This window comes from Demequina sp. NBRC 110055, assembly GCF_002090135.1.
Classification (GTDB): domain Bacteria; phylum Actinomycetota; class Actinomycetes; order Actinomycetales; family Demequinaceae; genus Demequina.
This window is the reverse complement of sequence record NZ_BBRL01000010.1, coordinates 1-115343: the sequence shown is the minus strand read 5'-3', so window position 1 is coordinate 115343 and position 115343 is coordinate 1. Positions and strand designations below refer to the sequence as shown.

General features: G+C 68.0%; 109 protein-coding genes and 8 tRNA genes (1 of these 117 running past the window's edge). 87 read left to right on the top strand and 30 right to left on the bottom strand.

The genetic code is table 11. The annotated features are described in order from the left end of the window. Positions 1-41, bottom strand: partial view of a LysM peptidoglycan-binding domain-containing protein gene (locus B7K24_RS11780; RefSeq protein ID WP_234986696.1) — the 5' portion only. The gene continues 1183 nt to the left of window position 1, outside the view; the window shows 41 of its 1224 coding nt (coding positions 1-41); its start codon is at positions 39-41; its stop codon lies beyond the left edge, outside the window. A 126-nt stretch (positions 42-167) separates the two neighbouring features. Between B7K24_RS11780 and B7K24_RS11775 the strand changes: the two genes are divergently transcribed. Next, positions 168-518 carry an Rv2175c family DNA-binding protein gene (locus tag B7K24_RS11775; RefSeq protein ID WP_084130529.1) on the top strand — a complete coding sequence of 117 codons (351 nt, stop codon included), beginning with the start codon at positions 168-170 and terminating at the stop codon, positions 516-518. A 6-nt stretch (positions 519-524) separates the two neighbouring features. On the opposite strand, the gene B7K24_RS11770 is transcribed toward B7K24_RS11775, so the two are convergent. Beyond that, positions 525-1598 carry a polyprenyl synthetase family protein gene (locus tag B7K24_RS11770; protein WP_084130528.1) on the bottom strand — a complete coding sequence of 358 codons (1074 nt, stop codon included), beginning with the start codon at positions 1596-1598 and terminating at the stop codon, positions 525-527. Positions 1599-1704: 106 nt separating this feature from the next. Here B7K24_RS11770 and B7K24_RS11765 point away from each other — a divergent pair, with 106 nt between their 5' ends. From B7K24_RS11765 to B7K24_RS11750, 4 genes are all read left to right on the top strand, one after another. After that, complete coding sequence (locus B7K24_RS11765) at positions 1705-2745, top strand: DUF4192 domain-containing protein (RefSeq protein ID WP_084130527.1); 1041 nt, start codon at positions 1705-1707, stop codon at positions 2743-2745. Positions 2746-2878: 133 nt separating this feature from the next. After that, positions 2879-4264, top strand: coding sequence for an RNA polymerase sigma factor (locus B7K24_RS11760; protein ID WP_200808343.1), 1386 nt, complete (start codon positions 2879-2881; stop codon positions 4262-4264). Positions 4265-4392: 128 nt separating this feature from the next. After that, positions 4393-4767 (top strand): hypothetical protein, encoded by a 375-nt coding sequence (locus B7K24_RS11755; RefSeq protein ID WP_084130525.1) that lies wholly within the window; start codon positions 4393-4395, stop codon positions 4765-4767. Position 4768: 1 nt separating this feature from the next. Continuing rightward, the gene (locus tag B7K24_RS11750) at positions 4769-5263 is read left to right on the top strand and encodes a GNAT family N-acetyltransferase (protein ID WP_084130524.1); all 495 of its coding nucleotides are present in this window, start codon (positions 4769-4771) and stop codon (positions 5261-5263) included. Here the strand turns inward: B7K24_RS11750 and B7K24_RS11745 are convergent. Next, complete coding sequence (locus B7K24_RS11745; protein WP_200808342.1) at positions 5260-6117, bottom strand: tryptophan-rich sensory protein; 858 nt, start codon at positions 6115-6117, stop codon at positions 5260-5262. The two genes, B7K24_RS11750 and B7K24_RS11745, sit on opposite strands and share 4 nt — an antisense overlap. Positions 6118-6245: 128 nt before the next feature. Between B7K24_RS11745 and B7K24_RS11740 the strand changes: the two genes are divergently transcribed. The 6 genes from B7K24_RS11740 (at position 6246) to B7K24_RS11715 (ending at position 14638) form a co-directional block, all read left to right on the top strand. Next, positions 6246-8345: a type IIA DNA topoisomerase subunit B gene (locus tag B7K24_RS11740; RefSeq protein WP_144268288.1), complete on the top strand. Its 2100-nt coding sequence runs from the start codon at positions 6246-6248 to the stop codon at positions 8343-8345. Positions 8346-8412: 67 nt separating this feature from the next. Then, positions 8413-8763: a hypothetical protein gene (locus B7K24_RS11735; protein WP_084130522.1), complete on the top strand. Its 351-nt coding sequence runs from the start codon at positions 8413-8415 to the stop codon at positions 8761-8763. A gap of 163 nt (positions 8764-8926) precedes the next feature. Beyond that, positions 8927-9688 (top strand): hypothetical protein, encoded by a 762-nt coding sequence (locus B7K24_RS11730; RefSeq protein ID WP_084130521.1) that lies wholly within the window; start codon positions 8927-8929, stop codon positions 9686-9688. 78 nt (positions 9689-9766) lie between these two features. Then, entirely contained in the window at positions 9767-10453 is a 687-nt protein-coding gene (locus B7K24_RS11725) for a class F sortase (protein WP_084130520.1), read from the top strand. Between the two features lie 90 nt (positions 10454-10543). After that, complete coding sequence (locus tag B7K24_RS11720; RefSeq protein ID WP_159449239.1) at positions 10544-11860, top strand: threonine/serine exporter ThrE family protein; 1317 nt, start codon at positions 10544-10546, stop codon at positions 11858-11860. A gap of 108 nt (positions 11861-11968) precedes the next feature. Further along, a complete protein-coding gene (locus B7K24_RS11715; RefSeq protein WP_144268287.1) occupies positions 11969-14638 on the top strand; it encodes a phosphoenolpyruvate carboxylase in 2670 nt (889 codons plus the stop codon). 87 nt (positions 14639-14725) lie between these two features. Here the strand turns inward: B7K24_RS11715 and B7K24_RS11710 are convergent, their stop codons facing one another. Next, a complete protein-coding gene (locus tag B7K24_RS11710) occupies positions 14726-17182 on the bottom strand; it encodes a DNA topoisomerase (ATP-hydrolyzing) subunit A (protein ID WP_084130518.1) in 2457 nt (818 codons plus the stop codon). Between the two features lie 121 nt (positions 17183-17303). On the opposite strand from B7K24_RS11710, the gene B7K24_RS11705 reads away from it, so the two are divergent. From B7K24_RS11705 to B7K24_RS11695, 3 genes are read left to right on the top strand one after another with little or no spacing between them, the layout of a single operon-like run. Beyond that, a complete protein-coding gene (locus B7K24_RS11705; protein WP_234986695.1) occupies positions 17304-17870 on the top strand; it encodes a DUF5998 family protein in 567 nt (188 codons plus the stop codon). Beyond that, positions 17867-19039 carry an alkaline phosphatase family protein gene (locus tag B7K24_RS11700; protein WP_084130516.1) on the top strand — a complete coding sequence of 391 codons (1173 nt, stop codon included), beginning with the start codon at positions 17867-17869 and terminating at the stop codon, positions 19037-19039. Before B7K24_RS11705 ends, B7K24_RS11700 begins: the two co-directional genes overlap by 4 nt. Next, positions 19036-19620, top strand: a complete 585-nt coding sequence (locus tag B7K24_RS11695; RefSeq protein ID WP_084130515.1) for an alpha/beta hydrolase — start codon at positions 19036-19038, stop codon at positions 19618-19620. Before B7K24_RS11700 ends, B7K24_RS11695 begins: the two co-directional genes overlap by 4 nt. A gap of 9 nt (positions 19621-19629) precedes the next feature. On the opposite strand, the gene sepH is transcribed toward B7K24_RS11695, so the two are convergent. Beyond that, positions 19630-20667 (bottom strand): septation protein SepH, encoded by a 1038-nt coding sequence (gene sepH / locus B7K24_RS11690; RefSeq protein WP_084130514.1) that lies wholly within the window; start codon positions 20665-20667, stop codon positions 19630-19632. 101 nt (positions 20668-20768) lie between these two features. On the opposite strand from sepH, the gene B7K24_RS11685 reads away from it, so the two are divergent. The 6 genes from B7K24_RS11685 to B7K24_RS11660 all read left to right on the top strand — a co-directional run bounded on the left by B7K24_RS11685 (position 20769) and on the right by B7K24_RS11660 (position 24116). Continuing rightward, a complete protein-coding gene (locus B7K24_RS11685; protein ID WP_084130513.1) occupies positions 20769-21593 on the top strand; it encodes an inositol monophosphatase family protein in 825 nt (274 codons plus the stop codon). A gap of 111 nt (positions 21594-21704) precedes the next feature. Continuing rightward, the gene (locus B7K24_RS11680; RefSeq protein ID WP_084101273.1) at positions 21705-22004 is read left to right on the top strand and encodes a DUF4193 domain-containing protein; all 300 of its coding nucleotides are present in this window, start codon (positions 21705-21707) and stop codon (positions 22002-22004) included. Positions 22005-22017: 13 nt separating this feature from the next. Further along, positions 22018-22467 (top strand): dUTP diphosphatase, encoded by a 450-nt coding sequence (gene dut / locus B7K24_RS11675; RefSeq protein WP_084130512.1) that lies wholly within the window; start codon positions 22018-22020, stop codon positions 22465-22467. Next, a complete protein-coding gene (locus B7K24_RS11670) occupies positions 22460-23128 on the top strand; it encodes a DUF3710 domain-containing protein (RefSeq protein ID WP_084130511.1) in 669 nt (222 codons plus the stop codon). The genes dut and B7K24_RS11670 overlap by 8 nt, the downstream gene beginning before the upstream one ends. After that, positions 23125-23403: an OB-fold nucleic acid binding domain-containing protein gene (locus tag B7K24_RS11665; RefSeq protein ID WP_084130510.1), complete on the top strand. Its 279-nt coding sequence runs from the start codon at positions 23125-23127 to the stop codon at positions 23401-23403. The genes B7K24_RS11670 and B7K24_RS11665 overlap by 4 nt, the downstream gene beginning before the upstream one ends. Next, positions 23400-24116: a DUF3159 domain-containing protein gene (locus B7K24_RS11660; RefSeq protein ID WP_084130509.1), complete on the top strand. Its 717-nt coding sequence runs from the start codon at positions 23400-23402 to the stop codon at positions 24114-24116. The genes B7K24_RS11665 and B7K24_RS11660 overlap by 4 nt, the downstream gene beginning before the upstream one ends. On the opposite strand, the gene B7K24_RS11655 is transcribed toward B7K24_RS11660, so the two are convergent. Continuing rightward, on the bottom strand, positions 24034-24720 hold the full coding sequence (locus B7K24_RS11655; protein ID WP_084130508.1) for a TrkA family potassium uptake protein: 687 nt from the start codon (positions 24718-24720) through the stop codon (positions 24034-24036). The genes B7K24_RS11660 and B7K24_RS11655 overlap by 83 nt on opposite strands. Next, positions 24717-25382: a TrkA family potassium uptake protein gene (locus B7K24_RS11650; RefSeq protein ID WP_144268285.1), complete on the bottom strand. Its 666-nt coding sequence runs from the start codon at positions 25380-25382 to the stop codon at positions 24717-24719. Before B7K24_RS11650 ends, B7K24_RS11655 begins: the two co-directional genes overlap by 4 nt. 42 nt (positions 25383-25424) lie before the next feature. On the opposite strand from B7K24_RS11650, the gene B7K24_RS11645 reads away from it, so the two are divergent. The 4 genes from B7K24_RS11645 to dxs all read left to right on the top strand — a co-directional run bounded on the left by B7K24_RS11645 (position 25425) and on the right by dxs (position 33434). After that, positions 25425-27320: an APC family permease gene (locus tag B7K24_RS11645; protein ID WP_144268284.1), complete on the top strand. Its 1896-nt coding sequence runs from the start codon at positions 25425-25427 to the stop codon at positions 27318-27320. After that, positions 27317-28513 carry a class I SAM-dependent RNA methyltransferase gene (locus B7K24_RS11640; RefSeq protein ID WP_234986694.1) on the top strand — a complete coding sequence of 399 codons (1197 nt, stop codon included), beginning with the start codon at positions 27317-27319 and terminating at the stop codon, positions 28511-28513. The genes B7K24_RS11645 and B7K24_RS11640 overlap by 4 nt, the downstream gene beginning before the upstream one ends. Positions 28514-28586: 73 nt before the next feature. After that, on the top strand, positions 28587-31397 hold the full coding sequence (acnA, locus tag B7K24_RS11635) for an aconitate hydratase AcnA (protein ID WP_084130505.1): 2811 nt from the start codon (positions 28587-28589) through the stop codon (positions 31395-31397). A gap of 168 nt (positions 31398-31565) precedes the next feature. Further along, the gene (gene dxs, locus B7K24_RS11630; protein WP_234986693.1) at positions 31566-33434 is read left to right on the top strand and encodes a 1-deoxy-D-xylulose-5-phosphate synthase; all 1869 of its coding nucleotides are present in this window, start codon (positions 31566-31568) and stop codon (positions 33432-33434) included. 212 nt (positions 33435-33646) lie between these two features. On the opposite strand, the gene B7K24_RS11625 is transcribed toward dxs, so the two are convergent. Together B7K24_RS11625 and B7K24_RS11620 are read right to left on the bottom strand one after the other, a co-directional pair. After that, positions 33647-34903, bottom strand: a complete 1257-nt coding sequence (locus B7K24_RS11625; protein ID WP_084130503.1) for an HRDC domain-containing protein — start codon at positions 34901-34903, stop codon at positions 33647-33649. Then, the gene (locus tag B7K24_RS11620; RefSeq protein WP_084130502.1) at positions 34900-35460 is read right to left on the bottom strand and encodes a DUF3000 domain-containing protein; all 561 of its coding nucleotides are present in this window, start codon (positions 35458-35460) and stop codon (positions 34900-34902) included. The genes B7K24_RS11625 and B7K24_RS11620 overlap by 4 nt, the downstream gene beginning before the upstream one ends. 65 nt (positions 35461-35525) lie before the next feature. On the opposite strand from B7K24_RS11620, the gene gndA reads away from it, so the two are divergent. The 3 genes from gndA to B7K24_RS11605 all read left to right on the top strand — a co-directional run bounded on the left by gndA (position 35526) and on the right by B7K24_RS11605 (position 38327). Next, on the top strand, positions 35526-37010 hold the full coding sequence (gndA, locus tag B7K24_RS11615; protein ID WP_255372788.1) for an NADP-dependent phosphogluconate dehydrogenase: 1485 nt from the start codon (positions 35526-35528) through the stop codon (positions 37008-37010). An 89-nt stretch (positions 37011-37099) separates the two neighbouring features. After that, a complete protein-coding gene (zapE, locus tag B7K24_RS11610) occupies positions 37100-38077 on the top strand; it encodes a cell division protein ZapE (RefSeq protein WP_084130500.1) in 978 nt (325 codons plus the stop codon). A 64-nt stretch (positions 38078-38141) separates the two neighbouring features. Further along, positions 38142-38327, top strand: coding sequence for a hypothetical protein (locus B7K24_RS11605; RefSeq protein ID WP_084130499.1), 186 nt, complete (start codon positions 38142-38144; stop codon positions 38325-38327). On the opposite strand, the gene treZ is transcribed toward B7K24_RS11605, so the two are convergent. From treZ to B7K24_RS11590, 3 genes are all read right to left on the bottom strand, one after another. Then, positions 38324-40057: a malto-oligosyltrehalose trehalohydrolase gene (gene treZ / locus B7K24_RS11600; protein ID WP_084130498.1), complete on the bottom strand. Its 1734-nt coding sequence runs from the start codon at positions 40055-40057 to the stop codon at positions 38324-38326. The two genes, B7K24_RS11605 and treZ, sit on opposite strands and share 4 nt — an antisense overlap. After that, positions 40054-42573, bottom strand: a complete 2520-nt coding sequence (treY, locus tag B7K24_RS11595; RefSeq protein WP_084130497.1) for a malto-oligosyltrehalose synthase — start codon at positions 42571-42573, stop codon at positions 40054-40056. The genes treZ and treY overlap by 4 nt, the downstream gene beginning before the upstream one ends. 146 nt (positions 42574-42719) lie before the next feature. Then, positions 42720-43151: an organic hydroperoxide resistance protein gene (locus tag B7K24_RS11590; protein WP_084130496.1), complete on the bottom strand. Its 432-nt coding sequence runs from the start codon at positions 43149-43151 to the stop codon at positions 42720-42722. A gap of 117 nt (positions 43152-43268) precedes the next feature. On the opposite strand from B7K24_RS11590, the gene B7K24_RS11585 reads away from it, so the two are divergent. The 4 genes from B7K24_RS11585 to fucO all read left to right on the top strand — a co-directional run bounded on the left by B7K24_RS11585 (position 43269) and on the right by fucO (position 46676). Next, positions 43269-43811: a TetR/AcrR family transcriptional regulator gene (locus B7K24_RS11585; RefSeq protein ID WP_159449238.1), complete on the top strand. Its 543-nt coding sequence runs from the start codon at positions 43269-43271 to the stop codon at positions 43809-43811. Between the two features lie 42 nt (positions 43812-43853). After that, positions 43854-44450: a DUF1684 domain-containing protein gene (locus B7K24_RS11580; RefSeq protein WP_084130600.1), complete on the top strand. Its 597-nt coding sequence runs from the start codon at positions 43854-43856 to the stop codon at positions 44448-44450. A gap of 16 nt (positions 44451-44466) precedes the next feature. Continuing rightward, on the top strand, positions 44467-45450 hold the full coding sequence (locus tag B7K24_RS11575; protein ID WP_084130495.1) for an endonuclease/exonuclease/phosphatase family protein: 984 nt from the start codon (positions 44467-44469) through the stop codon (positions 45448-45450). Between the two features lie 71 nt (positions 45451-45521). Next, positions 45522-46676, top strand: coding sequence for a lactaldehyde reductase (gene fucO / locus B7K24_RS11570; RefSeq protein ID WP_084130494.1), 1155 nt, complete (start codon positions 45522-45524; stop codon positions 46674-46676). Positions 46677-46700: 24 nt separating this feature from the next. Here fucO and B7K24_RS11565 read toward each other — a convergent pair whose 3' ends face one another. The 7 genes from B7K24_RS11565 to B7K24_RS11535 all read right to left on the bottom strand — a co-directional run bounded on the left by B7K24_RS11565 (position 46701) and on the right by B7K24_RS11535 (position 47772). Further along, entirely contained in the window at positions 46701-46967 is a 267-nt protein-coding gene (locus B7K24_RS11565; protein ID WP_084130493.1) for a PLDc N-terminal domain-containing protein, read from the bottom strand. Between the two features lie 64 nt (positions 46968-47031). Then, positions 47032-47106 (bottom strand) — tRNA-Val (locus B7K24_RS11560). A 5-nt stretch (positions 47107-47111) separates the two neighbouring features. Then, a tRNA-Cys gene (locus tag B7K24_RS11555) sits at positions 47112-47182 on the bottom strand. Positions 47183-47205: 23 nt separating this feature from the next. Beyond that, a tRNA-Gly gene (locus B7K24_RS11550) sits at positions 47206-47278 on the bottom strand. A gap of 241 nt (positions 47279-47519) precedes the next feature. Then, positions 47520-47594: transfer RNA gene (locus B7K24_RS11545), tRNA-Val, on the bottom strand. A gap of 1 nt (position 47595) precedes the next feature. Then, positions 47596-47666, bottom strand: a tRNA-Cys gene (locus tag B7K24_RS11540). Positions 47667-47699: 33 nt separating this feature from the next. Next, positions 47700-47772: transfer RNA gene (locus B7K24_RS11535), tRNA-Gly, on the bottom strand. Between the two features lie 94 nt (positions 47773-47866). On the opposite strand from B7K24_RS11535, the gene B7K24_RS11530 reads away from it, so the two are divergent. The 3 genes from B7K24_RS11530 (at position 47867) to B7K24_RS11520 (ending at position 49926) form a co-directional block, all read left to right on the top strand. After that, positions 47867-48958, top strand: a complete 1092-nt coding sequence (locus tag B7K24_RS11530; protein ID WP_084130492.1) for a chorismate-binding protein — start codon at positions 47867-47869, stop codon at positions 48956-48958. Next, positions 48955-49827, top strand: a complete 873-nt coding sequence (locus B7K24_RS11525) for an aminotransferase class IV (protein ID WP_084130491.1) — start codon at positions 48955-48957, stop codon at positions 49825-49827. The genes B7K24_RS11530 and B7K24_RS11525 overlap by 4 nt, the downstream gene beginning before the upstream one ends. A 24-nt stretch (positions 49828-49851) precedes the next feature. Next, positions 49852-49926 (top strand) — tRNA-Val (locus B7K24_RS11520). 21 nt (positions 49927-49947) lie between these two features. On the opposite strand, the gene B7K24_RS11515 is transcribed toward B7K24_RS11520, so the two are convergent. Both B7K24_RS11515 and B7K24_RS11510 read right to left on the bottom strand, forming a co-directional pair. Beyond that, positions 49948-50451, bottom strand: a complete 504-nt coding sequence (locus B7K24_RS11515) for a tyrosine-type recombinase/integrase (protein WP_159449237.1) — start codon at positions 50449-50451, stop codon at positions 49948-49950. Between the two features lie 244 nt (positions 50452-50695). Beyond that, complete coding sequence (locus B7K24_RS11510; RefSeq protein ID WP_084130489.1) at positions 50696-51127, bottom strand: hypothetical protein; 432 nt, start codon at positions 51125-51127, stop codon at positions 50696-50698. A gap of 260 nt (positions 51128-51387) precedes the next feature. Here B7K24_RS11510 and B7K24_RS11505 point away from each other — a divergent pair, with 260 nt between their 5' ends. The 24 genes from B7K24_RS11505 (at position 51388) to B7K24_RS11395 (ending at position 75135) form a co-directional block, all read left to right on the top strand. Then, positions 51388-51855: a hypothetical protein gene (locus tag B7K24_RS11505; RefSeq protein ID WP_144268282.1), complete on the top strand. Its 468-nt coding sequence runs from the start codon at positions 51388-51390 to the stop codon at positions 51853-51855. A gap of 21 nt (positions 51856-51876) precedes the next feature. Further along, the gene (locus B7K24_RS11500) at positions 51877-52308 is read left to right on the top strand and encodes a hypothetical protein (protein WP_144268281.1); all 432 of its coding nucleotides are present in this window, start codon (positions 51877-51879) and stop codon (positions 52306-52308) included. A 74-nt stretch (positions 52309-52382) separates the two neighbouring features. Continuing rightward, a tRNA-OTHER gene (locus B7K24_RS13490) sits at positions 52383-52507 on the top strand. Positions 52508-52833: 326 nt separating this feature from the next. Continuing rightward, on the top strand, positions 52834-55149 hold the full coding sequence (locus B7K24_RS11495; RefSeq protein ID WP_084130486.1) for a DUF4062 domain-containing protein: 2316 nt from the start codon (positions 52834-52836) through the stop codon (positions 55147-55149). A gap of 246 nt (positions 55150-55395) precedes the next feature. Next, complete coding sequence (locus B7K24_RS11490) at positions 55396-55989, top strand: thymidine kinase (protein ID WP_084130485.1); 594 nt, start codon at positions 55396-55398, stop codon at positions 55987-55989. A gap of 65 nt (positions 55990-56054) precedes the next feature. Then, the gene (locus B7K24_RS11485; protein ID WP_084130484.1) at positions 56055-57245 is read left to right on the top strand and encodes a phosphotransferase; all 1191 of its coding nucleotides are present in this window, start codon (positions 56055-56057) and stop codon (positions 57243-57245) included. 127 nt (positions 57246-57372) lie between these two features. Continuing rightward, positions 57373-59367 (top strand): threonine--tRNA ligase, encoded by a 1995-nt coding sequence (gene thrS / locus B7K24_RS11480; RefSeq protein WP_373994169.1) that lies wholly within the window; start codon positions 57373-57375, stop codon positions 59365-59367. A gap of 3 nt (positions 59368-59370) precedes the next feature. Further along, positions 59371-59922, top strand: coding sequence for an HIT domain-containing protein (locus B7K24_RS11475; RefSeq protein ID WP_307182512.1), 552 nt, complete (start codon positions 59371-59373; stop codon positions 59920-59922). Continuing rightward, on the top strand, positions 59922-60551 hold the full coding sequence (pgsA, locus tag B7K24_RS11470; protein ID WP_084130482.1) for a phosphatidylinositol phosphate synthase: 630 nt from the start codon (positions 59922-59924) through the stop codon (positions 60549-60551). The genes B7K24_RS11475 and pgsA overlap by 1 nt, the downstream gene beginning before the upstream one ends. Continuing rightward, the gene (locus B7K24_RS11465; protein ID WP_084130481.1) at positions 60548-61447 is read left to right on the top strand and encodes a phosphatidylinositol mannoside acyltransferase; all 900 of its coding nucleotides are present in this window, start codon (positions 60548-60550) and stop codon (positions 61445-61447) included. The genes pgsA and B7K24_RS11465 overlap by 4 nt, the downstream gene beginning before the upstream one ends. After that, positions 61444-62574 (top strand): glycosyltransferase family 4 protein, encoded by a 1131-nt coding sequence (locus B7K24_RS11460; RefSeq protein WP_144268280.1) that lies wholly within the window; start codon positions 61444-61446, stop codon positions 62572-62574. Before B7K24_RS11465 ends, B7K24_RS11460 begins: the two co-directional genes overlap by 4 nt. A 48-nt stretch (positions 62575-62622) precedes the next feature. Continuing rightward, the gene (gene pdxS / locus B7K24_RS11455; protein WP_084130479.1) at positions 62623-63531 is read left to right on the top strand and encodes a pyridoxal 5'-phosphate synthase lyase subunit PdxS; all 909 of its coding nucleotides are present in this window, start codon (positions 62623-62625) and stop codon (positions 63529-63531) included. Positions 63532-63539: 8 nt separating this feature from the next. After that, a complete protein-coding gene (locus tag B7K24_RS11450) occupies positions 63540-64115 on the top strand; it encodes an NUDIX hydrolase (protein WP_234986691.1) in 576 nt (191 codons plus the stop codon). Beyond that, positions 64112-64696, top strand: coding sequence for a pyridoxal 5'-phosphate synthase glutaminase subunit PdxT (gene pdxT / locus B7K24_RS11445; protein WP_144268279.1), 585 nt, complete (start codon positions 64112-64114; stop codon positions 64694-64696). The genes B7K24_RS11450 and pdxT overlap by 4 nt, the downstream gene beginning before the upstream one ends. A 28-nt stretch (positions 64697-64724) precedes the next feature. Further along, complete coding sequence (locus tag B7K24_RS11440) at positions 64725-65225, top strand: tetratricopeptide repeat protein (protein WP_234986690.1); 501 nt, start codon at positions 64725-64727, stop codon at positions 65223-65225. A 37-nt stretch (positions 65226-65262) separates the two neighbouring features. After that, positions 65263-65898: a hypothetical protein gene (locus B7K24_RS11435; protein WP_084130476.1), complete on the top strand. Its 636-nt coding sequence runs from the start codon at positions 65263-65265 to the stop codon at positions 65896-65898. Further along, on the top strand, positions 65891-66280 hold the full coding sequence (locus B7K24_RS11430; protein WP_084130475.1) for a hypothetical protein: 390 nt from the start codon (positions 65891-65893) through the stop codon (positions 66278-66280). The genes B7K24_RS11435 and B7K24_RS11430 overlap by 8 nt, the downstream gene beginning before the upstream one ends. Positions 66281-66357: 77 nt before the next feature. Further along, positions 66358-67110 (top strand): YebC/PmpR family DNA-binding transcriptional regulator, encoded by a 753-nt coding sequence (locus B7K24_RS11425; protein ID WP_084130474.1) that lies wholly within the window; start codon positions 66358-66360, stop codon positions 67108-67110. Positions 67111-67129: 19 nt separating this feature from the next. Then, positions 67130-67684: a crossover junction endodeoxyribonuclease RuvC gene (gene ruvC / locus B7K24_RS11420; RefSeq protein ID WP_084130473.1), complete on the top strand. Its 555-nt coding sequence runs from the start codon at positions 67130-67132 to the stop codon at positions 67682-67684. 95 nt (positions 67685-67779) lie between these two features. Continuing rightward, positions 67780-68391, top strand: a complete 612-nt coding sequence (gene ruvA, locus B7K24_RS11415) for a Holliday junction branch migration protein RuvA (protein ID WP_084130472.1) — start codon at positions 67780-67782, stop codon at positions 68389-68391. After that, positions 68384-69436, top strand: a complete 1053-nt coding sequence (gene ruvB / locus B7K24_RS11410; protein WP_084130471.1) for a Holliday junction branch migration DNA helicase RuvB — start codon at positions 68384-68386, stop codon at positions 69434-69436. Before ruvA ends, ruvB begins: the two co-directional genes overlap by 8 nt. A gap of 117 nt (positions 69437-69553) precedes the next feature. Further along, complete coding sequence (secD, locus tag B7K24_RS11405) at positions 69554-71641, top strand: protein translocase subunit SecD (RefSeq protein WP_144268278.1); 2088 nt, start codon at positions 69554-69556, stop codon at positions 71639-71641. Between the two features lie 2 nt (positions 71642-71643). Then, complete coding sequence (gene secF / locus B7K24_RS11400) at positions 71644-72717, top strand: protein translocase subunit SecF (RefSeq protein WP_084130470.1); 1074 nt, start codon at positions 71644-71646, stop codon at positions 72715-72717. A 168-nt stretch (positions 72718-72885) separates the two neighbouring features. Further along, positions 72886-75135 (top strand): bifunctional (p)ppGpp synthetase/guanosine-3',5'-bis(diphosphate) 3'-pyrophosphohydrolase, encoded by a 2250-nt coding sequence (locus B7K24_RS11395; protein ID WP_084130469.1) that lies wholly within the window; start codon positions 72886-72888, stop codon positions 75133-75135. Here B7K24_RS11395 and B7K24_RS11390 read toward each other — a convergent pair. From B7K24_RS11390 to B7K24_RS11375, 4 genes are all read right to left on the bottom strand, one after another. Beyond that, complete coding sequence (locus B7K24_RS11390; RefSeq protein WP_144268277.1) at positions 75110-75751, bottom strand: hypothetical protein; 642 nt, start codon at positions 75749-75751, stop codon at positions 75110-75112. The two genes, B7K24_RS11395 and B7K24_RS11390, sit on opposite strands and share 26 nt — an antisense overlap. Before the next feature lie 202 nt (positions 75752-75953). Further along, positions 75954-76601 (bottom strand): sulfotransferase family 2 domain-containing protein, encoded by a 648-nt coding sequence (locus B7K24_RS11385; protein WP_084130467.1) that lies wholly within the window; start codon positions 76599-76601, stop codon positions 75954-75956. A 157-nt stretch (positions 76602-76758) separates the two neighbouring features. Continuing rightward, positions 76759-78117 carry a DUF349 domain-containing protein gene (locus B7K24_RS11380; RefSeq protein ID WP_084130466.1) on the bottom strand — a complete coding sequence of 453 codons (1359 nt, stop codon included), beginning with the start codon at positions 78115-78117 and terminating at the stop codon, positions 76759-76761. Next, complete coding sequence (locus tag B7K24_RS11375; protein WP_084130465.1) at positions 78114-78911, bottom strand: peptidylprolyl isomerase; 798 nt, start codon at positions 78909-78911, stop codon at positions 78114-78116. Before B7K24_RS11375 ends, B7K24_RS11380 begins: the two co-directional genes overlap by 4 nt. A gap of 132 nt (positions 78912-79043) precedes the next feature. Here B7K24_RS11375 and hisS point away from each other — a divergent pair, with 132 nt between their 5' ends. Further along, complete coding sequence (hisS, locus tag B7K24_RS11370) at positions 79044-80408, top strand: histidine--tRNA ligase (protein ID WP_084130596.1); 1365 nt, start codon at positions 79044-79046, stop codon at positions 80406-80408. A 120-nt stretch (positions 80409-80528) separates the two neighbouring features. Continuing rightward, positions 80529-82307, top strand: a complete 1779-nt coding sequence (gene aspS, locus B7K24_RS11365; protein ID WP_084130464.1) for an aspartate--tRNA ligase — start codon at positions 80529-80531, stop codon at positions 82305-82307. Positions 82308-82367: 60 nt separating this feature from the next. Here the strand turns inward: aspS and B7K24_RS11360 are convergent, their stop codons facing one another. Beyond that, on the bottom strand, positions 82368-83426 hold the full coding sequence (locus tag B7K24_RS11360) for an EamA family transporter (protein WP_084130463.1): 1059 nt from the start codon (positions 83424-83426) through the stop codon (positions 82368-82370). Positions 83427-83498: 72 nt separating this feature from the next. Here B7K24_RS11360 and B7K24_RS11355 point away from each other — a divergent pair, with 72 nt between their 5' ends. Beyond that, positions 83499-84437: a LysR family transcriptional regulator gene (locus B7K24_RS11355; RefSeq protein WP_084130462.1), complete on the top strand. Its 939-nt coding sequence runs from the start codon at positions 83499-83501 to the stop codon at positions 84435-84437. Positions 84438-84442: 5 nt separating this feature from the next. Then, positions 84443-85633 carry an S-layer homology domain-containing protein gene (locus B7K24_RS11350; protein WP_084130461.1) on the top strand — a complete coding sequence of 397 codons (1191 nt, stop codon included), beginning with the start codon at positions 84443-84445 and terminating at the stop codon, positions 85631-85633. Between the two features lie 12 nt (positions 85634-85645). On the opposite strand, the gene B7K24_RS11345 is transcribed toward B7K24_RS11350, so the two are convergent. Together B7K24_RS11345 and B7K24_RS11340 are read right to left on the bottom strand one after the other, a co-directional pair. After that, complete coding sequence (locus B7K24_RS11345) at positions 85646-86971, bottom strand: MFS transporter (RefSeq protein WP_084130460.1); 1326 nt, start codon at positions 86969-86971, stop codon at positions 85646-85648. Next, complete coding sequence (locus B7K24_RS11340; RefSeq protein ID WP_084130459.1) at positions 86968-87597, bottom strand: transcriptional regulator; 630 nt, start codon at positions 87595-87597, stop codon at positions 86968-86970. The genes B7K24_RS11345 and B7K24_RS11340 overlap by 4 nt, the downstream gene beginning before the upstream one ends. A 245-nt stretch (positions 87598-87842) precedes the next feature. Between B7K24_RS11340 and B7K24_RS11335 the strand changes: the two genes are divergently transcribed. Continuing rightward, on the top strand, positions 87843-89198 hold the full coding sequence (locus tag B7K24_RS11335) for a replication-associated recombination protein A (protein WP_084130458.1): 1356 nt from the start codon (positions 87843-87845) through the stop codon (positions 89196-89198). Positions 89199-89236: 38 nt separating this feature from the next. Here the strand turns inward: B7K24_RS11335 and B7K24_RS11330 are convergent, their stop codons facing one another. Continuing rightward, positions 89237-90706, bottom strand: a complete 1470-nt coding sequence (locus B7K24_RS11330) for an HNH endonuclease signature motif containing protein (RefSeq protein ID WP_084130457.1) — start codon at positions 90704-90706, stop codon at positions 89237-89239. A 224-nt stretch (positions 90707-90930) separates the two neighbouring features. On the opposite strand from B7K24_RS11330, the gene B7K24_RS11325 reads away from it, so the two are divergent. The 20 genes from B7K24_RS11325 to aroB all read left to right on the top strand — a co-directional run bounded on the left by B7K24_RS11325 (position 90931) and on the right by aroB (position 111513). Further along, positions 90931-91317 carry a hypothetical protein gene (locus B7K24_RS11325; RefSeq protein ID WP_084130456.1) on the top strand — a complete coding sequence of 129 codons (387 nt, stop codon included), beginning with the start codon at positions 90931-90933 and terminating at the stop codon, positions 91315-91317. 175 nt (positions 91318-91492) lie between these two features. Continuing rightward, positions 91493-92119 (top strand): 30S ribosomal protein S4, encoded by a 627-nt coding sequence (gene rpsD, locus B7K24_RS11320; protein ID WP_084101383.1) that lies wholly within the window; start codon positions 91493-91495, stop codon positions 92117-92119. A 197-nt stretch (positions 92120-92316) separates the two neighbouring features. Beyond that, entirely contained in the window at positions 92317-94977 is a 2661-nt protein-coding gene (gene alaS, locus B7K24_RS11315; RefSeq protein WP_084130455.1) for an alanine--tRNA ligase, read from the top strand. 7 nt (positions 94978-94984) lie between these two features. Beyond that, positions 94985-95464, top strand: coding sequence for a Holliday junction resolvase RuvX (gene ruvX, locus B7K24_RS11310; RefSeq protein WP_084130454.1), 480 nt, complete (start codon positions 94985-94987; stop codon positions 95462-95464). Then, a complete protein-coding gene (gene mltG / locus B7K24_RS11305) occupies positions 95457-96602 on the top strand; it encodes an endolytic transglycosylase MltG (RefSeq protein WP_144268275.1) in 1146 nt (381 codons plus the stop codon). The genes ruvX and mltG overlap by 8 nt, the downstream gene beginning before the upstream one ends. A gap of 4 nt (positions 96603-96606) precedes the next feature. After that, positions 96607-97437 (top strand): shikimate dehydrogenase, encoded by an 831-nt coding sequence (locus B7K24_RS11300; protein ID WP_084130452.1) that lies wholly within the window; start codon positions 96607-96609, stop codon positions 97435-97437. Positions 97438-97534: 97 nt separating this feature from the next. Then, entirely contained in the window at positions 97535-99202 is a 1668-nt protein-coding gene (locus B7K24_RS11295) for a GspE/PulE family protein (protein WP_084130451.1), read from the top strand. 288 nt (positions 99203-99490) lie between these two features. Next, positions 99491-100648 carry a type IV pilus twitching motility protein PilT gene (locus B7K24_RS11290; RefSeq protein ID WP_373994168.1) on the top strand — a complete coding sequence of 386 codons (1158 nt, stop codon included), beginning with the start codon at positions 99491-99493 and terminating at the stop codon, positions 100646-100648. A 16-nt stretch (positions 100649-100664) separates the two neighbouring features. After that, on the top strand, positions 100665-101894 hold the full coding sequence (locus tag B7K24_RS11285; protein WP_084130449.1) for a type II secretion system F family protein: 1230 nt from the start codon (positions 100665-100667) through the stop codon (positions 101892-101894). An 88-nt stretch (positions 101895-101982) separates the two neighbouring features. After that, a complete protein-coding gene (locus B7K24_RS13750) occupies positions 101983-102399 on the top strand; it encodes a prepilin-type N-terminal cleavage/methylation domain-containing protein (protein WP_084130448.1) in 417 nt (138 codons plus the stop codon). Positions 102400-102479: 80 nt separating this feature from the next. Next, positions 102480-102962 (top strand): type II secretion system protein, encoded by a 483-nt coding sequence (locus B7K24_RS11275; protein WP_084130447.1) that lies wholly within the window; start codon positions 102480-102482, stop codon positions 102960-102962. 4 nt (positions 102963-102966) lie between these two features. Continuing rightward, on the top strand, positions 102967-103524 hold the full coding sequence (locus B7K24_RS11270) for a type II secretion system protein J (RefSeq protein ID WP_084130446.1): 558 nt from the start codon (positions 102967-102969) through the stop codon (positions 103522-103524). A 38-nt stretch (positions 103525-103562) separates the two neighbouring features. Then, on the top strand, positions 103563-105158 hold the full coding sequence (locus tag B7K24_RS13335; protein ID WP_144268274.1) for a hypothetical protein: 1596 nt from the start codon (positions 103563-103565) through the stop codon (positions 105156-105158). A gap of 2 nt (positions 105159-105160) precedes the next feature. Continuing rightward, positions 105161-105952 (top strand): A24 family peptidase, encoded by a 792-nt coding sequence (locus tag B7K24_RS11265; RefSeq protein WP_084130445.1) that lies wholly within the window; start codon positions 105161-105163, stop codon positions 105950-105952. Positions 105953-106030: 78 nt separating this feature from the next. Further along, the gene (pilM, locus tag B7K24_RS11260; RefSeq protein ID WP_159449234.1) at positions 106031-107074 is read left to right on the top strand and encodes a type IV pilus assembly protein PilM; all 1044 of its coding nucleotides are present in this window, start codon (positions 106031-106033) and stop codon (positions 107072-107074) included. Then, positions 107071-107829 carry a hypothetical protein gene (locus B7K24_RS11255; RefSeq protein WP_144268273.1) on the top strand — a complete coding sequence of 253 codons (759 nt, stop codon included), beginning with the start codon at positions 107071-107073 and terminating at the stop codon, positions 107827-107829. The genes pilM and B7K24_RS11255 overlap by 4 nt, the downstream gene beginning before the upstream one ends. Next, complete coding sequence (locus B7K24_RS11250; RefSeq protein ID WP_084130442.1) at positions 107829-108647, top strand: hypothetical protein; 819 nt, start codon at positions 107829-107831, stop codon at positions 108645-108647. Before B7K24_RS11255 ends, B7K24_RS11250 begins: the two co-directional genes overlap by 1 nt. A gap of 75 nt (positions 108648-108722) precedes the next feature. Further along, a complete protein-coding gene (aroC, locus tag B7K24_RS11245) occupies positions 108723-109907 on the top strand; it encodes a chorismate synthase (RefSeq protein ID WP_084130441.1) in 1185 nt (394 codons plus the stop codon). After that, a complete protein-coding gene (locus B7K24_RS11240) occupies positions 109907-110428 on the top strand; it encodes a shikimate kinase (protein WP_084130440.1) in 522 nt (173 codons plus the stop codon). The genes aroC and B7K24_RS11240 overlap by 1 nt, the downstream gene beginning before the upstream one ends. Further along, positions 110425-111513 carry a 3-dehydroquinate synthase gene (aroB, locus tag B7K24_RS11235; RefSeq protein ID WP_084130439.1) on the top strand — a complete coding sequence of 363 codons (1089 nt, stop codon included), beginning with the start codon at positions 110425-110427 and terminating at the stop codon, positions 111511-111513. Before B7K24_RS11240 ends, aroB begins: the two co-directional genes overlap by 4 nt. Here the strand turns inward: aroB and B7K24_RS13680 are convergent. Further along, positions 111510-113372 carry a hypothetical protein gene (locus B7K24_RS13680; protein ID WP_144268272.1) on the bottom strand — a complete coding sequence of 621 codons (1863 nt, stop codon included), beginning with the start codon at positions 113370-113372 and terminating at the stop codon, positions 111510-111512. The two genes, aroB and B7K24_RS13680, sit on opposite strands and share 4 nt — an antisense overlap. A gap of 54 nt (positions 113373-113426) precedes the next feature. Here B7K24_RS13680 and B7K24_RS11225 point away from each other — a divergent pair, with 54 nt between their 5' ends. From B7K24_RS11225 to B7K24_RS11210, 4 genes are all read left to right on the top strand, one after another. Further along, entirely contained in the window at positions 113427-113870 is a 444-nt protein-coding gene (locus tag B7K24_RS11225) for a type II 3-dehydroquinate dehydratase (RefSeq protein ID WP_084130437.1), read from the top strand. 99 nt (positions 113871-113969) lie between these two features. Further along, positions 113970-114533, top strand: coding sequence for an elongation factor P (gene efp, locus B7K24_RS11220; RefSeq protein WP_084130436.1), 564 nt, complete (start codon positions 113970-113972; stop codon positions 114531-114533). Further along, positions 114533-114985 carry a transcription antitermination factor NusB gene (nusB, locus tag B7K24_RS11215; protein ID WP_084130435.1) on the top strand — a complete coding sequence of 151 codons (453 nt, stop codon included), beginning with the start codon at positions 114533-114535 and terminating at the stop codon, positions 114983-114985. The genes efp and nusB overlap by 1 nt, the downstream gene beginning before the upstream one ends. 9 nt (positions 114986-114994) lie before the next feature. Further along, a complete protein-coding gene (locus tag B7K24_RS11210) occupies positions 114995-115264 on the top strand; it encodes a YrhK family protein (protein ID WP_084130434.1) in 270 nt (89 codons plus the stop codon). Positions 115265-115343 lie beyond the last annotated feature (79 nt).

Genomic DNA, 115343 nt, shown 5'->3' with positions numbered 1-115343 from the left:
GCCGCTCCGGCCGCGCGCTTCAGATGGTCTTGGCGTCCCACGATCGCTCCTCCTGAGGCAGATGTGCCCCATGTGACTGTTGTGACAAAAGTGACTGTAGTTGACGGTGGGACCATCGGCAAGGAGTTCGCGCATCCGAGCGGCGCGGCGTTCTATACGCTGTAGGGGTGAGTGACGAGACGACCTGGCTGCCCGTTCCCGACTTCGCCGACGCCCTGGGCGTCAGCGCCTCGGATGTGCGAGACATGATTCGCTCCGGCGGCCTCGTGGCGGTGCGCCGAGGCGACAACGACGCGTGGCACCTGTTGGGCGACTTCATTGAAGAGTCCGACGGGCGGGCGCGCGTGCTGCCCACACTGGCGGGAACGCTCACGCTGCTGCGCGACAACGGCTTCACGGATGAAGAGATCGTGGAATGGCTCACGACGTTCCACGAGGAACTCAGCGCAACCCCGTTGAACGCACTGCGCGAGGGCAAGCGAGCACCCGTACGCCGCGTCGCTCAGACCCTGCTGTAGCGGCCCCTACGCGGCGCGGTCGACCAGCGCCGTCACGAGGTCGTTCAGAACGGCGGCGCCGGCATCGTCGAGGTCGCAGTCGGACAGCAAGCGGCGGGCCTCATCGGTGAGCGCGGCGATGCGCGCCTCGACCGCGGTCGTCGCGCCGGTCGCGACGACCGCGGCGACCCCCCGCTCCACCGCGGCGTCACTGGCATCTCGGTCGCCCATGACGGCGGCGATCGCGGCGCGCGTGTCCTCGTCGCCATGGCGCCAGGCGTGCCACACCAGGATGGTGCGCTTGCCCTCCCTGAGGTCATCGCCGGCGGGCTTGCCAGTCGTGGCGGGCGCGCCCACCAGGCCCAGCACGTCATCGCGCAACTGGAATGCGACGCCCAAGCGGCGTCCGATGGCACGCATGGCCTCGACCGCGTCGGGGTTGGCACCCGCGACGGCCGCGCCGAGTGCCAGGGGATACTCGGCCGAATAGGAGGCGGTCTTGGCGCGCATCACGGCCACGATCTCGTCCTCTTGATCCGCGAGGTGCTCGAGCGGCTGTGCCGCGGCACGCATGTCGGCGTACTGGCCCGCCGTGACAAGGTCGGCCATGTCGGAGAAGAGTCCCGAGAGCAGTGCGGGGTCGACGTCTGCCTGGGCGCACGCTGCACCGACGGCACGCTGGCATGCCATGAGAGCGAGATCGCCGGACAGCACTGCACCCGCAGCGCCGAAGTCGTCGGCAGGGCCTGCCCAACCGCGTGAGCGGTGAAGAGACTCAATCATGCGGTGCGCGGCCGGGCCGCCGCGCCTCGTGTCGGAGTCGTCGAGGACGTCGTCGTGAAGGAGAGCCGCCGTCTGGAACAGCTCGAGAGCGGCCGCGAGGGCGACGGCAGCGTCGCCCGCCTCGCCGCCGTGGGCACGATGAGAGGCGAGCAGCAGGAGCGCGCGCAGTCGCTTGCCCCCGGCGGCGTAGCGCTCGAGCGGTTCCAGAATCTCCGTGGCGCTGGGCACGGCCTCCACCACTGGGCGGGACACGGCGGCGAGGGTAGCGGCGATCTGAGCATCGGTGCGGTGACGCCAGAGGTCAAGAGAGGAACTCACCGGGTCAGCCTACGGCCCCGTCCCCACCGCTCCCTCAGCCGGCGTCCTGTCCACAGCCGGTGGTGCGCCGCGGCGCCGAAGCGTCACCTCGGCACAGCCTGGGCGCATGAACTCCACCACCATTCACGGCCCCGGCGAACTGATCGCCTCCCTCCCGGTCCTCCTCGGAGCGGCACCGCGCGACGCCGTCATCGTCATCGGTACCGGGCACGCCGACGAGCTCCTCACCGCGGTCAGCATCCCCCGCGTCGATCTATGCGTCCCCGAGCTGTCGCCCGAGACCGCGCCCACGCTCGCGCGTGACCTCGTCGATGCGGGCGTGCTGCGAGCGGCCGTGGTCAGCTGGAGTGACCTCGAGCCGGGCTCGGCCTGCCCGGCCCTTAGTGAACTGCTGCCGGTCCTCGAATGCGCGGGGGTCGACGTCATGGCCTGGGTCACGGATGGCGCCACCTATTGGGGCGAGGAGTGCGGCGATGTGGGGTGCTGCCCACCACACGGGCGTCCCGTGCCGACGCGGCCCGTTGTCGTCGAGCGGCGCGCGCGGGCCCTCGCTCGTCACACGCCGACCTCGCGACCAGCGGTGCCGTCGGAGACCAAGAAACGCGCCGCGCGCGCCGCTGACAGGTGGCGTCGCCACCAGGAGATGGAACGCGACGAGTGGTGTCAGCGGGCATGGGGCTTTGTGCAGGCCAGCATGGCCACCGATGTCTCCGCACCGCAATGGGGCAAGGCCATCGCATCGCTGGACGATGTCCGTGTGCGCGACGCGCTGATCGTGCGGTGGCTGGGTGCCTCGCCCACTGTGGTGCGCGACGTCCTCCAGGGGCGCCAGAGCCGCGCCGTGCACCGCGTCATGGACGGCGCGCTACGGCCAGGCTCGACCGCGGTCCCGGACGACGACGTGATCGATGCGGCACGCCAGTGGTGCGTCGAGGCCACCGCTCACGCCCGCCGGCGCGACAGGGCGCCGCTGTATGCGCTCGCGGCGGTCCTCGCATGGTGGCAGGCGGACCTCGTCACGTCCCGCGAGTGCGCGCACGAGGCTCTCGCATGCGATCCTGGTTACACCTTGGCGATGTTGCTGAGAGAGATGTGCGAGATGGGACTGGGGCCGGGCTGGCAGCGCGAGCTCCCCGATGACTGGTGAACGGCGCGCGAGGAGCGTCAAAATCGCGGGTGTCAGGGGAACGTATCACCGTGGATCGTCGTTATAATTGAATGGATTTGCGCGAGGCGCTCACCGTCTTCGACAGTTCCCCGGTCCTATGCAGAGGAGCGCGATGACGTCCCTTCCCGCTGAAGGACCGGACGAGCAAGGCGCTCGCCCGCGCAAGCCCACCACGACGACCACGTCAGCATCTGCTGTTCGCACCGCGACATCGCAGACGCCCTCCCGACGTAAGGAGAAGGCCACGACTACCGCAGCCACGTCCACCGCCCGCAAGAACGCGAAGGCGTCGACAGCGAAGGCCAGCACCGAGGCCACCGGCACGGAGGAGACCGAGGAGGCCACGGCCACCAAGGCTCCCGCCAAGAAGGCACCCGCTCGCCGCACCGCCGCGAAGAAGGCTCCCGCCAAGAAGGCCGCGGCGAAGGACGAGCCCGAGGACGAGCCCACGGTCGACGCAGACGCCGAGGACGCCGACGGCGACGCCAAGGGCGACGCAGGCAAGGACGAGCCGGAGGACGAGTCACGCGGCTTCGTGCTCGGCAACGCCGAGGATGACGCCCCGGTCCAGCAGGTGATGACGGCCGGCGCCACCGCCGACCCCGTCAAGGACTACCTCAAGCAGATCGGAAAGGTCGCGCTCCTCAACGCCGAGCAGGAGGTCGACCTTGCCAAGCGCATCGAGGCCGGCCTGTTCGCCGAGGAGAAGCTCTCGAGCGGCGAGAAGATCGCCCCGAAGATGCGCACCGAGCTCGAGTGGATCGCGAACGACGGCCGTCACGCGAAGAACCACCTGCTCGAGGCGAACCTTCGTCTGGTCGTGTCGCTCGCCAAGCGCTACACCGGCCGCGGCATGCTCTTCCTCGACCTCATCCAGGAGGGAAACCTGGGCCTCATCCGTGCGGTCGAGAAGTTCGACTACACCAAGGGCTACAAGTTCTCCACCTACGCCACGTGGTGGATCCGTCAGGCCATCACCCGCGCCATGGCCGACCAGGCACGCACCATTCGTATCCCCGTGCACATGGTCGAGGTCATCAACAAGCTCGCCCGCGTACAGCGCCAGATGCTCCAGGACCTGGGCCGCGAGCCCACCCCCGAGGAGTTGGCCGCCGAGCTGGACATGACCCCCGAAAAGGTCGTGGAGGTCCAGAAGTACGGCCGCGAGCCCATCTCGCTTCACACCCCGCTCGGCGAGGACGGTGACAGCGAGTTCGGTGACCTCATCGAGGACTCCGAGGCCGTTGTCCCGGCCGACGCCGTGGGCTTCACGCTCCTCCAGGAGGAACTGAGCAAGGTCATGGACACCCTGTCCGAGCGCGAGGCCGGCGTGGTCGGCATGCGCTTCGGTCTCACCGACGGTCAGCCCAAGACGCTCGACGAGATCGGCCGCGTCTTCGGCGTGACCCGCGAGCGCATCCGCCAGATCGAGTCCAAGACGATGTCGAAGCTGCGTCACCCGTCGCGCTCCCAGGTGCTGCGCGACTACCTGGACTAAGCCCCAACCACGCACAACAGAGGCGCCTCACCCGCACGGGTGAGGCGCCTCTGTCGTCGTGTGCCGTGCCGGGCCGCGGTGAGGTCGCGATAGCATCGACGCCGAACCTTAGGGGAGGAACCCACGTCATGGACGTCCTGCGTTACGCACTGCTGATCCTGCACTTCATCGGACTCGCCGCCATCCTCGGCCCGTTCCTCGACCAGCTGCGAGCCTCCGCCAAGCGCATCACTCAGACCATGGTCTGGGGTGCACGCGCCCAGGTCCTCACCGGGATCTTGCTGGTGGGCGTGGCGGAGATGAACGACGTCGACGTCGACCACGCCAAGATCGGCGTGAAGCTGGCGGTCGCGCTCGCCATCGCTGGCCTCGCCGAGGTGGGTGGCAAGAAGACCCGCGCGGCACTCGCAGGCGACGGTGACCTCGCGCCGGTGCGCACCTTCTGGTGGCTGGTGGGAGCGCTGACGGTGGTGAACATCATCGTCGCCGTCTCCTGGCGCTGACATGGCGCTCACTCGGGAGGCCACCCCGGCTGATGCGGCCGAGATCGTCCACCTGGGCGCGCTCATGTATAAGGCGGTCGGCGCGAAGCCCACACCGACCTGGGCCGTCGATGCGACGCGGCTGGTCCGTGATCGCCTGGGCAAGGACCTCATCGGCATCGTGATCGACGCCCCCGAGGGCGGGCTGGCCTGCTGCGGCCTGGTCAACATTGCGCCCCGCCTGCCGAAGCCCGGCGCCAACGCCCACCACATGGGCTACATCCAGTGGGTGTCGACCGCGCCGCAACATCAGCGCAAGGGCTACGGGCGCGCCGTCATGGAGGCACTCCTGCGCGAGACCGACGCGCGCGGCATCGAGGTGGTCGAGTTGCACGCCACCCCCATGGGCAAGCCCTTGTACGAGGACCTCGAGTTCTGGGTGAAGTCCGACAACATCGCGATGATGACCGTGCGTGGCCGCGCCGACGTGCCCGACACCAGGGGCGAAGGACTCTAGGCGACGTCGTCCGTCATGGGGTCGTCGTCGAGGGGGCCGATGCGGTGGTCGCGCCGGAAGTCGTAGGCGGCGTACGGAGCGGCGAAGGCCACGGCCGCCGCAAGGCCAGCGGCCCACATCACCGCGAGGTCGTGGGGCTCGCCCTCCGCGCGTCCGGCCGCGATCCAGCCCAGTCCCCAGGCCATCGCGAGGCCGGTAGCGATGGCCAGCACGGGAGTCCAGCGCAGGCGCAACGCGATGACGACGGAGAGGACGCCCACTGCGGCAAGGGCGGCCACGGCCCACACGGTCCCCGCTGACGCATCGACACCCAGGCCCTGGCGTCCCGCGGCAGTCACATTCGCGACCGTGGCGACCGCCGACCACCCGAGGTAGAGCCCGACGGTGATCTCGGTGGCGGCGAGGTCGAGCGGGTTCGCGGCGGGAACCTCCGTCAGCCGTGCGGCGACGACCCCGAGGACCGCTACCAGCGCGGCGATCACCACGACCGACAGCCACAGCCATCCGGCCTGAACGACGGTGATCCAGACGGCATTGAGGACCATCGAGGCGAGCACCCACCAGGCGACGGCGCGCATGCGCGGGTCGCTCGCGCGCGTCGGCAGCAATTGGACCACGGCGAAGAGCAGCAACGCGGCGTAGATCGCCGACCAGACGGAGAAGGCGGGGGAGTCGGGGGCCACCAGGGTGGCATCGGCCGCAAGTGCACCGCCGGCGGCGTCCTGGATCGGTGTGCCGCCGAACGCGCCGGAACCCCAGGCGGCCCCGAGCATCGCGATGATGGCACCGACCGCGACGGTCCATTGGCGCACCCGGTCGGCGGCGGTGGTCGTGGGCGTCTCGGTGGTCGTCATGAGTCCTCCTTGGTGACCACAACGCGGGGCGCGCCGTGAGTAGTCCCGGCCACCGCATCGGCCCGGCGAACGGCATCGCGCGGTGCGCCTGTACGACCGTGTCGGCGGCGGCGTCTACCCTTGTCGCCGTGGCAGCATCCGACTATTCCGCACGACACCTATCCGTCCTCGAGGGTCTCGAGGCGGTGCGCAAGCGTCCCGGCATGTACATCGGCACCACCGACTCGCGGGGCCTCATGCACTGCCTGTGGGAGGTCATCGACAACTCGGTCGACGAGGCGCTGGGCGGGTTCGGTGACACCATCGAGGTCATCCTGTATCCCGATGACTCGGTCGAGGTGCGTGACCAGGGCCGCGGCATCCCCGTGGATGTGGAGCCCAAGACCGGTCTGACGGGCCTCGAGGTCGTGATGACCAAGCTGCACGCGGGCGGAAAGTTCGGCGGCTCGTCGTACGCCGCTTCCGGCGGCCTTCACGGCGTCGGTGCCTCCGTGGTTAATGCGCTCAGCGAGCGCCTCGACGTGTGGGTCGATCGCGGCGGTAAGACACACCACATGGCGTTCCGGCGGGGCGAGCCCGGCCAGTGGGCCGACGGCCCCGGCCACCCGACCCCGGATTCCGCGTTTTCGCCGTTCCTGACGGGCTCCGAGATCGACATCACCGGCAAGGTCGCCAAGGGCCGTACCGGCACCCGTACCCGCTACTGGGCGGACCGCCAGATCTTCAACAAGAACGCCACGTTCTCCTACGAGGACCTGCTGACCCGTGCGCGCCAGACCGCGTTCCTGGTGCCGGGACTCACGCTCACCATCCGCGATGAGCGCAACCCCGACGATCCCCACCAGGAGTCGTTCCGCTACGACGGCGGTGCGAAGGACTTCGTCGACTTCGTCGCGACCGATGCCGGCATCACCGACACATGGGAGCTGCAGGGGACCGGCTCATACAAGGAAACCGTCCCGGTGCTGAAGCCCGACGGTGCCCTGGTGTCCGAGGAGGTCGAACGCGAGTGCGTGGTCGACATCGCGCTGCGCTGGGGTGTGGGCTACGAGACCGAGGTGCGATCCTTCGTCAACATCATCTCGACGCCCAAGGGCGGCACCCACCAGGCAGGTTTCGAGGCCGGCCTGACCAAGGTCATGCGCAAGGTCATCGAAACCAACGCGCGTCGCCTGAAGCTCACGGGCAAGGACGGCGCCGAGCGCATCGAGAAGGACGACATCATGGCGGGCCTGACCGCCATCGTCACCGTGCGTATCCCCGAACCGCAGTTCGAGGGCCAGACCAAGGAGGTGCTGGGCACGACCCCCGTGCGCGCCATCGTCTCCAAGGTCGTCGAGACCGAACTGGGTGCGCTCCTCACCAGTCCCAAGCGAGACGCGAAGCAGCAGGCCAACTCGGTGCTCGAAAAGATCGTGGCGGAGATGCGCGCCCGTGTGGCCGCCCGTAAGCAAAAGGAGATCTCGCGACGCAAGAACGCGCTCGAGACGTCCTCGCTGCCGGCCAAGCTCGCGGATTGCCGCTCCAACGACATCGAACAGTCCGAACTGTTCATCGTCGAGGGTGACTCGGCGCTCGGCACGGCCAAGCTGGCGCGCCGCTCAGACTTCCAGGCGCTATTCCCCATCCGCGGCAAGATCCTCAATGTGCAGAAGGCGTCCGTGACGGACATGCTGCACAACGCCGAATGCGCTGCGATCATCCAGGTACTCGGAGCAGGATCGGGTCGCACGTTCGACCTCGAGGCCGCCCGTTACGGCAAGATCATTCTGATGACGGACGCCGACGTGGACGGCGCCCACATCCGCACCCTCCTCCTGACGCTGTTCTTCCGGTACATGCGCCCGCTCATTGACGCCGGCCGCGTGTATGCGGCCGTGCCACCGCTGCACCGCATCGAGGTCAAGGGCTCGCCGCGCCGCGAGAAGGAGTACATCTACACGTACTCCGAGAAAGAACTCGCGTCGACGCTCGCGGACCTGCGTCGCAAGGGCCGCAAGTACAACGAGGACATCCAGCGTTACAAGGGTCTGGGCGAAATGGACGCTGACCAGCTCGCGGAGACCACCATGGACCCCGAGCACCGCACCCTGCGCCGCGTGACGGCCGATGACGCGGAGGCCGCCGAGCGTGTGTTCGAGCTGCTCATGGGCAACGACGTGGGACCGCGCCGCGACTTCATCATCGCCGGAGCGGCCAAACTCGACCTCGCGCAGATCGACGCGTAGTTCGCGGCCGAGCCGTGCGGCGCTGTCGCCGATGCGGGTTGCGGCGGGGCATGCGAGGGTAGTGAGCATGACGTCACCGGCATACCTCGACCGCAATGCTGGACTGCCCGACATGGGTGCGTCGGGGCGCGGGCCGCGCCGCATGGGCGCCGCCGACGTCGACGCGGTGATGGCCTGCGAAGATGCCGAGGCCCTGGCCGAGATGAAGGCCTACGCGCGCTCGTACTTTGCGATGAGCGGCCTGATCGTGATGGCGACTGGTGGTGCGGTCGCCGCGTCACTCACCGGCCGGGCGCGGTGGGTCGGCGCGAGCACCGCCGTGGCGGTGCTCGCGGGACTGGGCGTCATCGAGGCGCGCCGGAGCGCCCGCCAGTGGGAGGCCGTCGTGGACGCGAGGCTGGCGACACTGCCCGCATAACGGCCGTTCATCAGGGACGTTATTGGCGGGCTCACCCATCCGCCTCCCAGATGCCGCCGAAGGACTTGGTGGAGAGACCTTGCGGCTCCGTCGACAGGGACGTTGGCGCGGGCTTTCCGTGAAGAGCAGGCAGAGTGCCTGGTCGCAACGGAAGGAGCACGACATGCGTATTCTTCGATCCACCCTGGTGGCGGCGGGTGCCGCCACGATGATGGGCCTCGGCGCCACGGGCGCCGCCGCCGCGGACGGCTACAACGCGACCCTGGACGAGATCAACGATTCGGGCGCCGAGTCCACCGCCATGGTGACGGTCGACGGCACCACGGTGCGCGTCGAAATCTCGGGCACGGGTTTTGCCCCCAATGCCCCGCACGCGCAGCACCTGCACGGCGCGAGTGACGCCGACTTTACGTGCCCGACGCCGGCGGACGTTGAGGAGCTCGACGAGGACGGCGACGGCATGCTCAACACCGCGGAGGCTGCCGTGATGTACGGCGGTGTCATGGTCGCCTTGACCACCGAGGGCGATACGTCGGGCGACTCGGCGCTCGCCGTCGACCGTTTCCCCGTCGCGGATGCCGACGGCAACCTCGAGTACAGCCGCACGTTCGAGGTGTCGCAGGAGGTCGCGGACTCGTTGAGCAACCTCCACCTTGTCCAGCACGGCATCGACCTCGACGGATCGGGCGAGTACGACGGTGACGCCGTGTCGTCCCTGGACGACTCGCTGCCGCTCGAGGCAACGATCCCGGCGACCTGTGGCGCGTTCGGCGAGTCGCAGTCTGCGGCCCCCATCGGCGGTGTGCAGACCGGTGACGCCGCGGCAGACACCACCACGGCCATCGCCGCCGGTGGCGCCGCCATCCTGGCGGGAGCCGTCGGCGCTGGCGTGCTGATCAGCGGCCGACGCCGCGCACAGCGCTAAGAACGCGTGCCGTGGTGGGGCGGGAGCGTCTCGCCCCACCACGGCCCCCGGACCGCCGTCACCGACAGAGAGGTCACGATGACTCCCCTCCGACTCCTCACGGGCACTGCCGTGCTCGCTATCGCAGCCTCCCTCGGCTGGGTGGCTGTCGACGCGTGGCGCGTCGACGTGCCGCCTCCGGTCAGCGCCGACGAGACCACGCCTGAGGCGCGCGCGGACGCGTCGGCCTCACCCGACACCGTGCCTTCAGTGGAGGTCACGAGGGCGCCAGAGGGGCCCTCGCCCACGCCAGACGTTCCGGGCGTCGAGGCCGTCCCCGGAGTGCCGGCTCGCCTCCTTGTGCCCGCGATTGGCGTCGACACGTCGCTCGAGCAGTTGGGGCTGCAGGAGGACGGGGCCTTGGCGACTCCCGTCGACACCGACCTGGCCGGGTGGTTCTCGGGAGGTCCGCGACCGGGTGCAGTCGGTCCTGCGGTGATCGCGGGACATGTGTCCTGGAGAGGCGACCCCTCCGTGTTCTTCCGGCTCGGTGACATCGCCCGCGGCGATCAGATCACCGTCGTCAGTGACGAGGGGCAGGACGTGACCTTCGAGGTCTCGCGCGTGGAGCAGCACCCCAAGGACGACTTTCCGACGGTGGCCGTCTACGCGAACACGGATCAGCCCGAACTACGCTTGATCACGTGCGGCGGAGATTTCGACCGCGCGACCGGGCACTTTGTCGACAACGTCATCGTCTTTGCTCGCATGGTCGACGCCGCCTGACCGACGCGAAGCATCCCGCACGCCCGCACGTCGTGCCCCCTGGGACTTCAACCCTGGGACCCGCGCGCGGCGCCTGCCACAATGGCTGGCGTGAGCCAGGAGCGAGAGCCCGTCGAGGAGACCCAGGTGCGCTCGGTCGATGAGATCGAGGAGTCCTTCGAGCCCGTCACGCTCATTGAACAGTCGCGCGTCACCCTGCGGGTCGGCCGCATGATGCTCGCGTCCGGCACCGCCAGCTACCGCGTTAAGCAGGCGATGGCCGCGGTCTCTGGTGCGCTCGGCGTGCATTCTCACACCAACCACGTCTCCCTCACAGAGATCTCGGCGACGTCGCACCGCGGACGCATCTTCCGTACCGAGGTCACGGAGAACCGCTCGTTTGCAGTCAACGTCGACAGACTCGCGCACCTCGACCGCCTGCGGCGCACCCTTCCCGAGCGCACCACGCCGGCGGAGGTGCACCGCGCGCTCGACGAGATCGAGGGCAGGGGAGCCCTGTATCCCGGCATCGTCAACGGCGCCGTCGCTGGCGTCGCGTGTGCGGCCTTCGCCGTCCTCAACGGCGCCGTGCCGTGGGAGGTGCTGGTCGTCTTCCTTGCCGCGCTGCTGGGCCAGACCACCCGGCGCCTGCTCGCGCACCGCCGCTTCAACGGCTTCGGGGTGACCATGGTCGCCGCCGCCGTCGCCACCGGACCGTACGCCGCCGGAGTGGCGCTGGCAGGAGCGATCGCCGGGGATGGTGCCGGCGTCACGCTGCACGCCGCGGGCTACATCTCGTCCGTGTTGTTCCTGTTGCCGGGCTTCGCGCTCGTCACGGGCGCGCTGGACATGGCAAAGAACGACCTCCAGTCCGGCATCCAACGCATCGCTTACGGGACCATGATCGTGCTTGCTGCCGGGGTGAGCGTGTGGGCCGTGTCGCAACTGACGGTCCTCGAGACCGCGCCGCGCTCGGTGGAGCACGGTTCGCTCGCGGTCTCTGTAGCACTGTGGGCCATTCCGTCATTCTTCGGTGTGCTGGGTTTCGCGCTGATGTTCAACAGCCCGTGGCGCCTTGCGGTGACGGCCGCGCTGATTGGCGCCCTGGCCAACACGGGGCGACTGTGGGCGATCGACGGGGGAGCAGAGACTCAGATCGCTACCGCCCTCGCATGCCTGCTGGTGGGCTGCCTCGCCGCCTGGATGGCGCGCGGGGGGAGGTTCCCCGTCATCACCCTGTCGGTGCCGGCGGTGCTCGTCATGATCCCCGGGGTCCCGGCCCACGAGGCCTTGGTGAATCTGAACTCGGGAGACTACGCGGCGGCCACGGCGGGCATCCTTGAGGTGAGCCTGGTGATGCTGTCGATCATGGTGGGGCTGGTGGGCGCCAAGTTGGTCACGGACCGCGAGTGGGCCTTCGGCGCGTAGCTCGCATGCGAAGGCACGCCCGGATGCCCCCCGCCACGGGCCTGGTAGAGACCAAGGTCTACCCACGAAATTGTAAAACCCGGGGTGGGTGGCGCTAGTCTCGCCCTTGTGACTGAGAACTCGTTGACCCCGGCAGAGCGCACTCATGCGCGCCACGACGTTCCCGATCCGCTTCGCGATGACGTCCGGCTCCTCGGCGGCCTCCTGGGCCGCGTGCTTCAGGAGTCCGGGGGTGAGGAACTCCTCGCCGACGTCGAGAAGCTGCGCGAACTGACCATCCGTGCCCACGATCTGGCGGGCGAGGACGGCCACGCCGCACTCGAGGAGGCGGAGGCGCTTGTCGCTAGCTTCTCGCTCGAGCGGGCCGAGCAGGTGGCGCGCGCGTTTACGTGCTACTTCCACCTCGCGAACCTTGCCGAGGAGCATCACCGCGTGCGCGTGGTGCGCCAGCGCCGCGCATCCGCACTGACCGAGGATGACACACTGTCGGCGGCGTTCGCGCAGTTGGCCGATGAGGTGGGCCGCGACGAGGCGTTGCGACGCGTTCAGGCGATGGAGTTCCGCCCCGTCCTCACCGCACACCCCACCGAGGCTCGTCGCCGTGCCGTGTCCGGCGCGATCCGCCGCATCTCCGCACTGCTCGACGGCCGCGACAGCGACGATGTGGGTGGCACCACGGGCGCCGAGAACGAGCGCGCCCTGCTCGCCGAGATCGACGGGCTGTGGCGCACGTCGCTCATCCGCGCCCAGAAACCCACGGTGCTCGACGAGGTGCGCTCGGCGCTCGCGGTGGTGGAGTCGACCATGTTCGACACCTTCCCGCGCGTGTACCGCCGCCTCGACGACTATCTGTTGGGCGAGGATGCGGGCCGCACCGAGCCGCTCGCTCGCCCGTTCGTGTCCCTCGGGTCCTGGATCGGCGGCGACCGCGACGGCAACCCGAACGTGACGTCCGAGATCACTCGCTCCGCCGCGGCGCTGGCAGCCGAGCACGCGCTGACGGCGCTGCAGAAGTCTTCGCTCACGGTGGCACGCACGCTCACCCTCGACGACTCGACGACGCCCGCGTCCGACGCGCTGCTGGCCCTGCGTCAGCGGCAGTCCCAGCTGGACGGCGCGCTCAGCGCCGAGGCGGACAACGAGTCGCCCCACGAGCCGCACCGGGCCGCCATGTTGTTCGTCGCCTCCCGCGTGGCCGCGACGCTGGCGCGTAACGCCGATCTCCAGTACGCGCACCCCGAGGCGCTCGTCGACGACCTCATCGTGGTGCAGGAGTCGCTCGTGGCCGCCGGCGCGAGCCGGGCCGCCTACGGCCAGCTTCAGCAGCTGATCTGGCAGGTAAAGACCTTCGGCTTCCACCTGGCCGAGCTTGAGGTGCGCCAGCACTCGCAGGTCCACGAGGCCGCATTGGCCGACATCGCCGCCAACGGCGTTCACGGCGACCTGGAGCCGCGCACCCGCGAGGTCCTCGACACGTTCCGCGCCATCGGCGCCGTCCAGCAGCGCTACGGCATCCGTGCCGCGCGCCGCTACATCGTGTCCTTTACCCAGGCGCCCGAGCACCTGGCCGCGGTCTACGAGCTCGCTGCGCACGCCTTCGGCGACGGCGACGCCCCCGTCATCGACGCCATTCCGCTGTTCGAGACCTTCGATGACCTCGAGAATTCGGTCGACATCCTCGAGGCGATCCTTGACAACCCCATCGTCCAGAAGCGCCTGCAGGAGAACGGCCGCAGGGTCGAGGTCATGCTGGGCTATTCGGACTCGTCCAAGGATGTGGGCCCCGTCTCCGCGACGCTCGCGCTGCACTCCGCGCAGCAGCGCATCGCGGAGTGGGCCGAGCGCCACGACATTGTCCTGACGCTGTTCCACGGCCGCGGCGGCGCGCTGGGCCGTGGCGGCGGCCCCGCCAACCGCGCGGTGATGGCGCAGCCCGCCGGCTCGGTGGATGGCCGCTTCAAGCTCACCGAGCAGGGCGAGGTCATCCTCGCCCGCTACGGGGATCCCACCATCGCCGAGCGCCACATCGAGGAGGTCGCGGCAGCCACGCTGCTGCAGGCCTCGCCGAGCGTGGAGAAGCGCAACACCGAGGCCACGGCGGCGTTCACCGAGCTCGCCTCGCGCCTGGACGAGACGTCGCGCCACCGCTTCCACGAGCTCGTTAAGGCCGAGGGCTTCCCGCAGTGGTTCGCTCAGGTCACTCCCCTCGAGGAGTTGGGCCTGCTGCCCATCGGATCCCGCCCCGCCAAGCGTGGCCTGTCGGTCAACTCGCTCGACGACCTGCGTGCGATCCCGTGGGTGTTCTCGTGGAGCCAGGCACGTATCAACCTTGCTGGGTGGTACGGCCTGGGCACCGCGTTGGCCGAGTACGGCGACCTCGCCGAGCTGCGCCGCGCGTATGCCGAATGGCCCCTGTTCACCACGCTGCTTGACAATATCGAGATGTCGCTAGCGAAGACCGACGAGTTGCTCGCTCGCCGCTACCTGGCGCTGGGAGACCGCGACGACCTCGCGCAGATGGTGCTCGACGAGATGGCACTCACACGCGAGTGGGTGCTCAACGTCACGGGCTCGGACCGCCCGCTGGCCAAGCGCCGCGTACTCGGCCGCGCCGTGCAGCTGCGTGCGCCGTACGTCGATGCGTTGTCGCTCATTCAGGTGCGCGCGCTCGGGGCGCTCCGCGGTGGGCTCGACGACGATGCGACGGTGGACGCCGTCCGCAAGGTGCTGCTGCTGACCGTCAACGGAGTATCCGCCGGAGTTCAGAACACCGGGTGAGCGTGCGCCCGGCGCGTCACCGCATCAGGGCCCGCTACCTGGGAAACCAGGTGGCGGGCCCTCGTGCGTGGTGCTGCGGTGGTGCGCCTAGCCGAGGCCGAGCACCGGCGTCGCGAGCGCGCTTCCGGAGCCGTCACGGCGTCCGTGCTCCTCGGGCAGCGCGACCTCCTGGCCCGCGCCCGACGTGGCGCGTGCGGGGGCGGCGCCCACCCAGGCGATCTGGAGCGAGTCCTCGCCCTTGAGGAAGCGGTGCGCGCGCACGCCGCCCGTGGCGCGTCCCTTGGCCGGGTACTCGCTGAACGGCGTGACCTTGGCCGAACCGGGGACGGTGCCCGGTAGCGCCGTCGAGGAGCCGGAGACGGTCACCACCACGGCGTCGTGCGCGTGGCGCACGACGCCGAAGAAGATCACCTTGACGCCCGCGTCGAGGTTGATGCCCGCCACACCGCCGCCGGTGCGGCCCTGTGCGCGTACCTTGTCGGCCGCGAAGCGCAGCAGCGCCGCCTGGTCGGACACGAACACCACCTCGGCGCTGTCGGGCGCAGAGGCGGCGCCCACCACGCGGTCGCCGTCCTTGAGGGAAATGACCTCCCAGGCGTCCTTGTTGGGGGCCGGCTCCGGCTTGACACGCTTGACGATCCCATCGGCCGTACCGAGAGCCAGCGGCACGTCGGAGTCGAGGGACACGAGGGCGAGCGGTTCCTCGCCCTTGTCGAGCATCAGGTGCTCGGACAGGGGAGAGCCGCCGCCAAGCGACGGCGGCTCGCTGGTGGGCGCGATCGCGGACAGCTCCATCATGGACAGGCGCAGGATGCGTCCGGCGGAGGTGACGACGCCGATGTCCGCGCGGGTGCTGGTGTGCAGCACGGAACGCAGCACGTCGTGGGCGCTGCGGCGACCCTCCCGTGCGGGAGCCTCATCATCCGTGGTGCGCGCCACCAGGCCGGTGGTCGACAGCAGCGCGTAGCATGGGGTGTCCTCGATCTCGAGGGACGGGGCGGCGGCGCGGCCAGCACGTCCTGCGCCCGCACCCGCCGCTCCCGGAGCCGCAGCCGCGGACGTGACCGCTCCGGCCTCGGCCAGCAAGATCGTGCGTCGCGGCGTGCCGTGCTCGGCCGCGGCGGCGTCCATCTCGGCGCCCACGACGGCCCGCAGGGCGCGGTCGGACGCGAGGATCTCTTCCAGCTCCGCGATCTCGGCGAGCAGCTGGGCCTTCTCGTTTTCGAGCTCGAGCCGCGAGAACTTGGTGAGGCGGCGCAGGCGCAGCTCGAGGATGTATTCGGCCTGGATCTCTGACAGGTCGAAGGCCGTCATGAGGCGTTCGCGGGCCTCGGCGGTGTCTTCGGAGGAACGAATGATCTGGATGACATCGTCGATGTCGAGGATCGCGATGAGCAGGCCATCGACGAGGTGCAGGCGGTCGCGCCGCGCTCCCAGCCGGTGCTCCGAACGGCGCCTGGTGACGTCCAGGCGGTGACCCACCCACACCTGCAGCATCTCCTTGAGGCCCATGGTGCGCGGCTGGCCCTCGACGAGCGCCACGTTGTTCATGGAGAAGGACTCCTCGAGCGGCGTGAGCTTGTACAGGCGCTCCAGCACGGCATCGGGGTTGAAGCCGTTCTTGATCTCGATGACGAGGCGCAGGCCGTGGTGGCGGTCCGTGAGGTCGGTGACGGCGGTCACCCCCTGCAACTTCTTCGCGGAGACGGCGTCCTTGATCTTCTCGATCACGCGCTCGGGGCCCACCAGGTAGGGCAGCTCGGTGACGACGATGCCCTGGCGGCGTGCGGTGACCTTCTCGATGCGCGTGGTGGCGCGCGTGATGAACTTTCCGCGGCCCGTCTCGTAGGCCTCACGGACGCCGTCGAGGCCCACGATCTTGCCGCCACCCGGAAGGTCAGGCCCGGGCACAAAACGCATCAGCTCGTCGAGCCCCGCGGAGGGGTTGTCGAGCAGGTGACGCGCGGCGGAAATCACCTCAATGAGATTGTGGGGCGCCATGTTGGTCGCCATGCCGACGGCGATGCCGGAGGCGCCATTGACCAGCAGGTTGGGCAGCGCGGCGGGCAACACCTCGGGTTGGGTGAGCTTGTTGTCGTAGTTGGGGACGCGGTCCACGACGTTCTCGTCGAGGTCGGCGATCATCGCCATCGACGCCTTCGCCAGGCGCGCCTCGGTGTAACGCGCCGCGGCGGGACCGTCGTCGAGCGAGCCGAAGTTGCCGTGGCCGTCGACCAGCGGAAGGCGCAGCGAGAAGGACTGGGCCATCCTCACCAGGGCGTCGTAGATGGCGCTGTCACCGTGCGGGTGGTACTTACCCATCACCTCGCCGACCACGCGCGACGACTTCACGTGCCCTCGGTCGGGGCGCAGGCCCATGTCGCCCATCGCGTAGATGATGCGCCGCTGCACGGGCTTCAGCCCGTCGCGCGCATCCGGGAGGGCGCGCGAATAGATCACCGAGTACGCGTACTCGAGGAACGAGGTCTCCATCTCAGAGCTGACGTCGATGTCGACAATCTGGCTCTCGGGCGCGATGGCCATGGGTCTCCTGATCTCACGGGGGCTGTGACTGCCGGATATTGTCTCGCACCCCACCGACGCCGGAGCACAGGGCACGCGGGCCGGTGGCCACACCCGCGCCCAAGGTGGAACAATGGCCCCCATGTCTCACACGCTCGACCAGGCCGTCGCCGTCGCCGGGTACTACCCGGCCCTCGCCACCTCCGTCCTTCGCCGGGCGATTGGCGACGAGACGGTGCAGGCGCACTTCGTGCACGCCGAGACCACGTTTGACGACCGCGAGGTGCGCCGCCACATGACGGTGTTGGTCCTCACGGACTCGCGGCTGCTGCGCATGCACATCGACGACGGCGCGGGACACTCCGCCGAGGGCGCGCACGAGGCGTCGGCCACCATCGAGACGGCCATGCTGACCGCCGTCACACACACCGCCATGACCCACGTGGTCCATCACCCGGAGCACTTTGCCGACGGCGACGCTCCCAGCGAGTTGGTGTTGGCGGTCGGCTGGGGCGTGCACTCGCGTGTGGAGCTCGAGCCCGCGTCGTGCGGCGACGAGAACTGCGACGCCGACCACGGGTACACCGGCGGCATCACGGGTGACGACACGCTGGTGCGTGCCAGCGCGATTGCGGACGGCGAGGAGACGGTCCGCGCGCTCGAGGACTTCGCCGACGCGCTACAGCGCGCGCTCGGCCGGCGCGGGTGAGCCTCGCCGCCCGTCTCGCCGCGGCGGGCCTTGGGCTGCCCGACTACGGGCGCCGTGACCTCGGCGCCGTCCTGTCCGGTGCGTTGGCGAGCGTGGGGGCGGCCGATGCCGTCGCCGGCAGGGACGCGAAGGCCGACCAGGCGCGGTTGGGCGTGGGCAACTACCGCCACGTCGTCGTGGTCCTCCTCGATGGGCTCGGGAAGCTCCAGTTCGCGCCGTGGCAGGGGCATACGCCGTTCCTCCGCTCGATCTCGCGCAAGGCCCTGACCTCGGGCTATCCCTCCACCACGGCATCGTCCCTCGCCCTGCTCGGCACGGGTCGCCCGGCGGGCCAGACCGGGATGCTGGGCTACACCGTGCGCAACCCGCGCACCGGAGGGCTCGCCAATCTCGTGTCGTGGCACGGTGCCTACGACGCCCACGAGTGGCAGCCGTATCCCAGCCTGCTCGAGGCCGGCGCGGCGGCGGGCATTCATGTGACGGCCATCGGCAAGCAACGGTTCGCGGGCTCCGGGTTGACGCTCGCCGCGCTGCGCGGCGGCACCTTCGTGGGGGCCGAGGGCATCGATGCACGCGTCGAGGCCGCACTACGCGCCGCGAAGCGCCCCGGCGTGACGTACCTGTACTGGGCGGAGATCGACAAGGCCGGCCACCACCACGGTTGGGGCTCCGACGCGTGGCTCGCCGAACTCGAGGAGGCCGAGCGAGGACTGCGCCGGCTTGCCCAGTCACTGCCACGCGGCACGGCGATGGTGGCCACGGCCGACCACGGGATGGTCAACGTGGCCGGCGCGCCTCGCTGGGACGTCGCCACGGACCGGGTCCTCGGCGCCGGGGTGGCGATGGTGGCGGGGGAGCCACGCGCTCTCCACGTCCACCTCAGCGATGCCGGTGAGGCCGATGCCGTGGCGGCCCGGTGGTCGGAGCACCTGGGTGAGGCGGCGGTGGTCGCCACCCGTGACGAGGCGCGCGCGGCGGGGTTGTTTGGCGCGATGGACCCGCACGTCGACGAGCGCGTGGGAGATCTCGTGGTGGCCATGGCTGGCCGGGCAACAGTCGTGGACTCCCGCACCCAATCCCCGGCCTCGCTCGAACTTCTCGGCGTTCACGGCTCCCTCACACCCGAGGAGCTCCAGGTGCCGCTGTTCGTCGCGGAGGGCGGCGCATGAGCGCGGTCACCTGGGGCCCCGCGACGGCTCAGGCATCACTGGTCATCGTCCCCGGCCTGGGCGACTCAGGCCCTGCCCATTGGCAGACGCTGTGGCAGGAGGCCCACCCGCGGGCCGTCCGCACGGCGCCCACGAGTTGGGACTCCCCCGAGGTCGATGACTGGATCGCTGCGGTCGAGGCCGCCGTGGCGGCGGGCGAGGCCTCCGCGGGCGCACCGGTGCGCCTCGTCGCGCACTCGCTGGGCACCTACGCCGCCGCATGGTGGCTTGCCGCGCACCCCGGCCGTGTGCACGGTGCGCTCCTCGTGGCACCGCCCGATCCCGGCCGCCCCGATGCTCCCGCCGCGATCCGGGCCTTCCATCGCGACGCGATGCCGCGCGTGGATGTGCCGGCGATCGCCGTCGCGAGCATCGACGACCCGTACGGATCCGTCGATCACGCGCGCTGGTACGCGGACCAGGTGGGCGCCGCGCTCGTGGTCGCGGGCGCCTTCGGGCACCTCAACGACCGCTCAGGCTTGGGCACGTGGGCGGCGGGCCGTGCGCTCCTCGAGGAGCTTGCGACTCCCGCCGCTGACTAGCGCGCCGTCTCAGTCGTTCTTCGCGCCGAAGACGATCTCGTCCCAACTGGGCACCGACGAACGGCCACGCTTGGTGGACTTGCGCTCGGGGGCAGGAGACTCCGACGCCTCGGGCGCACTTGTCGCGCTCGGAGCGGACTGTCCGGAGGATGCCCCGGCGCCGCGGCGAGCCGAGCCGGCCGGGTGCCCCATCGATCCCGCCGGGGGTGACGAGAAGCCCACATCGGCCTGGCGCTGACGCTGCACCGCGGGTCCGAAGCCCTCGAAACCGCCGTCGTCGTCGTGGTCGTCGAGGTCCTCGGGTTCGACCGAATCGCGGGTACCGCGGCGCGTGTCCAGGTCCTCAAGCAGGAGCTCGGTCTGGTTCGGCTCGGTCTCGAGCGGCGCGGGCATCGCGGGACGCACCTGATCCAGCGGCGCGGCGTCGTCCTTGACCTCCTTGACGGCACTCAGGTGGCGCTTGGGGATCGGCACGTCGAGCAGCTCGGTTTCGGTCAGCCAGCGGGACTCGTCGTCGAGGGCGGTCACGGCGCGCGCCGAGTGATCAAAAGACCACTGGGCGCGCACATTGCGGCCATCGACGCGGTAGTCGGCGGCGACCATCCACGGCTCGTCGACCTCGCGCCATGCATCCCACGCCACGCCCTCGGGGTCCACACCGCGACCCGCGAGACGGTCCGTGACAAGGTCACCGAGCACGGGGGAGTCGCTTTCGCGCCCAATGCGCGTGCCGCGCGCGAGATCGGCGATGTAGGAACGCTCGGCGAGCACCGGGCCCTCGTAGCGCTCGAGCAGGGCGTAGGGCTGTCCCGTCAACTCCGCGAGCTCGGCGGCGTTGAGGCCGCCGCGAATGCGCTGCTGAATCTGCTTGGGGCTCATCGGGGCGGGGCCCTCCGGAGCCTCATCCTCGGCACGCCGCGGGCGCACAGTCGCCACCGCTCGGCGCAGCTCGTCGGTGAGCTCAAGCTCGAACTGCTCGCCGGACTCCGTGGCGAGCACGAGGTGCTCGCCGTCGTCTCCCGGTCGCACGAAGGAAAGTCGCGTCATGCGATCAGGGTGCCACGCGGGCGGGACAAATGCCGCTCGCGCCACGCGCGTGGCGGCAATCGCCGCGGCCGGGCCCACGCGCGTGCGGCAGGATGGCTGGCATGACCTCTCCCCGTGACCTCATGGACGTCGCGCGCGACCTCGCCGAACAGGCCGGCACGCTCATTCGTGACGGCCGGGCACAGGCCCAGGTGGCCGCCACCAAATCCTCTGATGTCGACATCGTCACCCAGATGGATCTCGCCTCCGAGGACCTGCTGCGGGAACGGATCGCCCAGTGGCGTCCCGGCGACGGAATCTTGGGGGAGGAGGGGGACGATGTCGCGAGCGACACGGGCATCACCTGGGTGCTGGACCCCATCGACGGCACCGTCAACTACCTGTATGGCATCCCGTATTACGGCGTGTCCGTCGCGGCGGTGAGCGGAAATCCCACCACCCACGAGTGGCGACTCGAAGCGGCCGCGATTGCCGACGCGACCGGCGAGTTGTGGTCCGCAGCAAGGGGTGAGGGCGCCTTCCGAGGCGACGCACGCATCGGCCGCCGTCAGGCCACGACGCTCGACGGGACGCTGCTCGCCACCGGCTTTCAGTACGTGGCCGAGCGTCGCGCCCGCCAAGGCGACATCGTCGCCGCCATGCTGCCGCGGGTGCGAGACATCCGTCGCCAGGGCGCGGGCGCCATCGACCTGTGTCACGTGGCCGCCGGCACCGTGGACGCGTATTACGAGCACGGACTCAAGGCGTGGGACATCGCGGCGGGCACACTGATCGCCCAGGAAGCGGGCCTCACCGTCGCGGGTGTGGACGGCGCGCCGGCCGACGAGGGGCTCGTCATTGCCGCCCATCCCGACCTGTGGCCCACGCTCCACGACGCTCTCATGGAGGCCGGGGCGCGTGCGCTGGCCGCCGACTCGCGCGCCTAGGGTCGCGCTCGCTGCGTTTTTGGGGCACAATGCCTGCGCCCGAGGGAACAAAACGCCCCCGCGCAGCATTGTGTACACGCATGTTGCACACTCGAAGGGAAGAACTGCCTGATGGCAACTGATTACGACGCTCCCCGCAAGACCGATGACGAGATCTCGGCCGACTCGATCGAGGAGCTGAAGGCCCGCCGCAACGACAAGTCGTCCGGCGTGGTTGACGAGGACGAGACGGAGGCGGCCGAAGGCTTCGAGCTGCCCGGCGCCGACCTTTCCGGTGAGGAGCTCTCCGTGCGCGTCCTTCCTGCTCAGCAGGATGAATTCACGTGCATGTCGTGCTTCCTGGTCCACCACCGCAGCCAGCTGGCTGAGATGCGTGGCGACCAGCCGATCTGCTCGGAGTGCGCGGCCTAAGCGGCCGTTGACGATGGCTTCGCTCGACGTACTGGTCACCACGACCGGCCCCGACGTCCCGCTCCCGCGGTACTCGCATCCAGGCGATGCGGGTGCCGACATCATCACGCGAGTCGACGTGGATTTGGGCCCCGGCGAGCGAGCCACCGTCCCCACGGGCCTCGCGATTGCGTTGCCCGACGGCTACGCCGCGTTTGTGCACCCGCGCTCGGGCCTCGCCGCACGCCACGGCATCACCGTGGTCAACGCACCTGGCACGGTCGACGCGGGCTACCGCGGCGAGATCCAGGTGACACTGCTGAATACCGATGCGACCGAGCCGGTGTCGTTGAAGGCCGGCGACAGGATCGCGCAACTGGTGATCCAGCGCGTCGAGAAGGCCGCGTTTGTGCAGGTAGAGAAGCTCCCGGGCTCTCACCGCGGCGAAGGTGGCTTCGGATCGACGGGAGTGCGGGATGTCTGAGCCGACGCCCGACGCCACGCCCGACTCGACGCCAACACCCTTGGCCGACCCGCTCGCGGACCTGGACGTCCTCGACGGGCCCTGGTCCTTGGCCGATGCCCCCGCCGAGGCCCGCTTCGTCAACTTCGGTGCCCTGCGCATCGGCGCCATCGACGGCCTGCAGATGCGTCCCGAGTTCGACGCGAAGACCCGTCAGTGCGGTGCCGTGTCGGTGCGCTCCGGCGACGTCCAGGTACAGCTCCAGGTGATCGCCGCCCCGCGCGGTGCCAGCCGGTGGACGGACCTGCGCCCACGCATGGCCGAGCAGCTTCGCGCCCAGGGCTCGCAGGTCTCGGTCGACGAGGGACGCTACGGCCCGGAGCTCGCCGTCCTGCGCCCCCACAAGCGTCCCGACGGCGCCGTCATCGCCATCCCCATGCGCGTGCAGGGCGTGGACGGTGACAGGTGGCTACTGAAGGTCACCAGCATCGGCCCCAGCGTCCACCAGGAATCCACCAGGGCCCGCGTCGACGCGCTCATTTCCCGCTGTGCGGTGGCGCGCGGCGAGGGAGCCGCGGTCCCCGGCTCGGTGCTGATGCTGACCCCGCCTGCTGGCGCGCCCACGCCGGGCGCACCGGGCCAAGCGTCGCCGCGAGGCGGCGATACGGAAGGCGGCCAGTGAGCGTCGCCCCCGCCCATCAGCGGATCGCCGACGCGGCGGCCCGAGAGGTCGTCACCGTCGCCGGGCGCATCGCGTCGCTGCAGGTGGAGCCGCACGACGCGGCACCCAAACTGACCGCGAGACTCGACGACGGCAGCGGCCGCATCGACGCCGTGTTCATGGGCCGGCGCGCGATCCCCGGGATCGAGGCCGGCGCCCAGATCACCGTCAGCGGGCGCGTCTCGGACGCCGAGGCGACGCCGCGCATCTACAACCCCCAGTACTGGCTCGCATGAGCGACGACGGCGCACCCCACGAGCCCGCGCGGCCCGAGGACACCCCCGCCCGCACGGCCCCGACCGGCGGCCTTGGCAAGGTGCTCGACGCCGAGGACTTCTCCCTGGCCGATGCGGTGGGCGGCTGGCGCGGTTTCGCCGAGGCCGCCGCACCGGGCGTGGTGTTCGTCGCCGCCTACCTGATCGACGGCACCATGCGCGTGCCCGTCATCGCGGCCGTGGCCACCATGGTCGTGTTGGTCATCGTCCGGCTGATCCAACGCTCGTCGATCCAGCAGGCTCTGTCGGGCGCGGTCGGCGTCGGCATCGGCGCCATCTGGGCGTGGCGCACCGGGGAGCCGAGCGACTACTTCGCCGGCGGATTGCTGCTGAATGCCGCCTACCTGGTGGGACTCATCATCTCGATGGTGGTGCGCTGGCCCGTGGTCGGCATCGTCGCGGGGCTGCTGCGAGGCGAGGGCACCGGATGGCGTCAGGTCCCCCGTGAGATGAAGGCGATGCAGATCGCCACCGCCCTCTTGGCCGCCATGTTTGCGCTGCGCCTGGCGGTCCAGGCGCCGCTGTACTTCGCCGACCAGGTGGCCGCGCTCGGCACGGCCCGCTTGGTGATGGGTGTGCCGCTGTTCGCGCTTACTCTGTGGGCGGTGTGGCTCGTGGTGCAGAGCGCAAGACCGGCGTCAGAGACTCCGGATCCGCCTCAGCCGACACAATAAACAGCAGCTCGTCGTAGGCCTCGAGCGTGTCCGCGGGGCTGGGGGCGATGGTCCGGTCGCCGCGCACGATGCACGACAGCACGATCTCCTGCGGCCACTCGATGGAGCGCACGGTCGCGCCCACGACGGGGGAGTCCGCGGGCAGCGTCACCTCCATGATCGAGGCGCCCGACTGGTGGAACGTGAAGACCTTGACGAGGTCGCCCACGGCGACGGCTTCTTCGACCATGGCCGTCATGATCCGCGGGGTCGACACGGCGACGTCCACGCCCCACTGAGCGTCATACATCCACTCGTTGCGAGGATTGTTGACGCGAGCCACGGTACGAGGCACGCCGAACTCGGTTTTGGCGAGGAACGACACCACGAGGTTCGCCTTGTCGTCGCCGGTCGCGGCGACCACGACGTCCATGGTCTCGGTGCCGGCCTCGCGCAGCGCGGCCATCTCACAGGCGTCGGCGAGCATCCACTCGGCCTCGGCCACTTGCGCGACACGCATGGCGGCAGGGGAGGCGTCCATGAGGAGCACCTCGTGGCCGTGCTCGAGCAGGTCGCGCGCGATGGACCGGCCCACGGAACCCGCGCCGGCGATGAGTACCCTCACGACTGTCCTCCCGGTCCGCGCGACACCGTACGTTCGACAAAGTTCCGTTCGGACTCGGGGATGGCGAACCACACCTCGTCGTCCACCTGCACCACCGTGCTGGGCTCGGGTAGCACGGCCTTGCCGAAGCGCACCAGGTAGGCCACGCGGGCGTGTAGCGCGGACTGGAGCGCGTCGACCGTGGTGCCCACCCAGCCGTCGTGGAGCGACAGCCGGCGCACGGACACCCCGGCCGTCTCGTCGGTGTAGCCCTCGTCCGAGCCACCGGGCAGCAGTCGGGACACGATCTGCGCGCTGGTCCACGGCACGGGAGCCACGGTCGGGATGCCCAGGCGGCGGTAGACCTCCGCGCGCCCGGGGTCCGCGATGCGCGCCACGACGTTGTCCACCCCATAGGTTTCGCGTACCACGCGCGCGGCCAGGATGTTCGAGTTGTCGCCGGAGGACACGGCCGCGAATCCGTAGGCATCCTCGACGCCGGCGGAGACCAGGGTCTCGCGGTCGAAGCCGATGCCCGTGATGCGCTGGCCCTGGAAATCGGCGGGTAGTCGACGGAACGCGTCGCCGACGCGGTCGATCACTGCCACGGAGTGGCCTCGCGACTCGAACTGGCCGGCCAACGCCGCGCCGGTGCGCCCGCAGCCCATGATGACGATGTGCACGGGAACCCACGCTATACCCACCCGCCCCTAGGATGGTGCGACGTGACAGGAGTTGGGGATCGTCTGCGGCGCCTCGTGTTCGGGGCGCCCGTCGCGACCGATGCCGCGGTGCCGGTGACGCTGCGTTCGCGCCTGGCGCTTCCCGTGTTTGGTGCCGGCATCCTGTCCGCTGTTGCGTATGCGCCCGATGCGGTCGTGGATGCCTTGCGTCGCGGCAGCCAGCAAGGCGCGATTCCCTTCATGGCGGTCGGCGTCGTCGCGATCATGCTCTTGCTCGCCTTCGCGTACCGCTCGAACATCAGGGCCCGCCCGGACGACCTGGGCGACTACGGGCTGGTGCGTGACGTCCTCGGACGGGGCGCGGGTGTGGTCACCGGCGCGGCCGTGCTGGTCGACTATCTGTTCACGGTTGCCGTGTCCGTGGCGGCGATCACGCAGTTGATCGCGTTCATGATCCCCGAACTCCAGCCGTACGACTCGCTGCTGGGTGTCGTCTTGGTGGGGCTCATCACCATCGTCGCCCTCCGCGTGGTGCGTGAGCGCGCGCGAGTGCTGCTCGCCGTCTGGTTCGGCTTCCTCGTCGTCATCGCGGCCATGCTCGCCTTGGGCCTCGCGCGCCAGCACACCGTCGGCGCACCCATCGCCCCCAACGCCCCCGAGACGTGGTCGATCTGGTTTGCGTACGCCGGCGCCATCGCCTCGGGCGCTGTCATGGTGACCGGGATCGAGCACCTCGCCTCGTCGGCCCCCAACCATGAGCAGCCGCGCGCGAAGCGGGCGGGCCGCACGCTCCTGCTGGCGGTGATCGCCTCGGCCCTCGCGTTCCTGGTCGTCGCGATCCTGTCGTGGCTGTACCGGATCACGGGCTGGTCCAAGGGGCCCATCCTGCTACAGGTCGCGCAGGAGGTCTTCGGCAACCCCATCGCCGTGTGGATCATGGCCCTGTTCGCGGGCGGCATCCTCTACGTCGCGGTGATGTCCGTCTTCCGGCGCTTCTCGTCCCTGGGCGCCATCCTCGCGCGCGACGCCTATCTGCCGCGCCAGCTCTCCCAGCGCAACGACCGCCTGGTGCTGCGCGGCGGCATCCTCATCATTGCCGGGTTCTCCGCCGTCGGCGTGGTGCTGGCGGGCGCCGAGGTCGAGACCCTCATCCACATGTACGTGGTGGGCGTGTTCGCCGCGATCGTGATGAGCCAGGTCGCGATGGTGCGCTGGACTGGCGCCAAGCTGGGGCTCGCGACGGACCCCAACGAGCGCCTGCGCCTGCAGGGCCGGCGCGTGCTCCACGCCGTGGCGGCCGGCGTCGCCGCGCTCGTGTGGATCGTCGTGGCCGTCTTCAACTTCGTCAACGGCGCGTGGATCGCGATCGCGCTCATCGCCATCCTCATCGTGCTGATGCACTCGGTGAACAAGCACTATGCGGCGGTGCGGGCCGATGTGCGGCTGCAGCGCTCCGACCTGGACGTGGCGCTGCCGAGTGCCACCCATGGCGTCGTCCTGGTCAACCAACTGCACCGCCCGGCCATCCGCGCCCTCGCGTATGCGAAGGCGGCGCGGCACTCGTCGCTCGAGGCCGTGGCCGTGCAGACCGAGCGCGAGGGCACCCAGGAGCTCCAGCACATGTGGGGCAAGATCGACTCGGGCGTGCCGCTCGTGATTCTCGACTCGCCCTACCGGGACCTCGTCGCCCCCGTGCTCGACCACATCCAGGGCCTGCACCGCGCCAACCCCCGCGAGGTCGTCGTCGTCTACGTTCCCGAGTACATCGTGGGCCGCTGGTGGGAGCGCTTCCTTCACAACCGCGCGACCACGCGTCTGCGCCAGCAGCTGCTGGGAAAGAAGGGCGTGGTCGTCGCCGCGGTGCCGTGGCACCTCGAGTCCGCGCGCGAGGCGGTCGCGGTGGAAGAGCCGCCGGAGCCAGGGGAGCAGCTGCCGTGACCACTCTTGACCTCACCGTCGGCGCGCCCGCGCACGGCGGCCACTGCGTGGCCAGGCACGAGGGCCGCGTGGTCTTTGTGCGTCACGCCTTGCCCGGCGAGCGGGTGCGTGCACGCCTGACGGAATCGGGTGCCGACGCCAAGCTGTGGCGCGCCGATGCCGTCGAGATCCTCGAGGCGTCCGACGACCGCGTGGACTCGCCGTGGCCCGAGGCGGGACCGGGCGGCATCGGCGGTGCGGAGCTCGGCCACGTCGCCCTCGCGGCCCAACGCGAGTGGAAACTCGCCGTGTTGCGCGAGTCCTTCAAACGCTTCGCCGGGCGCCCCTTCGAGGGCGCGGTCCGCGCACTGGACGGCGACGACGAGGCCGGCGGCCTGCACTATCGGACCCGCGTGAGCGCTTCGGCCGATGCCGAGGGCAAGGCCGCGATGCACGCTCACCGGGGCGACACCCTCCACGCGCTGACGGCGATGCCGCTGGCCGTCCCGGACGTGGAGCACGCGCTCTTGAGCCACCGATTCCCCGCCGGCGCGCGGGTGAGCGTGGCCCAGGGGACGGACGGCACCGTTCGCATCGTCGTCGACGGCACGCCCTGGAAGGCTGGCAAGAAGGACACCCGTCCGCACGCGCCTCGCACCTTGCGCGAATCGGTGACGGTCGCGGGTCACACCTACGACTTCAAGGTCGACGCCGACGGCTTCTGGCAGGTCCACCGCGGCGCGCCCGCGACGCTCGTGGGCGAGGTCCTCGCTCGCGTCGGCGACGCCGCATCGGTGGCGGATCTCTACGCCGGTGCGGGTCTCTTCAGCCTGCCCCTGGCCGCGACCGGTCGTGCCGTCACGTCGGTCGAGACGGACCGAGGCGCCTCGCGCTCGGCCCGGCGCAACCTGCACGCCTACCCGCAGGCGAGCATCGTCCAAGGCGACGTGCGTCGCACGCTCGAGTCCGGCATCGGCCGTCCCGACGCCGCCGTGATCGACCCGCCGCGTTCGGGGGCGGGGCGGCGCACCCTCGACGCGCTGGTCGCGACCGGAACACCGCGCATCGTCTATGTCGCGTGTGACCCTGTGGCGCTCGCGCGAGACACGGCACTCTTGGCCGAGCGCGGCTACGACCTCGTCGATGCCCAGGCATTCGACCTGTTCCCCATGACGCATCACGTCGAAACGGTGGCGACCTTTACCTCCCGTTGACCGGCTCAAGGGTCGGGGATGTCCGTCGTGGCCGATAGGATGGCCGCGGACACGAACCATAGGAGGTTGCTGCATGAGCGAGAACACGCTGGGATCCAAGGCCACGCTGGACGTGGACGGAAAGTCCTACGAGATCTACCGGCTCGGGGCGGTCCCCGGTCTGGAGAAGCTTCCGTTCTCGCTCAAGGTCCTCGCAGAGGCGCTGCTGCGCACCGAGGACGGCGCCAACATCACCGCCGACCACGTGAACGCGCTGGCCGCGTGGGACCCGCAGGCCGAGCCCGACACGGAGATCCAGTTCACCCCCGCGCGCGTGGTGATGCAGGACTTCACCGGCGTCCCCTGCGTCGTCGACCTCGCCACCATGCGCGAGGCCGTCGCGGAGCTCGGCGGCGACCCCTCCGTCATCAACCCCCTCGCGCCCGCCGAGATGGTCATCGACCACTCCGTCGTCATCGACGTGTTCGGCCGCAAGGACGCGCTCGAGCGCAACACCGACCTCGAGTACGAGCGCAACCGTGAGCGCTACCAGTTCCTGCGCTGGGGCCAGACGGCCTTCGACAACTTCAAGGTGGTGCCCCCGGGCACCGGCATCGTGCACCAGGTCAACCTCGAGTACCTGGCCCGTGGCGTGATGACCAAGGACGTCGAGGGCGCCACGCAGGCGTACCCCGACTCGTGCGTCGGCACCGACTCGCACACCACCATGATCAACGGCCTGGGCGTGCTCGGCTGGGGCGTGGGCGGCATCGAGGCCGAGGCGGCCATGCTGGGCCAGCCCGTGTCCATGCTCATCCCGCGTGTGGTGGGCTTCAAGCTCACCGGCGCGATCCCCGCCGGCGCGACCGCCACCGACGTGGTGCTCACCATCACGCAGATGCTGCGCGAGCACGGCGTGGTCGGCAAGTTCGTCGAGTTCTACGGCGAGGGAGTGGGCGCGGTGCCGCTGGCCAACCGCGCCACCATCGGCAACATGTCGCCCGAGTTCGGCTCGACCGCCGCGATCTTCCCGATCGACGGCGTCACCATCGACTACCTGAAGCTCACCGGTCGCTCCGAGGACCAGGTCAAGCTGGTCGAGGCGTACTGCAAGGAGCAGGGCATGTGGCACGACCCCTCCGCCGAGGGCTACGTCGAGCCGGTGTTCTCCGAGTACCTTGAGCTGGACCTGTCGACGGTCGTGCCCTCGATCGCCGGTCCCAAGCGCCCCCAGGACCGCATCGAGCTGACCGACGCGAAGGCGTCGTTTGGGCAGTCGATCCTGAACTATGCCGAGCACGAGGAACTGCACGGCCTCGACGAGTCCGTGGAAGAGACCTTCCCCGCGTCGGACCCCATCGCGGCCGAGGCACACGCGGGCGACGCGCCTGCACCTCGCGAGTCCAGCGCCGACATTCGCAAGCGCCGCCCGCACAAGCACGTGCCGCTGACCCTCGCTGACGGCACCGAGACCGCCCTCGACCACGGCGCCGTGGTGATCGCGTCGATCACGTCGTGCACCAACACGTCGAACCCGTCAGTCATGCTCGCCGCCGCGCTGCTGGCGCGCAACGCGAACCAGAAGGGTCTGAACGTCAAGCCGTGGGTCAAGACCTCGATGGCGCCTGGCTCGCAGGTCGTCACCGACTACTACGAGAAGGCCGGCCTGTGGCCCGACCTCGAGGCGCTCGGCTACCACCTGGTGGGCTACGGCTGCACCACGTGCATCGGTAACTCGGGCCCGCTGCCCGAGGAGGTCTCGCAGGCGGTCAACGATAACGACCTCGCCGTCGTCTCGGTCCTGTCGGGTAACCGCAACTTCGAGGGTCGCATCAACCCGGACGTGAAGATGAACTACCTCGCGTCGCCGCCGCTCGTCATCGCCTACGCGTTGGCCGGCACCATGGACCACGACTTCGAGACCGACCCGCTGGGCCAGGACACCGACGGCAACGACGTGTTCCTGCGCGACATCTGGCCCTCGGCCGCCGAGGTCGAGGAGATCGTCGGCTCGTCGATCACCGAGGACATGTTCGCCAAGGACTACGCCGACGTGTTCGCCGGTGACGCGCGCTGGCAGCAGCTGCCCACGCCCGACGGCAAGACCTTCGAGTGGGCCGATGATTCGACCTACGTGCGCAAGCCCCCGTATTTCGAGGGCATGGGCGCCCAGCCCGAGCCCGTCGAGGACATCACGGGTGCGCGTGTGCTGGCGCTGCTGGGCGACTCGGTCACGACCGACCACATCTCGCCCGCAGGCGCGATCAAGCCCGACAGCCCCGCGGGCGTCTACCTCGCCGAGCACGGCGTCGAGCGCCGCGACTTCAACTCCTACGGCTCGCGCCGCGGCAACCACGAGGTGATGATCCGTGGCACGTTCGCGAACATCCGCCTGAAGAACCTGTTGCTCGACGGCGTCGAGGGCGGCTTCACGTACAACTTCATGAAGGGCGAGCAGGACACCATCTACGACGCCGCGCAGGACTATGCGGCCGGCGGCACGCCCCTGGTGGTCCTCGGTGGCAAGGAGTACGGCTCCGGCTCGTCGCGCGACTGGGCGGCCAAGGGCACGCGCCTGCTGGGTGTGCGCGCGGTCATCACCGAGAGCTTCGAGCGCATCCACCGCTCGAACCTCATCGGTATGGGCGTGCTACCGCTGCAGTTCCCGGCAGGTCAGTCCGCCGCGTCGCTGGGCCTCGACGGCACCGAGACCTTCGACATTCCCGGTGTGTCCGCGTTCTCGAACGGCGAGCACCCCAAGGCGCTGACGGTGACGGCCACCAAGGCGGACGGCTCGGTGGTCGAGTTCGACGCGGTCGTGCGCGTCGACACGCCCGGTGAGGCCGACTACTTCCGCAACGGCGGCATCCTGCAGTACGTGCTGCGTTCGCTCGTGAGCGCGTAAGCACGCCCGTGCGGGTCTCGCCCGCGTCGACCCGCGCGTCCGTTCACCCCATCAGGTGAGCGGGCGCGCGGTCGCATGTGGGCCGCGCGGCCCGGTGCCACGTACAGTGGTCGCTTATCGTCAACCGTTCCCGCCGCACGGCGGGTGAGTCAATGTCAGGAGAACCGCGTGCTGGAGCGCATCGAGTCACCCCGTGACCTCGACGGGCTGACCTCGGAGGAACTCACCGAGCTCGCCCAGGAGATTCGGGATTACCTCGTGGCGTCCGTGTCGCTCACCGGCGGCCACCTTGGCCCCAACCTGGGCGTCGTCGAGCTCACGTTGGGCCTGCACCGGGTCTTCGAGTCGCCGCACGACTCGATCGTGTTCGACACCGGCCACCAGTCGTACGTCCACAAGCTCCTCACGGGCCGGCGCGACTTCTCCGCGCTGCGCACCCGTGACGGGCTCGCGGGCTACCCCCAGCGCTCCGAGTCCGAACACGACATCGTCGAGAACTCGCATGCCTCGACCGCCGTGTCGTGGGCCGCGGGCATCGCGCGCGGCCACACCCTGCGCGGCGAGGATGACCGGACCACGGTCGCGGTGATCGGCGACGGCGCCCTCACCGGCGGCATGGCCTGGGAGGCGCTGAACTCCGTGGCCGCCTCGCGCGACAGGGTCGTCATCGTGGTCAACGACAACGGCCGCTCCTATGCGCCCACGATCGGCGGCCTCGCCCGCCGCCTCGACGGCATTCGCACCGATCCCCGTTACGAGCAGTTCCTCGGCTGGGGCAAGCGCACCTTCGAGGGCCGCGGTCCGTGGCGCAACTTCACCTACCAGACCGTCATGCACGGCAAGCGGGCCGTGAAGGGCCTGATCGCGGAGCCGGGGATGTTCGACGACCTCGGGCTCAAGTACGTGGGCCCCGTCGACGGTCACGACCTCGAGCAGGTCGAGGGAGCGCTGGCGCACGCGAAGGCGTTCGGCGGCCCCGTCATCGTGCATGTCCTCACCGAGAAGGGGCGCGGCTACACGCCCGCCGAGGAGGACGTGGCCGACCGCTTCCACGCGGTGGGGCGGATCCACCCCGAGACGGGTCTGCCCGTCAAGCCCTCGCGATTCGGGTGGACCAAGGTGTTCGCCGAGGAGATCCTCGATGTCGCGCGCGAGCGCGACGACGTGGTCGCGCTGACGGCCGCAATGCTTGCGCCCGTGGGCCTGCAGCCGCTCGCCGACGCCTTCCCTGACCGCGTGATCGACGTCGGCATCGCCGAACAACACGCGGTGACCTCTGCGGCAGGCCTCGCCTTCGCGGGCATGCACCCCGTGGTCGCCGTGTATGCGACGTTCCTCAACCGCGCCTTCGACCAGGTGCTCATGGACGTCGCACTGCACGGCGCAGGCGTGACGTTCATGCTGGACCGTGCCGGCATCACCGGTGACGACGGCCCCAGCCACAACGGCATGTGGGACATGGCGCTGCTCAGGCACGTGCCCGGGCTGCGCATCGCGGCGCCGCGCGACGCCGCCACGCTGCGCCGCGCCTTCCGCGACGCCATCGACGTCGATGACGCCCCCACCGTGGTGCGCTACCCCAAGGGTCCCGTGGGCGACGACCTGCCCGCGGTCCGCGCCGTGGAAGACATCGACGTGCTGTCGGAAGCGGGCGTGAGCGACGGCGCGGCACCGCGCGTGGTGGTGCTCGGGCTTGGCTCGATGGCGCCGACCGCAGTCGACACGGCCGCCAAGCTGGCCGCCGATGGCCTGTCGGTGATCGCCGCCACCGCGACGTGGGTGCATCCGGTGCCCGACGGGCTCGAGGAACTCACCGCGGGCGCCGAACTGATCGTGACGATCGAAGACGGCCTCGTCGATGCCGGCCTCGGCCAGGAATGGGCCGAGTACGCGCGCCTGACCGGCGGCACCGCCACCTGGATCCACCACGGCGTGCCCCGCGAGTTCCTCGCTCACGCGTCGCGCGATCAGATCGTGGAGCAGGTGGGCCTGGACGCCTCCGCCATCGCCGACGGAGTCATCGCGGCCCTCGACTGACCCGGCCCGTCAGACAGTCTGAACCGGAATGAGAGGCGGCGCGCCGCGGTGCCCATCGGTTTGGCCCACGCCTGAGGCTGGTGAGGCCTGTGTGACAGGTGGGACTCGCTCACCTGTCACACCCTGCACATCTGTCACACCCGTGGGCCACACCGATGGGGCGGCGGCTCGACCCACTGCGTCTCGTTGACACGGACCGTGGTGCGAGGTCGCTATTCGCCCGCGCGAGCCGCCTCCGCGAAGGCCTCCGCGAGCACGGGCGCCGTGAGGTCGATCTGCCATGGCCGTGCGTCGCGCGACGCCAGCAGAGCGCGGATCTCTTCCTCGCCGCCGCCGCGGTGCTCCCAGCACGCGCGACGCATGGCGTCGGGCTGTAGGAGGTTCTCGACGGGCATCTCGAGCTTCTCGGCGAGCGCGAGCAGGCGGGGGCGGGCGAGATCGAGCCGCGCGGCGGCCTCGGGGCGCTTGTCCTTCCAGATCCGCGGCTGCGGGGGACCGTCCCCGCGCGGCCCGCGCTTGGCGGGAAGTTCCGCCTCGGGAAGGGCCAGCGCCTTTTCGATGGCCGGGAACCACCGGGGTGCGGCGCGCTTGGTGCCGCGGGACTGCCACTCGCGCACCTGCAGCAATGCCGCGAGGGTCGTGGGCTTGGCCTGTGCGGCGGCCGTGATGGCGGCGTCGCGCAGTACGCGGCCCGGAGAGATGTCGCGTCGTTGTGCGACCTTGTCGCGCTCCTCCCACAGGGAGCGAACGATGGCGAGGCCGCGCTGGTCGCGGATCTGGTGCGAGCCGGAGGTGCGGCGCCACGGTTCCACGCGCGGCGGCGGCGGGGGAGCGAGGCGCACCGCCTCGAACTCCTGGCGCGCATACTCGAGCTTGCCGGCCTCCTCGAGGTGGGCGTACATGCCGTTGCGCAGGTCGATCAGCATCTCGACGTCGAGCGCGGCGTAGACCAGCCAGTCGTAGGGCAGCGGCCGGGTGGACCAGTCCTGCGCCGAGTGCTCCTTGGCCAGCGCCAACCCCAGCTCGCGCTCCACGACCGCGGCGAGGCCCACCTTGGGCCATCCCAGCAGTCGGGCGGCGAGCTCGGTGTCGAACACGGATGCGGGTGTGAGTCCCAGGTCGCGCATGCCCGGCAGGTCCTGGCTTGCGGCGTGGAAGATCCACTCGGCGTCGCCGAAGGCCTCATTGAGAATCGACAGGTCCGGCAGTGCGTCCGTGTCGATCAGGGCGATGCCGGCGCCTTCGCGCTTGAACTGTGCGAGGTAGGTCGCCTGCCCGTACCGAAAACCCGAGGCGCGTTCGGCATCGGCCGCAATCGGGCCGGTGCCCGCGGCAAAGGCCGCCGCCATCCGCTCCAGGCCCTCGACGGTCGCGATGACCTGGGGGACACCTCCGGCGGGTTCGGTCAGGGGGGTGGCCGATGCTGCGGTCGCCTCGGCGGCGGAAGCATCGGTAGGGGCGTCGCTCATGCGTGGCGTCCCGGCAGCATCGTGACTCCTTCAGGAAGATCAGGTACGCCCGCGCAGGAGGCGAGCAGGTCGGTCCAGGCTCTCAGGTGTGGCTCCATGTCGGTGTCCTCGGGGGTCCACGAGACGCGCACTTCGACGTGGACCTCGTCGTCGCGCTCGGCGAGATCGCCGAAGGACCGGTTGGTCACCTTGGTGACCGTGCCGCCGCTGGCGTGATGTGGGACGCCCTCGAGCGACTCCTGCAGCCACGACCACGCGACCTCCGCCCACATGTCGTCGGCGCCGATCTCCGGCTCCACCTCGGCCTTGACCATCGCGACGATGCGGTAGGTACCGTCCCAGGCGTCGTGCCCCGCGGGATCGTGCAGGAGCACGAACCGTCCTGTGGCGTGCAGCTCGTCGGAGTCGAGCTCCCCGGTGATCGCGACGGCGTACGGCGCGATGCGGGAGGGGGCGGGCGCCTCGGCGAGTGTCACGTCGGCACGGGTGTGGGCGGACGCGAGCGACGTCAACGCGGCACGGAAGTCCGGCGGCGCCTGCTCGAAGTCCTGGGCCATACGGTTGAGCCTAGGCGTGGCGCCTACCGTGGCCCCGGTTCGCCACGCGACGCGAGCGCACTAGGCTGGAGCGCGGTACAGACCACCTTCCCCGGACACGAACAGGACGGAACATGGCTCAGGCCCAGATCGGTGTGACAGGACTCGCGGTGATGGGGCGCAACCTTGCGCGCAACTTCGCCCGCAACGGCTTCACGGTGGCGGTGCACAACCGTTCGCCTCAGAAGATGCACTCGCTCATTGAGGAGCACGGCTCCGAGGGTGAGTTCATCGGCTGCGAGACGCTCGAGGACTTCGTCGAGGCCCTCGCGAAGCCCCGCACCGTCGTCATCATGGTGCAGGCCGGTGGCCCCACCGACGCCGTCATCGACGCGCTCACGCCGCTGCTCGAAGAGGGCGACATCATCGTCGACGCGGGCAACGCTCACTTCCCCGACACCCGCCGTCGCGAGGCAGCGCTCAAGGAGAAGGGCCTGCACTTCGTCGGCGCAGGCGTCTCCGGTGGTGAGGAGGGCGCGCTGCTGGGCCCCTCGATCATGCCCGGCGGACCCGCCGAGTCCTATGCGACCCTCGGCCCCATCCTCGAGAAGATCGCCGCGAAGGCCGAGGACGGCACCCCGTGCTGCGTGCACGTCGGTCCCGACGGCGCCGGCCACTTCGTCAAGATGGTGCACAACGGCATCGAGTACGCCGACATGCAGCTCATCGGCGAGGCGTACCACCTGCTGCGCGCGGGCCTGAACCTCACGCCCGCCGAGATCGGCGACATCTTCGCCGAGTGGAACACCGGTGACCTCGACTCGTTCCTGATCGACGTCACCGCAAACGTCCTCAAGCAGGTCGACGCCAAGACCGGCAAGCCGCTCGTGGATGTCATCGTGGACGAGGCGGGCCAGAAGGGCACCGGCCGCTGGACCGTGCAGTCCGCCCTGGACCTCGGCGCCCCGGTCACCGGCATTGCCGAGGCCACGTTCGCCCGTGCGATCTCCTCGCAGACCGCGCAGCGCGAGGCCGCCCGCGGCGTGCTCGTTGGCAACGCCGGCGACTTCCACATCAAGGACCGCAAGGGCTTCATCGAGGACGTGCGCCTCGCCCTGTACGCGTCCAAGGTGGTCGCCTACGCCCAGGGCTTCGACCAGATCCAGGCCGCCTCCGAGGAGTACGGCTGGGACATCAAGCGCGGCGAGATGGCCAAGATCTGGCGTGAGGGATGCATTATCCGCGCCCGCTTCCTCGACCGCATCACCGAGGCCTACGAGCGCAACGACTCGCTCGCGTCGCTGCTGGTGGATGACTACTTCGCCGGCGCCATCGCGAACGGGGTGGGCGCCTGGCGCCGCGTGGTCTCCCAGGCCGCGCTTGCCGGCGTGCCCGCGCCCGCCTTCGGCTCGTCGCTGTCGTACTACGACTCGCTGCGCGCCGAGCGCCTGCCTGCGGCCCTGATCCAGGGCCAGCGTGACTTCTTCGGCGCCCACACCTACAAGCGCGTGGATGCCGACGGCACCTTCCACACGCTGTGGGGCGGCGACCGCACCGAGGTCGAGGCCTAAGCCACGCCACTCACACGCCCCGGTCGCCCTCACGGGTGGCCGGGGCGTCGTGCTGTCTGCGCCGTGTGCGGCTCACTAGGGTGTGACCCATGACCGCCCGCCTCGTCGGACGGAGGCCCCATGTCGAGCCCGACGCTCTGATCGCCGCCCTCGTCCCCCCGCCACATTTCGCCGCCGCCACCTTCGACTCCTATCTACCCGACCCCGAGTACCCCAGCCAGCGCGAGGCCGTCGACGCCGCGCGTTCGTTCGCCAAGGGCATCGGCCGACGCGGGCTCCTTCGCCGCTCAAGCGCGGGCAAGGGCATCTACCTGGACGGCGGCTTCGGCGTCGGCAAGACCCACCTACTGGCGTCGCTCGCCCGCGAGGTGGGCGATCGGGCCGCGTTCGGCACCTTCGTCGAATACACCCAACTCGTGGGTGCCCTGGGCTTCCAGGGCACGCGCCGCGCGCTGCAGGAGTTTGCGCTCGTGTGTATCGACGAGTTCGAACTCGACGACCCCGGCGACACGGTCCTCATGGCCCGGCTCATGCGGGAGTTGGCCGATGCCGGGGTAGCGTTGGCTGCGACATCCAACACCCTGCCCGGCTCGCTCGGCCAGGGGCGCTTCGCCGCCGACGATTTCCAGCGGGAGATCCAGGCCGTCTCGAGCGTGTTCGAGGTCATCACCATTGACGGACCCGACTATCGCGGGCGCGGCGACCTCACCTTCCCTCCGCCGGCCAAGGTCGAGGACGTGATCGCTGCGGGAAGGCCGGACGGAGCCGCCTGCGAGGACTGGGCGGCGCTGATGGAGGACCTCACCCATGTGCACCCCAGCCGCTTCGGCGCATACGTGGACGGGCTCGAGGTGCTGGGCCTGCGCGGCGTCGCGCCGCTGACCGACCAGGCTCAGGCGCTGCGCCTCGTCGCGCTCGTCGACCGCCTGTACGACCGCGACGTGCGCATCGTCGCCTCCGGACACTCGCTCGGGGAGGTCTTTACCAAGGACATGCTGCGCGGCGGCTACCGCAAGAAGTACTACCGCGCCCTCAGCCGCATGCTCGCGATGGTCGCGGGGGAGTAGAGCCAGCGCGCGCCGACGCCCTCCGACTGCTACAACAGGCAGTAGCGACCATGAGGGGGACACCATGACCAGCACCAATAACGGCGGTGCCGCGGCCGGCGGCGGCTTCTACTTCCTCGGCATGATCGGTTCGGCCGTGTACTTCTGGAACGTCGCCGACGGGTTCTGGGAGCACGTGGGCGCGCTCCTGCAGGCGCTGGTGTGGCCAGCGTTCCTCATCTACGACGTGTTCGTCGCCCTGAACGCTTAACGCTGCGCCACAAGCGCGACGGCGTCGCCGGCGAGCTCGAACCCGCCGTCCAACGGCGTGACACTGCCGAAGGACCCCACCAGCTCTCCACCGTCGGTGACGACGGCCGATGCGTCGGTCAGGTTGGCATGGACCGTCACGGGGCCACTCAGCGTGAGGACTCGCGGGGAGGACTCGCTCGCCCCGGCGGGGTGCGCGGCCCACGCCTCGCGCGGTTCCACCCGTGCGCGCAGCGCCATCAGCGTCGCGACCCAGTCGCGCAGCGCGTGGTGGTGTGCGCTGTCGGCGCCCACGCCGTCACCCAACTTGGAGCGCAGGAAGGTGGTGCGGTCCTGAGGATCGGGGACGTGCACCTCACCGCCGTACAACTGCTCCCAGCCATGGCCACCGAATTCGCTCATGCGACCCTCGGACACCGCCGTACCCAGCGGCTCGTCATGGTCGGTGAAGAACATGAAGGGCCTGGTCTCGCCGTACTCCTCGCCCATAAACAGCATGGGCGTGAAGGGCGACAGTAGCACCGCCGCGAGCGACGCGGCCTGCGCGCCGGGCGTGAGGTGCGTGGACGGTCGGTCGCCGATGGCCCGGTTGCCCACCTGATCATGGTTCGACGCGAACGCGATGAAGCGGCGACGGTCCACGTCCGCAGCGACGGGCTTGCCCCACTCGCGCCCACGGAACGGAGAATGCGTGCCGTTGTGCCAGAACACCTCTCGATAGACCTTGTCGAGCGTCTCGAGCGACCCGAAGTCGACGTAGTAGCCGTGGCGCTCGCCGGTCAGGTAGGCGTGTAGCGCGTGGTGGATGTCGTCGTTCCACTGCGCCGTCATCCCGAACCCACCCTCCGCCGTAGGCGTCACCATGCGCGCGTCGTTGAGGTCGGACTCGGCGACGAGGGATAGCGGGCGGCCGAGGCGATCGCTGAGGGCGGCGGTCTCGTCGCTCAGCTGCGCGAGGACGTGTCGGTCGGAGTCGTCCGCCAGCTCGTGCACGGCATCCAGCCTGAGGCAATCGATGTGGAAGTCCTCGAACCAGCGCAGGGCGTTGTCGCAGATGTAGCGGCGCATGCCGTCGGCCTCGGGCTGATCGAGGTTGACGGCCCAGCCCCACGGGGTGTGGTGAGCGTCGGTAAAGTACGGGCCGAACTTGGACAGATAGTTGCCGTCGGGGCCGAGGTGGTTATAGACGACGTCGAGGCACACCGCGACTCCTGCGCGATGCGCGGCGTCGACGAAGCGTTGGAGCGCCGCGGGCCCGCCGTAAGCCTCGTGCACCGCGTACAGCGATACGCCGTCGTAACCCCAGCCGTGTCGCCCGGGGAAGGGCGCGAGCGGCATGAGTTCCACGACGTCGACGCCCACCGAACGCAGCGCCGGCAGCTGTGCGGCGGCCGCGTCGAGCGTGCCTTGAGGCGTGAAGGCGCCCACGTGGAGTTCGTAGAAGACCTTGCCGAGCACGTCGACGCCTGACCACTCGCCGTCGTTCCACGCAAAACGCGCGGTGTCATAGATGCGCGACAGGCCGTGGACGCCGCCGGGCTGGCGTGCCGAGCGCGGGTCGGGCCACGGGCCCTCGCCGTCCACGATGTAGCCGTAATCGGTGCCGGGAGGCAGGTCGGGACCCGACCACCAGCCATCGGCGCCCCTGGTCATTGCGGTGACCTCGGCATCGGCCGAGCCCACGACGAGCCCCACGGAGTCCACATGGGGTGCCCACACGCGCGCCATCATGCGTCCTCCCTGACGAGCAGCGCGACGGGACGCGCCCCGAGGAGAGCCTGCAACTCGACCGTGCCGCCGTCGAAGGCGTGGCGGCTCAGCACGTCGCGCCAGCGGCCCTCGGGCAGCGTCACGGTGTGCTCGCGCCAGCCGCCGAGTTTCTCGAGGTCCAGCCCGAGCCGAGTGGCCGCGGTGATGACCTGCGCGGACTCGCCGTCGGTGCGGGCGTAGACCACGGCGTGGCCCGAGGAGGACGGCAGGGGCACGTAGCCGCAGTCGTCCCCGGTGAAGGCCTCAGGATGTTCCCGCCTGGTCTGCAGGGCGCGCGCGGTCACCAGCAGCTTTTCCTCGGCCAGGGTGCGCGGCTTCGCGCCGGTCGTGACGCGCTCGAGCATCTCGGCCAGCGCGTCGTAGTCGACGGGGCGGCGGTTGTCGGGGTCGACGAGGGACGGCGCGAGGGTCTCGGTGCCCTGGTAGGTGTCCGGAACCCCGGGCATCGTGAGCTGGATGAGCTTCATCGACAGGATGTGTGCACGGACGCCCGCGGCGGCGGACTCGTGCCACTCGGTCAGGAGTGAGCGCACGGCGTGGTCGGCGTGTGTGGCCTGCGCGAACCACAACACGGAGCTTTCGTAGGACTCGTCGATCGAGGTCCACGTCGTGTGGGTCTTGGCCTCGCGCATCGCCTTGATGAGGTAGCCCTCGAGGCGGTCCCACTCCATGAACGAGTGCTCGTCGGACGTTCCGGCGAGGGTCTGCCACCACAGGTTCTCGGTGCGGCCATCGAGAAGGGAGGGACGCATCTCCTCGGTGGCGGCCTGCAGTCGGGTGACGAGCGCGTCCCACTCGTCGGCGGCCTCTGACAGCACCGACAGGCGTGCGCGGACGTCCTCGGAACGCTTGGTGTCGTGGGTGGTGAGGCCGGTCATGCCGTGCGGGTATTGGATCTGCTGCTCGTCGGCCCACGCGTGGAAGTTGGCCGGCGGGAGGGCGAAGCGGGAGGCGGGCGATCCCACCTCGCACAGCGGCAACAAGTGTGTCCAGCGGTAGTACGCGGTGTCCTCGATGCCCTTAGCCATGACGGCGCCGCAGGCTTGCTGGAAGCGGGTGATGAGCTCGCGTCGGTTGGCGTCGTCGGTGCGGCCGGCGGAGCCCACCTCGGCGCCCTTGAGAAGGTCGACGACGACCTCGAGCGTCTCGTGGCGCTCGGCGTCGAGCTGGGCGCGCGCGAGCTCCGCGGCATGGTCGATGGCCTCGAGCGACGCGGGCTTGGGTGGCACGCCCGCGACGACGTAGGCGCGGTAGCGGTCGAACGTGATCAGCAGCGTGCGCAGGCAGTCGTACAGCGCCCGCCAGGTGTGGTCGCGCAAGCGTACGTCCGTGGTGCAGATGGTGTGGGCGATGGTCGCGAGGCGGTGCACCTCGCTCGACAGCGACTCCTTGACGATCTCGCGCTTGGCCTCGTTGATCATGGCCGGCAGCGTCCCCATCGCGTCGCCCGTGAGGCGGTGCAGCGTGGCGGCCAGGGGAGAGGAGCCGGCGGGGTCGCGTAGCAGCGCCCCCACGCGCCATGCGCCGTCGTAGCCGGTGGTGCCCGCGGTCTTCCACGAGGTGGGCAGGCGCTCCTCATCCTCGAGGATCTTCTCGACGACCACCCAGGCGCCGTCGGTGGCGTCGGAGAGGCGTTGCAGGTAGCCGGCGGGGTCGGCGAGGCCGTCGGGGTGGTCGATGCGCAGGCCCTGCAGCGTGTTGTCCTTGATGAGGTCGACAATCACGCGGTGGGTCGCGTCGAACACGTCGGGGTCCTCGACCCGCACGGCCACGAGCGAACCGACGTCGAAGAAGCGCCGGTAGTTCAGCTCCTCGTTGGCGACGCGCCAGTAGGCGAGGCGGTAGTGCTGCTGGTCGACGAGCATCGCCATGGGTAGGTTCTCGGTGCCGGGGCGTACGGGGAACACGTGCTCGTAGTAGCGCAGCACGGGCACTTCGCCGGCGTCCTCGAAGCCCGGGACGACCATCGTGTCGAGCGTGAGTTCGCCGTTGGCGAGCACCGTGCCGATGCGCTGGCCGAGCACGGGCATCAGCACCGGGTCGCCGCCGGACCAGTCGACGTCGAACCAGTGGGCGTGGTCCGACTCCTCGCCCTCGGCGAGCACGGACCACAGCGCCTTGTTGAAGTACGCGGGGGTGGGGACGGCCATGTGGTTGGGCACCACGTCGGCGATGAGGCCGATGCCGTGTTCGCCGGCCTTCCACGCGAGGTCGCGCAGGCCCTCGATGCCGCCGAGAACCGGCGAGATGCGGGAGTGGTCCACCACGTCATAGAAATGCGTGGAGCCGGGCGCGGCGTCCAGGAGGGGGGAGAGGTAGAGGTGAGTGACGCCCAGGGCGGAGAAGTAGTCCAACCTGGCGGCGGCATCGGCGAACGTGAAGGACTCGCTTAATTGCAGGCGGTATGTGGAGATCGGTACCGCCGCCTCGGCCCTGTGTCCCAGGCGGCGGGTCGTTTCGTGACTGATCTCAGACATGCAACTGTGGCCCTTTCCAACGCTTGTGGTCATCCTCCCAGATAAGCGTGTCGGGGGTGTTTCTCATTCCTGAGGCACGCAGAAAGCCCGGCCGATGCCGTGGGGCAGCGGCCGGACCGGTCCGGATGTGAGGCGGCCCGGCGGGGCTACGCCGCGGTGACCTCGAGCGTGACCTCGATGTTGCCGCGGGTCGCGTTGGAGTAGGGGCAGACCTCGTGTGCGGCCTCGGCGAGCTGCCGCGCGGTCGCCTCGTCGAGACCTTCGGTGCGAATCTGCAGCGTCACGGCGAGGCCGAACCCACCCTTGAGGCCGACGGGGCCAATGCCCACCTTGGCTGTCACCTGAGAATCGGTCAGGGGCGCCTTGGCCTTCTTGGCGGTCATCTGGAACGCCGAGTTGAAGCACGCGGAGAAGCCGGCGGCAAAGAGCTGCTCGGGGTTGGTCTTGGTCTGCTTGCCGAAGGGCTTCGGCGTGGCGAGCTCGAACTCGACCAGGCCGTCGTCGGTCGCGACGTGGCCGTTGCGGCCGTCACCCGTCGCGGTGGCGGTGGCGGTGTAGAAGACCTTGGGCTTGTCCATGGAATGACTCCTTGTGCGGTGGCGTTCGAAAAGTAGAGGTACTAGTACGTCTACATGGACGACAACCCACCCATGCATGGGATGATTCCCCGCAATCGAAGTTTTCTTGGAGGAGCGATGGCGAGCACACGCGGACAGGCACGCGAGGCGATCCTTGCCGCGGCATCGGCCCTCTTTACCGCCCACGGGATCCGCGCCGTGAGCGCCGACCGGATCTTGGCTGAGGCGGGCGTCTCCAAGGTCACCTTCTATCGACACTTTCCCTCGAAGGACGAGCTGGTAGTGGCGTACCTCGAGGCGGAACTGGAGCGCGTCCAAGGCCTTGGTCGTTCCGCGACGGGGGAGCCGCGCGCGATCGCCGCGATCTTCGAGAATGAGATGTGTCGGCCCGGCTTTCGCGGGTGCCCCTTCATCAACGCCGCCGCCGAATACCCCGACCCCGATCACCCCGTGCGCGCGGTGGTGGCGCGCTTTCGCGGCTGGATGATCGACGCGATCGCCGCGTGGGCGCGTGACAGGGGAGCGCAGGCGCCCGACGAGGTGGCACGCCAGGTCATGATGCTGCGCGACGGTGCCCTCGTCGATGGCTACGTGACCGGCAACCCGCGTCGCGCCGCCGACGAGCTGGCTGCCGGCATCGAGGCGTTGGTCGCCGCGTAGGGGTCGCACCCGTGCATGCCGTGCGTCGCGTACGGTCGTGACATGGACTACTCCTGGCACATTCTCGATTGGCGCCGACAGGTGGCGGACATCTACGCCGAGGTGCGGGCCACCCCCGACCCCGTCGCGGCGCATGCGCGCTGGGCCGAGCGGCGTGCGGCCCTCCTCGCCACCCACCCCGCCACGCCGGTGCCCGAGGCGCACCGCGAGTCCTTCACTCCCGTCATGGCGGCGTACGACTCGGCATGGCGCTTTGAGGTCGCGGTCGAGCCGGCCGAGCCGGAACGGCGCGAGGTTCCCACCGCGACCGATGGCGTGGTGCCGTTCGAGCGCATCGGACGCGTCACGCTCGGCGACGTCGGCAGCCTCGACGTGTGGTGGCTTGACTCCTATGGCGGCGGCGTCTTCGTGCCGCTCAAGGATCCCGCACCCGACTCCTATGGCGGCGGCCGCTACCTGCTCGACACCGTGAAGGGCGCGGACCTGGGCGGCGGCACCGACGGACTCGTGATCGATCTGAATTTTACCTTCCAGCCGTCGTGCGCCTACTCGAGCGACTGGGTGTGCCCGCTGCCGGGGCCCGGCAATCGCCTCGACGTCCCGGTCGAGGTGGGGGAGCGCTACGTCGCGCTCGACTGACGCGCCTAGGAGGCCGATGCGTCGGCCGCCGTGGCGTCGCGTCGTCGTGGTCATGGGCTGGCTCGTACTGATGGGCGTGGGTGGCGTGTGGGTGGCACGGGCGCTGTCATGGGAGGCGGGCCCGCTCGCGGTCCTGATCGCGCTGACGCCATGGCTCGTGTCAGTTCTCCTGGTGCCGCTCGTGCTGGGCCTCGCGGCGCGTTCGTGGCCGCTGGTGGCAGGGGTGGTGGCGATGACGGTCTGGGGAGCCGTGACGCAGCTCCCGCTCGTGACCGCCGAGCCCGCGGCACTCACGGACGAGGCCGACGTCACGGTGGCGTCCGTTAACGCGACGTTCGGCGGTGTGTCGCCAGACGAGGTCGTCGCGTTGGTCCGCGAACGCGGCGTGGATATCTTGGCGGTGCAGGAACTGACGCAGGATGCGGTGGCGGCGCTCGAACGAGCAGGCCTTGGCGAGGCCCTCCCGCACGCATTCACCGCGTCCGCCGAGGGGTTCGCAGGTATCGGCCTCTGGAGCGCGTGGGCGCTCACCGACGCCGCGGAGGTCCCAGGTACGACCGCTCATACGGTGAGGGTGGGGCTCGAGGGTCCGTCGGGACCCCTCACCGTGGTCGCTGTGCATCCCGCGGCGCCAGGACTCTGGCAGCACAGGCTCTGGGACGAGGATATGGCCACACTCGAGGGCCTTCTCGGCACCATGACCGGGGACGTCATCGCGGTGGGCGACTTCAACGCGACGCGCGACCACGCCGCGCTGAGGCGCCTCGAAGGCTTGGGGTACGCGGGCGCCGCCGACCAGGCGGGGGCAGGGTGGACGTTCACGTTCCCTGAGGGCCGTGGCGGCTTCCCCATGGTCGCGATCGACCACGTGCTCACGCGAGCCGAGGGGTGGGCGGCATCGTCCGTCGATACCGTCGCGCTGACCGGGGCGGACCACCGCGCCCTGGTAGTGGACATCGTGGCGGGACCTGCGTCCCTGGCAACTGCAGGGAGCGGTTGAAACTATTCAGGTGAGCGGGGTCAACGTGGCCCCCACGACGCGAGGGCGCGTCCCTCGGAAGGAGTCTCACCATGGTCCAGCGCATGATCTGGAATCAGACGGCCTACTTCGGAGCCGGGGCGATCTCAGTCATCCCCGACGAGCTCACCCGCCGCGGATTTACGAAGGCGTTCGTCGTCACGGACGCGGTGCTGGTCGAGACAGCCGTGACCACCAAGGTGACCGCGCTGCTCGACGAGGCAGGCATCGCCTTCGAGGTCTATCAGGACGTGGTCCCCAACCCGCCCATCGAGAACGTCCAGGCGGGCGTGGCAGCGTTCCGCGACAGCGGCGCCGACGTCCTCATCGCCGTCGGCGGGGGCTCGCCACAGGACACGTGCAAGGCGATCGGCATCGTGGTCGCCAACCCCGAGTTTGCGGACGTGCGCTCGCTCGAGGGCGTGGCCGACACGACAAACCCCTCGGTGCCCATCATTGCCGTGCCCACGACCGCAGGCACCGCCTCGGAGACCACCATCAACTACGTCATCACCGACACCGAGCGCGGGCGCAAGTTCGTGTGCGTCGACCCGCATGACATCCCGATCATGGCCGTCGTGGACTCGGAGATGATGGCGACGGCGCCGCGGGCGCTCAAGGTAGCGACCGGGCTCGACGCGCTCACGCATGCGATCGAGGGCTACGTCACCCAAGGGGCATGGGAGCTCTCGGACCTGTTCCACCTGAAGGCGATCCAGGTCATTGCAGGCGCCCTGCGTGCCGCCGCCGATGGCGACCCCGAGGCGATGGACCGTATGGCCCTCGCCCAGTACATCGCCGGCATGGGCTACTCCAACGTGGGACTGGGCGCGGTCCACGCCATGGCTCACCCGCTGGGCGCGCTGTTCCACGCCCCGCACGGCGTCGCCAACGGCGTCCTGCTGGCGCCCGTGATGGCATTCAACGCCGAAGCCACGGGGGAGAAGTACCGCGACATTGCCGCGGCCTTCGGCGTCGAGGGTGCGGCCACCATGGAGCTGGCCGATGCGCGGCGCGCCGCGGTCGAGGCCGTCGCCTCGCTCACCCGCGACCTCGGCAACCCCACGACCATCTCGGGCCTGGGTGCCACGGCCGAGGATGTGCCCGTTCTCGCCCAGGCGGCGTTCGACGACGTGTGCGCCGGCGGCAACCCGCGCGAGGCGAGCGTCGAGGACTTCGTGGAGTTGTACGCAAGCCTGCTTGACTGACGCAGGGGCGACCGCCGTGCCCGCTCAGCGCAGGGGTGGTGCCTCGGGATAGAGGCGTTCCATCTCGCGCTGGGCGGGGCCTCTGCCGGCGACGAACCACACGACGGCGCCAATCCCCGGCAGGCACAGCACCAGGAGGAGCCACAGGGCAAGGGCGGCACCGCTAAGCACGCGCGTGTGGCGGGCGACCGAGATGGCCGCGCTCAGTGTGGCGACGAGGATCGCCGCTGCGATGACCGACCACACCACGTCGTATGCGGTGGGGATCAGAGGATTCGCGTCGAGCGGCATGCGCCCACCGTACCGTCAGCGGGAACGAGAAGAGCCGCCCCGGTGTCTCGGGGCGGCTCTCGTGTGGTGGGCGATACTGGGATCGAACCAGTGACCTCTTCCGTGTCAGGGAAGCGCGCTACCGCTGCGCCAATCGCCCGTGCGAGGTGGGTACGGGATTCGAACCCGTGTATACGGCTTTGCAGGCCGCTGCCTCGCCTCTCGGCCAACCCACCATGGTGCCGACCTCGATCTTGCGAGCGGACGACGGGACTCGAACCCGCGACCCTCACCTTGGCAAGGTGATGCTCTACCAACTGAGCCACGTCCGCGCGGACCGAAACTGAACGTTTCGGGCCGTGGAAAACTGTAGCGCATCCCGGGCGCTTCGGTGACCACCGCATCGGCCGCGTGTCGTGCCCCCAGACGGTGTGAACCGGATGAGGCACCGCCATGCCGACCCCCGTCGCGTGAAATGGACGGGTCACCGGCGTGTCGGCATCGAAACCGGTTCAAAGCGCCGGGGGGAGGGGCCGGGCATGAAGAAAGCCGCCCCCGAAGGGACGGCTTGTCTGGTGGGCGATACTGGGATCGAACCAGTGACCTCTTCCGTGTCAGGGAAGCGCGCTACCGCTGCGCCAATCGCCCGAGGTGGGTACGGGATTCGAACCCGTGTATACGGCTTTGCAGGCCGCTGCCTCGCCTCTCGGCCAACCCACCGTGGTCGCCGAAAACATCGGCTACGAACCTACGAGCGGACGACGGGACTCGAACCCGCGACCCTCACCTTGGCAAGGTGATGCTCTACCAACTGAGCCACGTCCGCGTTGTCAGGGCGTGCCCTGACAAGACGTAAACACTAGCCCATGGGTTGACCCGATGCCAAATCGCCTCCCGCGCCAGCCACTAGCGTTGATGCCGTGAACGAGGAGCACAGCGGCGGGCGCGGCGAGGCCGCATTTCGGGGCGTCCGGGCGCGCCATGTGCTCGAGCACATCGACGTCCTCAGTGACGGCCACCGCCTTGCCGAGGGCGGCTTCTGGGTGCTCGTCGGCACCTTCGAGGGCCGGATCTCTGCGTGGCGCATGGGGGACGTGACGTGGTCCGATGCGGCGCCCGAGCCCACGGGCCGAGCGTGGTTTGGACCGGCGGCCGATGCCTGGGTCACCTCACTCGACGAGGTCGCCTACCGATCGGCGGTCGAGCGCATTCGCGGCGACATCCGTGAGGGCGAGGTGTATCAAGCGAATCTCTGTCGCGTGCTCGCGACGCCCATGCCGGCGGGGCCTGACGGTCCGGACGCGGTGGCGCTAAGCGAGCGCCTGGCGCTCGGCAATCCGGCGAGGTTCGCGTCACGCATCACGATTCCCTGGTCGGCCGATGCGCCGGGTGCCTGGGTCGTGTCAGCCTCACCCGAGCTGTACCTCGCCATCGACGGCAACCGCGTGTCGAGCGCCCCGATCAAAGGCACCGCGGCGCCAGGGGAGCCGATGCTCGCCAAGGACGAGGCCGAGAACGTCATGATCACGGACCTGGTGCGCAACGACCTGTCGCACGTGGCCGTGCCCGGTTCCGTCGCGGTGACCGAGTTCCTGGGGCTTCACGAGCACCCTGGGTTGACTCACCTCGAGTCGACCGTGGCGGCGACGCTCGCGCCCGACTACGACTGGACCGCATCGCTGTGGCCCGCGCTGCTCGGCGGGACCTTCCCGCCCGGGTCGGTCTCGGGCGCGCCCAAGTCCAGCGCCCTGAGGATCATCGCACGCGAGGAGCGCGCACCGCGCGGGCCGTACTGCGGAGCGCTCGGCTGGGTGGACGCGGACTCGAGAAGAGCGGAACTCGCGGTGGGCATCCGCACCTTCTGGTGGGATCGGGCCGACGGCGGGACGTTGCGCTTCGGCACGGGGGCAGGCATCACGTGGGGCTCGGACCCCGGCGCCGAGTGGCGCGAAACGGAATTAAAGGCCAGGCGCTTGATTGCCCTGGCATCCACCGCAAGGATGGCGGGATGACAATCGTGGTGTGGGCTGGGGGGAGCCTTCGCGATCCCGACGAGGCCGTCGCGACGTCGCTCGATCACGGGCTGACCGTGGGCGACGGAATCTTCGAGACGATGACGGTGCGCGACGGGCGTGTGTTCGCGCCCACCCGCCACCTCGCCCGCCTCGCGTATGGCGCGGACCGGATGGGCCTGACCGGCGTCGACACGGACGTGTTGCGCGGCGCCATCGACGAGGTGATGGAGGCGGGCAGGGGAGCCGTGACCCGGTTGAGGATCACGGTGACGTCGGGACCGGGGCCGATGGGATCGGCCCGCGGCGACGGGCCCCTCACCACCGTGGTGGTGGGCATCGACGCCGCGAAGCCGCGTGTGTGTCACGCGGTGCGCGCGCCCTGGCGGCGCAACGAGCGTGGTGCCCTCACCGGGGTCAAGTCCACCTCGTACGCCGAGAACGCCGTCATGGTCGCGTATGCGCGGGACAAGGGCGGCGACGAGGCCATCGTCGCCAACACGCAGGGCCACCTCTGTGAGGGCACGGCGACCAACGTCTTCCTCGAGCGCGGCGGCGAAATCGTGACGCCGCCACTCGCGTCGGGCTGCCTCGCGGGCATCACCCGAGGCTTGGCGCTGGAGTGGGGCGCGATGGCCGGCCTGCCCGTACGTGCCACGGCGCCGGGCGAGCTCACGATGAGCGTGCTCGACGAGGTCATCGCGGGAGAGGCGCACCTCGCCGTGACGTCCTCGACGCGCGGGGTGCAGCACGTGTCCACGCTCGACGGTCACGAGCTCGCGTCGGGGCCGCTCCTGCGAAAACTCGCCTCACAATTCGAGTTGCGGGCCGAGGCCGAGCCCGATCCTGGTCTTCCGCGCCGCAAATAGGCGCTATATTGGTTCCTGCTCGCAGGGCGATTGGCGCAGGGGTAGCGCGCTTCCTTCACACGGAAGAGGTCACTGGTTCGATCCCAGTATCGCCCACCAGGGAAAGCCCTGGTATCACTCCTAGCGGAGAGGTGCCGGGGCTTTCGTCGTCTCCGACGAGGCCTCCGAGTTGTGCACCTGCTGTGCACGAGGGGTGCGAGGTACCAGGCTGGATGTCTTCGCGGCTGCCTCGCGGGACGCGTCGCCGATGAGGTGGGAGTATAGGTCCGACGTGATGCCGATGCTCGCGTGGCCCAGGCGCTTGGACACCGCGCCGATGGGTACATCGGGCTCCAACACTTGACTTGCGTGCTCGTGCCCGAGGCTGTGGAACGCGATCTGAGGCACCTTCGCCTTCACCTGCATCTTCCAGGACAGTCGGTACACGTAGTCAGGTGACAGCGCGCGGCCGTCCTCCATCGTGAACGCGCGCCCCGACTTGCGCCAGGCTTCAGCGGCCATCTCCCGCTCCTGCTCCTGCGACAGACGCCACGCCAAGAGTGCGGCCACCGTGGAGTCGTCCAGGTCGATGACTCGCAGGCCGGAGTCCGTCTTGGGAATGGACTCCACCACTTGCCCGTCCACCATCACCAGCGTGCGCCGGAAAGCTTCGGTGCGTCCCGTGAGGTCGATGTCCGATCACGTCAGGCCCGCGCCCTCCCCGCGACGTAGCCCGGTGAACATCGCCACCACGAACAGTTTCCCCAGGCGATGCCGGGAAGCCACGTCCAGGAATAGGCCCGCCTCCTCCGGGGATCAGAACTCCCGGCGCTTGCGCTTGGACTTGGGCAGCGCAAGCCGCTCCGCCGGGTTGACCACGATCAACTGGTCATCCGCGGCCGCCGCGAGGACCCCCGTGGAGCACCTGACCGATGCCCTTCAGCGTCTCCAGGCCCCGAGCCAGGCCATCCAGGAACCCCTTCACGTCCCGGCGTGTGAGGTCCGTGACGTTCATCGCTGCCAGACTTGGCGGCATCAGGTCCTTGTCGATGACGCGCTTGTACCTGGACACCGTTGACGGCTGGATCCAATCGCGCTTCACCTTCATGCCTAGCCACTCGCGTTTGGGGTCCGCGAGCTTCACGGCTGACGGCTGCACGAACGTGCCTGTGTCGTGGGACCCCTTGGCGGCCGCGTGGGCGCGCTGGGCCTCCCGCTTGGTCGGGAAGTTGCCCTTACGGACCTGGAGGCCTTTGCCGAACGCGTCGACCCCCCTAGACAGGTAGAAACCCCGCCTGCCTTGCTTGGGGTCCTTGAACACCCCCGGGCACGCCCGCGCGCTGGGCCACTGTGGGCCGGTCCGTCACAGGTTGCCGTATCGGTTCCCCTCAGGGTTGCGGCAACTGCATCCCTACGGACACAGGCGCCCGAACGGGCCATCCCCGGGACACGTCCCGCACGGCTCCTACACCTGGCGGGGCGTTGCGGTGACAACGCATGCGCACCGCCCTGAGTGCACAAGAGTCGCGCTGATAGCCTTCTCAGCAATGAGACGGGGGAGTCTCGATTGAGGGGATTGCTTTGAAGAAGATGACTTTGGCGATGCTGGTGCTCGCTTCGACTTTGCTGGTGGGTTGCGCGAGCGAGTCCACCAGCGGAGAGGAGTCTGCCGCACTCGCGAGTTTCCGGGCCGAGATGAGCGCCGAGGCTGAGGCTCAGGACGCCGAGATCGCGCAGTTGGAGCGTGCCGGGTTCACAAACCTGAATACCTCCGGGACCGTGTACTCGAAGTTCCTAGACCAGGGCGACGCCAACTACACCGACTGTGGGTATTCGCGCGGTGTGTGTTCGGTCATCGAGGTGGTCGCCATCAACGGCTGTTCAAGTCTGTACGTCGAGGCCAATATTGAGAACTCCAACGGCGTTGTCATCGACTGGGCCAACGACAGCGTTCAGAATCTCGGTGCCGGTGACCATGCCGTGATGCACTTCACGTCGTTTGAGAGCGGCGCTGCACGAATACAGATGTCCGAGGTGAATTGCCGCTAGCAGGCACGACGGAGTGTGATCGTGATTCCCGAGGCATCGCCGACGATTATTCAAACGCTGCTGTTCGTCCTCGGCGGGTTGTTGATCTTCGAAGCCGGAGAGCGTGCTCACCGCACTTCGGTGGCGTTCAAAGACGCTGCCGCAACACGGAAGCAATTACGGACCCAGCACACGCACGAATCGATGGACCAGTACAACGCGGACTACGACCGAGTGCAGGCAGGAGAACTTACGTCCGACGAGCGCTCAAGGCGGTTCAAGGAAGCGCGCGAAGCGGCGGACGCGAAATGGGCTGCGGCACTCTCGGAAGCGGGTCTGACAGATACTTACGACGACCATGCAGATGGCCCCATCGGTTTCTGGGAAGCCGTCGTGGACGACCGGCGGACTCGCTCGTATGCAACTCTTGGCCTTGTTGTGACCGTTGGGTCATCAGTGTGGGCGCTCGCATAGCGCGTAAGTGCGAGGGGTTTTGCACCTGGTTGTGCATTCTCCCTGGAATGTCACGGGATTGACTGGTGCCGACGGGGCGAAGGTTTCGGTAAATCACGCATACCATGCGACTCACCGGCACTCATTCGGGCCACTCGGAGCCTACCCCTTGGAATTTACTCGGAAGATGTCACTGGTTCGATCCCAGTATCGCCCACCAAGGCGTTCTGTGGTCAAGGCCCTCAATCGGGAAACTGACCTGGGCCCGTCGTATTTCGCCGGAACATTCGTGGAACCCCGGGCAGGTGGCGAAGTCCGTTCCGTCCCTGGGGCGGAGTTCGGACGGTGGAGTTGCGCCCCGATGGAATTTGGCCTCACATCTCGGTGGACAATCGCAGCAGCACACATGGCCGTATAGGTCGGCGATTATGACGGGTCGACTGCCGCGAACCTTCGCCCGGCGTCGGCGCGAGTGCTACCTAGTTCAGCCGATCATCGCTATTCTGCGTCGCATGCGTGCATCGTCGCTGGTCCGGGGGTAGTTGCATGGCAAAGAAGGAGCTGCGAGTCTTCGTCGCTAGTCCGGGCGGGCTAGACGACGCGCGCGGAGCCGTCGAGGATGTGGCTGGGCGTCTCAACTCCAGTCTGGGCGATCGTTTGAACGTGTTCATCGGAGTGCGGAAGTTTGAGCAGATGGTCGCGCGTGGCGGCAGGCCGCAGAGCCAAATTAACCCTTGGGTGGACGACTGCGATGTGCTAATTGCGATAGTTCACCGTCGGATGGGCTCGCCTAGTGGGCGCGAAGACCATTCGGGCTTTTCAGAGGAGTTTGATCGCGCCATCAGTCGCTTTGTGGAGACTGGGAGCCCGGTAGTTTCGCTCCACTTCAAGGACGTTGAGCCGGAGCACGTGGCTGACCCAGGCCCAGATCTCGCAAAGGTGCTTGAGTTCCGGAAGCACATAGAGCGTGAACATGTGGGCCTTCACCAGCGCTTCGGTTCGATCGATGCCTTCAAGGTAAATGTCCAACAGCTACTTGTTGAGGAGATGCACCGCGCTGCTGACGGGGCTTACAACGAGGCAACCAAGCCAACGGGTAACAGTGTTGCGACGACAAGCGCGCCTGCGGTAGCTGAACCGGGGCAAGAGCATGACGACTTCGGCATGGCGCGCTTGCTCCGCACCTTCGCCAACGTGATCTCGACGGGGCAAGTCGATGATCTTCTTGATGTCGATCGACTGGCCCTGTTCGCCATCGCGCTTGCACAAGAGCCATCGGCTCCGCAAACGCACGTGGTCAATCGCCTCTTTCTGCGTCCGAACGCCTCTGAGCTCTCACCGTGGGAGTTGGATGCGTGGTTCTGGGCCTATGTTGCCGATCACGGTCGCGCGAGCGACGCGAGCGATCGCGTCATTCCCTTCGTGCTTGCGGCTGGTGCCGAAGCCGTCGAAACTCGACTTCGCAACCGCTCGATCGATTTTCTGGAGTTCGACATCGAGGGACTCCAGCGCGGTTATCTTCGCCTGCTTGCTGCGCACGTAATTCGGCCCGACGTACTGTGGTCGGGTGAAACGACTTCCAGCAACTGGGCGATTCTGGCGAAGGCAGGTCTTTCAGGTGACCTAGTTATCTACTGGGCAGTTGTGAGTCGCGCTGGAGACCTCCCCATAGCTGCGGAGCTGTCAGCGAGTGCCGACCCGCAGATCGCGAAGCTTGGCGACGCGTTGTTGTCGATAAGCGACTCCGATCGAAGCCTTGACGGATTGCTAGCGCTGGATCCACGGCTCGCGGTCAGCCGTCGCGTGCTCGCAAGGTGTGGTAGCGACCTTTTGGAGCGAGTTTCGACAGAGGTTCTTGTCGACCTCGTTGGGCGGGGCTACCAGGCGGACGATGCTCGAACGGCAGCGGTGCGTGAGATTGCCGCGCGCAGCGCTTGGACCGAGGAGCTGGTCGCCAAGGTGCTAGACGGTGGTCAAACCTACGGCCGCATCGCAAGATCCTGGAAAGACGTCGCGCGCGAGCTGTTGTTCGAGTCCTCCGATGCTCACTCTGTCTCCCTCGTTCTCGAGGCGGCGGCAGCCAAGGAAGCACCGGAGCGCCGCGAAGTCCTCGTACAGTTCGCAAGCGTGAATCCGCTCGTTCGTGGCCCCCTCATGGAGGAGCTCGGTCTGGGCACGGACGCGAGTGAGCCAGGTGAGTACTTCGCGCTTCATGCTACTGACCCTGCGTACGTCGACGAGGCGATGGCGGTACTTGCGGGAACATTCGAGCCGGTCAACCTGCGTCTGGAGCGCTTGCGGAACGCGGGCGCGGAGGAGAAGGTGATCACGTTCGTCACGGAACGTGGAGTCTTAGGCGCCTTGCACTACCTGGTTAGCGTATTTCCCACACCGCCGAAAGTGGTCCTCATGCGATTGCGCGAGCTTGCGGCGTCCTCACGCCTACACAGTTACGACGCGCTGTTGCTGCTAGAGAAGGTTGCAGCAGACTCGGACATTCCCTTGTTTATCGATACAGCGATGTGGCGTTGGCGCGACGATCCAGAGAGATTGGCGGCGCTCGTATCGCGCGCGACACTTACTCGGCTCCGCGCGCTGCTTGACCACGAGTTCCCTGATCTAGTCCTCGCGGCGTTGGTCGAGCTCGGCAAACGCGACCGCCCACCGTCCCATCGTCGCCTCACGAACTTGTTGAGACATGACGACCATCGGGTGCGGCTTGCCGCCCTAGCAATACTTGGCCCGAAAATCCCAGACAAAGCGGCATTTGTTAACGAATACGTTCACGCTGAATCCTCGTACTACTACAACGTCGTCTGCGAACTAGATCGTTTGGCGACTGGAGCCCCGGAAGTGTTTTGAGTCGGGGTCGTCGTGACGTCGCAGTCCACAAGGACTTCGACGTGCTCGGTTTCTGGAGACCGCGGGCCCCATCGGCCGCTGTCCTGAATGGGTACGAGCGAACACCGCCCTAGCTCGTGACCCCAGGCCTGTCGGAGAGATCCCGCGGGACCTTTTCCATGCCGCCGTGGGCGAGGGCGAGCTGTCACGGAGTGATGCGGCACTAGGCTTCCGGCCAGGCCTCACTCGAACAGGGGAGTAACACCGGTGGCGAAGCTGTATTTCCGCTATGGCGCGATGAACTCGGGCAAGTCGACCATGCTGCTGCAAGCGGCCTACAACTACCGTGAGCGCGCGCAGCTGCCCCTGATCGTGAAGCCGGGCGTAGACACCAAGGCCGGGGAATCGGTGAGCTCGCGCATTGGCCTCGAGAAGCCCGTCGACGTGCTGCTGGGCGCCGGCGAGTCGCTGACGGAGGCCATCGAGAAGGTGCGTCCCCTCAGCGAGGTCGACGCGATCTTCATCGACGAGGCCCAGTTCCTCGAGCCCGCCCAGGTCGACGAGGCGTTCACGCTGGCGGTCACGACCCGTGTGCCCGTGCTCGCCTACGGCCTGCGCAGCGACTTCCGCTCCCGCGCGTTTCCCGGCTCGGCCCGCCTCATGGAGCTCGCGCACTCCATCGAGGAACTGAAGACCATCTGCCGCTGCGGCTCCAAGGCCATGCTTAACGCCCGCCGCATCAACGGCGAGTTCGTGGCGCACGGCGAGCAGGTCGCGATCGACGGCCAGCAGGCCGAGTACGAGTCGCTGTGCGGGCGCTGCTACCTCGAGAAGGTCGGCCCCATCAGGCACGACGCCTGAGCGAGACACACCGGGTGAGACGCCCATATCCGGCGCGTCGGCCCCGTGGCGTGGTTCGATGAATCATGGCTACGGGGGAAGAGGCAGCAGCGGTGCTGTCGAGTGAGGACGCGGGCGCCATGCTCGCGACCGCCCTTGCCACGTCCCAGCAGAGCCTGGATTCGTGGCGCCTCGACGCGGTGCATGCCCGCCCGGGCGCCGAAACATCGGCCACCTATGACGTCGTCGCCTCGGGGGAGCGCCAGTACCTCATCGCCTCCACCATTGATCTGACAGACGACGAACGCGCCGCCGTGAAGGCCGTCCGGCTGGAGTCCGAGCTGGGCAAGGTGCACGTCTGGCGTCACCCCGCCGACCCGCGCCTGCCGGGATTGGCCGATGCCTGCGTGCCCGCCGCTCTTGCGGCGCGCCTGGCCCGCGTCGGCATCGGCGACGCGGCGGTAGAACACCTTGAGATGCTGGTGCTGCGCCCCATGCGCCGTGCCGTTTTGCGCGCCAATGTCAGCAGCCATGGCCTGAGTGGACGCATCTACGTCAAGGTGCTGCGCCCCGACGCCGCCCGGCGAGTCCTCGACAGGCACGGGGCCTGCGCACTGGCACCGCGCGCCTACGACGCCGGCGACGGCATCGTGGTCATCGAAGGCGCCGCCGGGCTGCCGCTGACCGAATACTTCTACCGGGCCGACGCGCCGCGACATGTCGACCCCCGGATCCTCGTCGACGCGCTCGATTCCATCGGCGAGGCCGCCATGCGCATGGACCGGCGCCGCAGCGCCGCCGAGTTGATCGACACCTACGCGGATGCCGCCATCACTCAGGGCGCCGATGCCGTGCGCATCGACGAGGTCCGCCGCGCCGTCCGTACGGTGACGGCCGAGCCGCCGGGCCCGCTGGTGGCGACCCATGGCGACTTTCATGCCGCCAACGTCTTCGTCGAGGCCGGCGCGAGCCCGACGGTGGCCGCGTTGATCGACCTCGACACGCTGGGTCCGGGCTATCGCGTCGACGACCTCGCGTGCATGCTCGCCCACCTTCACACGCTCCCGACCTTCGATGCGGAGGGCTATCCGGACGTGCCACAGTTCATCGAGGACGCGACGACGACGTTTGCGGGTGACGTGTCTGGCACACAACTGCGGGTGCGCGCCGCCGCGGTGCTGGTCTCGCTTATCGCGGGCGCCAGCGATGACGAGCGACGCGAGCGGTGGACTGAGATGGCCGTGCGCCTCGCCTCCCACGATCCCGCGGTCGTGTAGCCGCCGGGCCGGCCACGGCATCGGCCGTCGTGACGCGTCGCGAAGGTGCCGTGAACCCACACGGGTCGGTAGCATCGTGGGGACCGACCGCGCGCACCCGCGCGCACGACCCCCCACAAGGAGACCCCTGGTGCCCAGCCTGCATGCGACCATCGACGGCGACGAGCGAGAGCTGACCGCCGGCACGACGGGCACCGACCTTTTTGGTGAGCGCCGCGAGGTGCTCGTGATGCGCGTGAATGGCGCGCTGTGGGACCTCGCCCGCGAAGTGCCCGCCGGGGCCACCGTGGAGGCCGTCACCATCGACGAGCCCGACGGCCTCATGGTGCTGCGCCACTCGACCGCCCACGTGCTGGCGCAGGCGGTGCAGCAGGTCAACCCCGACGCGAAGTTGGGCGTGGGCCCGCCCGTCGAGAACGGCTTCTATTACGACTTTGATGTCGAGACCCCGTTCACCCCCGAGGACCTCAAGAAGCTTGAGAAGGCGATGCAGCGCATCGTCAAGGAGGGTCAGTCGTTCGTGCGCCGCGAGGTCACCCGCGATGAGGCGCTCGCCGAGCTCGCCCACGAGCCCTACAAGTGCGAGCTGCTCACGCATGACGCCGACGGCGCCGAGGGTGCGTCCGTGGAGATCGGCGAGGGCGACATCACCATCTACGACAACGTCCGCCGTAACGGCGAGCGCGCGTGGGGCGACCTGTGCCGTGGCCCGCACGTGCCCAGCACCAAGGTTCTCGCCAACGGCTGGTCGCTGATGCGCTCGGCGGCCGCGTACTGGAAGGGCAACGAGAAGAACCCGCAGCTGCAGCGCGTGTACGGCACCGCGTGGCCCACCAAGGAGGAGCTCGTCGCCTACAAGGAGCGCCTGGCCGAGGCCGAGCGCCGCGACCACCGCCGCCTGGGCTCCGAGCTCGACCTGTTCTCCTTCCCCGACGAGATCGGCTCGGGATTGGCGGTGTTCCACCCCAAGGGCGGCATCATCCGTCACGAGCTCGAGGAGTACTCACGCCACCGTCACATCGAGGAGGGCTACCAGTTCGTCTACAGCCCCCACGCGACCAAGGGCAAGCTGTTCGAGACCTCTGGTCACCTCGACTGGTACGCGGACGGCATGTACCCGCCCATGCACCTCGATGAGGAGCGCGACGCGGACGGCAACGTCACCAAGCAGGGCCAGGACTACTACCTGAAGCCCATGAACTGCCCCATGCACAACCTGATCTTCGACTCGCGTGGCCGCTCCTACCGCGAGCTGCCGCTGCGCCTGTTCGAGTTCGGCACCGTGTACCGCTATGAGAAGTCCGGCGTGGTGCACGGCATGACCCGGGCCCGCGGCTTCACCCAGGACGACGCGCACATCTACTGCACGCGCGACCAGATGAAGGACGAGCTCACCAAGACCCTCGACTTCGTGTTGGGCCTGTTGAAGGACTACGGCCTCGAGGACTTCTACCTGGAGCTGTCGACCAAGAACCCCGAGAAGTTCGTGGGCGACGACGACATCTGGGAGGAGGCGACCGAGACCCTGCGCGAGGTCGCCGAGGGATCGGGCCTCGAGCTGGTGCCCGACCCGGGCGGCGCCGCGTTCTACGGCCCCAAGATCTCGGTGCAGACCCGCGATGCCATTGGCCGGTCGTGGCAGATGTCCACCATCCAGCTGGATTTCAACCTGCCCGAGCGCTTCGAGCTCGAGTACACCGCGCCCGACAACACTCGTCAGCGTCCGGTCATGATCCACCGTGCGCTGTTCGGCTCGATCGAGCGCTTCTTCGCGATCCTCACCGAGCACTACGCGGGCGCCTTCCCGGTGTGGCTGTCGCCCGTCCAGGTGCGCGCCATCCCCGTCGCGGAGGCGTTCAACGACTACATGGCCGATGTCGTGGCACAGCTGCGAACCGCGGGCATCCGGGTCGAGCTCGACGATTCCGACGAGCGCTTCCCCAAGAAGATCCGCACCGCGTCGAAGGACAAGATCCCGTTCACGCTCATCGCGGGCGGTGAGGACGCCGAGGCCGGCGCCGTGTCGTTCCGCTTCCGCGACGGTAGCCAGGACAACGGCGTGCCGGTGGCCGATGCCGTGGCGCGGATCGTCGAGGCCGTGCGCACCAAGGCGCAGGTGTAGCCCGTGCCCGACTTCGTCGACGGCGAGCTGATGGGTGGCCAGCCTGACGGCTTCGAGCGCCTGTGGACCCCGCACCGCATGGCGTATATCGAGGACGCCAAGGACCGCCCGGAGTATGAGGGCAAGCATGACTGCCCGCTGTGCGCCAAGCTCGAGATGCCCGATCGGGACGCTCTCGTGGTCTTCCGCGGCGAGCACTGCTACGTGGTGCTGAACCTGTATCCGTACAATCCCGGCCACCTGATGGTGTGCCCCTACCGTCACGTCGGCTGGTACACCGACGCCACGGACGCCGAGCGCGACGAGATGAGCGTGCTGACGCAGAAGGCCATGCGGGTGCTGGCGTCCGTGTCCGGCACGCAGGGCTTCAACATCGGCATGAATCAGGGCGCCGTGGGCGGTGCCGGCATCGCCGAGCACCTCCACCAGCACGTGGTGCCGCGCTGGATGGGCGACTCCAACTTCCTGCCGATCATCGGCAAGACCAAGGCGCTGCCCGAGATGCTGGACGACACGTGGGCGAAGGTCTCGTCCGCGTGGGGTGAGGTGGACTGATGCTCGGATGGCTGCGCCCGTTCATGGGCAAGCTGTGGGCCGCGCCCGCGAAGGGGCTGCTACGCCTGGGCGTCCACCCCAACGCGGTGACGATCATCGGCACCATCGGTGTCGTGTTCGGCGCGTGCTTCTTCTTCCCGCGCGGCGGCATCAACCTGTTCTGGGGAGTCTTGTTCATCACGTTTTTCGTGGTGACGGACATGCTCGACGGCACCATGGCGCGCCTGTCGGGCAAGGCCAGCCGCCTGGGCGCCTACCTGGACTCCACGCTGGACCGGGTGGCCGATGCCGCCATCTTCGGCGCGCTCGTGTGGACCTTCCGTGAGACCTCGCCGTCCACGTCGATGGCCGCGCTGCTGTGCCTCACCCTGGGCTCGTTCGTCCCGTACGCACGGGCGCGGGCCGAAGGGCTGGGCATCGACGCGAAGGGCGGCATCGCGGAGCGCTCGGACCGGCTCGTGATCGGCCTGGTAGCGACCGCGTTCGTGGGGCTGGGCCTGCCGCTGTGGGTGCTGACGTGGGTGCTGTACCTGCTGGCCGCGGCCGCCGCGATCACCGTGGTGCAGCGCACCATGGTCGTGGTGCGGGAGAACCGTAAGGACCACCGCCTGGACGCCGCCACTCGATGAACGCGCTGCTGACCGCCTGGCGGGCTTCGCGCGTCCTGCCGGTGGGCGCGGTCCGTTCGCTCGCCGCCGCAGGCGCGCGCCTCGCCTGGCGCCGGCCCGGCACCGCCGTGCGGCGGTTCGAGGACAACCTGCACCGTGTCACGGGTCTCGAGGGCGACAGCCTCCGCTCGCTGTCCCGTCGGGGCCTGGAATCCGTCTCGCGTTACTACGCTGAGGCGCTCACGCTGGACCGGTTCACCGCGTCACAGGTCGAGGCCCGCGTGCGCCTCGACGGGTACGACGGGGTGCGCGAGCTGCTCGAGACGACCCCGACCGGCGCCATCGCCGTGCTATCGCACAGCGGCAACTGGGACCTCGTCGGTGCCTATGCGTCGCCGCGCATCATTCCCGTCACGGCGGTCGCGGAGGTGCTGAAGCCGCGCGAGATGTTCGATCAATTTGTCGCGATGCGCGAGGGCGTCGGCATTCAGGTGCTCGGACATGAGGGCGGCTCGACCTTCCGCGAGCTGATCCGGATCACCAAGGCACAGCGCACACTCGTGTGCCTGCTGTCCGACCGGGACATGTCCGGCTCGGGCGTCGAGGTGCAGATGTGGGGCCGCGGCGTGAAGGTCGCGCCAGGACCCGCGGCCCTCGCCCTCGCCACCGGCGCACCCATCGTCCCGGTGCATGTGTACTACGAGCGCCTGAGCGGCGCGCGGCGGCGAGCCGCAGCCTCGCCGTGGGGGGTGGTGCTGCACTTCGGTCCGGTGATCGATCCGGCGAGTGTGGCATCGGCCCCCCGCGATGCCCAGGTGAGCGAGCTCAGCCAGCGCTGGGCCTCGTGGATGGCGGACCGCATCGCGGAGCACCCCGAGGACTGGCACATGCTGCAAAGGTTCGGGTGGACCGCATGAGGATCGGCATCGTCTGCCCCTACAGCTTCGACCGCCCCGGCGGCGTGCAGCTGCACATCATGGATCTGGCGGAGATCCTCATGGAGCGCGGCCACGACGTGTCCGTCATCGCACCAGGGTCGCCCGGTGTCGCCGTGCCCGACTACGTGTCGATCGCCGGCAAGTCCATCCCCGTGCACTACAACGGCTCGGTGGCGCGCGTGAAGTTCGGGCCCATCGCGGCCGCGCGCGTACGCATCTGGCTGCGAGACGGCGACTTCGACGTGGTGCATCTGCATGAGCCGGGCACGATGTCGCTGTCGGTGATTGCCATGTGGGCGCGGCTCGGTCCCACGGTCGCGACATTCCACACGTCGAACGACCACTCGCGCATGATGCGCATCGCGAAGCCGTTCATCAAGCCCGGGTACGAGGAGCTCGACGCGCGCATTGCGGTGTCTCCCTCGGCCGACCGCACCGTCAAGGAGCACCTGGGCGTCTCCGCGACCCACATCATCCCCAACGGCGTCGACACCGAGGAGTACGTGGCAGCGGAGCCGCGCGGCGAGTGGACGGGCACGCGTAATGCCCCGACCATCGGGATCCTGGGCCGCATGGACGAGCCACGCAAGGGCCTCGAGGAGTACCTCGCCGCGATCCCGTACGTGCGAAGGAAGTACCCACGGGCGCGATTCCTCGTCGCTGGCCGGTTCTCGGACCGCGTGGCCGCGCGCGCCGCGCGCGCGGGCGCCGAGGTGGTCGGCGAGCTCGACGAGGGCATGAAGGCACGCTTCATGGCCTCCGTCGACGTGTATTGCGCGCCCAACACCGGGGGAGAGAGCTTCGGCATCGTGCTCGTTGAGGCGATGGCGGCCGGCGCCGCCGTCGTGGCGAGCGACCTGCAGGCCTTCCGCGACGTGGCGACCGACGGCGACGGCGAGCTGGGCGCGGCGCTGCACACCGTGGGTGACTCGGTCGCGCTGGCCGCGCGCATCACGGCCCTGCTGGATGATCCGCGCGGCCGCGAGGCGCTCGCCGCACGCGGACAGGCCCGCGCGTTGACCTTCGACTGGCACCAGGTCGCCCCGCGCATCGAAGAGACGTACCGTGACGCCATTAGACTGGACGCGGAACTGTTCCCGCGATGAGCGGGCAACACACCTCCCCGAAACCACGACGCGAAGGAAGCATCAGGCATGAGCGACACCGCCCCTAGCACCACCCCCCAGGTCGGCACCGATCTGGTCAAGCGCGGCATGGCCGAGATGCTCAAGGGCGGCGTCATCATGGACGTCGTCACCCCCGAGCAGGCCAAGATCGCCGAGGACGCCGGAGCCGTCGCCGTCATGGCCCTCGAGCGTGTCCCCGCGGACATCCGCGCCCAGGGCGGCGTGGCCCGCATGTCGGACCCCGACCTGGTCTCCGGCATCATCGACGCCGTCTCGATCCCCGTCATGGCGAAGGCCCGCATCGGCCACTTCGTCGAGGCGCAGGTGCTGCAGTCGCTGGGCGTGGACTACATCGACGAGTCCGAGGTCCTGACGCCGGCCGATTACGCCCACCACATCGACAAGTGGCAGTTCACTGTGCCGTTCGTGTGCGGCGCGACCAACCTGGGTGAGGCGCTGCGCCGCATCTCCGAGGGCGCGGCCATGATCCGTTCCAAGGGCGAGGCCGGCACCGGTGACGTGTCGAACGCCACGACCCACATGCGCACGCTGCGCTCCGAGATCGCGCGCCTCACGTCGCTGCCCAAGGACGAGCTGTACGTCGCGGCCAAGGAGCTCCAGGCGCCGCTGCCGCTCGTGCAGGAGGTGGCCGAGACCGGCAAGCTGCCCGTCGTGACGTTCACCGCGGGCGGCATCGCCACCCCGGCCGACGCGGCGATGATGATGCAGTTGGGCGCCGAGGGCGTGTTCGTCGGCTCCGGCATCTTCAAGTCCGGTGACCCCGCCTCGCGCGCCAAGGCGATCGTCAAGGCCACGACCTTCTACGACGACCCCTCGGTCATCGCGGAGGTCTCGCGCGGACTGGGCGAGGCCATGGTCGGCATCAACGTCGACGACGTTCCCGAACCGCACCGCCTCGCCGAGCGCGGCTGGTGACTGAAGGCTTGAACGACCAGACGGCCGATGCGGGGGTGACCCCCGCATCGGCCGTACCTGTGTCTGGGGTACAGCTTGGACGTGAGGCGCAGCCGGGCGTGATTCAGCGGGAGGGTGCCCGCGTGCTCTTGCTCGACGGCGAGGGGCGCCTGCTGATGATGAGGGCGCACGACTCGCACCGCCCCGAGCGGTCCTGGTGGTTCACGCCCGGCGGCGGCCTCGAGGCGGGGGAGAGCGCGCGGGAGGCCGCGGCGCGCGAGCTGACCGAGGAGACGGGGCTCGTGGTGCCACCCGAGGCCCTGGTCGGTCCGGTGTGGGACCGCACGGCTCTGTTCGATTTTCAGTCGCGCCCGTACGTGCAGCACGAGGTGTTCTTCGTGGCACAGTTGGCCGATGCGACGCCCGCGTCCGGTCTCGCCTGGACCTCCACCGAGGAGGAGACCATTGACGACACGGTGTGGATGACGCAGGCGGAGCTGGCCGCCGCGGAGATTGAGGTGTTTCCCGCCCAACTACGGGAGGACTGGGCGCCGTTCCTCACTTGGGACGGCCAGACGGTGGATTTGGGAGAGGTCAGCGAGTGACGACGGTAGGAGTGTTGGCACTGCAGGGCGACGTGCGCGAGCATGCGGCGGCGGTGACGGCGTTGGGGGCCGAGGTGACGCTGGTGCGCCGCCCGCGCGAGCTCGACGAGGTCGACGCAATCATCCTGCCCGGCGGCGAGTCGACCACCATCGACAAGTTGCTCAGGGCCTTCGATCTGCGTGAGCCGCTCATCGCGCGGATCGAGGCGGGGCTGCCCGTGTTGGGCTCGTGTGCCGGCATGATCCTGCTCGCCACGGACCTGGTGGACGGCATCGAGGGCCAGCAGACCCTCGAGGCGATCCCCATGACGGTGCGGCGCAACGCGTTCGGGCGTCAGGTCGACTCGGCCGAGGCGTCGCTCACGTGGCTGCCCGACGGCTCGCCCATGCAGGCCACGTTCATCCGCGCGCCGTGGGTCGAGTCCTACGGCGAGGGTGTCGAGGTACTCGCCACGGCGGACGGCGCCGACGGCACCACCCACCCGGTGGCCGTGCAGTTCGGCGTGCGCATCGCGACCGCCTTTCACCCCGAGATCTCCGACGAGCCGCGCGTCCACCAGCGCCTGCTCGACCTCATCTAGACCGCCGTGGCGAACCGCAAGGACGACTGTGCCGACTGAGGCCGAGCGCTGGGAGCGCCAGGTGGCCGACCTCTGGGCCACCGCCGACCGCTCACGTCCGGGTGCCGTGCTCGCCCGCGCGAGGGCGCTCGTGGGCGCGCGCGAGGACGGCGACGCCGCCGCGCTGTTCGAGTTGGCCTCCGCCCACGACTTTGTCGGCGAGGAGGCCGTCGCGATCGGAGTCTACGAGCGCGCCCTCGACGCCGGCCTTGACCCGCGCCGCCACGACGAGGCGATCATCCAGCTCGCCAGTTCGTTACGCCACGTGGACCGCTCGGCCGATGCGGTCGCGTTGCTCGCGTCGTCGCCGGTCGCGCCGGACTTGGCTCCGGCGGCCGCGGCGTTCCGCGTGCTCGCGCTCTATGACCTCGGGCGTGCCTCGCAGGTCGAGGTGTCCGAGGCATCGGCCGCGGCTCAGGCAACCCCGTACGGGCGGGCGGTCGCCAGGTACGCGGCGGCGCTCCAGGGTTCGCCAACATCAAGACCATAACCTTGATTCTTGCGAAACAAGGTTCTAACCTTGACGCATGTTCGTTCTGACCGCCGATCAACGCGACAGCACCCGCACGGGTGAGCGCGTTGACGCCCTGCTGTCCTCCCTGGACGGCTGGCGGAAGCGGTGGAGCGATGCGATCGCCCTGCCCATCGAGCGCACGGTGGGCGACGAGTTTCAGGCGGTGCTGACTCAGGCCGATGCCGCCGTCGATCTCGCGCTGCGGCTGGTGCGCGAGGGGGATTGGTCGGTGGGCATCGGCGCCGGAGGGGTGAACCTGCCCCTCTCGGCCACCGCGCGTGCGAGTTCGGGTGCCGCCTTCGTGGCCGCCCGGGATGCCGTAGAGCGGGCGCGGGGCCGCCGCGAGCCTGTCCCGGTGGTCGTCGTCGGAGCCGACGAGGGTGCGGCCGGCGCGGCGACCGCCGTGCTGCAGCTCATCGGCGCGGTCCTCCAACGGCGCACGGAGGCGGGCTGGCAGGTGGCCGATGCCCTCGCCGATTCCGCGACCCAGCGCGACGTAGCGCAGGGGCTCGGCATTTCTCCGCAGGCGGTGAGCCAGCGTGCTTCGGCTGCGATGATCGAGGAAGAGCGGGCGGCCCGTCCGGTGGCCGCGATGCTGGTGGCTCGGGCGGCGGGCGACGATGCCCCGAGGAAGGACATCCATGAATGAGGACCTGCTGATCGCGATCGCCATCCCGGCCATCGCGCTCGCCACCCTGGCGCTCGCCACGGCGCTGGGAGCGCCGCTCGTGTCGTGGCTGCTTCGGCGCATCGAACCCGCCGCAGCCACGCCGGGTCTGCTGCGCGGCGGTATGTGGGTCGGCGTGCTCGAGCGCGTCATGGTCACCGGCGGCATCCTCATCGGCATGCCCGAGGTCGTCGCCGTCGTCATCGCCATCAAGGGCCTGGGCCGCTATCCGGAACTGCGCGACACCGCGGCGGACGCTCGCTCCGAGGCGGCCGAGCGGTTCATCATTGGTACCCTCGCGAGCCTCATCTGGGCCGGAGTGCTCGGCGTGCTGGGTCGCTGGGCCATCCTCGCGCTGCTGTGAAACGCGCTGATCGCCGGGCGGCACACCCTGAGTACACTGGTCGGCAGTCCTGACAGTCCGTCACCAAGGGAGCACACGTGTCCGGTCACTCCAAGTGGGCCACTACCAAGCACAAGAAGGCCGTCATCGATGCCAAGCGCGGCAAGCTGTTTGCCAAGCTGATCAAGAACATCGAGGTCGCGGCGCGCACCGGTGGTGGCGACCCCGCGGGTAACCCGACGCTCTTCGACGCGATCCAGAAGGCCAAGAAGTCCTCGGTCCCCAACGACAACATCGACCGCGCCGTCAAGCGTGGCTCGGGCCTCGAGGCCGGCGGCGCCCAGTACGAGAACATCATGTACGAGGCGTACGGGCCCAACGGCGTCGCGATGCTCATCGAGTGCCTGACGGACAACCGCAACCGCGCCGCCATGGAGGTGCGCACCGCGCTGACCCGCAACAACGGCACCCTTGCCGACCCCGGCTCGGTCGCGTACCTGTTCTCCCGCAAGGGACAGGTGATTGTCTCCAAGGAGGGCACCAGCGAGGATGCGCTCATGGAGGCGACGCTTGAGGCGGGCGCCGAGGAGATCGAGGACGGCGGCGACGTGTTCGAGATCACCTCGGAGGCCACCGACGTGATCGCCGTACGCACCGCTCTGCAGGAGGCGGGCATCGACTACGACTCGGCCGAGGCCGCCTGGGTGCCCTCGATGAGGGTCGACCTCGACGTCGACGGTGCGAAGAAGATGCTGCGCCTCATCGACGCCCTCGAGGACTGCGACGACGTGCAGAACGTGTTCGCCAACATGGACGCCTCCGACGAGGTGCTCGAGGCCGCGGCCGAGTAACTCCGGCCTCGCACGCGCCATGCGCATCCTCGGCGTCGACCCCGGGCTGACTCGGTGCGGCCTGGGCGTCATCGACGCGTCCGGGGGGCGCAAGGTGGCGTTGGTCCACGTCAGTGCCGCGACGAGCCCCTCGACGTCCAATACTCCTGCGCGCATCGCGCGGTTGGCCGACGCGCTCGACGCGGTCCTCGACGAGCACCTGCCCGAGGCGATCGCACTCGAGCGCGTCTTCGCGCAGTCCAATGTGTCGACGGTGATGGGCACGGCGCAGATCTCGGGCGTCGTGATGCTGACGGCCGCGCGCCGCGGCCTGCCGCTCGCGCTGTACACGCCGTCCGAGGTCAAGGCCGCCGTCACGGGCGACGGCCGCGCGGGCAAGGCGCAGGTGGGCTACATGGTCTCCAAGGTCTTGGGTCTCACCGAGGTGCCCAAGCCGGCCGATGCCGCCGACGCCCTGGCGATCGCCATCGCCCACGCGTGGCGTGGGGGAGCGGCGCCGCTGGGTAACACGGCCTCGACGGCCGCGCAGCGGCTGTGGGCCGATGCCGAGAAGTCAGCCCGTAAGCGCGGCTGAGCCCCAGTTTGTCGCGGACGGCCTGGGCGCGTCGCGTGCCGAGATGTCGGCTCCGTCCCGTACGGTGTTCGTACATACGTTCGAAGGAGGGGTGCGTGATCTCCACGCTCCACGGCGAGGTGCTGTCGGTCGGTGCGACGAGCGCCGTCATCGAGACCGGCGGCGTCGGCATGAAGGTGCTGTCGACGCCGACCACCCTGGCGGAGCTGCGCCACGGTGCGACCGTGCGCGTGCACACCCACCTGGTGGTGCGCGAGGACTCACTCACGCTGTTCGGCTTCGGCACGGAACATGAGCGCGACACCTTCGAGGCGCTCCAGTCCGTCCAGGGCGTGGGACCGCGCCTGGCCTTGGCGATGCTTGCGGTGCACACGCCCGACGCCCTCGCGCACGCCGTCGCGGCGGGGGACAGGAAGGCGCTCGAGCAGGTGCCGGGCATCGGCGCAAAGGTGGCCGCGCGCCTCCTGCTGGAGCTGGGAGGCAAGCTGTCGCTTCCCGAGCTCGACGTCGCCGGTACGCTCCAGAAGGCCCCGGCCGGCACGGCAGACGCGCGTGACCAGGTCGAGCAGGCGCTCATCGGCCTGGGGTGGAAGCCCGCGGCGGCGACCAAGGCCGTCGACGCCGTCACCGATGGCCCCGTGGCCGAGGCCGATGTCGCCGTGACCCTCCGTGCCGCACTGCGCACTATGGGGGCGGCGCGTGTTTGACGAGGACGCCGACCCGCGCCTGGTGTCGGCGGACGCCGACGCCATCGAACGCTCCGCAGAGGCCGCGCTGCGCCCGGGCAGCCTCGACGAGTTCGTGGGACAGCAGACCCTGCGCGACCAACTCAGCCTCGTGCTACGCGCCGCGTCCGCACGCGGCACCACCGCTGACCACGTGCTGCTGTCCGGCCCTCCCGGCCTGGGCAAAACCACGTTGGCCATGATCATCGCGACAGAGATGGGCGCCAACCTGCGCCTCACCTCGGGCCCCGCCATTCAGCATGCCGGCGACCTCGCGGCGATTCTGTCGTCCCTCGAGGAGGGCGACGTGCTGTTCCTCGACGAGATTCACCGCCTCGCGCGCCCCGCCGAGGAGATGCTCTACCTCGCCATGGAGGACTTCCGTGTCGACGTGGTGGTGGGTAAGGGCGCCGGCGCCACGTCGATCCCGCTGAGCCTGCCGCGCTTCACCGTGGTGGGCGCGACCACGCGCGCGGGTCTGTTGCCTGCACCGCTGAGGGACCGCTTCGGCTTCACGGGCCACCTCGAGTTCTACGAGCCCGCTGAGCTCCAGCGCATTCTCGGCCGCTCCGCGCGGCTGCTCGATTTCCCCATCGACGTCTCCGCCGCGCATGAGATTTCCGGTCGCTCGCGTGGCACGCCTCGCATCGCGAACCGGCTCCTGCGCCGCGTGCGGGACTTCTCCGAGGTGCACGGCAACGGCCGCGGCACGCTCGCCAATGCACGCGAGGCACTCACGGTCTACGAGGTCGACGAGCGCGGACTCGACCGCCTCGACCGCGCCGTACTGCGCGCCCTGTGCACCCGTTTTGGCGGTGGTCCCGTGGGCCTGTCGACGCTCGCGGTGTCCGTGGGCGAGGAGCCCGAGACCGTCGAGACGGTCGCCGAACCGTTCTTGGTGCGCGAGGGCCTCATGAGCCGCAGCCCACGCGGCCGGGTGGCGACGGCCGATGCCTGGGAGCACCTCGGCCTCACCGCCCCGGCCGATGCCGTCGCCGGCCACGTGGGCGGCCGCCTGTTCGACTGAGCGCGCACGCTCAATGGGCGGCACGCGGATGGCCTGGTCGACGCGGTTGCCCGATACCCCTAGAATCGGCTGGGCTCCTCTGGGGGCAATCACGCACGCAAGACCCGAAGGAATCCTGTGTCAAAAGCGACCAAGAGCGCACGCAAGGCGCTGATCTGGCTGGGCGTCATCCTCGTCCTCATCTTCGGTGGCCTCGCTGCCGGCGTGGCGACCGGATCGACCAACTGGACCCCGGGCCTCGCCCTCGACCTCGCCGGTGGACGTCAGATCATCCTGACCCCCGTGCTCGAGGAGGGAGCGACGCAGGAGATCGATCAGTCCGACCTCGACCAGGCGGTGCAGATCATCCGCCAGCGTGTCGACGCCTCCGGCGTCGCCGAGGCGGAGATTACGACGCAGGGCAACAACATCGTGGTCTCGCTGCCGGGCAACCCCGACCAGTCCACGGTGGACCTGGTCGCCCAGTCGGCGCAGCTCCAGTTCCGCCCCGTGCTTCAGGTGGGCGACCCCGGTGCCACGGCGGGCACGGACACCAGCGCGACGCCCGAGCCCAGCGCATCGGCCGAACCGTCCGCGGAGCCCAGCCCATCGGCCGAGCCCAGCTCCGCCGAGACCCTCGTTCCCGACGTCGACGCGTCCGAGACCGCGCACGTTGTCGGTGAGGCGAGCGTCTCCACCCAGGCCGCCGACGCATCGGCCTCGCCCGAGCCGAGCGCGTCCGCCGTCACGACGGACGCCCTGATCGGCGCCGAGGCCTCCGCCGAGCCCAGCGCCGAGCCGTCCGCGGAGCCTTCCGCGACCGCGACCGCGACCGACACCGCGAGCGGCCCGGTCTACGGCGAGACGGACCCGTCGTCCTTCGAGTGGCTGACTCCGGAACTCCAGCAGGAGTACGCCGAGCTCGACTGCCTCAGCATCGAGAACTACTCAGGGCGCTCCATGGGCGACCCCCAGGCCGGCTACACCGCGTGTGGCTCGGCGGACTTCCTCAAGTACGCCATGGGTCCCGTCGAGCTCACGGGTGACGACCTCGAGACCGCCACGTCGGGCCCGCAGCAGAACCAGGCCGGTTCCTACACCGGCTCCTACGAGGTTCGCTTGCAGTTCACCGACGAGGGCGCGCAGAAGTTCGACGAGATCACGCAACGCATCGCGCAGCTCGAGAGCCCGCGCAACCAGTTCGCGATGGTGCTCGACGGTGCCGTCATCTCGGCGCCGTCCGTGTCCGCGCGCATCTCGGGTGGCCAGGCGTCCATCACGGGTAACTTCACGCAGGACCAGGCAGAAAGCCTCGCGAACCAGCTGAAGTTCGGCGCGCTGCCGCTGAGCCTCGAGGTCCAGTCCAACCAGCAGATCTCCGCCACGCTCGGTGCTGAGCAGCTCGAGAAGGGCCTCATCGCCGGCGCCATCGGCCTGCTGCTCGTGGTCATCTACTCGGTGTTCCAGTACCGCGCGCTCGCTGTCGTGACGATGGGATCGCTGGTGCTCGCCGGCATCACCACCTACGGCGTGATCACCCTGCTGTCGTGGGGGCTCGATTACCGGCTCTCGCTCGCGGGCGTCGCCGGTCTGATTGTGGCGATCGGTATTACCGCGGACTCCTTCATCGTGTACTTCGAGCGCATCCGCGACGAGCTACGTGAGGGCAGGTCCCTCACGAGCGCCGTCGATCACGCGTGGGCCCGTGCCCGCCGCACGATTCTGGCGTCCGACGCGATTTCGCTGCTCGCGGCCATCACGCTGTACATGCTCGCCGTCGGCGGCGTGCGCGGCTTCGCGTTCACCCTGGGTCTCACGACCGTGATCGACGTGTTGATCGTGATGCTCTTCACCCACCCAGTGATGGTGCTGCTGGCCAAGACGAAGTTCTTCGGCGAGGGCCACAAGTGGTCGGGCCTCGACCCGCGCCAGCTGGGCCGCGACTCGATGTACAAGGGGCGCGGACGCGTCCGGTCGGCGTCGGCTGCACCCAAGGCCGCGACCATCGCCTCGGCCGAGTCTGACGGCGACGCCGGTGAGGGCCTCACCCTCGCCGAGCGCAAGGCGGCGCAGCGGAAGGCGGCTGCGGCGGCATCGGCCCCTGCGGCTACCACCGACGCTGCCGAGGCGCCCGACGTTTCCACGGACGCCACCGAGTCCTCTGCGGACGCGCCCGACGAACCCGACATCGCCGCAGGCGACGACACCAAGAAGTCGGAGGGCTGATCATGAGCCTCGCTACCTGGGGAAACAAGCTCCACTCGGGAGAGAAGACCTACCCGATCGTGGGTCAGCGCAAGCGCTGGTTCATCGTCTCGGGTGTCTTGATTGCGCTGTCGATCGCGCTGCTGTTGATCAAGGGCCTCACGCTCGGACTCGACTTCACCGGCGGCACGCAGTACATCGTGCCGGACGTGGAAGAGGTCTCCGCGGCACCGGCCGAGGAGGTTGTTGCCGAGATCGACCCCACGCAGGAGCCGCGCGTCAGCATCCTGGGTGACAACGACATCCGCGTGCAGCTGGGCGATCTGTCCGATGAGGACCAGCAGGCGCTCACCACGGCGTTGGCGGACGCGTACAACGTCGAGCAGGACACCATCAGCTTCGACCAGATCGGTCCCACGTGGGGCGCGTCGGTCGGCACGCAGGCCGTGCAGGCGCTCGTGATCTTCCTGCTGCTCGTCTTCGGCGTCATCGCCATCTACTTCCGCGCCTGGCGCATGGCTGCCGCCGCGATCATCGCCCTGATCCACGACCTGCTGTTCACGGTCGGCATCTACGCGCTGGTCGGCTTCGAGGTCACGCCCGCGGCCGTGATCGGCTTCCTGACCATCCTGGGCTACTCGCTTTACGACACGGTGGTGGTGTTCGACAAGGTCAAGGAGAACACCGCGCACCTGACCGAGCAAACGCGTTACACCTACGACGAGCTCGCGAACCTCGCGGTGAACCAGACGCTCGTGCGCTCGATCAACACGTCGATCGTCGCGCTCCTGCCGGTCTCGGCGATCCTGTTCATCGGTTCGTTCGTGCTGGGTGCGGGCACGCTGATGGACATTTCGCTCGCGCTGTTCGTCGGTATGGCGGTCGGCACCTACTCGTCGATCTTCGTCGCGACGCCGCTCGAGGTGGCGCTGCGCGACAACGAGCCGCGTATCAAGGAGCACACCGCCAAGGTGCTGGCCCTGCGAGCCGGCGGCTCCACCGACGTCGTCCGCGAGGACGGAACCGTGCGCGTGGGGGCACTCACCCCCGGTGAGCACCTGGGCCAGTCCGCCCAGCCCAAGCGCAAGAAGAAGTAGCGACCCGTTTCGGGTGAGGGCCGATGCCGTGGGTGACCACGGCGTCGGCCCTCGTGTGTTGTGGACGGGCCCGGGTAGCGCAGCCCTCGGCGGGAACGACGAGAGTACGAGGGACGTTGTCCTGACCCCTAGACTGGAGCCTCACCCAGGCTCACGGGAGGAGGCGTCATGACGGATACCAGGCCCACCTCGTCCGCGCTCGGACCGCTCGCGTTCCTGCGTCGCGCGCCCCGTGAGCCCTCGGCCATCGACGGCATCCTCGACACGTACCGACGGATGTATCCCAAGGGCAAGACCAGCCAGATCGAACGCGCCTATCAGGTGGCGGCCAAGGCGCACGAGGGTCAGACCCGCAAGAGTGGCGAGCCGTACATCATTCACCCCATTGCGGTGGCGCAGATCATCGCGGAGATGGGTCTGCCGGAGTCCGTGATCTGTGCGGCGCTGCTGCACGATGTGGTCGAGGACACCTCGTATCCGCTCGACACCCTGCGCGAGGAGTTTGGCGACGAGGTCGCTGAGTTCGTCGACGGTGTCACCAAGCTCGACAAGGTGAAGTTCGGCGACGCGGCGCAGGCCGAGACCGTGCGCAAGATGGTCGTGGCGATGGCCAAGGACATCCGCGTGCTGCTGCTGAAGCTCGCCGACCGGCTGCACAACGCGCGCACGTGGAAGCACGTGCCCGTCGAGTCGGCCCGGCGCAAGGCGCAGGAGACGCTCGAGATCTACGCGCCGCTCGCGCACCGTATGGGGCTCAACGCGATCAAGTGGGAGCTCGAGGACCTGTCGTTCAAGACGCTCTATCCGAAGATCTACGGCGAGATCGTGGACGTGGTGGCCGAGCGCGCGCCGGAGCGAGAGAAGTACCTGGCGGAGATTCGCGGCGAGATCGAGGCCGAGCTGCGCCAGATGAAGATCAAGGGTGAGATCACCGGGCGCCCCAAGCATTACTACTCGGTGTATCAGAAGATGATTGTGCGAGGGCGCGACCTTGCCGACATCTACGACCTGGTCGGGATCCGCATCCTGGTCTCGACGGTGCGCGACTGCTACGCCGTCCTGGGCGCCATGCATGCGCGGTATCAGCCGGTGCCTGGTCGCTTCAAGGACTACATCGCGATGCCCAAGTTCAACCTCTACCAGTCGCTGCATACGACGGTCATCGGGCCGTCGGGCAAGCCGGTGGAGCTGCAGATCCGCACGCACGAGATGCACCGTCGCGCCGAGTACGGCCTCGCGTCGCACTGGCGCTACAAGGAGACCGTCAAGGGTCAGGGCGGTCGCTCGGACGACATGGGGTGGCTGCGCCAGATCGCGGACTGGCAGCAGGAGACCGCGGACCCCACCGACTTCCTCGACTCGCTGCGAGGTGAGATTTCCCGCGCCGAGGTCTACGTGTTCACCCCGCGCGGTCGCCTGCTGGCGCTGCCTCAAGGCGCGACGCCCGTCGACTTTGCCTATGCGGTGCACACCGAGGTGGGCCACAAGACCATCGGCGCGAAGGTCAATGGGCGTCTGGTGCCGCTCGACTCGACGCTCGAGAACGGCGACACCGTCGAGGTGCTGACGACGTCGGACCAGAACGCGCATCCCAAGCGCGACTGGCTCGACTTCGTGCAGTCCACCCGTGCACGCAACAAGATCCGGCAGTGGTTCACGCGTGAGCGTCGCGAAGAGTCCATCGAGACCGGCCGCGACATGCTCGCGCGGGCCATCAGGCGCCAGCACCTGCCGATGCAGCGGCTCATGTCGAAGTCCACGCTCCTGGCGCTCGCCAAGGAGATGCACTACGAGGATGTCGACGGGCTCTACGCCGCCATTGGCGAGCACAAGGAGCAGGCGTCGGACGTCGTCACCCGCATGGTGGAGGCCGTGGGCGGCGCCGAGGGGGCCGACGAGGACGTCACCGAGATCACCCGCCCTGGCACGGCGGCACATCAGCGTGCGCGTCGCGGCGACGTGGGCGTGTCCGTGCACGGGTTGTCTGATGTGGTCGTGAAGCTCGCGAAGTGCTGCACCCCGGTGCCCGGCGACCCGATCCGCGGCTTCGTGACGCGTGGCAATGGTGTCTCGGTGCACCGCGCGGATTGCGCGAACCTCGCGTCGCTCGACTCGCAGGCCGAGCGTTTTATCGACGTGCAGTGGACGGGCCAGTCCGATGCCGCGTTCCTGGTGCAAATTGAGGTCGAGGCGCTCGATCGCAACCGACTCTTGTCCGATGTCGTCAAGGCGCTGTCGGACTACCACGTGAACATCCTGGGCGCCAACGTCTCCACCAACCGCGACCGGGTGGCGCTCAACACGTTCACGTTTGAGATGGCGGATCCGTCGCACTTGGGTGCGGTGCTCTCCGCGATCCGCCGCATCGACGGCGTGTATGACGCGCGCCGCATCACGGGATCTCGACGAGTCGAGTAGCGGCGCCCGTATCGCCGCGGTGCGGGCTGTCGGCATCGCGCGCCTCGTTGCCGCTGCGGCGCTCGTCGCCGCACCGCGCCGCCACGCGGATCGGCAAACCCTGTGCGTCGCGAAGTGCGCCCCATGCGGACCACGCTCGCTTCCACGAGCGGTCGTGCGACGAGATCCTGTCGAGCGCGCGCACCGCGAGCCCCGCGTCCACCGCGCCCGCGGCAACGAGTTGAAAAGCGCGGGGGAGGGCGATGCCGAGGTCGGCCCATCGCAAGGCGTCCACGAGGGCATCGGCCGGCCGGGCGACGGCGTCGCCGTAGTCGTATGTCGTCGCGTGGATGCGGCTGGGCATGGAAGGTGTCCACGACCTCAGGTGGCGGTGCTCATCGGCCACCAGGTCGAGAGTCTCTGGCGGTGTGCCCCCGAGGTGGACCCACAGGGCCGCGAGACCACTGGCGACAAGCCCAGGCCGGGAGTGCGTCGCCAACGCCGCCGCGCGGATGCCCCGGCAATCCTCGATATCGGGTGCTCGCGCCACGCCGGGCAGCATGGGCACGATGATGTCGTCCCGCAGCATCCGGCGATATGCCACGGTGCCCACTTGAGCTTCCCAGATCAACCACATACCCGCAGTCTCGCCCGGCAACACGCTGAGCGCCGGGGGAACGGCCGATCTGTGGAAAACCTCGGTTGTCAGCCTCGCCCGCGCGCGCACCAGCGCCCGTGCGCACACCAGCGCCCGTGCGCACACCAGCGCCCGTGCGCACACCAGCGCCCGTGCGCACACCAGCGCCCGTGCGCACACCAGCGCCCGCGCGCGAGAACGCTCAGCCGACCGGTACCGGGATCGGGTAACCCAACCTCTCGTAGTCGGACCGATAGAAGTCGATGACCATGTCCCGAGCGGCATCGGTGAGCACGACGTCCGTGGCGTCGATGCCGGTCATGGCGCTGCCCTTGAGACGGTGCGGCGCCGACAAGGGAATGTCGAGTCCCGTCGCGGCAGCGAGGCGGGCGAGGCCGGTCTCGATGCCGTCTTCGAAGCGGAAGGTGTGCGTGCCGGGCACGAGGAACTCGTGCTGCCGTCGCAGGTGGTTGTCGAACCAGTAGGGATTGGTCGCGACTTTGGCGAAGCTATCGCGTACCCACGCCTCGACAGCGGTGCCAGACACGTCGGGCTGGGCGGCCTTGCGTGCCCGCCAGACGTACTCCGAGACCACGCGGCGTGTGGGCTCTCGCACATACGTGAAGATTGCGTCGAAGCGATCCACATGCAACGTGGACTCGAGGATTGCCGCGTGCTGGTGCTGGGGTGAGCATCGCCGGAGCCTGTTGAGTGAGTCGCGACCGCCGCCACCGTCATGCAACGCGACCGACCATCCCGCGTCCCTGAACGCATCATCGACGGAGCTTCCGCCGGTCTTAGGGATGTGGACGAAGAGGATGGATACGCCGTCGCGCCGAAAAATGGGCATCGGTAGCCTTCTGGTCGCAGGTTCGATGAATCGGGCCACCGTAGCGATGACACCTTGCGAAAGGGTGAACGGACGGTGACCTGACGGCATCGGCCCCAGAAAACAGAAACCCCGGCCACACCGTGAGGTGCGACCGGGGTTCCGGGAAGCTGTCAGGTCAGGACACGACGCCCTGAATCTGCTCGAGCCAGGCGCGGCGTGCGCTCAGTGCCTCTTCGGCCTCCTTGATCTTGCGCTTGTCGCCAGACTCCTTGGCGGCCTCGAGGTCCTTCTCGAGGTCCGCGATAGCGGCCTCGAGCTGGGCGGCCGCACCGGTGGCACGGCGCTCGATCTCGGGGTTGCGCGAATTCCACTGCGCATCCTCGGCGTCCCGGACTGCCTTCTCGACGGCGCCCATGCGCTTGTTCAGGCGCGCGACGTCGGCGCGCGGCACGCGGCCGGCGTCCTCGAAGCGGTCCTGGATGGCGCGCAACTGACGCTTGGTGTTCTCGAGGTCCTTAATGGGCAGCAGTGCCTCGGCCTCGACGACCGCGGCTTCCTTGCCCTCCACGTTGCCTGCAAGGGCCTCATCCTCGGCCTCGGACTCGGCACGGCGGGCATCGAAGAACGAGTCCTGCGCTGTCTGGAAACGCTTCCACAGCGCGTCATCCACGCTACGGCGGCCACGACCGGCTCGCTTCCATTCGCCCATGAGGTCCTTGAAAGCGCGGGCGGTGCGGTCCCAGTCGGTGGACTGGGCGAGGCGCTCGGCCTGGGCGACCAGTTCCTCCTTGCGGCCCGCGACGTCGGCGTTGTCCTTGTCGAGCTGGGCGAAGTGGTGCTTGCGCGCCTTCTCGAACCCGGAACGCGCCGTCGTGAAGCGCTTCCACAGCTCGCGCTCGGCGTCCTTGGGGATGCGGGCGTTAGAGCGCTGCGCCTCCTTCCAGGTGTCGAGGAGCGAGCGCAGTTCCGCAGTGTCGTTCTTCCAGTGGACCTGCGCCTCGGGCTTGGCGGCGATGGCCTCGGCGGCCGCCACGATCTGCTCGCGGGCGGCGAGAGCCTCGACACGGGCGGCCTCGCGTTCGGCCTGGATCTTCTCGCGGGCCTCGAGCGCCTCCTTCTGGACCATCTCGAAACGCTCCCGCAGGGCGGCGATGTCGCCGACCACGGCCGGGGTTTCCAGCTGAGGGGCGATGGAGCCGAGCGAGTCGTCGATGTCCTTGGGGCTCAGCTCGGCCGACGACAGGCGCGCGTGGAAGCGCTCCACCGAGGCGGCCAGCTCATAGTACGCCTTCGCGAACGGGGTGAGCGGGTCGTCACCAGCGGCCTCGCCGACGGTCACCTTCTCCTCGCCGATCGTCACGACGACGGCGTCACCGTCGACAGAGCCGAACTTCTTCGCGGCTTCGATCTGTTCGTCCGAGACCTCGGCGACCACAGGCACCTTGACGGGGTGCGTGGCCTGCTTGGCAAGGACGGCGGGACTGGGGGCTCCGGGGCGCGGGCCGGGCTTGGGGGTGGGCTTGGGGGCGGTCACGATACTGACACCTCGTTCACGATGACGGACTGTGCCGGCTGTCCGTCGGGCTCGCCTGTAATGGTTCCGGCATTGGCAACGCCCTCAACAATACTCAAACCCTCAGTGACCTGCCCGAACACCGTGTAGCCGCCGGCCGCGTCAGACGGGATGGTGGAGTCCTCGTAGACAATGAAGAACTGGCTGCCCATCGACTCGGCGTCGCCGCCACGGCGCGCCATCGCGAGGGTGCCGGCGGGGTACACGTCGTCGGGCGCGTTCTCGATGGGACCGTACGAGTAGTTCGGGCCACCCGTGCCGGTCGCGGAGGGGTCGCCGCACTGCAGCACATAAATACCTTCGGTGACCAGGCGGTGGCACTCGGTGCGGTCGAAGTAGCCGTCCTCGGCGAGCGCCACGAAGCTCGCGGTGGCCTGCGGCGCGTCCACGCCGTCAAGCGTCACCGCGATGTCCCCGAGGTTGGTAGCGATCGTGACGTCCCACTCGCGGTCCTCCGCGAGGCTGGGGTCCGGGGGAGCGGGCGAGGTGGCCCAACCGGTCGCCAGCTCGGGCTCGCTCTCGGCCGATGCAGTGGCCGACGGCGTACTCGTGCTCGCTTCCGGTGTACTCGGGTCGTCGTCCTGGAGTGCCATCACGATGAGGGTCGACCCTGCGCCCACGACGAGAGCGATGGCCGTGATGGCAGCGACGATGCGGATGCGGTGTTCGCGCTTGGCGCGCTTCGCGGCCTGACGAGCTTCATATTTACGCTGCTCGCGCTGGGCGTGGGCGCGCGCCTGCTTCTTGGTGGTCATGGATCCTCAACGATCGACGATGGACGTGCGCGCCAGTCTAGGGCTCGCGCGCGTGCGCACACGTGACGCGAGCGCCCGCTCGCGAGCCACCCGTGCCCGCCCGACACCTGCGGTGATGGAACAATGGTCGTCATGGCCCGAGTGAGACCCCTGTCCGGATTCCCCGAGTGGACGCCCACTGACCGTGTCGTCGAGGCGCAGGTCATCGAGTCGCTCAAGGAGGTCTTCCGGCTCCACGGTTTTGCGGAGATCGAGACGCGCGTCGTCGAGACCCTCGACCGCCTCGCCGGCAAGTCGGAGGCCGCCAAGGAGATCTACACCCTCGGCCGGCTGAATGCCGAGCCCGATTCCGAGGCCAAGCTGGGTCTGCACTTCGACCTCACCGTGCCGTTTGCTCGCTACGTCGAGGAGTTTCAGAACGACCTCGCGTTCCCGTTCCGTCGCTTCCAGATCCAGAAGGTCTGGCGCGGCGAGCGACCGCAGGAAGGCCGCTACCGCGAGTTCTATCAGGCCGACATCGACGTGGTGGGGCGCGAGAACCTTCCCGCGCACCTCGAGGTCGAGGTCGCTGTCGTGATGGCGCGCGCCCTCGCAGCGCTACCGATCCCGGCCGTCAGCATGCACGTCAACAACCGCCAGCTGGTCGAGGGTTTCTACCGCGGCGTGGGCATCGACGACGTTGCCGGTGCCCTGCGCAGCGTCGACAAGCTCGACAAGATCGGTCCCGACGGCGTGCGCGCCGAGGTCACCGACAAGGGTGTGGCCGCTACGGCCGCGGACGCGATCTTGGAGCTCGCGCGCATCAGCGCCACCGACGGCTCGTTCGCCGCGGCCGTCGAGGACCTCTGGGCCACCACGCAGACCATCGACGACATCGCCGAGCCCGAGCAACTCCTCAAGGACGGTATCGCCGCCCTCGTGGCGCTCGTCGAGGGCGTCAATGCCGCGGTGCCCGGCACCGCTGTAGCCGACCTGCGCATCGCACGCGGCCTGGACTACTACACCGGCTCCGTCTACGAGACGTTCCTCGAGGGCCACGAGGACCTCGGGTCGATCTGTTCGGGCGGTCGCTATGACTCGCTCGTCGCGGGCGGCGGCTTCCCCGGCGTGGGCATGTCCATCGGCGTCTCGCGACTGATCAGCCGCGTGCTCGGCGCCGGCCTCGCGCACGCGAGCCGCGGCGTGCCCAGCGCGGTCCTTGTTGCCGTCACCGACGAGGACCACCGCGCCACCTCGGCCGTCATCGCCGACCGGCTGCGCGCGCGCGGCATCGCCTGCGAGGTCTCACCATCCGCCGCGAAGTTCGGCAAGCAGATCCAGTACGCGGACAAGCGCGGCATCCCGTTTGTGTGGTTCCCCGGAGCCGGGGGAGACGCCGACAACGCCATCGGCGACGGTGAGGTCAAGGACATCCGTAGCGGCGAGCAGGTGCCGGCCGATGCCGACTCCTGGCTCCCGCCCGAGGGCGACGCCCGCCCCATCATCGTCCGCGCCTGAGTCGCGCCGTACGGGACTGGGACTCTTCCCGGAACCTGGCTGCGGCATCGGCCCTAGACTGGACACGCAACCCCCAGCGAACAGGCACGCCCGTCTAGCGTGCCCAGAAAGGCAGTACACGTGCTTCGCACTCACCTTGCGGGAAACCTCCGCGCCACCGACGCCGGAACCACCGTCACTCTTGCTGGATGGGTCGGGCGTCGCCGCGACCACGGCGGCGTGGCCTTCATCGACCTGAGGGATGCCAGTGGCTTCGCCCAGGTCGTCATCCGCGAGGAGATCGCGCACAGCCTGCGCAACGAGTACGTCGTTCAGGTCACCGGCGAGGTGCGCGAGCGCCCCGAGGGCTCGGCGAACCCCAACCTGCCGTCCGGCGAGATCGAGGTCGTCGTCTCCGAGGTGACCATCCTCAACGAGGCCGCACCGCTGCCGATGCCGGTTGACGAGCACGTCACCGTCGGCGAGGAGGCGCGCCTCAAGTACCGCTATATCGACCTGCGCCGCCCACAGCCGCGCGCCAACATGGTGCTGCGCTCCAAGGCGAACCAGGCCGCCCGCCGTGTGCTGGACCGTCACGAGTTCCTCGAGATCGAGACGCCCACGCTGACCCGCTCGACCCCCGAGGGCGCCCGTGACTTCCTGGTTCCCGCGCGCCTGTCGCCCGGCTCCTGGTACGCCCTGCCGCAGTCGCCGCAGCTGTTTAAGCAGCTGCTCATGGTGGCCGGCATGGAGCGCTACTACCAGATCGCGCGCTGCTATCGCGATGAGGACTTCCGCGCCGACCGTCAGCCCGAGTTCACGCAGCTCGACATCGAGATGAGCTTCGTCGACCAGGACGACGTCATCGCGCTGGGCGAGGAGATCGTCAAGGAACTGTGGAGCCTCATCGGCGTCGAGATCTCGACCCCGATCCCGCGCATCACGTTCCACGACGCCATGGCACGCTTCGGCTCCGACAAGCCCGACCTGCGCTTCGGCCTCGAGCTCACCGAACTCACCGAGTACTTCAAGGACACCCCGTTCCGCGTGTTCCAGAACGAGTACGTGGGTGCGGTCGTCATGCCCGGTGGTGCCTCGCAGCCGCGCAAGACCCTCGACGCGTGGCAGGAGTGGGCCAAGCAGCGCGGTGCGCGCGGCCTCGCGTACGTGCTGGTTCAGGAGGACGGCACCCTCACCGGTCCCGTCGCGAAGAACCTGTCCGAGACCGAGCTCGCCGGCCTCGCCGAGGCCACCGGCGCCAACCCGGGCGACTGCGTGTTCTTCGCCGCGGGCAAGCCCGGCCAGTCGCGCGCGCTTCTCGGTGCCGCACGCCTCGAGATCGGCCGCCGTTTGGGTCTCATGGACCCCGAGCGCTTCGAGTTCTGCTGGGTCGTCGACGCACCCCTGTTCAAGGCCGTTGACGCCGACGACGGCGACGACGACGTGGTGCTGGGCTCGTCGAACTGGACGGCCGTCCACCACGCGTTCACGAGCCCCAAGCCCGAGTGGCTCGACTCGTTCGAGTCCGACCCCGGCAACGCGCTCGCCTACGCCTACGACATCGTCTGCAACGGCAACGAGATCGGCGGCGGCTCCATCCGTATCCACCGCCAGGACGTGCAGGAGCGCGTGTTCAAGGTGATGGGCATCGGCGAGGAGGAGGCGCAGGAGAAGTTCGGCTTCCTGCTCGAGGCGTTCTCCTTCGGCGCGCCCCCGCACGGTGGCATCGCGTTCGGCTGGGACCGGATCGTGGCGCTGCTCACGGGCGCGGACTCCATCCGCGACGTCATCGCGTTCCCCAAGTCGGGTGGAGGCTACGACCCGCTGACCGCGGCGCCGGCGCCCATCACCGACGAGCAGCGCGCCGAGGCTGGCGTGGACTTCGTTCCCGAGGACGACGAGGAGACCGCCACGGTCTGATCGACGCTACCGCTGTGATGGCGGGTCGCCCCTGCGGGGGCGGCCCGCCCTTAGCATTTTCTAAGGAGTGCCCGCGGCCGATGCGGTGGCCGGCTCTCCCCGGCGGTCTTCCTTGCGTGTGGCGGCGGCTTCAGGGGTGACCAGTTCTTCGGGAGCGCCCGGCACTTCACGAGTGCCCGGGGCCTCGCGAATGCCTCGGTCTTCGCGAGCGTCCGCTCGCGTCTGCGCAGCCCCGCGCGCTCGCGCGCTCCCACCAGCGCCCGCGCGCGAGGCCCATAGGACGCCGCCCACCACCAGCACGCCGCCGGCGAGTTCGAGCCAGGACGGACGTTCGCCCAACACGAGCCACGCAGTGGCGATCCCGACGACCGGCACCAGCATCGAGAATGGTGCGACAGCCCCGGCGGGGTGGCGAGCCATGAGCCAGACCCAGATGCCCGATCCCAGCAGGGTGCCCAGCACGATGGTGTAGGCGAGGCCCGCCCAGGCGGGGACGGCATCGGCCGACCACGATGTCGCAAGCGAGTGGCCGATCTCCGCCGGTCCCTCCACGACGAGCGACAGCGCCAGCATGGGCAGAGGCGGAACGACGGACATCCACAGCACCAGGTTGAGCGGCTTGTCGGCGCGTGCCTGGCGGGAGCTGAGGTTGCCCAGCGCCCATCCGAGCGCGCCAAGGAGCACCAGCAGGAACGGGCCCACCGGTGCGGTGCTGCCGTAGGCGAGCCCCACCGTGGTCAGTCCCGCAGTGGCGATCACGATTCCGACCACGTGGCGGCGTCCCAACCGCTCGCCCAGCAGCGCCGCTCCCAACACCACGGTGAAGGGGGCGGAAGCTTGCAGCACAAGTGAGGCGAGTCCGGTGGGGAACCCCGCCGCCATGCCCAGGTAGAGGAAGAGGAATTGCAGGGTGCCAAAGCCGAGGCCGTAGCCGATCAGCCACCGTGTGTGCACCCTCGGCCGCGGCACGAACAGGAGGGTCGGGACCGCAATGAGGGCGAACCTGAGAGCCACCAAGAACAGCGGGGGGAACTGTTCAAGCGAGGCGTGGATGGCGAGGAAGTTGACGCCCCAGAGCACGGCGACCAGGACAGCGAGTGCGATGTGACGGGCGGGCATGCGTTCACCTTGCCGGGATACGTGGTGTAGCGACAAGCAATAGTTAACGCGTTAAGCATGTAGGTTGCCTACATGGAGGTCCGCCATCTCGAATTGCTCCGCGATCTGCGCGATCGCGGAACCTTGGGCGCCGTCGCGGCTGCCACCTATCGCACGCCATCGGCGTTGTCGCAGCAGCTGCGGACTGCGGAGAAGGAACTCGGGGTGAAGCTGGTCGAGCCTGCGTCGCGCGGGCTACGGCTTACTTGGGCGGGCGAGATCCTCGCCGATGGTGCGGACGACGTCCTCACCGCACTGTCCCGCGTCCAGGCGCGGCTCGATGAGGGCACCGGTATGCCGGCCGGCACGGTGCGTATCGGCACGCTGCCCAGCGCTGGCGCCGCGCTCATCCCCGGACTGCTCACGCGCCTGCGCGAATCCCTGATCCGCATCGAGCTCGATGACTTCGACCTCGCGGAGTCCGACTACGCCGCCCGCACCGCGGACGCCGACATCGTGATCGCCCACAGCCTTATCGCAGACGTGCCTTTGGGCGCAGAGCATCTCGCGTCACGCGTGCTGCTGCGCGAGCCCATCGACGTCATCGTCCCCGCAGGGCACCGCCTCGCGAGCCGCGCAGAACTGACCCCTCAGGATGTCGTGGGTGAGCCATGGGTGACGGTGCCTCGCGGTTACCCCTTCGCAACCATTCACGAGCGCATTGAGGCGGCGACGGGTCGTCCGCTCGACCGTGTCGTGGAGGTACGCGACAACCGGCTGGTGGAGTCGCTCGTTGAGCAGGGCCATGGCATCGGTCTGTTACCGCGGTACTCCACTCCTGCGAGCGTCACGTATCGACTGGTTCCGCTCACCGGCGTGCAGGCGACGAGGGCAATCGTCGCGCTGGCACGTCCCGACCATGCAGCGCGACGCGCCGTTCAGGCCGTCGTCGAGGGCTTGGTCGATGTGGGCAGGGATTTGGGTCGGGCGCCGCGTTCTGAGAGCAATCTGAAGGCCAGCACCTTAGGGTGAAGCGCATGGCTTCGCTGAATGGGCTCACGAACGCGCAGAGAACGACTGCTCACCGGCTGGTGGCGTTGCTGGCCACCGCGCTGGCGGTCATCGTCGCGATCCCAGTCTCGGCCAGCAGCGCTGGCGCCGCGACCACGGGGTTTCGCGATGTGACGGACCGCCACCAGTTCTACCGAGAGATCTCGTGGCTGACGTCAAAGGGCATCACTACCGGGTACGCAGACCTCTCCTTCAGGCCCGAAGCTAAGGTCTCGCGCGAGGCGTTCGCGGCCTTCCTGTACCGGTTGGCTGGGCGCCCCGGCGTGTCGTTGCCGTCGTCGTCGCCCTTCCGTGACGTGTCCCGTAGCGACCAGTTCTACCGAGAGATCGTCTGGCTCGATCAACAGCGCATCTCGTATGGCTGGTCGGATGGCACGTTCCGCCCGGACGAATCGATCTCCCGGTCGGCGATGGCGGCGTTCCTGTACCGGTTCAAGGGGGAGCCGTCGTACTCACCGCCGTCCAGGTCGCGGTTCTCGGACATGCGCACCTCCTCGAAGTTCTACAAGGAGGTGTCATGGTTGGCCGAGACGGGCATGACCACGGGGTACGCCGACGGTACCTTCCGCCCGTACTGGGGAACCTCGCGGGCCGCGACGGCCGCATTCTTGTTCCGTGGCTTCGGGTCCTCGTCGTACAAGGCGCCCGCGTACAGCGCGCCAGAGGTGGAGTGGGATCCGAGCGAGATCTTCGCCGCCGCCAAGTCTCAGGTGGGCTACCGGGAACCGTCGTGGCGCGACAACAAGTTCAACGATTGGATTGGCGGCAGCAGCGCGTGGTGTCAGGTCTACGTCGCGTGGGTGTTTGAAGCGGCGGGGTATCCGCAGTATGTGCCGCGCGAAAAGTACTACGACGACCGCTACGGCTCGCCGTCTTACGAGCAGCGGCTGCGCTCCGAGGGTGTCCTCGACTGGAACCCGAGTCTGTCCGACCTCGACCCCGGCGACGTGGTCCTCATGAACTGGCACGACGGCAACGGGGCGAGCCACACCGGCATCGTGCACCGCGTCGATGGCTACGGCGTGTGGCTGTACGAGGGCAATACGTCAGACGGAACCGGGACCAATAGCGACCGCGGTGTCTTTCACCGGTGGCGCAATTTCACGTACGTCGACGCGGTGTTCGACCCGCGCGACTATTACGACGCGACCCACTAGGACTCCATTCGCTCACGAGACCGTGGCGGTTCCTTGGGCCGATGCCGCGGCCGGCTTCGCCGCCGGCCACCGCACGAGGGTGAGGGCTCCGGTGGCCAGGACGGCCGCAATGACGGTGAAGCCGACGAGCAGCGACGTCACGCCGGTGAGGACGCCGAGCGCCGCTGTCGCCACCACGGCGGCTGCCTGCAGGGCCATCGACTGGAGCGAGAGCACGGTGGCGCGTTCACGGCTCGTCGCCTCCCGGTGGAGCAGGACGTCAGTCAGTGGTGCGGCGATGCCGAGCATGAGGTAGAACGCGACAAAACACGCTGCGGCCACGCCGGCGATGGGCGCGGCCACGCCCACGAGCGCTAGCGCCGCACCGGCGATGCCTAGCGCGGCGGCGCGAGAGTCGCGACGCGCAAGCGTCGCCGCGAGGGGAGCGAGCGAAGAGCCGGCGGCGGACCCCAGGAAGCCGGCCGTCACCAGCACCGAATACGGGCCGGCGGCCGCCGATTCGCCGCCGAGCAGCGCGGCTGCATGGGCCGGCGCGAGGAGTTCGATGCCCGCGAGAGCCACGCCGAGGGCTCCCGAGAGGAGAAGTAGCCGGCGGATGGTCGCGCGTGAGCGTGCGAGGCGGAGGCCGCGCATGACCGTGGCCGGTACGTCGCGCGCGGACGCTCGCGCACGCGCGCCGACGCTCACGCGTGCGCTCGCATGCGCGGGCGCGTCAGCGCGCGAGATCGCGTCTGGTTGCGCCTCATCCCGCACCCACACGGCGACCGCCACGACCTGCGGAACGGTGAGGGCTGCCTTGATCAGGAATGGCACGGACAGCGCCACGACCAGACTGCCCGACGTGGGCAGGGGAGCGACCGCCACCACCGCACCTGCTGCCAGGGCGCCCACGGCCAGGGACGCCGACTCTGCGACCCCCGCGCGGGACATCCCCGTGGTGAGGTCGGCGTGAGCATCAACGGCATGGACGCCGTCGACGTACCAGGCCTGCAACGGACCTGAGTCGAGCGCGCGTGACGCTCCCATGAGCACCGCGCCCACCATGAGCAGCGCGGGGGTCGTGGCGAGCGCGAGCACTAGTGCCGACACGCCGCCCATCATGGCCGCAAGGAGCAGGACGGGCCGGCGGCCCACCACGTCGGACAGGCCGCCCGTGGGTAGTTCCAGGACGAACGTTGTCGCGGAGTGCACCGCCGTGAGAAGTCCAATAGTTGCTAGCGACAGTCCGCGCTGGCTCAGTAACAAGACCAGGACGGGCACGACGACGCCCGTGGGCAGCCATCGCAGGGCGGTGAGGACGACGAACCGGCGCCGGTGCGCCGTCAGGGTCGCGCTCATGCGTCGCCTTCCGAGGGAGCAGGGGAGTCCGCGCGCTCGGGCGACGCCGCACCCGGGTATGCGTATCCGAAGAACCGCACCGCGCGTGCCGCTTCGGGCCGCGCGGCAGCATCACTGTCGCGCGACACGAACGGAGCAAAGAGCGCGTGGAGTCCCTCCTTCACAGCGCGAAGTTCGTCGGGTGTCATCCATGCCACGACGTCGGTTGAGAGGTCCGCCTCGCGCCACTCGGGCGCCTCGTCTGCGCGCCGCCGCCGGTACTGCTGCCACGCGCTGAAGCGATACTCGTCGACCGCATCCGAGAGCGCCTCGCCGGCGCGCGCTTGGGCGGAGCTGGCGTTGGCATCCGCGGACCAGGAGATGCCCTCGTCGCGTGCCTCCCACGGCCGTTCGCGACCGATGCCGCCGGCTGCGCGGCGCACGTGTCCGTACTTCGCGAGCTGGCGCAAGTGATACGAGCAGTTCGCCGGGGTCTGGTCCAGCCTCTCGGCACATTGGCTCGCGGTAAGAGGGCCCTCCGCAAGGAGGTCGAGCAGTGCAAAGCGCACGGGGTGTGCCAGGGCGCGCAGCTCGCGTGCATCGGTGATCTGGCGTACGGGCCACGGGAAGTCATCGGCGGTGCTCATGTATTGAAAGTACTCTTTCAAAAGAAGTGTTGCAATTGATGGCGCATGTCAAGACGCCCACCGTGCGCGGGCTCGCCCGCCGTGACCGTATGCGCACTCCAGCAGGAGCCCTCGCGCGCTCGTGGACGCCCCCGCACGTCTGCGCGTGCGGGTCCGCGTACGTCTCCACGTACTTGTGCGCGCGTGTCGCCGCGAGCGCGCTCGTGCGCGCGGGGGAGTCACTGGGGACGCCTACAGTGGCAGCCATGGACTTGTTCGAATCCACCGAGCGCACCGGCAGTGGCGTTCCCGAGCCCGGCCCGAACGCACCGCTCGCGGTTCGCATGCGTCCGCGCGCCCTCGACGAAGTGGTGGGACAGTCGCACCTGCTGACCGAGGGAAGCCCCCTCCGCCGCCTCGTCGGGGAAAACGCGCCCGCGACCTCCGTCATCCTGTGGGGTCCGCCCGGCACGGGCAAGACCACGCTCGCGTACCTGGTCGCTGGATCCCGTCGCTTCGTAGAACTGTCTGCGGTCACGGCGGGAATCAAGGATGTGCGAGCCGTCATCGACGACTCCAAGCGTCGCATCGCCACCGGAGAGCGCGAGACGGTCCTGTTCGTAGACGAGATCCACCGCTTCACACGCACCCAGCAGGACGCGCTCCTGCCGGCGGTCGAGAACCGCTGGGTCACGCTCATTGGCGCCACGACCGAGAACCCGAGCTTCTCGGTTGTCGGACCGTTGCTATCCCGGTCACTGCTCCTGACGCTTCAGCCGCTCGCGAGCCAGGACCTAGGAGCGCTGATCGACCGCGCGCTCGCCGACGAGCGCGGACTCGGCGGACGGGTGACGCTCGCGCCCGAGGCGCGAGACCACATCCTGCGCGTGGCCGGCGCCGACGCCCGCAAGTCGCTCACGCTTCTCGAGGCGGTGGCCGATGCCGCACTCGCCAAGGGCTCCACCGCGCCTGACGCTTTGCCGGAGATCACGGCCGAGATCACCGAGCGCACCATGGACGCCGCTCTCGTCGCCTACGACAAGTCGGGCGACCAGCATTACGACGTCATCAGCGCGTTCATTAAGTCGGTACGGGGATCCGACGTCGATGCCGCGCTCCACTATTTGGCACGCATGGTGGTCGCGGGGGAGGATCCGCGCTTCATTGCGCGGCGCCTCGTAATCTTGGCGTCGGAGGACATCGGCATGGCCGATCCTCAGGGCCTGGTCATTGCGCAGGCAGCGGCCGATGCGGTGAGCTTCATCGGGATGCCCGAGGGGCGCATCCCACTCGCGGAGGCCACCACATACCTGGCGACGGCACCGAAGTCCAACCGTTCGTATCGCGCGATCGATGCCGCGATCGCCGATGTGCGCGCCGGCAAAGCCGGCGTGGTGCCCGAGCACCTGCGTGACGCGCACTACGCGGGCGCCGAACGCATCGGCCACGGAAAGGACTACGTGTACTCGCACGACGCACCCGGCGGTGTCGCCCACCAGGAGTACCTGCCCGACGCATTGCGAGGAGCGCAGTATTACCGGCCCACCGAGTTCGGCTTCGAACGCACGGTGACTGACCGCATGACGCGCATCCGAGACATGCTGGGGCGCACCGAGTCCTAAGGTGGCGACTATCTCCACTTGATCATGGCCCGAGCGTCTCAGTGGCCACTGACATCCGCGCCGGGTGACGGCACGGCTCGTGGGTACCCGGCGAGGTCCCGGCCGATGTCGAGCGCGAAGCGTCCGCCGGGTCGTGGACGTCGTGCGGGGTCGACGGATGTGGGTGGGATGAACCACACCTCGCGGCCATTGATCTCGATGCCCCATTCTTCCCGGTGGATGTCGTGATGGCAGCCCACGCATAGCGCGATGCCGTTGGCCAGATCGGTTTTCCCCTTGTCTCGGAACCACCACTTGATGTGGTGAATCTCGCAGTGTTCGGGTGGCAGATGGCACCGGGCGCATCCGCCGTCCCGCTCGACGATCGCGGTGATCTGTTCGGGAGTGAAGCCGCGTTCGGCTTCGCCGACGTCGAGGATGGCGGCGTCGCCACCGAGCACCAGTGGGAAGAACTGCGCGGAGCACGCCTGCTGGCGCATGGTGGCGACGGAGACCGGCGTGGTCATCCCGTCGATAGTCGCGACTCCGGCCCCTTCGATGACGTCGGAAAGGTCCATGCGGACATTTATCGTGGTGACGACGCCGTGGGCTGCCGTCTCCTTGCATGCGATGGCGTGCCGACATAGCCACGTGAGCGCGTCGGCACGGACCTGGACGGTGGTGCGCGTGTCGGGCTCGGTGCGGTCGCCGTCGCGGCGGTTGCGGAACTGTCGCCGGGCGATTTGCTCGATCGTGGTCTTCACGGCTGCCGCGGATGGAACGTCGAGGCGCGCCGTCAGCGTCCACATGCCGTCGTGTTCCTCGCGCCAGGTCACGGATCGGTTCTTGGTCGCGAGCCTTTCGCGCGCCTGGAGCTCGGGGGCCTTGAGGAGCGCCTCGGCCTGGTCGACCATCGCGTAGACCTCGCGAAGGTTGAGAGTACGAGCGCGGCTCACGAATCGTGACTCGTAGACGGGAAGGTCAGTGCGCTCGACCCGCTCAGCGATGCGGTCCAGTGCCTCCGTGATGACACCCGCGGCGGGGATGGACAGATCGCCGGTCGCTTGGGCCGATGTCACGAGCGGGTACCGCGGGCCCGGGGTCGGAGCCGGTTGGGAATTCGTCGGGTTCGCGTCGATCGCACCATCGCCAGCGCCGTTGCGGTCGTCACCGTTGCTCGTGACCTCGACAGGTCTCGGTGCGTCCTCGTGGGGACGCCAGGCGCCGCCGGCGTTGATGAGCTGGCGGGCGTGACCCATCGTGTCGCCGGTGATGGTGGCGATCATTCCCGCGGGGGAGCGGTGGCCGTGTTTGCGGGCGAGGTCCTCGCGGCCGATGGCGTGCGGACCCGAACGCCTCGCCAGCTCGGCCGCATAGCGGGCGAGCAATGCGTTCGACGCCTGAACCAGCTTCGCGACCGAAGCCTGGTCGCCCAGGAACTCGTCGTCGGCGAGTTTGCTCACATCGCCGATACTGCCCATGGCACGCACCTGGGCTGCCAGGGCGTCGACGTCGGATGAAAAGCTCATAGGAACAGCCCACCAAGAGCCGACTCGCGCCGCGAGCGTCTCGCGAAATCTTGGGATGGGCGAATGCTGCTCGCCGGGCTGGGAACGACGCCTCTCGCGCGTCACCTGCGCCAGCACGCGTCACCACCGCCCGCGCCCGTCACGAGCGCCCGCACACGCGCACCAGCGCCAGCGCCAGCGCCCGCGCCCGCGCCCGCGCGAGACCATCCGCTAGCCTGCCGCCCATGCTCGCGACCTTTGTCGCCGTCATTCTGCTGGCACTCCTCGCAGCCCTCGCGGTGTTTCAGATCGCCCTAGCGAGTGGTGCGCCGCTGGGGAGCTACGCGTTCGGCGGCCAACATGAGGGCACGCTGCCGTGGCAGTGGCGCATCGCATCGGCCGTCACCGTCGTGGTCTACGCGGTCATGGCGTGGATCACGCTGGAGGCCGCGGGTGTCACGGACCTCACCTGCGCCACCACGGATACCGCCGCCATCTGGATCCTCACCGCGATCCTGGCGCTCAACATCGTCCCCAACGCCATCTCCCGCTCGCGCCACGAGCGTGCGACCATGACTCCTGTCGTTGCCATCATGGCGGTCGCGGCCCTGGTTCTGGCCTTGAACCTTTGACGGCCGGCGCCACGCTCATCATCGGCGCGTCGCACCCGAGACATCCACCACGAGTCCTGCTAACATAGTTGAGCCCTCGCGGACGGTTGGCTGCTGTCGCCGCGACATCTCTCATGATCTGAGTGGGGACGACCGCGTCCTCATGTCAGAGGCAACAAGCAAGGAACATCCAAGAATGACTTCAGTACAGCGTGCGCGCCGCCAGGTGCGTCTTTCGCGTGCCCTGGGCCTCGCTCTGACGCCCAAGGCTGTCAAGCACTTCGAGAAGCGTCCCTACCCGCCCGGCGAGCACGGTCGTACCGCTCGCCGCAAGGAAAGCGACTACGCCGTTCGTCTGCGCGAGAAGCAGCGTCTTCGCGCCCAGTACGGCCTGCGTGAGAAGCAGATGACCCGTGTCTTCGAGGAGGCCCGTAAGGACTCACGCCGTACCGGTGACGCGTTCGTCGAGCTCCTCGAGATGCGTCTCGACGCGCTGGTGCTGCGTGCCGGTTTCGGCCGCACCATCCTCCAGGCCCGTCAGGCCGTTCTGCACCGCCACATCCTCGTGGACGGTCAGATCGTCGACCGCCCCTCGTTCCGCGTGAAGCCCGGCCAGACCATCCAGGTCAAGCCCAAGGCCGTCACCATGGAGCCCTACATGGCTGCCGCCGCCGGCGCGCACCGTGACGTGCTCCCCGAGGTTCCGGACTACCTCGACGTCACCCTCGAGAAGCTGACCGCCAAGCTGGTCCGCCGCCCCGAGCGTGCCGAGGTCCCCGTGACCTGCGAGGTGCAGCTGGTCGTCGAGTACTACGCCCGCTAAGCGAGCGCAGTACACCCAAGACACACTCAGCCGCTGGGTTCCGGTCCGTCCGGGCCCAGCGGCTTTGTCATACTTGACGGGGTCGGGTACGAAACCCGACCCCGGCATCGGCCGCCGTCCTATGGCCGATGCCACCCTCACCCGGGGAGCCGGGCCGTACGGCCCGTGAGCCCGCACCATCCGTAACGGAGGACAGGATGCGCACCGCTGACGTCAGGCAGCGCTGGATCGACTACTTCGAGTCGAAGGACCACCACATCGAGCCCAGCGCACCGCTGGTCTCGCCGGACCCCAGCCTCCTCTTCACCGTCGCCGGCATGGTGCCGTTCATCCCGTACATCATCGGCACCGAGACCTCGCCGCACCCGCGCATTGCCTCTGTCCAGAAGTGCATCCGCACCAAGGACATCGAGGAGGTCGGCAAGACCACCCGTCACGGCACGTTCTTCCAGATGCTGGGCAACTTCTCGTTCGGCGACTACTTCAAGGAAGGCGCCATCGACTTCGCCTGGGATCTCCTCACGGGTCCCGAGAGCGAAGGCAAGTACGGTTTCGACCCCGAGCGTTTCTGGGTGACCATCTGGAACGAGGACCAGGAAGCCTTCAGCGCCCTCACCAACGTCGGTGTGGACCCCGAGCACATCGTGAAGCTCACCCGCGAGGAGATCTTCTGGGACACGGGCCAGCCCGGCCCCGCCGGACCCTGCGCCGAGTGGCATTACGACCGCGGCCCCGAGTTTGGTCCCGATGCTGTCGGCGGCACGGTCGACCCCGGTGGCGACCGTTACCTCGAGATCTGGAACCTCGTCTTCGACCAGTTCCTGCGCGGAGCGGGCGACGGCAAGGACTACCCGCTCATCAAGGAGCTGGACCAGAAGGCCATCGACACCGGCGCGGGCCTGGAGCGCATCGCCTACCTCAAGCAGGGGGTGGGCAACATGTACGAGATCGACGAGGTGTTCCCCGTCATCGCGAAGGCGCAGGAGCTCTCCGGCCTCACGTACAAGACCGACGAGACCAACGACGTCCGCATGCGCGTGGTCGCGGATCACATCCGCTCGTCGATGATGCTCATCCACGACGGCGTCACGCCCGGCAACGAGGGCCGCGGCTACGTGCTGCGTCGCCTCATCCGCCGCACTGTGCGCGCCATGCGCCTCATGGGAGTCGAGGACCCCGCGATCGAGACCCTCGTGCGCACCTCGTACGAGTCCATGCGTCCCTCGTACCCCGAGCTCGACCTCACCATCGACAAGGTCGCGAACGTCGCCGCCACCGAGGAGGACGCGTTCCGTCGCACCCTCGTCAAGGGCACCACCGTCCTCGACACCGCGGTGGAGAAGGCCAAGCAGGGCGGCCGCACCAGCCTGCCCGGCTCCGCGGCGTTCGAGCTGCACGACACCCACGGCTTCCCCATTGACCTCACCCTCGAGATGGCGGCCGAACAGGGCCTTACGGTCGACGAGGCGGGCTTCCGCCAGCTCATGACCGAGCAGAAGGAGCGCGCCCGCGCCGACGCGAAGGCCAAGAAGGGCGGCCACGCGGACGTGGGTGTCTACCAGGCCCTCACGCCCACCGTCTTCCGTGGATACGACGAACTCAGCCTCGCGACCACCGTCGCGGCCGTGATCAAGGACGGCGTGTCCGTCCCCGTGGCGACCGCCGGCGACACCGTCGAGGTCATCCTCTCCGAGACCCCGTTCTACGCGGAGTCGGGCGGCCAGGACGCGGACACCGGCGAGATCCGGGGTGCTAACGCGACGCTCCACGTCATCGACGTGCAGAAGCCCGTCGCGGACGTCATCGTGCACACGGTGACCGTGACGGAGGGCGAGATCGCGGCGGGCGACCAGGTTTCCGCGGAGGTCGACGCCGTCAACCGTCACCATGCGTCGAAGGCGCACTCCGCGACGCACCTCATCCACGCCGCGATCCACGAGACGCTCGGCACCGACGCGAACCAGGCCGGCTCCTACAACAAGCCCGGCTATATGCGCCTCGACTTCTCGTGGCGCAATCCGGTCTCGGCCATGGCCCGCGAGGACATCGAGGGCATCGCCAACCGCGCCATCCGCGAGGAACTCCCGGTCGCAACCAACGTCATGAACCTCGACGAGGCCAAAAACCTCGGCGCCATGGCGCTGTTCGGCGAGAAGTACGGCGACCGCGTGCGCGTGGTGGAGATCGGCGGACCCTTCTCGCGCGAGCTGTGCGCAGGAACCCACGTCGCAAACTCGAGCCAGATCGGCCTCCTGACGGTGACGTCCGAGGGCTCCGTCGGCTCCGGCGCGCGCCGCATCGAGGCGCTCGTGGGCGCGGACGCGTTCAGCCACCTCGCCAAGGAGCGCTCGATCGTCGCCGAGCTCACCGGCACACTCAAGGCGCGCCCCGAGGAGCTCAGCGACCGCATCGGCGGCCTGCTGACGCGCCTCAGCGACGCCGAGAAGCAGCTCGCGCAGTACCGCGCGCAGGCCATGCAGCAGGTGGCCGGCGACCTCGTCGCCACGGCGACGGACGTCAACGGCGTCCAGCTCGTCGCCCACGAGTCGGCGACCGCGGCGGACTCCGACGACCTGCGCACGCTCGTCACGGACGTCCGCACCCGCCTGGGTGACGCGAACCCCGTGGTGGTGGCGGCATCGGCCGTCATCAACGGTCGCCCCCAGATCGTGATCGCCACCAACGGCCCCGCGCGCGACGCGGGCGTGCGCGCCGGCGACCTCGTGAAGGTCGCGGCGCAGACCCTCGGCGGGGGTGGCGGCGGCAAGCCCGACCTCGCCCAGGGCGGCGGTCAGGACCCGGCCAAGGTGGGCGAAGCGCTCACCGCCGTGCGCGACGCGATTCAGGCGCGCGGCTAAGGACTGCATGGAACGGGGAGTACGCCTGGGCGTCGATGTGGGCACGGTCCGCATCGGCGTCGCGGCATCGGACCCGGACGGCCTCATGGCCTTCCCGGTCACCACGGTGCAGCGCGTGAAGGGCAAGACGGCCGATGCTGTGGCTGAGTTGGCGGCGATCGTCGCCGACAAGGCGGCCACGCAGGTGTTCGTGGGCCTGCCCCGGAAGCTGTCGGGCGCCCAGGGCACCTCTGCCGAGGATGCCAGGGACGTCGCGACGCAACTGTCGGAACGATGCGGGGTGACCGTGCGTTTGGTGGACGAGCGTTTCTCGACGACCACGGCATCGGCCTCCATGAGGCAGGCCGGACGCAACGCGAAGCAGCAGCGTCAGGTGATCGACCAGGCAGCCGCCGTGGTGATCCTGGAAAGCGCGTTGGACATTGAACGTCGGGGAAATCTGGATAGGGTGACTGAGATGATCCCGCGTGAGGGTGGAGATGACTGATCTATTCGAGGCCGAGTCGACCACGACGACGTCGCTGGACCTGCGACGCCTGCAGCGTCAGAAGCGACGCGCGGCCAGGCGTAAGTGGACCGCCATCATCTCGGTGGTCGCGGTGGTGCTGCTCGCCATCGGCATGTCGGTGGCGTACAACTTCGTGAGCTCCTTCGGGGGCGGCGGAGGCGACGACTCCGTCGCCGACTTCGAGGGCGCCGGCCAGGGCGTTGTTCAGGTGGTCATCGAGCCCGGTGACTCCGGCTACGACATCGCGCAGACGCTGTACGAGGCCGGCGTGGTTGCCTCCACGGACGCGTTCATCCAAGAGGCGAACTCGCGTCCCGACGAGGCCCAGTCCATTACCCCCGGCTATTACTTCATGCAGAAGGAAATGAAGGCCGAGTATGCGATGGACGCGCTGCTCGACCCCGCGAACCGTGACGAGCTGAAGATCACGATTCCCGAGGGCTACCGCGTCGACTACTACCTGCAGTCGATCGCTAACCTCACCGAGTACTCGCTTGAGGACGTCGAGGCCATCGCCGAGGACACCGACGCGCTGGGCCTGCCCGAGGTTGCCGACGGCAACCTCGAGGGCTGGCTGTTCCCCTCGACCTACACCTTCACGCCGGACGTGCAGCCGGCCGAGGTGCTCTCGACGATGATCGCTCAGACGGTCAAGACGCTCGACAAGTACGACGTCGCCGAGGAGGACCGCCAGGAGATCGTCACCGTGGCGTCGCTCATCGAGAAGGAAGCGAAGCTCGACGAGGATCGCCCCATGATCGCCGGCGTCATCTACAACCGCCTCGAGATCGACATGCCGCTCCAGCTGGACGCGACCATCAAGTACCTCAGCCCGTCGGAGGGTGCGTTCACCACCACGGAGGAGCGCGAGATCGACTCGCCGTACAACACGTACATGTATGCCGGACTCCCGCCGGGTCCCATCGCGAACCCGGGCGAGGCGTCCATCGAGGCGGCCGTGAACCCCGCGGAGCACGACTACCTGTACTACGTAACGGTCAACCTCAACACCGGTGAGACGGTGTACGCCGAGACCTACGACGAGCACCTCAAGAACGTGGACCAGCTCCAGGCGTGGATCGCGGAGAACGACTCGTCGTCGTCCGACGAGGAGTAGGTCGGTGACGAGCGGCCCGCGCAAGGCGGGCGTGCTGGGCCACCCCATTTCGCACACGCTGTCGCCGTCGCTGCACGGCGCCGCCTATGCGGCGCTGGGTCTGGACTGGACCTACGACGCGTACGACGTGACCGAGGAGTCGCTACCGGCGTTCATCGACGCGCTCGACGGCACGTGGGGCGGGTTGTCGCTGACCATGCCGCTCAAGGTTGCGGCGCTGCCCCTGGTGGAGTTCGTCGAGCCCATGGCCAAGCTGGTGGGCGCCATCAACACCGTGGTGGTGCAGCCCGTGGGGCCGCGCGTGCAGTTGGTGGGGGCCAACACCGATGTGCACGGCGTGGTGGCGGCGCTGGCCGAGGGCGGGGTTTCGTCCGCTTCGGAAGGTGTGGTGATCGGCGGGGGAGCGACGGCGACCTCGGCCCTGGCCGCCCTAGGGCGCATTGGCGTCACCCGTCCCGTGGTGGCGGTGCGCAACCGCGCTCGCGCCGGCGGGCTCATGCGTGCGGCGACCAAGATGGGCGTCGAGCCGCGGTTCGTGCCGCTCGAGGACGCGCCAGCCTTCCTGGCCGATGCCGAGGCGGTCGTCTCCACGGTTCCGGCCGATGCCGGGGCCGCCTTGGGTGCCGCTCTGGGGTCCGTACGTCGTGGCGCCGTGCTGTTGGACGCCGTGTACTCGCCGCTCGAGACCCCGCTGGGGCTCGCATGGGCCGCGGCTGGAGGAGTCTTTGTGCCTGGTACACGGATGCTCCTGCACCAGGCGGGGGAGCAGGTGCGACTCATGACGGGCCACGAGGCTCCGCTCGAGGTGATGGCGGAACAGTTGCCGCGAGTCTGACCGCGTGTCGGAAGTATCACAGTAAGTCTGAGGTCCTTCTCATTCAAGGCGCGGTCGATATACCCTTCGTTCGAAACATTTCGCTGAGGGGTAATACGTGAAGCAGCTTGGTGCCATCCTCATGGAGGACGGCGTCCTCACTGAGGACCAGTTGATGGACGCCATCGATGAGCAGCGCTCTCGTGGTGCCTCGCTGGGCCGCACCCTCGTCGAGATGGGGATGATCTCCGAGGGTCAACTGGTTCGCGCGCTCGCCAACCAGGTGGGCATGGAGTTCGTCGAGCTGGGTGACTTCCCGGTGGACCGCGCCGCCGTCGCCTTGGTGCCGGACACGGTCTGTCGTCGTCACGCGGCGCTGCCCATCCAGATCGACGGCGACATCCTCAAGATCGCAATGTCGAACCCCGGCAACGTGGTGGCCGTCGACGACATCCGCACCATCACACGCATGCAGATCCTGCCGGTGGTGGCGTCGCACGACGACGTTCTGAACGCCATCGATCGCTACTGCCGGTCCGATGCCGAGCTCAGCGAACTCCAGGGCGCTATCAACGAAGAGGCCGACGCCGCCGACCTGTCCGACATGTCGACGGCGGTCGAGGACGACGCGCCCATCGTGCGCTTCGTCAACCTGCTCATCACGCAGGCCATCCAGGACCGCGCCTCGGATATCCACATCGAGCCCCAGGAACGCGACGTTCGTGTGCGCTACCGCATCGACGGCGTGCTGCACGAGATGCAGAACGCGCCCAAGGCAATCCAGGGCGGCGTCATCTCGCGCATCAAGATCATGGCGGACATCGATATTGCCGAGCGGCGCAAGCCGCAGGACGGCCGTCTGTCGGTCTCGCACAACGGCAAGAAGGTCGACCTCCGTGTCGCGACGCTGCCGACGGTGTGGGGCGAGAAGGTCGTCATGCGTATCCTCGACAACTCGACGGCGACGCTCGAGCTCGAGGATCTAGGCATTCGACAGAAGAACTACGAGGCGTACTCGAAGAACTTCACCAAGCCGTACGGCATGATTCTCGTCACAGGTCCGACTGGTTCGGGCAAGTCGACCACGCTGTATGCGACGCTCAACCAGATCGCTCGGCCCGAGATCAACGTGATCACGGTCGAGGACCCGGTCGAGTACCGCATCCCCGGCATCAACCAGGTGCAGGTGAACCCGAAGGCGGGACTGACGTTTGCGTCTGCGCTGCGGTCCATCCTGCGTGCCGACCCTGATGTGGTCCTCCTCGGTGAGGTGCGCGATGGCGAGACGGCACAGATTGCCATCGAGGCGGCGCTCACCGGTCACTTGGTACTGTCGACGCTGCACACCAACGACGCGCCCTCGGCACTGACGCGCTTGATCGAGATGGACATCGAGCCGTTCCTCGTGGGCTCCGCTGTCGACTGTGTGGTGGCCCAGCGTCTGGCGCGCCGACTGTGCTCTCACTGTGCCGTGCAGTACCAGATCGAGTCCGAGGCCGAGATCCCCGTCAACGTGGGGTGGGTGCCTGGCACACCGCTCCCGACGGTACTGCGCCCCGAGGGGTGCCAGCGCTGCTCCGGTACCGGATACCGAGGTCGCGTGGCGCTCCACGAGGTCATGAGTATCAACGAGGAGATCGAGCGACTTGCTGTGGCGCGTGCCTCGTCGGCCGAGATCGCTCGTGCCGCGCACGAGAACGGCATGGAGACGCTCCTGATGGACGGTTGGGCGAAGGTGCTCGATGGCACCACGTCGGTGGAGGAGCTGCTCCGTGTGGTCAAATAGCGCGTTTCGGTTAATGTGCCTGCAATCAGATGCCGATAGTGTCTGCGTCGGCGGTGCGAGGGGCTCCGTCGAGAAGTTGAGGGAAGTGCGATGACGTCTTTCATGCCCGAGGACCTGCCCGAGCGGCCGGAAGATTTTCCGACGCCCGCGGCCCGTCCCGCAGCGGCGCCATCACCCCAGCAAGCCACGCCATTGACGTCGGCGACGGGCGCAGGCCGCGTTTCAGGTCAGGCTGCCGGCGCACCCCATGGAGCTCCTAGTGGGGGCACGCAGCACCTACGGCCGCCGGTGGGCGTACCTACAGGCGGGGTGCGGCCTTCACCTGGCGGCGGCGCCCGATTAGGTGTCGCTCCCGGAGCTCAGGAAGGCGACCTGGACCTCCAGGGCGCCTTACGTGCGATGCTCGCAGCCGGCGCATCTGATTTGCACATCACATCGGGCGCCCCGCCGATGATGCGAGTCGATGGCGCGCTGCAGCCGATCGAAGGCATGCCCCGCCAAACGCCCGAGGGTATCCAACGCTCACTGTTTTCTGTCATCACCCAAAAACAGCGCGAGACGTTTGACGAGCAGCTCGAGCTGGACTTCTCGTATTCGTTGATCGGTGAGTCCCGGTTCCGCGTCAACCTCTACCGCCAGCGCAACGCCGTCGGCGCGGCGTTCCGTGTGATTCCTTACGAAATCAAGCCGCTCGAATCGCTCGGCGTACCGGAGGCGGTTTCAAAATTCGCTTACCTCGCCCGCGGCTTAGTTCTCGTCACGGGACCCACAGGTTCGGGCAAGTCCACCACCCTTGCCTCACTCATCGATCTCGCGAACCGCTCTCGCAGCGGACACATTATGACGGTCGAGGACCCCATCGAGTTTCTTCACCGGCACAAGAGGTCGCTGATCAACCAGCGTGAGGTGGGCGCCGACACGAAGTCATTCGCCACAGCGCTTAAGCATGTGTTGCGCCAGGACCCAGACGTCATCCTGATTGGTGAGTTGCGCGACCTCGAGACAATTCAGGTTGCCCTGACCGCTGCAGAGACGGGTCACCTAGTCTTCGCCACCCTGCACACTCAGGACGCAGCTCAGACCATCGACCGCGTGATCGACGTGTTCCCGGCGGAGCAGCAGGGTCAAGTACGCACTCAGCTAGCATCTGCGATCCAAGGCGTTGTGTGTCAAACGCTCTTGCCGCGCGGCGACGGTCCTGGGCGCGCGGTTGCGGTCGAATTAATGGTGGCCAACCCCGGCATTCGTAACCTCATTCGTGAGGGCAAGACCCACCAGATCCACACTGCGATGCAAGCAGGCGCTGCTCTGGGGATGCAGGCAATGGACCAACACCTGGCAGAACTGGTGAAGTCTGGCGTGGTGACCTATGACGATGCCGTCGATGTTTGCCATTCCTTCGAGGAGTTCACACGTCTTTGCGGCCGAGCCGGGCAAAGGGCCTGAGGAGAGAGTCGACGAGATGGCAACCGCGACGAAGGAATACGCGTTCACTGCGCGTGATCACGCAGGCAAGGTCCACAAGGCGTCGATGGAGGCACCTTCGCCCGACGTTGTAGCGACGCGTCTTCGCGAGCGCGGCCTCACCCCGCTTGCTGTAGATGAGGCTGGCGGAAAGGGCCTTAACGCCGAGATCACCATTCCTGGGTTGGGCGAACGCATCACGCTCAAGGACATCGCGATCATGGCTCGGCAACTATCGACCATGATCTCAGCAGGGCTCTCTCTGCTGCGAGCATTGAGCATTCTTGCTGATCAGACAGAGAACAAGGCTCTGCAAAGGGTTCTCGGCGAGGTTCGCAGTGATGTGGAGACCGGCAGCGCCTTTTCGCGGGCGATCGGTCGTCACCCCCAGACCTTCCCACCGATCATGATCAACATGGTGCGAGCGGGAGAGATCGGCGGATTTCTCGACGACGTCCTCGTGTCGATTGCCGAGAACTTCGAGAACGAAGTGAAGCTCCGAGGGAAGATCAAGTCCGCGATGACCTACCCCGTCGTCGTCTTCTGTATTGCCATTCTCGCGACCGCGGCCATGCTGATCTTCATCGTTCCGGTCTTCGCCACGATGTTTGAGAATCTCGGTGGTGAACTACCATTCCTCACCCAGTTGCTTGTGTACTTGTCGGACGCCATGGTGGTCGTCGCGCCCGTGTTGATCATCGCGATCATCGTCTTCACCGTCTGGTGGCGCAAGAACAAGCACAAGGAGTCGGTACGCCGGGCATACCAGCCGTGGACCTTGAGGGCTCCGGTATTCGGTTCGCTCGTCCAGAAGATTGCTGTCGCGCGCTTCGCTCGAAACTTCGGGGCGATGGTGCGAGCAGGAGTGCCAATCCTGCAGGCGCTAGACATCGTGGGAGAGGCGTCGGGAAACATTGTGGTCGAGGATGCTACCCGGGCAGTACAAGACTCCGTGCGGCGGGGAGAGTCGCTTGCCAAGCCGCTCGCGGGCCAAGGGGCTTTTCCCCCGATGGTCGTGCAGATGATCGCGGTTGGTGAGGATACCGGCGCTCTGGACACCATGCTCGACAAGATTGCGGACTTCTACGACCAAGAAGTCGAGTCGACTACGGAGCAGCTCACCAGCCTTATCGAGCCGATCATGATTGCCGTCCTTGGCGGGTTGATCGGCACCATGGTGATCGCGCTCTATCTACCGATCTTCAACGTTTTCGAGCTGATCGGTTAGCCACAGACTTCTCCATGGCTTCGCCGTGGTGGAGAGCCCCACTGGGGCATTGACACATAGCAATGAACAGGAATATGAGGGAACTCACATGATCAAGAAGATTCAGGAGCGCCTCCAGGAGCGCTTGGAAGAGAACGACAAGGGCTTCACGCTGGTCGAGCTTCTCGTAGTCATCATCATCATCGGCATCCTCGCCGCGATCGCCATTCCGCTGTACCTGAACCAGCAGGCGAGCGCGCGTGATTCGGCAGCGGAGGCGGACCTCGCGAACTACCGTGTCGCAGTAGCGAGCTGGATCACTGAAAACCCCACCGAGACGCTCGCTGCAGACTCTCCGATCGGGTTTGTCTCCAGCCCTGGCAACACGGCTGCTCTTTCGGTTGATGCTGCTGGCGACCCCTGCATGTCCATCACGTACGACGGCGGCAACCTGGACGCGGTCTCGACTGACGTCAATGGTGCTATCTACGACGACGGTACCTGCACGACGGCGCGTGCGAGCTAGCCAATAGCGAACTGGGTGTGGTGGCGGCAAGTGCCGCCACCACACCCTCTCGACTTGGATATGGATGGGGAGGGGTGAGAATGCCCGATGACAAGGACGAAGGCTTCGGCATCGCCGAGGCTTTAGTGTCGATTTTGCTCTTCGGCATACTGGCTGTCGCACTGGTTCCGGCGCTCATCCTCTCCCTGCAGGTCTCGGCGAACACGTCAACGACTGCGTCTGCATCCCAGGTGGCAGCCGGCCGCATCGAGGCTGCTCGCGATGCCTCTGGGAGCTGCGAGTCGTTTCGGGAATTCTTGGCGAGTGCTCCGACGTCAACGGTGGACGGTCGCGGCACGCCCTATACCGTTTCTCAGTCCCCGACCGAAGCGGAAGCCGACTCCTATCTTGTCGCACCCTCCGGTGGACCCGGCGACGACGATCTCGACGGTGTCCTCGATAGCTGGTGCGTTGATGGAACGCCCCAAGTCCTAAACTTCACGGTCTCTGTACGCTCGGACGGCGATGACGCGTCCGACATCGCGGATGTGACCACTTTGATCGCTGTGCCGGGACTGGGGTAATCGCATGACCCTGCCGCCGCGCGTATCCTCTGACGAGGGCTTCACACTGGTCGAGCTGCTCGTGTACATGTTTCTGTTTGCCATCGTGTTCACGATGGTTGCCATGCTCATGATCAACGGCTTCCGCACGCAGAGCGGGGTGACACAGACCACCACCCGCGCGGGCGACGCTCAAAATGCGTCTGCCGCCATCGCCTATGACGTGCGCTACGCCGCCGCGTTCAGAATTGAGACTGGAGGCGATGTGTTGCGCACTCGTACGTGGGAAGGTACGCCCTCATCGGGCCGGTACGTGTGTCGTGGCTGGTATTACGACGACGTAAGCGCAGTACTTCGGCACATCTCCTCCGATACAGCGGTCGCTAGCACTGCCGGCGGCGCGCAGTCGTGGCCCGTCTATGCGCGAGAAGTATCGGCGGATGTACCTTTTACGACGATCGACGGGCAACGAGTCGATGTCAACTTCGCGACCGTGACAACGCAATGGGGTGTCGACACCCGAATCGACACGTCGGTGACCAAGCGAGTTCAAAGTGAAACCGAGGGTTCGCCGTGCTTCTAACACGCATGAAGTCGTCAGATGAAGGACAAGCTCTGGTCATGGTGCTGGGGCTGATCGTTGTCATGGGTGTCGTCATTGTCACCATCGCCTCTTCCGCGGTCTTCGGAGCTGTTTTCTCCACGCAAAGTCGCGCTTCGGTTGAATCCCAGGCAGCCGCGGAAGCAGGCATTGATGCGCTTGCGGTCCAGATCGTCAACGATAGATGCGACGACGTTGTCGTGGCCGGTGCCGATGGGACCTTGACGTATTCGAGCCCCTCGGGCCGCCCAAGTTTTGAGGCCGTCGTGCAGAGCCGTGCGACTGCATCGGGCGCGTTCGTCAATCGGTGCCCGCTCCCCACCGATGTCGCCTATCGCATCGTCTCGACGGGTCATGCCGATCAGCCAGGCGCCGCCGGTTACTCGCAGGGAGATGTAGAAGTGCTCGAAGCGATGTGGACCCGCGCCGCAAATCCGCCGCGGTTCGAGCATGCAGTGCGCGGTGACGTCGCGATCGCGTCTGCAGGAATTGCGGGTATCTATTCCTCTGATGGCGATGCTGGCGTCTACACCGACGGCGATTTCACCTGCCCATCCGGTTTTCCCATTCAGGGTGACCTTATTGTCCACGGAAACGTACTGTGGACGGATAGTAACTGTCGTGTGACGCGCAATGCCTATGTTGCAGGGAACATTCAGTACAACATCGGTGCTGGATCGAACCCGAATGTGGGCGGTGACCTGGTGGTGGGCGGCAACATCGTGCACAACCTCAGTACGACGTATGGCAACTTCGATGCCGGGAGTAATACACAGCACATAGACGTCGCAGGAACAGTGCGAGCCGGTGGAAAAATCGAGGCGTACTGTGCTTATCCCCGCCACGCTCCGAATACCAACTGGAGCGGTTTCTCGCGCTACCCGGGCCGCAACGGCATCCCAGCATCGTGCGCAGATGGTAGCGGAGACGCCGTCACGATGAATGTCGCGGGGCTGTCGATACCTGAGGCGAGCCCGTTCGAGGTCCTCACGCCTGCATCGTCTCCTTTCACGACTTGGCGCCAAGTCGCTTGGGACACGATGTCGGGGGTCTCTCCTGGTTCGGTGAGCAATGGCCGTCGAATCGACGGCAATCAATGTCGCAACCATCCGTGGAATGGTTCTGCAGTTATCACCGTCACAGAGGACACCACCATCGACACGACGTCAGTCTGTTCATCCGGAATTCTTCTCGGAGATTACGGTGGCCTCACCATTAACCTCTCCGCGGACCTTGCTTTGCTGGGAAACTATTTCTATGGAAATGGCAACATTACAATCAACTCGGTCGACGGCGGGGATCACAACCTCTATCTGATCGACACAGCTCCTGTAACGTTCACGGGGTGTCCGGCGACGGTGCCAAATGCAAGCACGTCAAGTGGTGGCTTTCAGTTGAGTTCGGGCAGCTGGAATCAGAGTCCCCAGATCTCTGTTCTTGCTTACACCCCCGGAACATTCCAGGTGGGCAGGTCCAATTTCGTGCTCGGGGGCCAGGTTTACTCGTGCCGCTCACAGTTCTCGTCCGGTTTCTACCTGGATTTCCGGCGCGTAGATGACGACGCAGTCGAGCCCAGTATTGAGGATTTCAATCTGAATTATCTACGGGAACAGTAGGGTTGTCGTTGAACCTCCTAATTTTAAGCGGTGCAGGGATTTTCGGTCTTTTATTAGGGAGCTTTGCGAATGTCGTAATCGCGAGGATTCCGTCGGGCGGTTCTGTGGTGGCTCCTCCGAGCGCTTGTCCGCAGTGCGGGCATCGGATTCGTGCGCGGCATAACGTTCCCCTTGTGGGATGGCTCGTGCTCCGTGCCAGATGCTACGACTGCAGTGCGCCGATCAGCTACAGGTATCCGGTGATCGAGGCCATCATGGGGGTCGCATTCGCGCTGTGCGTCTGGGTCACAGGAGTCTCCCCAGAACTGCCTTTGCTGCTCTCGGTCGTTTTCTTCACCGTGGTGTTAAGTGCGATCGATCTCGAAGTGAGACGTCTCCCCAATACCCTGACGGCCGCCTTTGCCCTCGCCACATTGGTCTGCATTGCATTGGCGTCGTGGCTGCATGGCGACACGGGCGCACTTCTTCGAGCTTCGATCGGTGCCCTGGGCTTGGGCGCTTTCTACCTCATGGCATGGCTTGTAATACCGAAGGGGATGGGCTTGGGAGACGTCAAGCTCGCTCCTTCATTAGGTGCCGTACTTGCATGGTTTGGTTGGCCACAATTCTTTGTCGGTGCGATCGCGGCCTTCTTCTGGGGCTCGATCGTGGGACTGGTTGTGATGGCGACAACGCGTCGCCGGCACGGTGTGGCCATACCCTTCGGTCCCTGGATGTTCGCGGGCACCTGGACGGGCCTAGTTGCTGGAGTGCCCGTCACAAATTGGTACCTAGGTGTGGCTGGTCTTTCATGACCTTGAGGGAATGGCGACTGTTGCCGATAGGCACATTGCAAAGCAGAGCGGGAGGCGATTGCGTTGGCGACGACACATGTGGGCATTGACATCGGCGAGACGGCGTTACGGATCGCCGCGCTAGAGTTTCGTGGTGGGGCCGATCCCCGGTCCGGCGCGACGTTAAACGCGCTGATCGAGCGCCCCGTGCCTGCTGGCGTGATCCGTGCCGGAGAGATCGAAGAGCCCGCAACGTTTTCGGTGCTGCTCAAGGATGCCTACGGCGCGCTCAAACTCAAGCCGAGGTCAGTGGTCGCGGCGGTGGGACACCCGAGTGTGATGATGCGCGAGGTCACGGTGCCGAGCCAGCAGATGGATAAGGTCCGCAGTTCACTGGCATTCCACGTCAGCGACTCGCTCCCCATGGCGATCGAGGATGCTCAGTTGGATTTTTTCCCCACCGCGGAGTTCGAGAGTGACCAGGGGCCGATGCTCCGGGGAATGCTCGCTGCTGCACCTAGGGAAGTGGTGCGGGACCTCATCGCAGGCCTGGATGGGGCGCGGCTGCAGCCACAGATCATTGATCACAAGGCATTCGGTTTGTGGCGAACCGCTTGCACGGCGGAACTGATGAGCGAAGTGATCGCCATCGTCGACGTCGGCGCCGCGACTACGACCGTCATCATCTCTCAGGCTGGCAGCGTTCGCCTCGTCCGAGTCCTTGGAAGCGGTGGCGCACAGGCGACTGCCGCGGTCCAGTCCGCCTACAAAGGCTCGGCCGTTGACGCCGAGGACCTCAAGCGCAAGGCAGGAATGAGTCCGTCGCCGGTGCCAGAGTACAAGGCGGCGGCCGACGCGGTGAATCAAGCGATGACGCCTCTTATCGAATCTATACGCAACACATTGGTGTACTTTGCAAGCTCAAATCCAGGAGGCGCGGTGCAGCGCATGATTCTGTCCGGCGGCGCTGCCTATCTCCATGGTTTCGGTCAGACTCTCTCGAGTGCCACTCGACTGCCCATCGCGCTCTCGGACCCGTTCGCGGTCCTTACTCTTGGCAAGCGCGTGAACGCGGAATCAATCGCGGGACGTGAGGCGGAGTTCGCGACGGTCATCGGTCTAGCGATGGGTGGTGCCGCATGAACCCGGTTTCCGCAGGTGTGGGCGCTCCGCGCTACCCGCGGGTCAACCTAATCCCGCCCGAGATTGCCGCACGTGCCAAGATGCGCGCAGTTCGCGGCGCCGCATTGCTCGCCATCGGCGCCGCTATCGTCATCGTGGTCATTGGTTTTGTCCTCGCACTCGGCGCAACACAGCTTGCCGAGTCGGACCGGGACACGGCGTTAACTCTCCAAGACGAAACCTTGACTCAGCGTGACAGCCTCGAATCCGTATATGACGCGTACGCTGACTACGATTCGTCGATGTGGACGCTACGACAGATTGGCTACGGCGAGATTCCGCTCTCTGATTTCCTTTTCTCAATAGCGGCCGCAGCCGAGGACGAAGCGCGTTTCGAATCCATCACACTTCGCGGACCCTCCGCCCAAACTCTGGTGGTCGCCGGTGAGGTCGCTCGCGTGACAGGAGTCGGCATGCTCGATTTCAACGCCACGGTTGCCTCGCAGGAACAGGCCACCGCTCTAGTTTCTCGACTAGAGGCGTTGGCTGGGCTTGAGGATGTTGTGGCTGCCACTGAAGCGTATGGGTCGTCGACGGGCCCGACACGCTGGGAAGTCACAGGCTCGGGAGTCGTCACAGACACGGCCCTCAGCGCCCGCTTTCAAGCGTTCGAAGACGGTGTCGCTATCGACCCTCGAGTTCTGTTTGGTGACGCCGTTGTTGAGCCAAGCATTGAACCGTCTCCCGCGCCCTCGAGCAATGGTGAGGAAGAGTAATGCTGAGCTCCAAGTACGCACCCACCATCGCTCTTGCGGTACTGGGAATCGTCATAGTCTTCCTCCTAGGTTGGTTCCTGGCAATTAGTCCTCAACTTTCTGAGGCTTCTGACTTAAGGTCGGACACCACCACGTTGCGCACCAATACGGCGATGATCCAGACGGACATCGCAGCGCTTGCGCAGTACGAGGCCGAGCTCGACGAGCGCAGTGTTGTCGCCACTGCACGCGAGTTCAACGCGCCAGCCCGCCTCGATGTCGAGACCTTCCGGACGCGCATGAATGACGCCATCCAAACCAGCGGCGTTGAGCTTGCGGAGGCGTCCCAGGCTCCCGCAGCCCAGATCGTCGGGTGGGAGGTCGACGCATCGATGCTGACATCGACTGCGGTGGCGCAGCGCTTTCAAAGTGGCCCGGCTGCCACCACGACCGTCACGCCGCAGGAGTTCACCCCGGCGGTCGTAGCACCCAACGGAACAACTGTTCCCGCCGCCGACGTTGCCGAGGTTCCGTTTACGTTTAACGTGGTGGGAACACCCTCAGAAGTACGTGACTTCCTCGATCTCTTGCAAGACCCGGAAGCTCCACTCTTCCTTATGTCGAATGTGGGCTTCGAGGGTCTCGCCGAGGGCGACAACGTTGGCGAAGGGCTGTCTGCGCCTTCAAATGGCGACCTTCTGGTCACCATTGGAGGCACATTGTTCTTATCACACCTTGACACGTCACTGGTCGACGAGGGTCCGCTGGCAACGATCGACGCTGTTCCGTCCGACGCCTTCGCCGTTCCGAATTCCGAAGCCGGTGTCGACGAGGAGTAGACGCGTGTAGTCAGCCAGAGCGTCGCGTGGTCCGTCCGGGCGGCGCTCTGGCTATCGTCTGCCACAATGACACCTATGCTCAGATGGCTCACCGCAGGCGAATCTCACGGTCCAGCTCTAGTCGGCACCCTTGAGGGCCTTCCTGCAGGTGTGGAGGTGACGTCGGCTGACGTGCAGGCAGCTCTAGCCCGGCGCCGTCTCGGGTATGGGCGTGGTGCCCGCATGAACTTCGAGCAGGACGTCGTGACATTCCTTGGCGGATTGCGCCATGGCGTGAGCCAGGGCGGACCCATGGCTATTCAGGTGGGCAATACCGAGTGGCCTAAGTGGGAGACGGTGATGAGCGCCGATCCCGTCGATCCAGCCGAGCTCACCGGAGCCCGTGCCGCGGCTCTGACGCGCCCGCGTCCGGGTCATGCCGACTTGGTCGGCATGACCAAGTACGGCTTCGACGACGCACGCCCAGTGCTCGAGCGTGCCTCTGCCCGCGAGACCGCCGCGCGCGTGGCCCTGGGGACCGTGGCCGAGGCGTTCCTCGAGCAGGCAGCGGGCGTGAAGCTGGTCTCGCATACCACCCAGGTGGGCCCCGTGCGCGTCCCCGACGACGCGCCTCTACCCCCGGCAGATGCGACCGAGGCACTTGACTCGGACCCCATTCGTTGTTTCCACGCGGAGTCCTCAGCTGCGATGATCGCGGAGATCGACGCGTGCCAGAAGGACGGCGACACCCTCGGTGGTGTCGTGGAGGTCGTCACGTACGGGCTTCCGGTGGGTATCGGTAGCCACGTGCACTGGGACCGCCGTCTGGACGCGCGCCTCGCAGCGGCGCTCATGGGAATTCAGGCCATCAAGGGCGTGGAGGTCGGCGACGGCTTCCGTACCGCTGGCCGCCGTGGCTCGCAGGCGCACGACGAGATCGAGTACACCGACGGCGCCGTGACCCGCCGCACGAACCGGGCGGGCGGTGTCGAGGGTGGCATGACGAATGGCGAGCCCCTGCGTGTCTCGGCCGCGATGAAGCCCATCAGCACGGTGCCGCGTGCGCTCGACACGATCGACACCGCCACGGGTGAGGCGGCAAAGGCGATTCACCAGCGCTCGGACGTGTGTGCCGTGGCCCCCGCGGCGGTGGTCGCCCAGGCGATGGTCGCGCTGACGCTTGCTGACTCGTTGCTCGAGAAGTTCGGCGGCGACTCAGTAACCGAGGTGCGCCGCAACATCGAGTCCTACGTCGCTGCTATCCCGGATCACCTGCGCTGATGGTGCATCCCCGCATCGTCCTGATCGGCCCGCCCGGATCCGGCAAGTCCTCTGTGGGCCGCGCGCTGGGCCGGTCCCTGGGAGTTTTGTGGCGAGACACCGACGAGGACATCGCCACACGCGCGGGGAAGTCCATCCCCGACATCTTCCTGGCTGATGGCGAGGATGCCTTCCGCGAGCTTGAGGAGTCGGCCGTGGCCGATGCCCTCGCGATGCACGAGGGGGTGCTGTCTCTCGGAGGCGGTGCGATCCTGCGCGCGGCGACGCAGGATAGGGTGCGATCGGCGGCATCGGCCGGCAGCAAGATCGTCTTTCTCGACGTGTCGTTGCGAGCGGCATCGCCGCGCGTGGGCCTCAACAAGTCGCGTCCACTACTGATGGGTAACCCGCGCCAGCAGTGGCTTTCACTCATGGAGGCGCGCCGTCCCATCTACGAGGCACTGGCTACCGAGACGATTCTGACCGACGACCTCACCGCGGCGCAGGTGGCGCAGGTGATCGAGCAGGGGAGTGACGCGTGACGCGCACCATTACCGTGGCGACAGCGCAGCCATACGACGTGACCATCGGCGCTGGCCTGGTGCAGCCTGCGGTCGACGCCTTGCCCACGACGGCGACGCGCGTGCTCATCGTGCACTCGGCACCGCTGCGCCAGACGGCGGACATCCTTCGCGCTCGCGTCGAGGCCACTGGGCGCACACCGGTGCTCGCCGAGGTGCCCGATGCTGAGAACGGCAAGACCGCCGAGGTCGCCGCGTTCCTGTGGCAGGTGCTGGGCAAGTCGGACTTCACCCGGTCCGATGTCGTGGTGGGCCTGGGCGGGGGAGCAGTCACCGACCTCGCAGGGTTTGTCGCGGCAACGTGGCTGCGCGGCGTTGGCGTGATCCAGATGCCGACCACGGTGCTCGCGATGGTCGACGCCGCCGTGGGTGGCAAGACGGGCATCAACACCACTGAAGGCAAGAACCTGGTGGGTGCGTTCCACGAGCCGCTCGCGGTGTGGTGTGACATGGACATGCTCGCGACCTTGCCTGCTCATGACCGCGTGGCCGGGCTCGCCGAGGTCGTCAAGGGCGGCTTCATCGCCGACCAAGTGATCTTGGATCTCGTTGAGGAACATGCGGAGGCGCTCCGTGCGGAGAAGCTTTCCGATGCGGCCTTGTCAGTGCTCGAGGAGCTCATCGCTCGCAAGGTCCAGGTCAAGGCTGATGTGGTCGTGGCCGACCTCAAGGAGTCATTCCAGCGGGAGATTCTCAACTACGGCCACACCTTCGGGCATGCGATCGAGTACACGGAGCGCTATCAGTGGCGTCACGGGGCCGCAGTGTCGGTAGGGATGGTGTTTGCCGCTGAGCTCGCGCAATTGGCAGGTCGATTGGACGAGGCATCGGTAGATCGTCACCGCGCGATCCTGTCGTCCCTGGGCCTGCCGATCACGTACACGGGCGACAAGTGGGACGCCCTGTCGACCGCGATGCGCCGCGACAAGAAGACGCGAGGTGACCTGCTGCGCTTTGTGGTGTTGCAGGGCATCGGCCATCCCGTCCGTCTGGAGGGACCCGACCCCACATTGCTCCTGGGCGCCTATGACGCCGTGTCGCGCTAGTCTTTGACGAAGGTCACTGAGTCGAGGTCCGAAGGCCGCTCGCACGCCTCGCTGGCATCGTGCTCGAGGGACGGGTCACTCGTCACGATGAGCACTCCTTCTGGAGCAGCCGCGCCGATCTCGCATGCTCTATCCGCCCCGTCATCCCTGCGATTGCGCAACGCTGAGCGCAGGTACGTGTTCCAACTGCGGTCCTCCACCGCTGTATCCACACTGAGCATGCGCCGAACAGGATCGTCCCACGGGACGTCGAGATGTAGGGGGAGCTTCACGGTGGAAGCACCGGCATACTCGATGATGCGATCAGCGACAAGAGGGTCGGGCCCGAAGTAGTCACCAGCCACGATAAGCACCGGCACGGGACGCCACTTGTCGACGAGGGGATGTGTCGGGGCGGCAATCACCGCTACCGCCGTTGCGGCTCCGAGCCCGAGGACGAACAGGGATGAACGCACACGCCGCATGACGAGTGCGGCGGCCACTACCGCAATAGCGATCGGCGCGAGCATCACGGTGGACATCTGCACGTACCGCGACGGGTAGTACTCGAGTTCACCGCTGAAGCCGCCGCGGGCAACGAAGAGTGGAACTCCACCCAGCACAAGCCCGAGTGTCCACACCGCGACGTTAAGAGAGATCTCCCGTGCCCGGGAGAACCCGGCTGACGCACCTGAAACGACCACTGCTGCGATTGCCGCGGTGACCCACCAGTTGACGGGCGCATAGAGGTAGCTCTCGGTCGTGACGGCCGACTCGCGCCCCGCGGATGAACTGGAAGCAAGGCCGACAAACTGCTGCATCGCAAAGAGCCCCACGAACACCAGAAACACGGCGATTGCGGACACAGGCCAGAGCACCGCCGTTGACGGGCCTGCGCGCACCGCGCGACGCATCTGGCCAAAATGTGCCACCGCTAGGAGCCCTGGAACGGCCGCGAAAGGCGTCCAGGTCAGCATGATAAGTGTCATTGCGCTCACAAGCGCCGCCCACGCAACGAGAGGCGCACGGCGGAAGCTCAGGGCGATCGCGAGGCTTGCGAGGATGAGCGCGACCGTGAGATTCGCGTTCACTTGACCGCGATACATAAAAAATCCCGTGGCAGGACCCGCGAGCATGACGCAACTACTCATCGCAGCGGCAGTCGCCATAGCCCACGTGCGCGCGTGTGGTGCGCAGGAGCGGACAACGGTGGCTGCGAGGAGCCCCGCGAGTGTGCACCCGATCACAATCGTCAAGGTCCAGTGCGTTGCGTGCGCCGTCAGCTCTGCTGCCAGTTCTGTGCCACTCGCATCTGTCGGAGAACTCGTGGGCAATAGCGACGCCGTTGCTGCGTGTTCGAGCGGGCGCGGATTGCCCATCTCAACGGGCACCAGGCCGCCCGCTGCCTGGTAGCCCCGGATTTCCCATATATCGAGGCTCGAGTCGTCCCATACGGCCCACGACAGCCCAGAACCTCCTGGCAATAGATGGGCGAGAGCGAGTGCAGTGAGCCAGCTCGCTCCGCCGGCGAGGCTTGACCAGAGTGCCGCGGTAGGGATACGAGGCCTCAGCAAGCGAACCATCGGTCGTGGCGCAAGCACTGCCGAAGCCGTGCTCACGACACCAGAACCGGCCACCGTGTATGGGAAGTGCCACGGGAGTATGGGGGCGATGACCAGGGCGATGAGTGCCGCCAGCGTCCACCCGATGAGAACCAGTGCTAGGGAAGCGGCCGGACCCCATCGTGACCACAGTCGCCACAGCCACACGCCCATGCCATAGAGCACCAATAGCACCGGCGGTGCACCCAGCATGCTCGCTGCGAAGAACACCGCAGCGCCCACAAGTACCAGCGCGGTCGCGCGGTCCAGCTTCGTCATCGATCCCCCTCAGGATGTCTGGGGCGAGCGTAGCGGCCCCGCTACGCTTGGCCCATGAGCGCCACCGTCCTCGTCGCCAATGGCCCTAACCTGGGCCGCCTGGGCACCCGCGAGCCTGAGAAGTATGGCTCGACCACGTTCGACAAACTCGCCGCGCTGTGCATGCAGTGGGGGAGTGAGGTCGGTGTCGAGGCCGTAGTGCGGCAGACTGACGACGAGGCCGAGTTGGTGCACTGGATGCACGACGCCGTCGACAACGGCTGGCATGTGGTGCTGAACCCTGCCGCGTTCACGCACTACAGCTACGCGCTGCGCGACGCCTGTGCGCTGGTGACAGCTGCGGGCCTCACCCTGATGGAGATTCACCTGACGAACCCGCATACGCGCGAGGAGTTCCGCCACACGTCGGTGATCAGCGGTGTGGCAACCGGGATCATTGCTGGGCTCGGCACCGACTCCTACCGGCTGGCGCTCGACGCGATAGCCGCGCGGGCCTAGCGGGTCCGTGCGGCATCGGCCATTGGTCGCCCCGTACGGCGGTCTGGCCGGGTAGACTTTCCGACGGCTCTTTTACGAAACTTCACAAGGACAACACTCATGGCGACCTCGAACGACATCAAGAACGGCTCCGTGCTCAACCTCGACGGCAACCTCTGGTCCGTCATCGAGTTCCAACACGTGAAGCCCGGCAAGGGCGGCGCCTTTGTCCGCACCAAGATGAAGAACGTGCTCTCGGGCAAGGTCGTCGACAAGACCTTCAACGCCGGCACAAAGGTCGACTTCGAGACGGTTGACCGCCGCACCATGCAGTACCTCTACAACGACGGCACCTCGTACGTCTTCATGGACCCCGACACGTTCGACCAGGTCAACGTGTCGCCCGAGGTCATGGGCTCGGCCACCGACTACCTTCTCGAGAACGAGAATGCGACCATCGGCTCGCACAACGGCAACCCGATCTTCCTTGAGCTTCCCGCCTCCGTGGTCCTCGAGGTCACCTACACCGAGCCCGGTCTGCAGGGCGACCGCTCGTCCGGTGGCACCAAGCCGGCCACGCTCGAGACCGGTAAGGAGATCCAGGTGCCGCTGTTCCTCGAGCAGGGCACCAAGGTCAAGGTCAACACGGAGTCGGGCGACTACCTCGGTCGCGTGAACGACTAGTGGGAGCCCGCACCAAGGCACGCAAGCGCGCGCTCGACGTCCTCTTCGAGGCAGAGCAGCGCGGCATTAATGTGGCCGCCGTTCTCGAGGAGCGTCTCGCGCACCCCGGCCACCAGCACCCGCTGCCCGAGTACGCGCAGCAGATTGTGCGCGGCGTCGTGGACCGGTGGCTGGAGCTGAACTCGATCATCGAGGACGCCTCCACGTCGTGGAGCCTGGAGCGCATGCCGGCGGTGGACCGCAACCTCATCCGCATTGGTGCGTGGGAGATCCTGTGCAACGACGAGGTCGCCACGGCTGTCGCCATTGACGAGGCTTGCGATCTTGCGGCTGAGCTCTCGACGGACGAGTCGCCCACGTTCGTGAATGGTGTGCTGGGTCGGATTGCTCGGGACGCGCCGGCGATTGGCTCGACCACGGCATCGGCTACGGACGATCTGGCGGGCGACTAACTCAGCCTCATGACTTCTCGCGACGCCCACGACGACCTGACGTTCACGGTCGGTCACGAGGAAATTGATATCCGACACCGGTGGGAGACGGCTTCGATCGTCAACGACGTGCTGGTGGGTCTGTGGTTCCTCGCCGGATCGATCATGTTCCTGTTTGAGAACCTGATGACGGTAGGCACCTGGTTCTTCATCATCGGCTCCGCTGAACTGCTTGCGCGCCCTCTGATCAAGTTGGGCCGCAATATTCACGTGGGACGGGTACGGCGGCAAGGCGCGTAACGGGCCGCGTTTTTTTGGCCGATGCGACGGTTGGGTTGCGTACGCCACGTTTTGAAGAGGTTTCTCGCCAGGTCGGCGG

Coding starts and splice junctions, on each gene's coding strand:
- B7K24_RS11765 (WP_084130527.1), top strand. CDS start 1,705: ATGAACTCCACCACCATTCACGGCCCCGGCGAACTGATCGCCTCCCTC.
- B7K24_RS11760 (WP_200808343.1), top strand. CDS start 2,879: ATGACGTCCCTTCCCGCTGAAGGACCGGACGAGCAAGGCGCTCGCCCG.
- B7K24_RS11755 (WP_084130525.1), top strand. CDS start 4,393: ATGGACGTCCTGCGTTACGCACTGCTGATCCTGCACTTCATCGGACTC.
- B7K24_RS11750 (WP_084130524.1), top strand. CDS start 4,769: ATGGCGCTCACTCGGGAGGCCACCCCGGCTGATGCGGCCGAGATCGTC.
- B7K24_RS11745 (WP_200808342.1), bottom strand. CDS start 6,117: ATGACGACCACCGAGACGCCCACGACCACCGCCGCCGACCGGGTGCGC.
- B7K24_RS11735 (WP_084130522.1), top strand. CDS start 8,413: ATGACGTCACCGGCATACCTCGACCGCAATGCTGGACTGCCCGACATG.
- B7K24_RS11730 (WP_084130521.1), top strand. CDS start 8,927: ATGCGTATTCTTCGATCCACCCTGGTGGCGGCGGGTGCCGCCACGATG.
- B7K24_RS11725 (WP_084130520.1), top strand. CDS start 9,767: ATGACTCCCCTCCGACTCCTCACGGGCACTGCCGTGCTCGCTATCGCA.
- B7K24_RS11710 (WP_084130518.1), bottom strand. CDS start 17,182: ATGGCCATCGCGCCCGAGAGCCAGATTGTCGACATCGACGTCAGCTCT.
- B7K24_RS11705 (WP_234986695.1), top strand. CDS start 17,304: ATGTCTCACACGCTCGACCAGGCCGTCGCCGTCGCCGGGTACTACCCG.
- B7K24_RS11695 (WP_084130515.1), top strand. CDS start 19,036: ATGAGCGCGGTCACCTGGGGCCCCGCGACGGCTCAGGCATCACTGGTC.
- sepH (WP_084130514.1), bottom strand. CDS start 20,667: ATGACGCGACTTTCCTTCGTGCGACCGGGAGACGACGGCGAGCACCTC.
- B7K24_RS11685 (WP_084130513.1), top strand. CDS start 20,769: ATGACCTCTCCCCGTGACCTCATGGACGTCGCGCGCGACCTCGCCGAA.
- B7K24_RS11680 (WP_084101273.1), top strand. CDS start 21,705: ATGGCAACTGATTACGACGCTCCCCGCAAGACCGATGACGAGATCTCG.
- dut (WP_084130512.1), top strand. CDS start 22,018: ATGGCTTCGCTCGACGTACTGGTCACCACGACCGGCCCCGACGTCCCG.
- B7K24_RS11670 (WP_084130511.1), top strand. CDS start 22,460: ATGTCTGAGCCGACGCCCGACGCCACGCCCGACTCGACGCCAACACCC.
- B7K24_RS11660 (WP_084130509.1), top strand. CDS start 23,400: ATGAGCGACGACGGCGCACCCCACGAGCCCGCGCGGCCCGAGGACACC.
- acnA (WP_084130505.1), top strand. CDS start 28,587: ATGAGCGAGAACACGCTGGGATCCAAGGCCACGCTGGACGTGGACGGA.
- B7K24_RS11625 (WP_084130503.1), bottom strand. CDS start 34,903: ATGAGCGACGCCCCTACCGATGCTTCCGCCGCCGAGGCGACCGCAGCA.
- B7K24_RS11620 (WP_084130502.1), bottom strand. CDS start 35,460: ATGGCCCAGGACTTCGAGCAGGCGCCGCCGGACTTCCGTGCCGCGTTG.
- zapE (WP_084130500.1), top strand. CDS start 37,100: ATGACCGCCCGCCTCGTCGGACGGAGGCCCCATGTCGAGCCCGACGCT.
- B7K24_RS11605 (WP_084130499.1), top strand. CDS start 38,142: ATGACCAGCACCAATAACGGCGGTGCCGCGGCCGGCGGCGGCTTCTAC.
- treZ (WP_084130498.1), bottom strand. CDS start 40,057: ATGATGGCGCGCGTGTGGGCACCCCATGTGGACTCCGTGGGGCTCGTC.
- treY (WP_084130497.1), bottom strand. CDS start 42,573: ATGTCTGAGATCAGTCACGAAACGACCCGCCGCCTGGGACACAGGGCC.
- B7K24_RS11590 (WP_084130496.1), bottom strand. CDS start 43,151: ATGGACAAGCCCAAGGTCTTCTACACCGCCACCGCCACCGCGACGGGT.
- B7K24_RS11585 (WP_159449238.1), top strand. CDS start 43,269: ATGGCGAGCACACGCGGACAGGCACGCGAGGCGATCCTTGCCGCGGCA.
- B7K24_RS11580 (WP_084130600.1), top strand. CDS start 43,854: ATGGACTACTCCTGGCACATTCTCGATTGGCGCCGACAGGTGGCGGAC.
- B7K24_RS11575 (WP_084130495.1), top strand. CDS start 44,467: ATGCGTCGGCCGCCGTGGCGTCGCGTCGTCGTGGTCATGGGCTGGCTC.
- fucO (WP_084130494.1), top strand. CDS start 45,522: ATGGTCCAGCGCATGATCTGGAATCAGACGGCCTACTTCGGAGCCGGG.
- B7K24_RS11565 (WP_084130493.1), bottom strand. CDS start 46,967: ATGCCGCTCGACGCGAATCCTCTGATCCCCACCGCATACGACGTGGTG.
- B7K24_RS11525 (WP_084130491.1), top strand. CDS start 48,955: ATGACAATCGTGGTGTGGGCTGGGGGGAGCCTTCGCGATCCCGACGAG.
- B7K24_RS11495 (WP_084130486.1), top strand. CDS start 52,834: ATGGCAAAGAAGGAGCTGCGAGTCTTCGTCGCTAGTCCGGGCGGGCTA.
- B7K24_RS11485 (WP_084130484.1), top strand. CDS start 56,055: ATGGCTACGGGGGAAGAGGCAGCAGCGGTGCTGTCGAGTGAGGACGCG.
- pgsA (WP_084130482.1), top strand. CDS start 59,922: ATGCTCGGATGGCTGCGCCCGTTCATGGGCAAGCTGTGGGCCGCGCCC.
- B7K24_RS11465 (WP_084130481.1), top strand. CDS start 60,548: ATGAACGCGCTGCTGACCGCCTGGCGGGCTTCGCGCGTCCTGCCGGTG.
- B7K24_RS11460 (WP_144268280.1), top strand. CDS start 61,444: ATGAGGATCGGCATCGTCTGCCCCTACAGCTTCGACCGCCCCGGCGGC.
- pdxS (WP_084130479.1), top strand. CDS start 62,623: ATGAGCGACACCGCCCCTAGCACCACCCCCCAGGTCGGCACCGATCTG.
- B7K24_RS11435 (WP_084130476.1), top strand. CDS start 65,263: ATGTTCGTTCTGACCGCCGATCAACGCGACAGCACCCGCACGGGTGAG.
- B7K24_RS11430 (WP_084130475.1), top strand. CDS start 65,891: ATGAATGAGGACCTGCTGATCGCGATCGCCATCCCGGCCATCGCGCTC.
- ruvC (WP_084130473.1), top strand. CDS start 67,130: ATGCGCATCCTCGGCGTCGACCCCGGGCTGACTCGGTGCGGCCTGGGC.
- secF (WP_084130470.1), top strand. CDS start 71,644: ATGAGCCTCGCTACCTGGGGAAACAAGCTCCACTCGGGAGAGAAGACC.
- B7K24_RS11395 (WP_084130469.1), top strand. CDS start 72,886: ATGACGGATACCAGGCCCACCTCGTCCGCGCTCGGACCGCTCGCGTTC.
- B7K24_RS11390 (WP_144268277.1), bottom strand. CDS start 75,751: ATGTGGTTGATCTGGGAAGCTCAAGTGGGCACCGTGGCATATCGCCGG.
- B7K24_RS11385 (WP_084130467.1), bottom strand. CDS start 76,601: ATGCCCATTTTTCGGCGCGACGGCGTATCCATCCTCTTCGTCCACATC.
- B7K24_RS11375 (WP_084130465.1), bottom strand. CDS start 78,911: ATGACCACCAAGAAGCAGGCGCGCGCCCACGCCCAGCGCGAGCAGCGT.
- hisS (WP_084130596.1), top strand. CDS start 79,044: ATGGCCCGAGTGAGACCCCTGTCCGGATTCCCCGAGTGGACGCCCACT.
- B7K24_RS11360 (WP_084130463.1), bottom strand. CDS start 83,426: ATGCCCGCCCGTCACATCGCACTCGCTGTCCTGGTCGCCGTGCTCTGG.
- B7K24_RS11355 (WP_084130462.1), top strand. CDS start 83,499: ATGGAGGTCCGCCATCTCGAATTGCTCCGCGATCTGCGCGATCGCGGA.
- B7K24_RS11350 (WP_084130461.1), top strand. CDS start 84,443: ATGGCTTCGCTGAATGGGCTCACGAACGCGCAGAGAACGACTGCTCAC.
- B7K24_RS11345 (WP_084130460.1), bottom strand. CDS start 86,971: ATGAGCGCGACCCTGACGGCGCACCGGCGCCGGTTCGTCGTCCTCACC.
- B7K24_RS11340 (WP_084130459.1), bottom strand. CDS start 87,597: ATGAGCACCGCCGATGACTTCCCGTGGCCCGTACGCCAGATCACCGAT.
- B7K24_RS11335 (WP_084130458.1), top strand. CDS start 87,843: ATGGACTTGTTCGAATCCACCGAGCGCACCGGCAGTGGCGTTCCCGAG.
- B7K24_RS11330 (WP_084130457.1), bottom strand. CDS start 90,706: ATGAGCTTTTCATCCGACGTCGACGCCCTGGCAGCCCAGGTGCGTGCC.
- B7K24_RS11325 (WP_084130456.1), top strand. CDS start 90,931: ATGCTCGCGACCTTTGTCGCCGTCATTCTGCTGGCACTCCTCGCAGCC.
- rpsD (WP_084101383.1), top strand. CDS start 91,493: ATGACTTCAGTACAGCGTGCGCGCCGCCAGGTGCGTCTTTCGCGTGCC.
- alaS (WP_084130455.1), top strand. CDS start 92,317: ATGCGCACCGCTGACGTCAGGCAGCGCTGGATCGACTACTTCGAGTCG.
- ruvX (WP_084130454.1), top strand. CDS start 94,985: ATGGAACGGGGAGTACGCCTGGGCGTCGATGTGGGCACGGTCCGCATC.
- mltG (WP_144268275.1), top strand. CDS start 95,457: ATGACTGATCTATTCGAGGCCGAGTCGACCACGACGACGTCGCTGGAC.
- B7K24_RS11285 (WP_084130449.1), top strand. CDS start 100,665: ATGGCAACCGCGACGAAGGAATACGCGTTCACTGCGCGTGATCACGCA.
- B7K24_RS13750 (WP_084130448.1), top strand. CDS start 101,983: ATGATCAAGAAGATTCAGGAGCGCCTCCAGGAGCGCTTGGAAGAGAAC.
- B7K24_RS11275 (WP_084130447.1), top strand. CDS start 102,480: ATGCCCGATGACAAGGACGAAGGCTTCGGCATCGCCGAGGCTTTAGTG.
- B7K24_RS11270 (WP_084130446.1), top strand. CDS start 102,967: ATGACCCTGCCGCCGCGCGTATCCTCTGACGAGGGCTTCACACTGGTC.
- B7K24_RS13335 (WP_144268274.1), top strand. CDS start 103,563: ATGGTGCTGGGGCTGATCGTTGTCATGGGTGTCGTCATTGTCACCATC.
- B7K24_RS11255 (WP_144268273.1), top strand. CDS start 107,071: ATGAACCCGGTTTCCGCAGGTGTGGGCGCTCCGCGCTACCCGCGGGTC.
- B7K24_RS11250 (WP_084130442.1), top strand. CDS start 107,829: ATGCTGAGCTCCAAGTACGCACCCACCATCGCTCTTGCGGTACTGGGA.
- aroC (WP_084130441.1), top strand. CDS start 108,723: ATGCTCAGATGGCTCACCGCAGGCGAATCTCACGGTCCAGCTCTAGTC.
- B7K24_RS11240 (WP_084130440.1), top strand. CDS start 109,907: ATGGTGCATCCCCGCATCGTCCTGATCGGCCCGCCCGGATCCGGCAAG.
- B7K24_RS13680 (WP_144268272.1), bottom strand. CDS start 113,372: ATGACGAAGCTGGACCGCGCGACCGCGCTGGTACTTGTGGGCGCTGCG.
- B7K24_RS11225 (WP_084130437.1), top strand. CDS start 113,427: ATGAGCGCCACCGTCCTCGTCGCCAATGGCCCTAACCTGGGCCGCCTG.
- efp (WP_084130436.1), top strand. CDS start 113,970: ATGGCGACCTCGAACGACATCAAGAACGGCTCCGTGCTCAACCTCGAC.
- B7K24_RS11210 (WP_084130434.1), top strand. CDS start 114,995: ATGACTTCTCGCGACGCCCACGACGACCTGACGTTCACGGTCGGTCAC.